The 115,343-nt window shown below is 47.5% G+C and carries 93 protein-coding genes, 9 tRNA genes and 1 rRNA gene (2 of these 103 cut by a window edge); 57 read left to right on the top strand and 46 right to left on the bottom strand.

What is annotated here, in order from left to right; all coding sequences use genetic code 11:
- Both ACI2NF_RS00220 and mgtA read right to left on the bottom strand, forming a co-directional pair.
- Positions 1-279 carry the 5' portion of a chorismate mutase gene (locus ACI2NF_RS00220; protein ID WP_400148159.1) on the bottom strand. The gene continues 33 nt to the left of window position 1, outside the view, so the window shows 279 of its 312 coding nt (coding positions 1-279); the start codon lies at positions 277-279; its stop codon lies off the left edge, out of view.
- Positions 280-394: 115 nt separating this feature from the next.
- The gene (mgtA, locus tag ACI2NF_RS00225; protein ID WP_400210914.1) at positions 395-3,079 is read right to left on the bottom strand and encodes a magnesium-translocating P-type ATPase; all 2,685 of its coding nucleotides are present in this window, start codon (positions 3,077-3,079) and stop codon (positions 395-397) included.
- Positions 3,080-3,269: 190 nt separating this feature from the next.
- Here mgtA and ACI2NF_RS00230 point away from each other — a divergent pair, with 190 nt between their 5' ends.
- Entirely contained in the window at positions 3,270-3,767 is a 498-nt protein-coding gene (locus tag ACI2NF_RS00230) for a regulator of amino acid metabolism, contains ACT domain protein (RefSeq protein WP_400151716.1), read from the top strand.
- On the opposite strand, the gene pyrG is transcribed toward ACI2NF_RS00230, so the two are convergent.
- The 3 genes from pyrG to carA form a co-directional block, all read right to left on the bottom strand.
- Positions 3,768-5,381 carry a glutamine hydrolyzing CTP synthase gene (gene pyrG, locus ACI2NF_RS00235; protein ID WP_400151714.1) on the bottom strand — a complete coding sequence of 538 codons (1,614 nt, stop codon included), beginning with the start codon at positions 5,379-5,381 and terminating at the stop codon, positions 3,768-3,770. It lies immediately after the preceding gene.
- 161 nt (positions 5,382-5,542) lie between these two features.
- Positions 5,543-8,755 (bottom strand): carbamoyl-phosphate synthase large subunit, encoded by a 3,213-nt coding sequence (gene carB / locus ACI2NF_RS00240; RefSeq protein WP_400210915.1) that lies wholly within the window; start codon positions 8,753-8,755, stop codon positions 5,543-5,545.
- Positions 8,752-9,837, bottom strand: a complete 1,086-nt coding sequence (gene carA / locus ACI2NF_RS00245; RefSeq protein WP_177970968.1) for a glutamine-hydrolyzing carbamoyl-phosphate synthase small subunit — start codon at positions 9,835-9,837, stop codon at positions 8,752-8,754. The genes carB and carA overlap by 4 nt, the downstream gene beginning before the upstream one ends.
- A 193-nt stretch (positions 9,838-10,030) precedes the next feature.
- Between carA and ACI2NF_RS00250 the strand changes: the two genes are divergently transcribed.
- Positions 10,031-11,068: an mRNA surveillance protein pelota gene (locus ACI2NF_RS00250; protein ID WP_400210916.1), complete on the top strand. Its 1,038-nt coding sequence runs from the start codon at positions 10,031-10,033 to the stop codon at positions 11,066-11,068.
- Here ACI2NF_RS00250 and ACI2NF_RS00255 read toward each other — a convergent pair.
- Entirely contained in the window at positions 11,053-11,706 is a 654-nt protein-coding gene (locus tag ACI2NF_RS00255) for an HD domain-containing protein (RefSeq protein ID WP_400210917.1), read from the bottom strand. The genes ACI2NF_RS00250 and ACI2NF_RS00255 overlap by 16 nt on opposite strands.
- A complete protein-coding gene (locus ACI2NF_RS00260; protein WP_177970962.1) occupies positions 11,696-12,580 on the bottom strand; it encodes a phosphatase PAP2 family protein in 885 nt (294 codons plus the stop codon). Before ACI2NF_RS00260 ends, ACI2NF_RS00255 begins: the two co-directional genes overlap by 11 nt.
- Positions 12,581-12,681: 101 nt before the next feature.
- Here ACI2NF_RS00260 and ACI2NF_RS00265 point away from each other — a divergent pair, with 101 nt between their 5' ends.
- Entirely contained in the window at positions 12,682-13,053 is a 372-nt protein-coding gene (locus tag ACI2NF_RS00265; protein WP_177970960.1) for a NifB/NifX family molybdenum-iron cluster-binding protein, read from the top strand.
- 7 nt (positions 13,054-13,060) lie between these two features.
- Here the strand turns inward: ACI2NF_RS00265 and ACI2NF_RS00270 are convergent, their stop codons facing one another.
- Both ACI2NF_RS00270 and ACI2NF_RS00275 read right to left on the bottom strand, forming a co-directional pair.
- Positions 13,061-14,869, bottom strand: a complete 1,809-nt coding sequence (locus ACI2NF_RS00270; protein WP_400149812.1) for an ABC-F family ATP-binding cassette domain-containing protein — start codon at positions 14,867-14,869, stop codon at positions 13,061-13,063.
- 78 nt (positions 14,870-14,947) lie between these two features.
- Entirely contained in the window at positions 14,948-16,174 is a 1,227-nt protein-coding gene (locus ACI2NF_RS00275; RefSeq protein WP_400202032.1) for an isocitrate/isopropylmalate family dehydrogenase, read from the bottom strand.
- A 101-nt stretch (positions 16,175-16,275) separates the two neighbouring features.
- Between ACI2NF_RS00275 and ACI2NF_RS00280 the strand changes: the two genes are divergently transcribed.
- Complete coding sequence (locus ACI2NF_RS00280) at positions 16,276-16,983, top strand: pseudouridine synthase (protein WP_400196981.1); 708 nt, start codon at positions 16,276-16,278, stop codon at positions 16,981-16,983.
- Between the two features lie 97 nt (positions 16,984-17,080).
- The gene (locus tag ACI2NF_RS00285) at positions 17,081-18,562 is read left to right on the top strand and encodes a DUF1846 domain-containing protein (RefSeq protein WP_400148136.1); all 1,482 of its coding nucleotides are present in this window, start codon (positions 17,081-17,083) and stop codon (positions 18,560-18,562) included.
- Between the two features lie 42 nt (positions 18,563-18,604).
- Here the strand turns inward: ACI2NF_RS00285 and ACI2NF_RS00290 are convergent.
- Together ACI2NF_RS00290 and ACI2NF_RS00295 are read right to left on the bottom strand one after the other, a co-directional pair.
- Positions 18,605-18,682 (bottom strand) — tRNA-Arg (locus tag ACI2NF_RS00290).
- 56 nt (positions 18,683-18,738) lie between these two features.
- Positions 18,739-19,482 (bottom strand): FKBP-type peptidyl-prolyl cis-trans isomerase, encoded by a 744-nt coding sequence (locus ACI2NF_RS00295; RefSeq protein ID WP_177970949.1) that lies wholly within the window; start codon positions 19,480-19,482, stop codon positions 18,739-18,741.
- Positions 19,483-19,690: 208 nt separating this feature from the next.
- On the opposite strand from ACI2NF_RS00295, the gene ACI2NF_RS00300 reads away from it, so the two are divergent.
- The 3 genes from ACI2NF_RS00300 (at position 19,691) to ACI2NF_RS00310 (ending at position 23,735) form a co-directional block, all read left to right on the top strand.
- Positions 19,691-19,767 (top strand) — tRNA-Thr (locus ACI2NF_RS00300).
- Positions 19,768-20,109: 342 nt separating this feature from the next.
- Positions 20,110-21,393 carry an ATP-binding protein gene (locus ACI2NF_RS00305; protein WP_400209497.1) on the top strand — a complete coding sequence of 428 codons (1,284 nt, stop codon included), beginning with the start codon at positions 20,110-20,112 and terminating at the stop codon, positions 21,391-21,393.
- A 776-nt stretch (positions 21,394-22,169) separates the two neighbouring features.
- Complete coding sequence (locus ACI2NF_RS00310; protein ID WP_400148219.1) at positions 22,170-23,735, top strand: ATP-binding protein; 1,566 nt, start codon at positions 22,170-22,172, stop codon at positions 23,733-23,735.
- A 54-nt stretch (positions 23,736-23,789) separates the two neighbouring features.
- On the opposite strand, the gene ACI2NF_RS00315 is transcribed toward ACI2NF_RS00310, so the two are convergent.
- Positions 23,790-24,437 (bottom strand): tetratricopeptide repeat protein, encoded by a 648-nt coding sequence (locus ACI2NF_RS00315; protein ID WP_400197000.1) that lies wholly within the window; start codon positions 24,435-24,437, stop codon positions 23,790-23,792.
- A gap of 151 nt (positions 24,438-24,588) precedes the next feature.
- On the opposite strand from ACI2NF_RS00315, the gene ACI2NF_RS00320 reads away from it, so the two are divergent.
- Positions 24,589-28,311, top strand: coding sequence for an AAA domain-containing protein (locus tag ACI2NF_RS00320; RefSeq protein ID WP_400210918.1), 3,723 nt, complete (start codon positions 24,589-24,591; stop codon positions 28,309-28,311).
- Between the two features lie 38 nt (positions 28,312-28,349).
- Here ACI2NF_RS00320 and ACI2NF_RS00325 read toward each other — a convergent pair whose 3' ends face one another.
- Positions 28,350-30,206: a hypothetical protein gene (locus ACI2NF_RS00325; RefSeq protein WP_400197002.1), complete on the bottom strand. Its 1,857-nt coding sequence runs from the start codon at positions 30,204-30,206 to the stop codon at positions 28,350-28,352.
- Positions 30,207-30,311: 105 nt separating this feature from the next.
- Here ACI2NF_RS00325 and dcd point away from each other — a divergent pair, with 105 nt between their 5' ends.
- Positions 30,312-30,803: a dCTP deaminase gene (gene dcd, locus ACI2NF_RS00330; protein ID WP_400148225.1), complete on the top strand. Its 492-nt coding sequence runs from the start codon at positions 30,312-30,314 to the stop codon at positions 30,801-30,803.
- A gap of 32 nt (positions 30,804-30,835) precedes the next feature.
- Here dcd and ACI2NF_RS00335 read toward each other — a convergent pair whose 3' ends face one another.
- Complete coding sequence (locus ACI2NF_RS00335; RefSeq protein ID WP_400151919.1) at positions 30,836-31,831, bottom strand: class I SAM-dependent methyltransferase; 996 nt, start codon at positions 31,829-31,831, stop codon at positions 30,836-30,838.
- A gap of 118 nt (positions 31,832-31,949) precedes the next feature.
- On the opposite strand from ACI2NF_RS00335, the gene ACI2NF_RS00340 reads away from it, so the two are divergent.
- On the top strand, positions 31,950-32,726 hold the full coding sequence (locus ACI2NF_RS00340) for a sirohydrochlorin chelatase (protein ID WP_400210919.1): 777 nt from the start codon (positions 31,950-31,952) through the stop codon (positions 32,724-32,726).
- A gap of 43 nt (positions 32,727-32,769) precedes the next feature.
- Positions 32,770-33,567: a diphthine synthase gene (gene dph5 / locus ACI2NF_RS00345; protein WP_400210920.1), complete on the top strand. Its 798-nt coding sequence runs from the start codon at positions 32,770-32,772 to the stop codon at positions 33,565-33,567.
- Positions 33,568-33,848: 281 nt separating this feature from the next.
- On the opposite strand, the gene ACI2NF_RS00350 is transcribed toward dph5, so the two are convergent.
- The gene (locus ACI2NF_RS00350; RefSeq protein WP_177971046.1) at positions 33,849-34,541 is read right to left on the bottom strand and encodes a hypothetical protein; all 693 of its coding nucleotides are present in this window, start codon (positions 34,539-34,541) and stop codon (positions 33,849-33,851) included.
- Between the two features lie 142 nt (positions 34,542-34,683).
- Here ACI2NF_RS00350 and ACI2NF_RS00355 point away from each other — a divergent pair, with 142 nt between their 5' ends.
- The 6 genes from ACI2NF_RS00355 (at position 34,684) to truD (ending at position 40,553) form a co-directional block, all read left to right on the top strand.
- Entirely contained in the window at positions 34,684-35,052 is a 369-nt protein-coding gene (locus ACI2NF_RS00355; protein WP_400148230.1) for a carboxymuconolactone decarboxylase family protein, read from the top strand.
- Positions 35,053-35,094: 42 nt separating this feature from the next.
- Entirely contained in the window at positions 35,095-35,418 is a 324-nt protein-coding gene (locus ACI2NF_RS00360; protein ID WP_177971050.1) for a HesB/IscA family protein, read from the top strand.
- 103 nt (positions 35,419-35,521) lie between these two features.
- Positions 35,522-37,069, top strand: coding sequence for a helicase-related protein (locus ACI2NF_RS00365; protein ID WP_400210921.1), 1,548 nt, complete (start codon positions 35,522-35,524; stop codon positions 37,067-37,069).
- Positions 37,070-37,101: 32 nt separating this feature from the next.
- A complete protein-coding gene (locus ACI2NF_RS00370) occupies positions 37,102-38,868 on the top strand; it encodes an ATP-dependent DNA ligase (RefSeq protein ID WP_400202040.1) in 1,767 nt (588 codons plus the stop codon).
- Between the two features lie 121 nt (positions 38,869-38,989).
- The gene (locus ACI2NF_RS00375) at positions 38,990-39,244 is read left to right on the top strand and encodes an RpoL/Rpb11 RNA polymerase subunit family protein (RefSeq protein ID WP_400210922.1); all 255 of its coding nucleotides are present in this window, start codon (positions 38,990-38,992) and stop codon (positions 39,242-39,244) included.
- A 4-nt stretch (positions 39,245-39,248) separates the two neighbouring features.
- On the top strand, positions 39,249-40,553 hold the full coding sequence (gene truD, locus ACI2NF_RS00380; RefSeq protein WP_400210923.1) for a tRNA pseudouridine(13) synthase TruD: 1,305 nt from the start codon (positions 39,249-39,251) through the stop codon (positions 40,551-40,553).
- On the opposite strand, the gene ACI2NF_RS00385 is transcribed toward truD, so the two are convergent.
- Entirely contained in the window at positions 40,533-44,234 is a 3,702-nt protein-coding gene (locus ACI2NF_RS00385; RefSeq protein WP_400210924.1) for a tetratricopeptide repeat protein, read from the bottom strand. The two genes, truD and ACI2NF_RS00385, sit on opposite strands and share 21 nt — an antisense overlap.
- Before the next feature lie 108 nt (positions 44,235-44,342).
- On the opposite strand from ACI2NF_RS00385, the gene ACI2NF_RS00390 reads away from it, so the two are divergent.
- The 4 genes from ACI2NF_RS00390 to ACI2NF_RS00405 all read left to right on the top strand — a co-directional run bounded on the left by ACI2NF_RS00390 (position 44,343) and on the right by ACI2NF_RS00405 (position 47,431).
- Positions 44,343-44,417, top strand: a tRNA-Gly gene (locus tag ACI2NF_RS00390).
- 101 nt (positions 44,418-44,518) lie between these two features.
- Entirely contained in the window at positions 44,519-45,088 is a 570-nt protein-coding gene (locus tag ACI2NF_RS00395; protein WP_400197015.1) for an ATP-binding protein, read from the top strand.
- Positions 45,089-45,328: 240 nt separating this feature from the next.
- On the top strand, positions 45,329-46,720 hold the full coding sequence (locus ACI2NF_RS00400; RefSeq protein ID WP_400210925.1) for a sodium-dependent transporter: 1,392 nt from the start codon (positions 45,329-45,331) through the stop codon (positions 46,718-46,720).
- 54 nt (positions 46,721-46,774) lie between these two features.
- Entirely contained in the window at positions 46,775-47,431 is a 657-nt protein-coding gene (locus ACI2NF_RS00405) for a M48 family metallopeptidase (RefSeq protein WP_400197016.1), read from the top strand.
- On the opposite strand, the gene ACI2NF_RS00410 is transcribed toward ACI2NF_RS00405, so the two are convergent.
- Both ACI2NF_RS00410 and ACI2NF_RS00415 read right to left on the bottom strand, forming a co-directional pair.
- Complete coding sequence (locus ACI2NF_RS00410; RefSeq protein WP_400148391.1) at positions 47,426-48,391, bottom strand: recombinase; 966 nt, start codon at positions 48,389-48,391, stop codon at positions 47,426-47,428. The genes ACI2NF_RS00405 and ACI2NF_RS00410 overlap by 6 nt on opposite strands.
- Positions 48,392-48,442: 51 nt before the next feature.
- Complete coding sequence (locus ACI2NF_RS00415) at positions 48,443-49,357, bottom strand: DUF1848 domain-containing protein (RefSeq protein ID WP_400210926.1); 915 nt, start codon at positions 49,355-49,357, stop codon at positions 48,443-48,445.
- A gap of 107 nt (positions 49,358-49,464) precedes the next feature.
- On the opposite strand from ACI2NF_RS00415, the gene ACI2NF_RS00420 reads away from it, so the two are divergent.
- Complete coding sequence (locus ACI2NF_RS00420; protein ID WP_400210927.1) at positions 49,465-52,083, top strand: valine--tRNA ligase; 2,619 nt, start codon at positions 49,465-49,467, stop codon at positions 52,081-52,083.
- A gap of 28 nt (positions 52,084-52,111) precedes the next feature.
- On the opposite strand, the gene ACI2NF_RS00425 is transcribed toward ACI2NF_RS00420, so the two are convergent.
- Both ACI2NF_RS00425 and ACI2NF_RS00430 read right to left on the bottom strand, forming a co-directional pair.
- Entirely contained in the window at positions 52,112-52,396 is a 285-nt protein-coding gene (locus ACI2NF_RS00425; RefSeq protein WP_400148385.1) for a protease inhibitor I42 family protein, read from the bottom strand.
- Between the two features lie 63 nt (positions 52,397-52,459).
- Positions 52,460-53,884 carry a DEAD/DEAH box helicase gene (locus tag ACI2NF_RS00430; protein ID WP_400210928.1) on the bottom strand — a complete coding sequence of 475 codons (1,425 nt, stop codon included), beginning with the start codon at positions 53,882-53,884 and terminating at the stop codon, positions 52,460-52,462.
- Between the two features lie 160 nt (positions 53,885-54,044).
- On the opposite strand from ACI2NF_RS00430, the gene ACI2NF_RS00435 reads away from it, so the two are divergent.
- Positions 54,045-54,117 (top strand) — tRNA-Gly (locus ACI2NF_RS00435).
- 143 nt (positions 54,118-54,260) lie between these two features.
- On the opposite strand, the gene ACI2NF_RS00440 is transcribed toward ACI2NF_RS00435, so the two are convergent.
- Positions 54,261-54,992 carry a TetR/AcrR family transcriptional regulator gene (locus ACI2NF_RS00440; RefSeq protein ID WP_400150738.1) on the bottom strand — a complete coding sequence of 244 codons (732 nt, stop codon included), beginning with the start codon at positions 54,990-54,992 and terminating at the stop codon, positions 54,261-54,263.
- A gap of 294 nt (positions 54,993-55,286) precedes the next feature.
- Here ACI2NF_RS00440 and ACI2NF_RS00445 point away from each other — a divergent pair, with 294 nt between their 5' ends.
- On the top strand, positions 55,287-57,827 hold the full coding sequence (locus tag ACI2NF_RS00445) for an MMPL family transporter (protein WP_400210929.1): 2,541 nt from the start codon (positions 55,287-55,289) through the stop codon (positions 57,825-57,827).
- A 31-nt stretch (positions 57,828-57,858) separates the two neighbouring features.
- Here ACI2NF_RS00445 and ACI2NF_RS00450 read toward each other — a convergent pair whose 3' ends face one another.
- Positions 57,859-58,317, bottom strand: a complete 459-nt coding sequence (locus ACI2NF_RS00450; protein WP_400150735.1) for a low molecular weight protein-tyrosine-phosphatase — start codon at positions 58,315-58,317, stop codon at positions 57,859-57,861.
- An 80-nt stretch (positions 58,318-58,397) separates the two neighbouring features.
- Between ACI2NF_RS00450 and ACI2NF_RS00455 the strand changes: the two genes are divergently transcribed.
- Positions 58,398-58,604: a hypothetical protein gene (locus ACI2NF_RS00455; RefSeq protein ID WP_400147656.1), complete on the top strand. Its 207-nt coding sequence runs from the start codon at positions 58,398-58,400 to the stop codon at positions 58,602-58,604.
- Positions 58,605-58,811: 207 nt separating this feature from the next.
- On the opposite strand, the gene ACI2NF_RS00460 is transcribed toward ACI2NF_RS00455, so the two are convergent.
- Positions 58,812-60,509, bottom strand: a complete 1,698-nt coding sequence (locus tag ACI2NF_RS00460; protein ID WP_400210930.1) for a DUF5591 domain-containing protein — start codon at positions 60,507-60,509, stop codon at positions 58,812-58,814.
- Positions 60,510-60,559: 50 nt separating this feature from the next.
- On the opposite strand from ACI2NF_RS00460, the gene pyrB reads away from it, so the two are divergent.
- From pyrB to ppsA, 8 genes are all read left to right on the top strand, one after another.
- On the top strand, positions 60,560-61,501 hold the full coding sequence (pyrB, locus tag ACI2NF_RS00465) for an aspartate carbamoyltransferase (protein WP_400153233.1): 942 nt from the start codon (positions 60,560-60,562) through the stop codon (positions 61,499-61,501).
- Positions 61,501-61,968, top strand: a complete 468-nt coding sequence (gene pyrI, locus ACI2NF_RS00470; RefSeq protein ID WP_400147664.1) for an aspartate carbamoyltransferase regulatory subunit — start codon at positions 61,501-61,503, stop codon at positions 61,966-61,968. The genes pyrB and pyrI overlap by 1 nt, the downstream gene beginning before the upstream one ends.
- A 4-nt stretch (positions 61,969-61,972) precedes the next feature.
- Positions 61,973-62,506: an AAA family ATPase gene (locus tag ACI2NF_RS00475; protein ID WP_400149098.1), complete on the top strand. Its 534-nt coding sequence runs from the start codon at positions 61,973-61,975 to the stop codon at positions 62,504-62,506.
- A complete protein-coding gene (locus tag ACI2NF_RS00480; RefSeq protein WP_400149096.1) occupies positions 62,503-62,772 on the top strand; it encodes a hypothetical protein in 270 nt (89 codons plus the stop codon). The genes ACI2NF_RS00475 and ACI2NF_RS00480 overlap by 4 nt, the downstream gene beginning before the upstream one ends.
- Positions 62,773-62,779: 7 nt before the next feature.
- The gene (locus tag ACI2NF_RS00485; protein ID WP_400197080.1) at positions 62,780-63,517 is read left to right on the top strand and encodes a DUF92 domain-containing protein; all 738 of its coding nucleotides are present in this window, start codon (positions 62,780-62,782) and stop codon (positions 63,515-63,517) included.
- A 35-nt stretch (positions 63,518-63,552) separates the two neighbouring features.
- A 5S ribosomal RNA gene (gene rrf, locus ACI2NF_RS00490) occupies positions 63,553-63,674 on the top strand.
- 141 nt (positions 63,675-63,815) lie between these two features.
- Positions 63,816-69,035: a leucine-rich repeat protein gene (locus ACI2NF_RS00495; protein ID WP_400210931.1), complete on the top strand. Its 5,220-nt coding sequence runs from the start codon at positions 63,816-63,818 to the stop codon at positions 69,033-69,035.
- Positions 69,036-69,661: 626 nt separating this feature from the next.
- Positions 69,662-71,983: a phosphoenolpyruvate synthase gene (ppsA, locus tag ACI2NF_RS00500; protein ID WP_400147890.1), complete on the top strand. Its 2,322-nt coding sequence runs from the start codon at positions 69,662-69,664 to the stop codon at positions 71,981-71,983.
- 38 nt (positions 71,984-72,021) lie between these two features.
- On the opposite strand, the gene ACI2NF_RS00505 is transcribed toward ppsA, so the two are convergent.
- From ACI2NF_RS00505 to ACI2NF_RS00525, 5 genes are all read right to left on the bottom strand, one after another.
- The gene (locus ACI2NF_RS00505) at positions 72,022-72,951 is read right to left on the bottom strand and encodes a bile acid:sodium symporter family protein (RefSeq protein ID WP_400147892.1); all 930 of its coding nucleotides are present in this window, start codon (positions 72,949-72,951) and stop codon (positions 72,022-72,024) included.
- An 84-nt stretch (positions 72,952-73,035) separates the two neighbouring features.
- Positions 73,036-73,803, bottom strand: a complete 768-nt coding sequence (locus ACI2NF_RS00510; RefSeq protein ID WP_400210932.1) for an ABC transporter ATP-binding protein — start codon at positions 73,801-73,803, stop codon at positions 73,036-73,038.
- Positions 73,800-74,921, bottom strand: coding sequence for a FecCD family ABC transporter permease (locus ACI2NF_RS00515; protein WP_400147896.1), 1,122 nt, complete (start codon positions 74,919-74,921; stop codon positions 73,800-73,802). Before ACI2NF_RS00515 ends, ACI2NF_RS00510 begins: the two co-directional genes overlap by 4 nt.
- Positions 74,922-74,937: 16 nt before the next feature.
- Positions 74,938-76,011, bottom strand: coding sequence for a hypothetical protein (locus tag ACI2NF_RS00520; RefSeq protein WP_400210933.1), 1,074 nt, complete (start codon positions 76,009-76,011; stop codon positions 74,938-74,940).
- 125 nt (positions 76,012-76,136) lie between these two features.
- The gene (locus ACI2NF_RS00525) at positions 76,137-76,970 is read right to left on the bottom strand and encodes a CBS domain-containing protein (RefSeq protein WP_400147900.1); all 834 of its coding nucleotides are present in this window, start codon (positions 76,968-76,970) and stop codon (positions 76,137-76,139) included.
- A gap of 116 nt (positions 76,971-77,086) precedes the next feature.
- Between ACI2NF_RS00525 and ACI2NF_RS00530 the strand changes: the two genes are divergently transcribed.
- Positions 77,087-77,159: transfer RNA gene (locus tag ACI2NF_RS00530), tRNA-Asp, on the top strand.
- Positions 77,160-77,268: 109 nt separating this feature from the next.
- Here ACI2NF_RS00530 and ACI2NF_RS00535 read toward each other — a convergent pair.
- Genes ACI2NF_RS00535 through ACI2NF_RS00545 form a run of 3 tightly spaced genes read right to left on the bottom strand, consistent with a single transcriptional unit; the run spans position 77,269 to position 80,247 of the window.
- Entirely contained in the window at positions 77,269-78,063 is a 795-nt protein-coding gene (locus ACI2NF_RS00535; protein ID WP_400210395.1) for an ABC transporter ATP-binding protein, read from the bottom strand.
- Positions 78,054-79,103, bottom strand: coding sequence for a FecCD family ABC transporter permease (locus tag ACI2NF_RS00540; RefSeq protein WP_400147904.1), 1,050 nt, complete (start codon positions 79,101-79,103; stop codon positions 78,054-78,056). The genes ACI2NF_RS00535 and ACI2NF_RS00540 overlap by 10 nt, the downstream gene beginning before the upstream one ends.
- Positions 79,104-79,107: 4 nt before the next feature.
- Positions 79,108-80,247, bottom strand: coding sequence for a hypothetical protein (locus ACI2NF_RS00545; protein WP_400210934.1), 1,140 nt, complete (start codon positions 80,245-80,247; stop codon positions 79,108-79,110).
- Positions 80,248-80,354: 107 nt separating this feature from the next.
- Here ACI2NF_RS00545 and panD point away from each other — a divergent pair, with 107 nt between their 5' ends.
- A complete protein-coding gene (panD, locus tag ACI2NF_RS00550) occupies positions 80,355-80,702 on the top strand; it encodes an aspartate 1-decarboxylase (RefSeq protein ID WP_400210935.1) in 348 nt (115 codons plus the stop codon).
- On the top strand, positions 80,702-81,103 hold the full coding sequence (locus ACI2NF_RS00555) for a ribonuclease HI family protein (RefSeq protein ID WP_400149083.1): 402 nt from the start codon (positions 80,702-80,704) through the stop codon (positions 81,101-81,103). Before panD ends, ACI2NF_RS00555 begins: the two co-directional genes overlap by 1 nt.
- 19 nt (positions 81,104-81,122) lie before the next feature.
- On the opposite strand, the gene hisS is transcribed toward ACI2NF_RS00555, so the two are convergent.
- Both hisS and ACI2NF_RS00565 read right to left on the bottom strand, forming a co-directional pair.
- Complete coding sequence (gene hisS, locus ACI2NF_RS00560) at positions 81,123-82,376, bottom strand: histidine--tRNA ligase (protein WP_400147912.1); 1,254 nt, start codon at positions 82,374-82,376, stop codon at positions 81,123-81,125.
- Positions 82,377-82,439: 63 nt separating this feature from the next.
- The gene (locus ACI2NF_RS00565; protein WP_400210936.1) at positions 82,440-83,561 is read right to left on the bottom strand and encodes an OBG GTPase family GTP-binding protein; all 1,122 of its coding nucleotides are present in this window, start codon (positions 83,559-83,561) and stop codon (positions 82,440-82,442) included.
- Between the two features lie 229 nt (positions 83,562-83,790).
- Between ACI2NF_RS00565 and ACI2NF_RS00570 the strand changes: the two genes are divergently transcribed.
- From ACI2NF_RS00570 to ACI2NF_RS00580, 3 genes are all read left to right on the top strand, one after another.
- Entirely contained in the window at positions 83,791-84,816 is a 1,026-nt protein-coding gene (locus ACI2NF_RS00570; protein ID WP_400210937.1) for a zinc ribbon domain-containing protein, read from the top strand.
- Between the two features lie 100 nt (positions 84,817-84,916).
- Entirely contained in the window at positions 84,917-86,956 is a 2,040-nt protein-coding gene (locus ACI2NF_RS00575) for a DNA topoisomerase VI subunit B (RefSeq protein ID WP_400147918.1), read from the top strand.
- Positions 86,949-88,040, top strand: a complete 1,092-nt coding sequence (locus ACI2NF_RS00580) for a DNA topoisomerase IV subunit A (RefSeq protein WP_177971806.1) — start codon at positions 86,949-86,951, stop codon at positions 88,038-88,040. The genes ACI2NF_RS00575 and ACI2NF_RS00580 overlap by 8 nt, the downstream gene beginning before the upstream one ends.
- Positions 88,041-88,237: 197 nt before the next feature.
- On the opposite strand, the gene lysS is transcribed toward ACI2NF_RS00580, so the two are convergent.
- Positions 88,238-89,776, bottom strand: a complete 1,539-nt coding sequence (gene lysS / locus ACI2NF_RS00585) for a lysine--tRNA ligase (RefSeq protein ID WP_400197033.1) — start codon at positions 89,774-89,776, stop codon at positions 88,238-88,240.
- 414 nt (positions 89,777-90,190) lie between these two features.
- On the opposite strand from lysS, the gene ACI2NF_RS00590 reads away from it, so the two are divergent.
- The gene (locus ACI2NF_RS00590; protein WP_177971808.1) at positions 90,191-90,358 is read left to right on the top strand and encodes a preprotein translocase subunit Sec61beta; all 168 of its coding nucleotides are present in this window, start codon (positions 90,191-90,193) and stop codon (positions 90,356-90,358) included.
- Between the two features lie 181 nt (positions 90,359-90,539).
- Here ACI2NF_RS00590 and ACI2NF_RS00595 read toward each other — a convergent pair whose 3' ends face one another.
- From ACI2NF_RS00595 to ACI2NF_RS00605, 3 genes are all read right to left on the bottom strand, one after another.
- Complete coding sequence (locus ACI2NF_RS00595) at positions 90,540-91,838, bottom strand: cation:proton antiporter (protein ID WP_177971809.1); 1,299 nt, start codon at positions 91,836-91,838, stop codon at positions 90,540-90,542.
- 174 nt (positions 91,839-92,012) lie between these two features.
- Complete coding sequence (locus ACI2NF_RS00600; RefSeq protein ID WP_400210938.1) at positions 92,013-94,061, bottom strand: hypothetical protein; 2,049 nt, start codon at positions 94,059-94,061, stop codon at positions 92,013-92,015.
- Positions 94,062-94,191: 130 nt separating this feature from the next.
- On the bottom strand, positions 94,192-94,575 hold the full coding sequence (locus ACI2NF_RS00605) for a CopG family ribbon-helix-helix protein (protein ID WP_400147925.1): 384 nt from the start codon (positions 94,573-94,575) through the stop codon (positions 94,192-94,194).
- 92 nt (positions 94,576-94,667) lie between these two features.
- On the opposite strand from ACI2NF_RS00605, the gene ACI2NF_RS00610 reads away from it, so the two are divergent.
- From ACI2NF_RS00610 to ACI2NF_RS00620, 3 genes are all read left to right on the top strand, one after another.
- Entirely contained in the window at positions 94,668-95,450 is a 783-nt protein-coding gene (locus tag ACI2NF_RS00610) for a ZIP family metal transporter (protein WP_400210939.1), read from the top strand.
- A 120-nt stretch (positions 95,451-95,570) separates the two neighbouring features.
- The gene (locus ACI2NF_RS00615; RefSeq protein ID WP_177971813.1) at positions 95,571-96,503 is read left to right on the top strand and encodes a TerC/Alx family metal homeostasis membrane protein; all 933 of its coding nucleotides are present in this window, start codon (positions 95,571-95,573) and stop codon (positions 96,501-96,503) included.
- Positions 96,504-96,618: 115 nt separating this feature from the next.
- On the top strand, positions 96,619-96,879 hold the full coding sequence (locus ACI2NF_RS00620) for a hypothetical protein (protein WP_400147931.1): 261 nt from the start codon (positions 96,619-96,621) through the stop codon (positions 96,877-96,879).
- A gap of 189 nt (positions 96,880-97,068) precedes the next feature.
- On the opposite strand, the gene ACI2NF_RS00625 is transcribed toward ACI2NF_RS00620, so the two are convergent.
- The 4 genes from ACI2NF_RS00625 to ACI2NF_RS00640 all read right to left on the bottom strand — a co-directional run bounded on the left by ACI2NF_RS00625 (position 97,069) and on the right by ACI2NF_RS00640 (position 99,827).
- Complete coding sequence (locus tag ACI2NF_RS00625; protein ID WP_177971815.1) at positions 97,069-97,272, bottom strand: MarR family transcriptional regulator; 204 nt, start codon at positions 97,270-97,272, stop codon at positions 97,069-97,071.
- A 78-nt stretch (positions 97,273-97,350) separates the two neighbouring features.
- Entirely contained in the window at positions 97,351-98,781 is a 1,431-nt protein-coding gene (locus ACI2NF_RS00630; protein WP_177971816.1) for a nicotinate phosphoribosyltransferase, read from the bottom strand.
- 124 nt (positions 98,782-98,905) lie between these two features.
- Positions 98,906-98,981, bottom strand: a tRNA-Glu gene (locus ACI2NF_RS00635).
- Between the two features lie 57 nt (positions 98,982-99,038).
- A complete protein-coding gene (locus ACI2NF_RS00640) occupies positions 99,039-99,827 on the bottom strand; it encodes an NAD+ synthase (protein ID WP_400150108.1) in 789 nt (262 codons plus the stop codon).
- On the opposite strand from ACI2NF_RS00640, the gene ACI2NF_RS00645 reads away from it, so the two are divergent.
- Both ACI2NF_RS00645 and ACI2NF_RS00650 read left to right on the top strand, forming a co-directional pair.
- The gene (locus tag ACI2NF_RS00645) at positions 99,821-100,630 is read left to right on the top strand and encodes a carbon-nitrogen hydrolase family protein (protein WP_400210940.1); all 810 of its coding nucleotides are present in this window, start codon (positions 99,821-99,823) and stop codon (positions 100,628-100,630) included. The genes ACI2NF_RS00640 and ACI2NF_RS00645 overlap by 7 nt on opposite strands.
- A gap of 103 nt (positions 100,631-100,733) precedes the next feature.
- A tRNA-Ser gene (locus ACI2NF_RS00650) sits at positions 100,734-100,819 on the top strand.
- Positions 100,820-101,086: 267 nt separating this feature from the next.
- Here the strand turns inward: ACI2NF_RS00650 and ACI2NF_RS00655 are convergent.
- Positions 101,087-101,665, bottom strand: coding sequence for a DUF3800 domain-containing protein (locus tag ACI2NF_RS00655; RefSeq protein ID WP_400210941.1), 579 nt, complete (start codon positions 101,663-101,665; stop codon positions 101,087-101,089).
- Positions 101,666-102,071: 406 nt separating this feature from the next.
- Here ACI2NF_RS00655 and ACI2NF_RS00660 point away from each other — a divergent pair, with 406 nt between their 5' ends.
- The 8 genes from ACI2NF_RS00660 to ACI2NF_RS00695 all read left to right on the top strand — a co-directional run bounded on the left by ACI2NF_RS00660 (position 102,072) and on the right by ACI2NF_RS00695 (position 109,977).
- Positions 102,072-104,279: a hydantoinase/oxoprolinase N-terminal domain-containing protein gene (locus ACI2NF_RS00660; protein ID WP_400152060.1), complete on the top strand. Its 2,208-nt coding sequence runs from the start codon at positions 102,072-102,074 to the stop codon at positions 104,277-104,279.
- The gene (locus ACI2NF_RS00665; RefSeq protein WP_400148068.1) at positions 104,279-104,626 is read left to right on the top strand and encodes a hypothetical protein; all 348 of its coding nucleotides are present in this window, start codon (positions 104,279-104,281) and stop codon (positions 104,624-104,626) included. The genes ACI2NF_RS00660 and ACI2NF_RS00665 overlap by 1 nt, the downstream gene beginning before the upstream one ends.
- A 5-nt stretch (positions 104,627-104,631) precedes the next feature.
- Positions 104,632-104,982 carry a DUF6951 family protein gene (locus ACI2NF_RS00670; protein WP_400148066.1) on the top strand — a complete coding sequence of 117 codons (351 nt, stop codon included), beginning with the start codon at positions 104,632-104,634 and terminating at the stop codon, positions 104,980-104,982.
- Positions 104,983-105,261: 279 nt separating this feature from the next.
- Positions 105,262-105,765, top strand: a complete 504-nt coding sequence (locus tag ACI2NF_RS00675) for a homoserine dehydrogenase (RefSeq protein ID WP_400148064.1) — start codon at positions 105,262-105,264, stop codon at positions 105,763-105,765.
- A complete protein-coding gene (locus ACI2NF_RS00680) occupies positions 105,762-106,763 on the top strand; it encodes a homoserine dehydrogenase (RefSeq protein WP_400148062.1) in 1,002 nt (333 codons plus the stop codon). The genes ACI2NF_RS00675 and ACI2NF_RS00680 overlap by 4 nt, the downstream gene beginning before the upstream one ends.
- A 1-nt stretch (position 106,764) precedes the next feature.
- On the top strand, positions 106,765-108,324 hold the full coding sequence (gene cimA / locus ACI2NF_RS00685; protein ID WP_400210942.1) for a citramalate synthase: 1,560 nt from the start codon (positions 106,765-106,767) through the stop codon (positions 108,322-108,324).
- 5 nt (positions 108,325-108,329) lie between these two features.
- Entirely contained in the window at positions 108,330-108,602 is a 273-nt protein-coding gene (locus tag ACI2NF_RS00690; RefSeq protein WP_177971405.1) for an ACT domain-containing protein, read from the top strand.
- A gap of 10 nt (positions 108,603-108,612) precedes the next feature.
- The gene (locus ACI2NF_RS00695) at positions 108,613-109,977 is read left to right on the top strand and encodes a PFL family protein (RefSeq protein ID WP_177971406.1); all 1,365 of its coding nucleotides are present in this window, start codon (positions 108,613-108,615) and stop codon (positions 109,975-109,977) included.
- A 198-nt stretch (positions 109,978-110,175) separates the two neighbouring features.
- Here ACI2NF_RS00695 and ACI2NF_RS00700 read toward each other — a convergent pair.
- The 4 genes from ACI2NF_RS00700 to ACI2NF_RS00715 all read right to left on the bottom strand — a co-directional run bounded on the left by ACI2NF_RS00700 (position 110,176) and on the right by ACI2NF_RS00715 (position 112,329).
- Positions 110,176-110,347 (bottom strand) — tRNA-Trp (locus tag ACI2NF_RS00700).
- Positions 110,348-110,510: 163 nt separating this feature from the next.
- Positions 110,511-110,588: transfer RNA gene (locus ACI2NF_RS00705), tRNA-Arg, on the bottom strand.
- 176 nt (positions 110,589-110,764) lie between these two features.
- Positions 110,765-111,394, bottom strand: a complete 630-nt coding sequence (locus ACI2NF_RS00710) for a hypothetical protein (protein WP_177971554.1) — start codon at positions 111,392-111,394, stop codon at positions 110,765-110,767.
- Positions 111,395-111,426: 32 nt separating this feature from the next.
- On the bottom strand, positions 111,427-112,329 hold the full coding sequence (locus ACI2NF_RS00715) for an amidohydrolase family protein (RefSeq protein WP_400153212.1): 903 nt from the start codon (positions 112,327-112,329) through the stop codon (positions 111,427-111,429).
- A gap of 126 nt (positions 112,330-112,455) precedes the next feature.
- Here ACI2NF_RS00715 and ACI2NF_RS00720 point away from each other — a divergent pair, with 126 nt between their 5' ends.
- The 3 genes in view from ACI2NF_RS00720 to ACI2NF_RS00730 are tightly spaced (each overlapping or abutting the next) and all read left to right on the top strand, a layout consistent with a single transcriptional unit that may run on beyond the window.
- Positions 112,456-112,887, top strand: a complete 432-nt coding sequence (locus tag ACI2NF_RS00720; RefSeq protein WP_400148055.1) for a MarR family winged helix-turn-helix transcriptional regulator — start codon at positions 112,456-112,458, stop codon at positions 112,885-112,887.
- The gene (locus ACI2NF_RS00725) at positions 112,884-114,626 is read left to right on the top strand and encodes an ABC transporter ATP-binding protein (protein WP_400210943.1); all 1,743 of its coding nucleotides are present in this window, start codon (positions 112,884-112,886) and stop codon (positions 114,624-114,626) included. Before ACI2NF_RS00720 ends, ACI2NF_RS00725 begins: the two co-directional genes overlap by 4 nt.
- Positions 114,623-115,343, top strand: partial view of an ABC transporter ATP-binding protein gene (locus ACI2NF_RS00730; protein WP_400149523.1) — the 5' portion only. 1,082 nt of this gene lie beyond the right edge of the window; the window shows 721 of its 1,803 coding nt (coding positions 1-721); the start codon lies at positions 114,623-114,625; its stop codon lies beyond the right edge, outside the window. Before ACI2NF_RS00725 ends, ACI2NF_RS00730 begins: the two co-directional genes overlap by 4 nt.

The raw sequence follows: 115,343 nt of genomic DNA on the forward strand, positions 1-115,343 counted from the left end.
TTGAGCTCGCTCGAAGAAATGATGTTGCCTTTCCTTCGAGATCTTGAGGATCACTTCAGCAATCTGCTTGGCCTCTCCCTCGGAGAGACTGACCTCCTGACAAAGCTCGTGATATCTCTGAACGACCTCTTTCTCCTTCCTCTCGTCCCAATAACTCTGACCGGAGAGTTTCTTGGCCTTTGCCAATTCATCCGCGATTTCCAGACGTGTTGCTATGGACTCGATTATCTGCTGATCCATTTCCTTTATCATGTTCCTGAGTTCGGAAGTCGTAGGCAAGACCGTTCACCTGCAAATATCCCAAACGTGGAAGATATTAAAAGTTGTTTCTGAGAAATCACATTTGGCTCATCGTTAAAAAGAGATAAAGTGGGCCCGAAGGCCCTTATATGCTTCAACAAGCGAAATAGCCGTGTGTCTTCAGCATGCGTTTCTTGATGAAGTGTGCACCGAAGAAGTAGACGCATGCGATGAACGGCATCCAAAGCAGTGACCAAAGCGGTATCTCGATACCGACACCTCCCGCGATGATCTCCCAAAGGGGACCTGTGAACGGAAGCACAGTACCAAGCACGAGCGCGATGATCGTCGTGGCAACGAGTATCTTGGATGACCATGTCTGGAAGAACGGCAGCTTGTTGGTACGAACGATGTGGATCGCCCAAACCTGCATCCAATACTGTTCTATGCACCATAGTGATTGGAACAATATCTCATATGACGTTCCTGACAGATCCACTCTCTGTATGATCGCTTCGCCCATATTGCCTGTGAATCCATCCACGCCGACCACAGTTATTCCTGCGCATACGACGAACGTGAAGAACAGCCACGACATGATATCTGTGATAGGACACATTGGCCCATACCTGAACATCACATTCTTTAGATTGACAGCATCCCATTTACGCGGTTCTCTGACGAATTCATCCTCCACCTTGTCCCATGGGATGACAAGACATGCGAAATCGTTGACCAGGTTGAAGATCAATATCATCATCGCACCCATAGGCGTGAAGTTGAACAGCAATGATGCCAGGATCAATGAGAACATGTATCCGAAGTTGATCGAACCGATCATCTTGACGTACTTGATCGTGTTGACGTAGACCTTCCTTCCTTCGATCACTCCGTCCCTCAGGATACCAAGGTCCTTCTCCAGAAGGATCATGCTTGCCGTATCCTTCGCGATATCCGTTCCTGTATCGACGGAGATGCTCACATCCGCATCCTTCATCGCTATGATATCGTTGATACCATCACCGATGAGTCCTACGGTGTGTCTGTTCTCACGCAATGCCTTGACGACACGTGATTTGTTGTCAGGAGTCAACCTTACGAAGACGTCCGTCTCCTCGACGTGCTCCTTGAGTTCATCGTCCGTCATGCCATCGATCTGAGGTCCGACCATCATCTTCTCTGTGGAGATACCTATCTGATCCGCGATGTAGCGTGTGACGAATTCGTTGTCACCGGTCAGGACCTTGGTCTTTATACCGTAATCCCTGAGGTCGATGACCGCGGTCTTAGCACTCTCCTTGACGGGATCGGTGAACACTACGAAACCGATGAAGATCAGATCGCATTCGTCCTCCACGGTAACGACTTTGCCGTTGGGAACATATTTGTACGCGATACCGAGGACGCGCATGCCCTTCTCACTGTACCATTCGACAAGGCCCATGATGTCATTCTTGACCTTGTTGTCGAGGACCTGTATGTTCCTCTCCCCATCCAGATATCCTGTGGAGATGGAGAGTATCTCGGGTGTTGCACCCTTCGTTATCACGAGGTTGATGTCCTCATCCTGTTTGACGACGACTGTGGCCCTTCTCCTGAAGAAATCGAACGGTACATCTGCGACATACGGATATTGTTCGAGCTCCTCGACGAATCCGCATTCCTCTGCATACTCATCGATCGCCCAATCGATCTGATTGGTGGATGATTTCAGATTCCTGCTGTTGAGAGCGGTGAACACTTCGACCATGTGACTACTGTTACCGTGAATATCATTACAATCCTTCACGGAGATCCTGTTCTCGGTGAGTGTTCCGGTCTTATCGGAACATAGAACATCCATCGCACCTAGGTTCTGGATGGATGTGACGTCCTTGACGATGACCTTCTTCTTGGACATGTCGATGGAACCCTTCGCGAGATTGGTGGAAACGATGGTCGCCAACATCTCGGGCATGAGTCCGATTGCCAATGTGACCGCGAACAATGCGGCGGTCTTGAAGACGTCTACGAGATCCTCTCCGTTCATCAGACCTTTCGCGATCATGATGATAATCACCGGAGGCACCATGTAGACCATGAGTTTGACAAGGACCTTCGTGATCTGCTTGGATCCTTTGTCGTATGTCGTCTTGGCCTTGTCCCTGGTGATCTTCTCTGTCATCGAACCGAAAATCGTATCATCACCGACAGCGACGACGATGGCCTCTGCGGAACCGCTGATGACGTTAGAACCCATGAATGCGAGATTCGAGCATCCGAGAAGGCTGTCGAAATCCGCCAACGGTTCATCGGTCTTCGTCACCCCACCGGATTCGCCGGTGAGTGCAGACTGATCGACCTTCAGATGATTCGATTTTATTATTCTGACATCGGCAGGTATCATATCGCCGGCATCAAGAATGATTATGTCTCCGACGACAAGATCGGCGGAGTCGACCTCGATCTCCACATCCTCACGACGGAGGGTGATGATCGTAGTAACCATGCTCACAAGTTTAGCGGCAGCATTACTACTGCGGGTCTCTTGGATGAAGGTCATAGCACCACTCACGAAAATGAGAGTGGTCAAAATAATGAGATAGGTGTAATCGATCTCTTCGCCGCCTATGATTGCACATACCGGCCAAAGAATATCGATAGCTGTTAAAGCGATAATAAAGACGTTAACGAATGCGTGATAGAGTCTTTTTAGAACCACGTGTTTGTTATGATTGGTAACGACATTGTCCCCGAATTTGATACGGGATGTGGTCACTTCTTCGTTATAATGCCCCTCGGGTCTGCTATCTAGTCCTTTCATCACAGTCTCTGCGTCAGATGACACAGCGAACTTCATTCTAATATCCGGGTCAACTAAACCATTTACCACGAATCAACGGTAAGGTGTTTTACGTTTAAAGTTAGTCCTTGCCATCCACATCCGATATATGCTGGCTGGCACACCTTGCCTGTCTCAATTGGAACAAAACTGTTCCATATGGGTCGCATACAATAATGTACATATATGTACACTTGAATACTATATCATGGACATATCCTTATCCGAATTCGACGGGTTCCCGTCTCAGAAGAATGTTGCGACCGTCATGCTCAAACAAGGACTATCCGTGAATGATGGGAAGGTGTACTGCGGTGACATCGAGATATCGGACTCATCCCTCGGACGTGCGGCGAAGGTGGATAGGCGCGTCGTCAGAGCGACCGTGGAGAAGATAGAATCCTCGCCCAACCTGCTCCCAATATTCTCCAAGCTCAAATGCATGGCATTGTTATCCGATGTCGCCCCCGACATAGGATGCAGTGTCATAGAGATCATCCCGGAGGATGCATCGGAACCAGGGATATTGGCTGACATCACGCAGGTGATATTCATCGCAGGGATATCCATAAGACAGGCTGTGGTCGATGACAGAGGGAATAAGAACGAGGCACGTCTGATCGCTGTATTGGACGGTCAGCTTCCGCCGGTCTACATCCCGAGGTTGAGGTCCTGTCGCGGAGTCAAGAGTGTCATATTGAGATGATCACTCCGACCCTTTGTACTCGATGGCCGCATCCACGAGTCCAAGATGTAATGGCGACGGCCTCATCGGACGTGATTTGAACTCGGGATGGAACTGCGATGCCATGAAGAACGGATGCCCTTCCAACTGACCGACCTCCATCGTATCCCCATTCTCCGAACGTCCTACGAATCTCCAACCTGCACTCTCCAATTGGTCCACGTATCCGTTATTGACCTCGTATCTGTGCCTATGCCTCTCGGATATCCTTTCCGAACCATACAACCCGTATGCCTTGGAATCCTTATCCAGGATCACGTTCTGAGCACCTAACCTCATAGTGGCACCCATGTCGTCCACGCCTTCCTGTTCATGCATCAGGCAGATCACGGGATCCTGTGTGTCTTTATCGAATTCGGTACTGTTCGCATCCTTCAGCCCAAGGACATGCCTTGCGATCTCGATCGTTGCGATCTGGAAACCGAGACATACGCCCAGGAACGGGATTTTGTTCTCACGTGCATAGCGCGTAGCCTCGATCTTCCCTTCGATACCCCTGTTCCCGAACCCACCCGGGATCAGGACACCATGAACATCCGATAACAGGGAAGCGGGACCCTCGCTCAATAAAGAATCGGAATCGATGAATCTCACATTGACCTTGCACTTCCTCTCGGAACCTGCATGCGTCAACGCTTCGATGTGAGATAGATATGAATCCGCCAATGATGTGTATTTTCCAACGACAGCGATGGTCACTTCCCTCACGGGGGACAATATGTTGGAGAGGAACGATTCCCATTTTGTCATATCCCTCTTGCCTGTCATAGGCATCAGTTTCATCCTATCGATTATGATATCGGCAACGCCTTGTCTCTCGAGATTCAACGGCACCTCGTATATCGAACGGGCATCTGGGGTGGAGATAACGGCACTCTCATCCACATCGCAGAACATGGCGATCTTCGCTCTCGCTGCCTCGCATATGGGTTGCGAACAACGTCCGATTATGATGTCGGGGCGTATCCCTATGGCCATCAGCTCCTTTACGGAATGCTGCGTAGGTTTGGTCTTCTCCTCACCTACGGAACCCATGATCGGGATCAATGTCGTATGTACGAACATGACGTTCTCGGTCCTTCCAAGATCCCTTCCGAGCTGTCTTGCAGCTTCGAGGAACGGCATGGATTCCATGTCTCCGACCGTACCACCCAATTCCACGATAGTGACATCCGCACCGCTCTCCCTCGCGATGGATGTTATCCTCCTCTTGATCTCATCTGTGATGTGAGGTATTATCTGCACCGTCTTCCCAAGGTAGTTCCCGTGCCTCTCGTTCTCGATGACCGACCTGTACACCTTACCTGTGGTGATGTTATGGTCGCTGTTCAGATCGATGTCCAAGAATCTCTCATAATTACCGAGATCGAGATCCACCTCTCCCCCATCATTGAGAACGAACACCTCACCATGCTCATATGGATTCATCGTACCTGCATCTATGTTGAGATACGGATCGATCTTGATCATCGATACGTTAAGACCACGTGCCTTCAGCAAACGTCCGATCGACGATGCTGTTATCCCCTTTCCGAGACCGGAAATCACTCCGCCGCTGACGAAAATCAACTTCATATAATCAACGGGATTTGTACAACACATTGATTATAGATAAACTATTTGATTAGACAATTGTCTATGATATCAAAAATAATCAAGACACATCTAACATATATGATGTCGTCTTGAAATATATGAAAAGAAAGAGTGAGGGAGGAGTACCTCCCTAAAAGGGTTCATTGGAACGTGTGGTATTCACGCATCGACTTCACGGTCAGATCCTTTCCTCTGAGGACCTTTATCGCAGCGACGGCCATCTTAACACCGTTAGCAGTGGTGAGGAAAGGCATCTCCAATTCAACAGCGAGACGTCTGAGCTGATATCCGTCCCTTATGGCACCGGATTTGTTCGAGGGTGTGTTTATGATCATATTGATCATTCCGCTCCTCATGTACTCCGTAGCCTGAGGTTTGTACTTCTCGGATAATGTGAACACTGTGGTCGTCTGTATACCGTTCTTCCTGAGGAATGTCGATGTTCCCTTCGTAGCGTAGATGTTGAATCCCATCTCATAGAGATCTCTAACACAATTCAGCACCTTCGGCTTATCACCGTCATTCACGGTGACGTACACTCCGCCCTCCATAGGGAGATTCGTACCTGACGCGATCTCCGCTTTGTAACATGCTATGTCAAGATCCTCATCGATACCCATGACCTCTCCTGTGGATTTCATCTCAGGCGTGAGGATTGAATCGACTCCAGGCAGCTTGAGGAATGGGAATACGGATTCCTTGATCGCATAATGATCTATCGCCCTGTATTCCATGGTCAGACCGAGTTCCTTCAACGTCTTGCCCAACATGATCTGCGTACCGATCTTGGCAAGAGGGATCCCTGTCGCTTTGGATATGAACGGTACCGTACGTGATGCCCTCGGGTTGACCTCGATCATCCATACCTGCTCGTCCTTGACCGCCAATTGGAGATTCATCATACCCTTTATGTTGAGCGCCAAAGCGACTCTCTTTGAGATGTCGATGACCTCCTCGGTGATCTTCTTGGATAATGTGATCGGAGGCAACACCATGGTAGCATCCCCTGAGTGGACACCCGCATACTCTATGTGCTCCATTATCCCGCCGACGTAGACATCGGTCCCATCGGATACGACATCCACATCCAACTCTATGGCCTCTGTAAGATACTTGTCGATGAGTACCGGATGATTCCTGGATACGCGAACAGCTGTATCGATGTATGTCTTCAGTTCCTCCGTCGAATAGAGGATCTCCATGCCACGTCCTCCAAGGACGTATGATGGCCTTATGAGCACAGGATAACCGATCCTCTCGGCGATCTCCTTAGCTTCCTCGAATGAGTATCCTGTACCTGAATCCGGCTGTCTGATGCCGAGTTCGTTCATCAATGCCGAGAATCTCCTCCTGTCCTCAGCCACATCCATCATATCGGGCGTGGTACCGAGGACCTTCGTCTTGGTACCGGCCAATGCCTTCTCAAGATCCATCGCGAGGTTTATACTGGTCTGACCTCCGAATTGGACTATGACACCGTCCGCTTCCTCCCTCTCGATGACGTTCAGTACGTCCTCCAAAGTGAGAGGCTCGAAATACAGCCTGTCGGAGATATCGAAATCGGTGGATACCGTCTCTGGATTGTTGTTTATGATCACAGCATCCACGCCTGCATCCTGCAAAGCCATAACACTGTGCACGCAACAATAATCGAACTCGATACCCTGTCCTATACGGATCGGTCCGCCACCGATGATTATCACGCATTTCTTGCTCTTATCGCGTGTAGATTCGCATGAGTTACCGTAAGTTGAATAGAAATATGGTGTCTTGGCTTCGAACTCCGCCGCACATGTATCTACCATCTTGTAGACAGGTAAGATCCCTTCCTTCTGCCTCATCTCACGTACATCGAACTCCTCCATGTTGGAGAACGATGCGATGACCGAATCCGGAAATCCCATCCTTTTGGCCTTCCTCAACAACACTGGTGTGAGCTTCTCGGTCTTTATCAGATTCTCCATATCGATTATGTTCTTGATCTTCAATGTGAAGAAATTATCCCATTGGGCCAACTCGGAGATCTGCTCCGGATCATGGCCTCTCCTGAGGGCCTCCGCTATCGCGAACAGACGTCTGTCGGTAGCATGTCTGAGCTCCTCCTCTATCTCATCCTCGGTCATATCCGGCGAGTTGAGGTATGAGGAACCGATCTCCAATGACCTCACTCCCTTGAGAAGTGCCTCCTCGAAATTCCTTCCGATGGACATCACCTCTCCGGTGGATTTCATCTGTGTGCCGAGATGCCTGTCCACGGTACGGAACTTATCGAACGGCCATCTGGGGATCTTGACGACCACATAGTCTATGGCGGGTTCGAATGCCGCGAATGTCGTTCCGGTGACCCTGTTAGGTATCTCGTCCAATGTGTAACCCAATGCGATCTTGGCAGAGACACGCGCTATCGGATAGCCTGTCGCCTTCGATGCCAATGCGGATGACCTTGAGACACGGGGGTTGACCTCTATCAGACGATAATCGCTGTTCTTAGGGTTGAAAGCGAACTGTACATTGCATCCGCCTTCGATACCCAATTCACGAATGACCTTGATCGCTGAATTCCTCAGTTTCTGGTGATCCTCATCAGAGATGGTAAGGATGGGTGCGCACACGATACTCTCGCCTGTGTGTATTCCCATCGCATCCAGATTCTCCATGGTACAGATGATGATGCAGTTGTCCTTGCTGTCCCTCATCACCTCATATTCGTATTCCTTCCATCCGAGAACGGATTCCTCGATCAATACCTGATGGATACGCGAATACGAGAGTCCGCGGGCGCATATATCCCTAAGTTCCTTCTCGTCGTATGCGATACCTCCTCCGGTACCTCCCAATGTGAATGCGGGACGGATCAGAACAGGGTATGATCCTATGTATTCCACAGCCTTCAGTGCCTCTTCGATGGAATTGACACTCATGCTCTTAGGAACAGGCTCACCTATCTTCTCCATAGCCTCTTTGAACAGCTCACGGTCCTCCGACCTCGCTATAGCTTCGGGCTGTGTACCGAGCAATGTGACGCCGTGTTTCTCCAAGACCCCTTTATCCGCAAGCTCAGAACAGATGTTCAATGCGGTCTGTCCGCCCATACCTGCGAGGATACCGTCCACGCCTTCCTTGACTATGATCTTCTCTATTACATCCGCTTGTAAAGGCTCCACATAGACACTGTCGGCCATATCCACATCCGTTTGGATCGTTGCAGGATTGGAGTTGACGAGGACGGTCTTGTAACCCTCCTCCCTGACGGACTTACATGCCTGTGAACCTGAGAAATCGAATTCGGCAGCCTGTCCTATGACTATCGGTCCAGAACCGATGACCATGATCTTCTTGTAATCCTTCTTCACAATCTCCCCTCCTGGACCATCTTCTTGAATTTATCAAATAGGAATGTAGTATCATTCGGACCAGGTGCCGCCTCGGGATGGTATTGGCATGTGAATATCGGAAGGTCCCTGTGTCTCACACCCTCGACCGTACCATCATTCACGTTCACCTGATCGACTATGAGTCCGGTACCATCCAGGCTATGATCGTCAACGACATATCCGTGGTTCTGCGATGTAATGAACACTTTGCCCTCATATTTCACAGGTTGATTGGTTCCCCTATGACCGAATTTCATCTTGTATGTGCTACCACCCATCGCCAGACCGATGAGTTGGCTTCCGAAGCATATCCCTGTCATGGGCATCAAGGAGGAAAGTTCTTTGACTGTTCTGACCGTGGTGTCCCTCAATGCGGGATGAGCGGGATCTCCCGGACCATTCGTTATCATGATGCCTTTGACACCTGAATCCACGATGACCTGCGAAGGCGTATCATATGGGAATATCTCGATGTCGAATCTTTGGGACAAATGATCGATGATACCTCTCTTCGTACCGCAATCGATGACACCGATCCTCAATCCTTTCCCGTTATCGATGCTTATGGTGCTTTTTACAGATACCTGATCGACGAGATTCTCACACATGGGGGAATCCATCGTCCTCAAATTCTTCAGCGTCTCCTCTATCTTGCTCGCATCGTTGATGATCGCACCCTTGAATGCTCCCTGTTCACGTATCTTGACAACGAGTTCCCTCGTGTCTATGCCTGTTATCGCAGGTATCTTGTGAGCCTTGAGGTAATCCCCGAACGGTTCCCCTCCATAGACCATGGACGGATGCTCACAATATTCCGAGACCACGACACCGCGCACATGGACATCATCGGATTGTTCGAATTCCTTCCTCACGCCATAATTCCCTATCAAAGGATATGTGAAGACTAGGATCTCCCCGCGGAACGAAGGATCTGTTACGTCCTCCTGATAACCGCACATACCTGTGGTAAAAACGACCTCACCGTAAGCGGATGAATCGTAACCGAACGATTCACCCTCCATAACGGTTCCGTCCTCGAGAAGCAAGTAACTGGTTGCCATCGATATAATGATGGATGATGGGTATTTAATAACAACTTAATCAATCCGTCATCATATTAACATCTATTACGCAAATAGAACATTTATTCATTCAATAATATAAATATTGAACATTTGTGATATATTCTGTACACTTTTGAATTGGAAACACATCTGCACAAAATACAATAATGACAGAGGGCATCACCGTCGCATGCGCATACTCGGCCAGAATCCTGCGGACAACAGCATAAGCATCCGTCTTGAGACGGATGATGACAGTTGGCACCTCTATAACGTAGTGGAGGTAGGGGATCTGGTGACCGCTTCCACGACCAGAAGGGAAGAGAAATCTGCAGATAAGATCAACAACGAACGTATGGAGAAGAAGAGGATGACGCTCAGCGTACGCGTCGAGAAGATCGAATTCTCCGAGGACGACATGAGGATCAAGCTCCTAGGTACCATAGAGAAGGGACCTCAGGACATAGGACAACATCACACGCTCATGATCGAGGTCGGAGACAACCTGAGCATCTCCAAGAAGAGATGGAAGGAAGCTCAGACCGAGAGGCTCCAACGTGCCGTTGCGGATACGACCAAACCGCGTATCGTCTTCGTGTCATTGGATCAGGATGATGCTACGATCGCGGTGATGAGACAATATGGTCTGAAGGAGATCGCGACCATCCGTTCATCAAGAAGCGGAAAACAATACGAGACCAAGGATACCGGCGATTATCACGGCGAGATAATATCCAAACTAAAACCCATGATAGAGAAGGATATGCCCTTGGTATTGCTCGGACCTGGATTCGAGAAGGAACTCCTCGCGGATGACGGTAAACAGAGGGAACCATCTCTCTTCTCGAAGGTATTCGTCTATCACACGGGTCAATCAGGCATGCAAGGTATCAATGAACTATTGAAGAAGGGGCTCGGCTCCAACCTCCTCAGGGAATCCAGGATGGGTATCGAGATGGAGGCTGTCGAGAAGCTCATGAGCGAGATAGGGAAGGATGGTCTCGCCACATATGGTACCGATGAGGTCAGGAATGCTGCATTGGCCGGTGCTGTGGAGACATTGCTCATAGTCGATTCCAAATTACGTGGCGGGGATTATGATGATATGATCAGATCCACGGAGACGCAGAAAGGAAACGTCATCGTTGTATCCGAACAACACGATGCCGGAAAGGAATTGATGTCACTCGGTGGTTTCGCAGCATTGTTGCGTTACAGATTGGCTTGATTCGTGCCATACCATTCGTCGTAGAATTCCTTCAGGAATCCCTCCATGAAGGAATGGCGATGCTCCGCGACCCTCTTCGCTGTCTCAGTGTTCATCATATCCTTGAGAAGCAACAGTTTCTCGTAGAAGTGATTGATCGTAGTGCCATCGTTGGAATAGTACTCGCTCTCGGACATACCTTCCTTATGATGTTCTTTCGGATCGTACATCGCCCTGCCCGCTTTTCCGCCGTATGCGAATGCTCTCCCTATCCCGATAGCGCCTATCGCATCCAACCTGTCCGCATCCTGAACGATCATCCCTTCCAATGTATCCGGGGCGGTCGTATCCTTTCCCTTGAATGAGACTTGGGATATGACATGGATCACCGCATCCTGCATATCTTCACTAATGCCATGATCGACCATTATCGACCTTGCGTTGGAATAGTTCTCTGTAGCGAAGAGTTTCCTGTCATCGGCATCATGTAACAATGACGCCAATCTTATGATATCGATGTCACCGCCCTCGGTGGCTTGGATCGTAACTGCGGAATCATGTACCCTCTTGGTATGGTGGATATCGTGACCGCTGCTGTCATTCACGAACAACGACGCCACATCATCCATTATCGAATGATACACATCCTCACTCAACATGATCGGAACACCTCTTGAGTATGTATGGAACGAATGCTACTGCCATGACCATCACCATAGCTGCGGATATCGATGATACGATGATAGGCATGAGATAACCTATCGCGAATATCGATGCCATGATCACAACGGATATGATGCATGCACATGCGCCTTTCCTTGTGAATCCTGATGGTATGTGTCCTACATATCTATGCTCCACCATCGAACCCAATGCAACTCCCAACAATGCACCGACCATCACGGCTTGACTCCTGCTGATGGTATCAACGATGGAGATGCATATGATCGTTGCAATGGCGAACATCACATACATCATCTGAACAGCATAGAACGTACGGTCATCCCGCTCTGATATCCTCGACAGATACAGATTGGCGATTATCATCACTATCCCGATGGTCACTCCCACAATTACATCCAATGGGGTGTGAACACCGAGATACAATCTTGAGAACACGATCGATGATATGAATACGATGATCCCGATACGAAGATAACGATTACCCGTCAACGATAACATCTGCCCATATCCTGATACGGATACGGTGGAATGCCCACTGGGGAACGAATATCCCTTCGCACCCTCCATCGCCGTCTCACTCGGATGGATGTTATTGTCTATCACCCATGGTCTTGGTTCCTTCACGACGCATTTCACGATATTCGTCAGACAGATCGCTGTCAACATCGTCGTCAAGATCAGTCTCCCATCGTCCTTGTCGATGAACCAAAGATGGATGAAGGCTACGATCAGTATCGGAAGCTCGTATACGAGAGGATTCGATACGGTCTCGAAGAATATATCCACTATAGCTGGAGCATCCAGACGGATGTTCTGCAGTTGCAACAGGATGTCGATACCGGTCCACATCGAAGGATGGTTATGCATCACACATGATAATCATTATCGATTGCTTCGCTGGACATATGTAACCATTTATAAACAGTGTTGACATCCCGTCCATCGGTAATATGGCGATCATTGCTGTAACATATGATAATGGGGAGGTCTTCCAACATTTCGGGAAGACCGAGATGTTCAAGCTGTATGAGATCGTTGATGGTAAGGTTGTCTCCGAGAGGGTCATCGACAACGGTGGCTTCGGTCACGGCTCCCTTGCGGGATATTTGAAGGATCTCAACGTCTCCGCATTGATCTGCGGAGGTATCGGCGCAGGTGCGATCAACATGCTCGCATCACAGGGTATCAAAGTGTTCTCAGGTGCAAGCGGATCAGCGGATTCTGCGATCGATGCGTACATCAACGGAAAGATGTCCGATTCGAACAGATGCACATGCGATCACCACGAGGGCGCTCACGAGTGTTCATGCGGTAAACACTGAAGAAGGGTTACCCCTTCTTCTCTTCTTTAGCTATGGAGACGTCCACCTTCTTCCTTTGACGTCCTCCGGTCTTCTTCAATTTACCTTGACTTATCGCCCACTCGTAATTCTGCATCTCGGGAGGGGATATCAGGACACGGTCCCCTTTACCATATTTCCTTCCCGTAGACCAATTGGTGAATGATGACAATACACGATACTCATCCGCATCCATGACGATCTCCCTGACGTTAGGGCGTCCCTTCATGGCAGAATACGTTCCGGGGAATACTTTGATATGCTTGTCCTTGACCTCTATGACCTTGGTACAGACTGTATCCAGGAAGTACCTGTCATGTGTTACTGTTATCAACGTTCCGCCATATTCGTTCAATGCGGATTCGACAGCATGTCTCGCAGGGATGTCAAGATAGTTCGTCGGTTCATCCAATATCAAGAGATTTGTCTCCTGAAGCAATATCAAGGACATGGCCACCCTGGCGCGTTCTCCTCCGGAAAGTGTCCTCATAGGCCTATCCACCTGATCCCCGACCAAGAGCATCCTTCCGAGGATCGCTCTCGCCTCTCCGCGTCTCTCCTTGCCTATGACCTGTAATATCTGTTCCTCTGCGGTCAATTCGAGATCCAATCTCTCCTGATTCTGTGCATAATATCCTATCTTCGCACCAGGCGCCACCCATAGCTCTCCCTTGGATGGTATCTTCCCCAGCAATGCCTTGATCAATGTACTCTTTCCTTGACCGTTGGAGCCGAATATGCCGATCCTCTCGCCTTTCTGTATGTCAAGATCTATGTTCTCCAGGATCGTCCTCCCTCCGAGTTCGACGGAAAGGCCTTTCGTCGTCAGAACGTTCTTTCCGGATTTGTGAGCTGTCTGTATCCTGACGGTTATCTCCCTTGTCTCCTCAGGTTTCTCCTTCTCCTCGATCCTGTCGATCATCCTCTGTCTGGTCTTATGCATTGCCATGAACCATTGATCCTTGTGCAATTCATCGGCGATCTGTTGTTGGACCTTCTTCTGGATGGTGTATCTGCGATACTCTTTCTCCATCCTCTCCATGTCCAACTGTTTCTTCATTATGAAATCGGAATAGTTCCCTTTGTACTCCCTGGTCTTGCGATTCGCTATCTCTGTGACCCTGGTGACCACCTTGTCGAGGAAATATCTATCATGACTGACGACCAATATCGAACAGTGGGATTCCAATATGAAATCCTCAAGAAGTTCTACAGTCTCGATATCAAGATGTGATGTGGGCTCATCCATGAACAGGATGTCGCACCCCTCAGCCTGAACGAAGATACGGGAAAGCATGACCTTCGTCCTCTCCCCTCCGGACAATGAGGACATCTCCCTGTCGACGATATCCCATGAGAGGCCGACCTTCCTCAAGGAACGTCTTTGATTATCCTCGTTCTCCGAATCCGATTTGGATAATTCCTGCTCTAGATCCGCATATTCTGTTGTGAGAGCGTTCCAATCCAGGTCCCCTCCTTCGGACATCAGATCATCAATCTCCTGCATCCTTCTACGAAGGTGTTCGACATGACCGTATGGACGCCCGAGTACCTCACGTACAGTAGCTGATGATGAATCCGCGAACTGCTCCAGATAGCCGATGCGATGGGTGTTGCGTATCAACTCCCCGGTATCACATCTCTCCAATCCGAGGAGGATCTTCATGAATGTGCTCTTACCAGCACCGTTTATGCCGATCAGACCTATGGCATCCCCTTCATTTATCTGCAGATCTGCACGGTCGAGGACCTTCACCTCGCCGAATGATTTGGTTATCGCCTCAGCTCTGAGAAGCATACGGGAACATACTGCTCCTCTAATAAATGATATATGTATAGAATGAGGACAAGGGGGGATCCCCTTGTCGATGTTGAATCAGTTTTTCTTGGCAGCTGCGATGGAAGCGTCCACGTATCCCTGCCAAACGGTCTCGAGATCCGGCCTCTGCATGGTCTCCATGATATAGTCGGCGAACTCGTTTCCGGTGGCACCTGTGTCCCTTCCGGTCATGACGAGCTTCTTCTCGAACTGTGTACAGACGTCGAGGGCCATGTTCAGTTTCTTGGCCTTCTCGATCTCTCCGATGTGCTCCATCATCATCGCAACTGCTTTGATCATCGAGCATGGATCTGCATACTGTGCACGTCCCTCCGTGACCATCCTTGGTGCGGAACCGTGGATGGCTTCGAACATCGCATACCTCTTTCCGAGATTCGCCGATCCGGCTGTACCTACTCCGCCCTGTATCTGTGCGGCCTCATCCGTGATGATGTCACCGTAGAGGTTGGGGAGGACGAATACCTTGAAGTCGCTCCTCCTTGCAGGGTCGATGAGCTTGGCCGTCGTGATGTCGATGAACCAATCATCCCATTTCACATCAGGGTAATCCTTGGCGACATTCTCTGCGATCGTGAGGAACTTACCATCGGTCGTCTTGATGATGTTTGCCTTCGTGACGAGTGAGACGTAATTCTTCCCCGTCTTCTTCGCATGTTCGAATCCTGCCCTTATGATCCTCTCCGTACCCTGTGTCGTAGCGACGCAGAAGTCCATCGCGAGATCGTCTGTAACATTAACACCATCGGATCCGAGTGCGTAGCTTCCCTCGGTGTTCTCCCTGTAGAACACCCAATCGATACCGAGTTCCGGAACGGATACGGGCCTTACGTTAGCGAACAGATCCAACTGTTTCCTCATCGCAACGTTGGCTGATTCGATGTTCGGCCATGGATCGCCTTTCTTCGGTGTCGTCGTAGGGCCTTTGAGGATCACATGACATTTCTTCAATTCCTCGAGCGTATCATCTGGGATGGCTTTCATTACCTCGACACGTCTCTCGATGGTCAGACCATCGATCTGTCTGATCTCCGCCTTACCTGCCTTTATCTTATCGGCAAGGAGGAATTCCATGACTCTCTGCGCAGATGCACAGATGTAAGGTCCGATACCGTCACCACCGCAAACACCGATAATGAGCTTGTCCAATTTGGAGTAGTCGATCCAGTCTCCTTCTCCCTTGAGCACATCGACCCTCTCGAGCTGTCTCCTGAGGAGCTCTCCGAATCTCTCCTGGGCCACTTTGATTGCCTGTTCGTCGACCATGATATACCTATCGGATGGATAAGTAAGATAGTATTAAAGCAAAACGATTGAATCGACTTCGGACACGATTACATTTATATCTAGCCCATGATACGACGGATATGGATGATGAGGTCCGTCTGAACAAATACATCGCCGATTCCGGATATTGCTCCCGCCGTGAGGCCGATCGTCTGATAGAATCTGGGAAGGTCACCGTCAACGGACGTGTAGCAGAGATGGGCGAGAGGGTCACATCGAAGGACAAGGTCATCATCGATGGCAAGAGGATAGTACGTGATGAGGAGACGATCCTACTGATATTCAACAAACCTCCAGGCATCACATGCACCACGGCCGAGGACGATGAGACGAATGTCGTGAAGTATCTGAACTATCCTAAACGCATCTACCCCATCGGAAGATTGGACAAATATTCCGAAGGACTTCTTCTGATGACAAATAAAGGCGAACTCGTCAACGGGATAATGAGGTCAAGATACGGCCATGAGAAGGAATACGTCGTAACTGTGGACAGACCTGTTACGGATGAACTCCTTAGAAGACTGACGAATGGTATCCAACTGAGCGAGGATGAATACGCGAAACCATGCTTCGCCGAGAAGACCGCACGCAACAAGTTCAGGATGATCATAACACAGGGCCTCAACAGACAGATCAGAAGGATGTGCGAGAAGGTCGGTTGCCGTGTCACCAAACTGAAACGCGTACGCATAATCGATATAGAATTAGGCGACCTTCCGGTCGGCGAGTATCGTAAGGCTACGCCGAAGGAATTGAAGAGCGTCCTCTCCAGGATCGATGATTAGACACGTTCTGCCCCAACATAACGACACTGGATGTCGAGCACAATAATTCTAAAATAGTATCGCCTATTAGTGAATATATCCGATAGGAGTTGCCTCAATGAAGATAGGATTCGATAACGACCTTTACCTCAAGACACAATCTGAACACATCAAGGAACGTATCGAAAAATTCGGTGGCAAACTGTACTTAGAATTCGGCGGCAAGCTGTTCGATGACTATCATGCATCTAGAGTGTTGCCTGGATTCCATCCTGACAGTAAGATCTCGATGTTGATGCAGTTGAAGGATCAGGCAGAGGCGATCGTTTGCATCAACTCCAATGATATCGAGAAGAACAAGATCCGCGGGGACCTCGGCATAACTTATGATCTGGAGGTCATGAGGTTGATAGATTCCTTCGAGAACAGAGGGATCAAGGTACGTGGCGTAGTATTGACGATGTATGCCGAACAGCGTGCCGCCAAGATCTTCGAACAGAGATTGGTGGATCAAGGCATGGATGTCTATCATCACTATAAGATCGAAGGATATCCTGCGAACATACCGCTGATCGTCAGTGAAGCTGGATACGGCAAGAATGAATTCGTAAAGACCAGCAAACCCTTGGTCATCGTGACAGCACCTGGCCCTGGCAGCGGCAAGATGGCCGTATGTCTTTCACAATTGTATCATGAGAATAAGAACGGCATCAAGGCAGGGTATGCTAAATTCGAAACGTTCCCGATATGGAACCTCCCGCTCATGCATCCTGTCAATATCGCCTACGAAGCCGCGACAGCGGACCTTGATGACAAGAACATGATCGATCCATTCCACCTTACGGCATATGGAGAGACCGCTGTCAATTACAACAGAGATATAGAGGTGTTCCCTGTGCTGAACGAGATGCTCAATCAGATCATGGGCATATCACCATACAAATCACCTACGGACATGGGCGTCAATATGGTGGGACGTTGCATCGTCGATGATGCTGTGGTGAGGAAAGCGGCCGAAGAGGAGATCATACGCCGTTATCTCAACGCACAACGCGAGAGGAGACAAGGCAACGGAAGCGACAGGATCGTGACGAAGATTGATCTCCTCATGAAACAACTCGACATCAGAGAGGATGATCGCAAGGTCGTATCTGCGGTCAGGAAGAAAATGTCCTCCGTCGATGTGCCCGTAGCTGCGATAGAGCTCAGTGATGGCACGATAGTCACCGGTAAGGCCGGGGATCTCCTTGGAGCATCGCCCGCGATGATACTCAACGCCCTGAAGGTCATAGCTGACATACCTGATGATGTACATCTGATAGCACCTGAATTCGTAGAACCCGTACGTAAGCTCAAGGAGATCATGGGGGAGAAGAATGTGACGCTCACGATCAATGACGTTCTTATCGCATTATCCATCTACGCAGGGAAGGATGAGAATGCGAGAAGGGCCTTGGAACAGTTGTCTAACCTCAAAGGATGCGAGGTACACCTATCCATAATACCGAACAGCGTCAATGAGGCCACATACAGAAGGCTCGGTGTGAACCTCACCTGCGAACCGAGATACGAGACCAGTTGTATGTATCACAGGAACTGAACGCTCCTGCGCAACATCATTCTCTAATTTTGACAAAATGCATGGCGGACGAGGGGGGATTCGAACCCCCGGCTTACAGCTTAGGAGGCTGTCGCCATATCCAAGCTAGGCCACTCGTCCGTATGGAACCGTGTATAAGAGGGTTAGATAAAAAGGTTTGGAGAAGAGGAGTGTGTTCACTCCTCTGTCTTCTCTTTCTTCGCTGCAGGCTTCTTCTTTTTCTTGTCTGCAACATCTGTCGCGGGTGCCTTGGACCAGACCTCGACGAGCTTGATCGTGTCGACACCGAAGGACTCCCTCATGTCGCTTACGATCTTGAATTTCATCATAGGCCATTCCTGGCTGAATTTGACGATATCGGGGAGAAGAATCGAGACCTCGTTGTCTCCGAACTCGAATGAGAATCCGTCAGATGTTCCGAAGGCCATCTCAACGATCGCCTTTGCCTTCTCTTCCTGGTCCTTGATGACCTCGGTCACTGTGAACTCATACCTGAGATCCTTTCCTGCAAGGGGGTTGTTGAAATCGACCTTGACACGTCCTGCGCCTGCAGAAACGATGACACCCGTCTTGTTTCCGAATTTGACCTCGAGACCGGGGATAGGGTTGATCTCCTGTTTGTAGAACTCTCTGATGGGGTAAACCTCAACGAGCTTGGGGTCCCTTGCGCCTGCTGCGTCCTTGGACTCGATCTCGATGGAGACTTCCTTTCCGATCGAGGCTTTCGTAATTGCTTCATCGAGTGCTTTGAAGACCTTTCCGGATCCAACGATGTATGCCATGGGTGCGTACTTGTATTTCTCGTTGTAGAATCCTGCATCCTTTGCTTTGGACTCTGATGTCGTGTCGTAAAGTCTGTCGATGTCTGCGATGTAAGCGTTGTAATCAATGCGAACGATGTCGCCCTTGTTGAATGCCATTTGATTCACCTTTCACAGCGATGCTGCTATAGTCCCGTGTTATCATTTGGACCATATAAATATTTAGGTGATTTTTCATCAAGTGAATATAAATATTTCCATACACCTATAGAAAGTTTTATAAATTGATTATATAGAACCTGGTGCCATAGAATAAAAAGAGAATGGCAAAGATTAAAAAGGGGACTGCTATACACGGACTGCTAATGCCACCTTTGCATAGCCCGGTAGTGCGGCTGACTTGTAATCAGCAGGTCGGGGATTCGAATTCCTCAGGTGGCTCCACTTTTCCCATTTAAAGACCTTAGTGTTGTTTTCTAAAACAGCAGAGAAATATCAGGCTGTGACGACAGCATGATGTGGCCTTCCCGGATAGGGCAGGTCAACCGATCGGAGAAGAGATGGAGAAAGGAAACGAAGTTCCAGAAAGGAGTGTCCTGACTAGTCGGAACAAAGGACTGTAATTACCCGCTCAAAATGTCAAGGGTGCGGGATGTGCGTTTACATGTAAATTTACATTAATTGTAAACAATTTCTATAAGTATCGGATTAAATTATCTATAAGTGTCGGATTAAATTATCTACAAGTATCGGATTATATTTATAATTGCGATTCTATTCGAAAACATGGATGAAGAATCGTTCTCATACAGGCCGCGTATTGTGGATTCCGCTCTGAAAAGGAAACTCAGAGGAAAAGGAGCGGTATTGATCGAAGGTCCCAAATGGTGCGGCAAGACCACCACCGCGGAACAGGTCTCCAAGAGCACCCTGTCCGTGGACGATCCGAGTACCGTCAATACCAACAAGATTCTTTCAGAGATAGACCCTGAGAGATTGCTTACAGGGGATCATCCGAGACTCTTGGACGAGTGGCAGGTCGCTCCCAAATTATGGGATGCCGTAAGGCACCATGTGGATCGTCACAAAGGACATGGTCAATTCATCCTGACAGGTTCATCTGTACCTGCCGACATATCCGAGACCATCCATTCCGGGACCGGGAGGTTCGGTTGGCTCGTCATGCGCCCCATGTCCCTTTACGAATCCGGGGATTCCACAGGCGATGTGAGTCTCGCATCCTTATTCGAATCCCAACCAATCTCAGGTTGTTCCAATCTGGATCTCGATAGGCTCACATTCCTCATCTGCAGGGGCGGATGGCCTGAATCAGTGGATATGGATGATGATGTGGCATTGGATCAGGCGTTCGACTACATCGATGCGGTCATCAGGAATGACATGTCACGTGTGGATAACATCAGAAGAGATCCGCAGAAGGTCAGGATGCTGCTGCGTTCCTATGCAAGGAATCAGGGCACTCAGATCTCCCAGGCATCCATCTCCGCCGACATATCCTCCAACGATACAGAAGGTGTCTCAGAGGAGACCGTTTCAGAGTACCTGCAGGCACTCAGAAAACTGTATGTGATCGAGGACATGAAGGCATGGAATCCCAATCTGCGTTCGAAGACTGCGATAAGGACATCCGATACCAGATATTTCGTGGATCCTTCACTGGCTGCCGCATCGCTCAGAATCGGTCCGCAGGACCTCATCAACAATTTGAATACAACAGGATTCTTCTTCGAAGCGCTTGCAGTAAGGGACCTCAGGGTGTACGCGGAATCACTGGATGGGGATGTGTACCACTACAAGGACAACCTTGATAACGAATGCGATGTCGTCATCCACCTGAGGGACGGGAGATATGCACTTCTCGAAGTGAAGCTCGGTGGCGAGAGGCTGATCGATGAGGGCGTGAGGACACTGAAGGACGTTCTCAGAAGGATAGACACCGACAAGATGGGGAAACCTGCTTTCATGGCGATCATTACCGGTACGGAACGTTATGCATACAGGCGCGACGATGGGATCATCATCCTTCCATTGGGGGCCTTGAAGAACTGAACCTGCTACATTATCGGTTTTCCTTCAGGATATTTGACGCGGTAACTAGACGATATTCGTATTTATTTAAAAATGGAATAAGACAAATGTACATCGAATACAAAATAATTGAAGAAAAAGAAGATATTTTAAGAGATTTAAGGCTCTTGATGAACCTTGTAATCAGCAGGTCGGGGATTCGAATTCCTCAGGTGGCTCCATCCCTTCTTTGATTTGACTTCGTAACAATGACGTTGTTCTGATGATCGGTGGCATCTGTCATCCGTGACTTACGTTACTAAAGGAGATAACGAACATGGTAAATAACGCCTTGATGATGTGGTGTCGTCCCAATCAGGGGGCACGACAGAGGGATGTGGCTCCTAAGCGACCTAACTCTGTCAATAATGATTCACAACCTTCACTCCAATCTGCCTTTTGATGTTGTTAATTTCACACTATGATGTTGGCCTCTTGAAAGTTCTCGTAAAGTTTTCGTAAAATTATTTCTCAGTCGAGTAAGGACGATGTATGACAAGACTTTCTGCCCGCACCTTCATTATTAGCGCGCCTTCTCCCCTAAAGCAGAGAAATGAAGCTTCCTTTTTGATGTATCTTTATAAATCATTGGCGGCTCTAACAATTTAGATTAAAGCAGTGGCCCAAGTGTTAACATCGATCGACCGTAAAATAATGGTTAGAAAATAAGAATCGATACGGTAAAAAACGGTTAATTATACCGAAATCATACGGTAAAAAACGGTTAATATATAAATACAAAACCAATGTACCATTTCATGAAGAGGTTGATCTACGAAGAATTAGTCGATTGGAAGAATGATGCCAATCACAAACCCCTCATACTCGATGGTGTACGTCAATGCGGAAAGACCTATCTTCTAAAGCAATTCGGTTCTAAAGAATTCAAGAATTGCGTCTATTGCAATTTCGAAGAGTCCCCTGAACTGAATGAATTATTCGACAGCAACATGGAACCGTCCAAGATAATACGCGACATCGAATTACTGAAGAGCGTAAGGATAGTCGCGGGAGATACTCTGCTCATACTGGATGAGATCCAAGAATGCGAACCTGCGATCACCTCTTTGAAATATTTCCATGAGCACATGCCAGAACTACATGTGGCGTGTGCCGGTTCCTTTCTTGGGATAATGAAATCCAAAGCATCCTTCCCAGTCGGCAAAATAGATACCAAACACATGTTCCCTATGAATTTCTGCGAATACCTCATGGCCGAAGGAGAAAAATCCTTGGCCGAATTCATTCAATCGGATCCAGATCCCGATGAGATATCCAAACCGGTCCATGAGACCCTACTGAGATTGATGAGAGACTACTGCATAGTCGGAGGGATGCCGGAGATCGTTCAAACATGGATATCGCATCACGACATCAACAAGGTGGATTCTCTGCAAAAGGAACTGCTCCAAAACTACGAGAGGGATTTCGCAAAGCACGGAGGAAACATGGTAGAGATGCTCACATCCATATGGACATCCCTTCCTTCATTCCTTTCAAGAGAGAACCGTAAGTTCATCTTCAAAGATCTCAAAAAAGACGGAAGGTCTGAGGATTTCAGGGGCCCTGTCCAATGGTTGACCAATGCCCATCTAATCTACAAAGTGAATCATATAAAGAGACATGCGTATCCGCCATCGACTGAACAGGACGATACACAATACAAACTCTACATGTGCGACATAGGTCTTTTGAGAGCCATGGCAGGCCATCCTGCAGGAGTGATGATCACAGAGAACGACGATACACACCTGTACAAGGGAGGTATGTATGAGAATCTGACAGTATGCGAGCTGATGTCGGCTGGTGCAGAAAACCTGTATTACTGGAAAGATGGAAAGTATGAGGTGGATCTCATATCGGCCATCGACGGCAGATCAGTCCCTATAGAGGTCAAATCAGGCACTAATTTCTCCATGGAATCCCTCAACAGATATCAGAACAAATATGGAATAACATGGGGAGTCGTAGTCTCAAAAAGTGTGCCTAAGAGGACTGATAGCAGGGCCCTCATCCCTTTCTATCTCGTTGAGAACATCCAAAGAAAGAAGACCACACATACGAATGATGATTACATCAACACGTCAGGGATGCCGTATGAGTTCATGTTCAACAAGGATGATTGGATCGAGGACAAGGATGGTTTCGAACTCATCATCCCTATGAAGAAACACCATAGAGGATCGACGCCGAAATGCAGTATTCAGAGAAAGAAAGGAGATGCATGGGCGGACATAGACGCTGCTATCTCCGTGAAGGATAATGGTGACGTCATCATCAGCGCCAATAAGAGATTCGATGGAGGGGCCATCATCAGACTTTGATCATATTGATACGATCTCGATGACATCGTATTTTCAAAACAAAAGAATATGATCCTATTCATCAAGAGCATCCTTGCCCTCGATGTATCCCTCTATGAGGCCATGCTCCAACATCATCCCTTTGTAATCGAATTCCGGTCCGCATTCATCGATCAGCATCATGTTCGAATATCCGCTTGAACTCCCTCTGATCCTTGCCTTTGCGAAGAGTTTCTTTGCTTTCCTCACATCCTTATCGACATAGAAACCACAGAGATACATCAAACCCAATCCGTTCATCCCTTTCGCAGACCCGCCATCGGATGCTTTCTTGAGATAATGGAACGCTTTCCTATGATCATACGGCACGTTCACGCCCATGAGATATTCGTTACCCACGGAGAAGTAACCGTCCGGTATGCCCACATCCCCGCATTTCTCGAATAATACTAGAGCAAGACCTATGTCCTTCTCGATGCCTTCGCCGAAAAAATACATATTGGCCAAATATGGGATCGCATCCCTCTCCCCGCCATTGTATGCGATGATCACATGCTCGGCATATTCCTTCATATGAAGCTTCTCCCCAGTCGCATACAGGAACTCGGCGAACAACAGATGACACTCGGGAGTATCATTCTCCTTCAAGAATTCTCTGAATAACGCCACATCCCCTAGTCTGTTCGGATCGAATTTGGAGAGTACGTATTTCTCTAGCTTCATCGATTCCGTATAGAAAGTGGCCGATAAAAGATTACCTTCTACCAACATTATGCCAGAAATCCATTACAATCACCTTCATTCTATGTCGTTGATTCGGGAAGCATTCTGTACCGTTTTATAATTAAAATGATATGCCGACAACGGGATGCATATGAACGAAAAGGTTCTGGAAGAACTCATTGAGTTCAGGGATAGGCTTAGGAAAGAGACACCGACAGAGAGCGGAAGGACCGCCACCATCTGTACGGATAAGGCATTGCAGAGCATCGCATCCAATATGCCGAGGTCATTGGATGAGATGAGGAACCTTGACAACGTCAGTAAAGAGTTCGTGGAAAAATATGGTAAGCAGTTCTTACAAGTGGTGAAGAGGAACATCGTCTCGAACGATGATTCTCAGAAAGGCTACCAGATGACTGACAACCAAGCATCCGTCTTGAAGGAATTGGAGAAGAATCTTGTCGACATCAACAGGAGGAACAAGCTCCTCTATCTTGCCAAATCCCAGGCCAAATACTCCCAGGATCTGTTCAGCAAGGACTATGACATCAGGGATCTCATCTTCGGAAAGAAAGGTCAGATCACCATATGTTCCCACACCACCAGGGATTCCAAGAGATACACCGCATTCTCAAGCATCCTCAGGGAAGCTAATCGTGATATACGTGAGAAAGGAAGGAACGATCTCTACATAGGATATCCATTCGTCAAAGGAAGGCTCCAGGGGGAAGGATTCGAGATAAGGGCCCCGTTAGCGCTCATACCGGTGAAGGCAGAGAAGACACCTGAGCACATCACGCTCCGCATCGATGAGGACAGGAGCACATTGTTCAACAACACACTGATACTCGCATACCATAAGCACAACAACATCAGGAAGGTGCTTCCAGATCCTGAGTTCGAGGATTATGATCGGCTCAATTTCCTCTCATCAATAATCAAACATTACGCCGACGAGGGGATCATGATACGCACTAAGAACGGCGACATGGATGTGGTCCCGTTCAAGGATTACAAAGCAGGCGAGTTCCCGAGATATGAGATCGGTGAGCTCAACCTCGAGGTCGCATCCGTTTTGGGTAAATTCACGATACAGACCAGCTCCATACACAAGGACTACGATCAGATGCTCGAATCCAACGAGATAAACGATCTTCTCAACAACCTCATCGATGCGTATGAGGTCGATGCATATGATGACACGTTCTACGGCGATAAGGAGGTCAAGAACGACAGGAGTCAAGGGGATGTGTCCGAGAGGGACATGGTCTACATCAATGACCTCAACGGATCGCAGGAGATGGTCCTCGAGACGATAGACAGGACCAAGGAATTGGTCATACAAGGACCTCCGGGAACCGGTAAATCACAGACCATAGCGAGTCTGATCGTCGATTCCGTCAATAAGGGAAAGACAGTCATGATGGTGTCCGAGAAGAAGACCGCGTTGGATGTCGTCTATTCACGTCTTGGGATCCTGTCCAAATACGCCATACAGATAGATGACATCGGCGACAAGGAGAGCTTCTACAAACAGATCGATGATCTCATCAACATCCGCTATACGCCACAGCAATGTTCGGAGATAGATGTCATCTCCGCGGAGATAGATGCGGAGATAGGACGCCTCAATGATGTCGCACGCACATTCTTCACGCCGAACGAGTTCGGGATAGAGCCCTATCAATTGTATCATTGCAACGACAAGATACCGACATACGACAACCGTCAGTATGAGGTGTACAAGACACTCTCGCAATTCGACGGCATCACGAGGATGAGGTACAACGATCTCAAAGGTTCATACGACCTGTTCTGCAGCCAATACTCCACGGATAATCTGTGCAGATACAAATCATACATAGAGAATTGCCCCATACTGCCGTCATTCGATAAGGGTTTGAAGAACTTCGACCTCCGCTCGATGACTGAAGACATGGAACGCGTGAGCGATGACATCGAGAAATGGAAGAACAAATTCTTCCTCTCGAGGATCTTTAGCAAAGGTTCCGTGAACAAAGAGGTCCGCGAGTTCGTGGACAGATACATGCCGAACGGCAACAGCAAGGAACTCACCGGTCAGATAATGCAGAGAGGATTCGGTGACGTAAGGTATGGTATCGACAACTACGAGGACTTCATAAGAACGAATGCCGTCTACGAAGGGATCAATGATGCTCAGAGAGATTATCTTGATGTACTCTCTGTCGTGAGGGCATCGTACCCAGAAGGCAACATCGCCAATCAACTCCTCTATTCGCAGTTGATAAATTGGCACATAGAGGAATTCAAGAAGAACAACGTACAGGTGTTCAACACCATCGATGATTTCAACAACATCATCAGAAGGATACAGGAACTCACCACCAAGAAGAAGGAACTCTCCATAAAGAGAACGGATTGTCTGTTGTACGGAGAACTCTCCACATACATGAACGATGTCGAGAAGAAAGGATGCAAGGAACTCCGTCGCAGGGTCGAGAGCAAACGCAAGAAGAGCGTGAATCTCTTCGTTAAGATGTTCTCCGCCCAACTCTTCAAAGGCATCAAGATTTGGCTCATGACACCTGAGGTGGTGTCCGAGATCATCCCGTTCGAGAGAGGAAGGTTCGACCTCCTCATATTCGACGAGGCATCGCAGATGTACAGGGAGAAAGGATTGCCGGCGATATATCGTGCGAAGAAGGTCGTCATCGCAGGTGATGATAAACAGCTCCGTCCATCCAGCATAGGCAAGGGAAGGTTCGATCCGTCATCCGATGACGAGGATGATGATCAGGACGCGGCCATAGAGGAGACCAGTCTCCTGGATCTTGCCAAATCGAAGTACACGCCTGTGCTCCTCGATTATCACTATCGTTCAAGATATGAGGAGCTCATCAACTTCTCCAACTACGCATTCTACAGAGCAAGACTCTACGTCTCGCCCAATGTGGCCGAACCGGATGAGCCTCCGATAAAGATGCACATCGTCAACGGTATCTGGGCCGATAGATGCAATGTCAAGGAAGCCAAGAAGGTCGTAGAGCTCATCAAGGAATTCTTCGAAAGGAGAAGGAACAACGAGACCTTGGGAGTCATAACGTTCAACATCAACCAACGTGACCTGATCGAGAGGATGATCGAGGAGGAATGCAACAAGGACCGTGCGTTCTGTGCGAGATATGAACAGGAATCCACCCGTAAAGAGAATGGAGAGGATGTCGGATTATTCATCAGGAGTATCGAGAACGTACAGGGAGATGAACGTGATGAGATCATATTCTCCGTCGCATATGCGAAGGATTCCGATGGGCGCTTCAGACGTCTCTTCGGTATGCTCAGTCAGGAGGGAGGAGAGAACCGTCTCAATGTCGCCATAACCCGTGCGAAGAAGAAGATTCAGATCGTAACGTCGATGAAACCATCTGAATTCGACGTCAGCGGCATAACATCCAAAGGGCCGTTCTTCCTCAAGAAGTATCTTGAGTATTCATACGACATCAGCAACGGGGATAAAGAAGCGGCCAAGAGAGTGCTTTACTCATTCCATGACGATCAGGATTCAGGCAGTTCCGTAAGATTCGACAGCGAGTTCGAAGAACAGGTCTATGACGCTTTGAAGGATAGAGGATTGGACGTCGACACTCAGATCGGTGTCGGAGGATACAGCATCGATCTCGCCGTGAAGAAGAATGGAAGATATCTCCTCGGCATAGAATGCGACGGAAAATTGTATCACTCATCCAATTCAGCTCGTGAGAGGGATTTCCACAGACAGAAGTATCTTGAATCGAGAGGATGGAGGATCCACAGGATATGGAGCCCCAATTGGTGGAATGACAAAGAGAAGGAATTGGACAAGATCGTGTCCATCGTGCAATCATTGTCGTGATGATACCATAGAAGGAGAAGCGGGCGTCCTATGACGCCTCATCTCCTCCTCTTATCGTTCTTCTTCTTGTTGAAAGGTTTATGACCGAATGATTTCTTCCTGTAGCCATCATCCGTGAAGATGGATTCGAATGTCTCCATGTCTCCTTTCTTTTCATAATGGTCATGGACGAAATCCTTGACAGTATCCTTGTCACATACCTTCCTGAGCCACTTCACTGATGGTAAGGTGTCGTTACCTTCCATCTCCAGCTCGAAATAGAGTCTTGCTGCCTCCATGTCAGCCCCACTATCATGTAAAGCATAGATCATGGCCTTGGAACGGTACCTCTTGTCATGCATCCTGTTGATCAACTCATTCCTGCATTCGGTGTATCCGTTCCTTGCATTGACCCTATACCAATCCATCTCCTTCTCGACATCCCGCTCACCGAGTCTTGAACCGACCTTCAGTATGAGGGATCTATCACTCTGACAGAACTTCTCGAGATACATCGTATCATCGAACCCGTCGAAATAAAGAGAGAGCAGACCGTCGAGGTCCATCCTTGCAAGATACACCTCTGCGACCGACCTTTTGATGTCTGGTCTGTACATCAATGGGGTCAGTTCCTCCAATGCCTCGTCCGAACCTGCTTTGGCAGCCTTTACCATCTGAGGGATCCAATCCTCCTTCTTCGCCTGAAGGTTCTTCGCCCTGAGGAACAATCCGAACGGGGTGTCCTTGATGTTCAAGTGATATTCCTCGGAAATGATCAATTCCTTGAATTGAGGATATTTCTCCTTCAGCCATTCCATCTCCGTACCTTTGGACCTGTTGTCCATGTATTCGAGGAAGAATGCAGCCTCAGGGAAACGTGATGATAATCTCTCCAGATCCTTGACTGCGGACTGGTTTCCTTTCATCGCATGTGCGAAACTCGTATGGACGGATTGTCTCGATCTCTTATTGTCCTCGAAACGCTGGAGATTCTCTGCGGATCTCACAGAATCCTTCTTCCTCTTCAGTAACTTTAGACCGTCGATGACCTTGGGATCGCTGTCATCGCAATCGCTTGCGAAGACGTCTATGATGGGATCCTCTCCATCGACCTCCTCCAAACGTATCTTACAGTAGATGGCATGCTTGTTGCCATCAGAGTATCTTGAATCGAAGAATGAACGGTCATACGTATTGTCAAGGGTGAAACAGAGATAGTCATACTCGACCAACGCATCCTCCGAACATCTGTCCGCGATAGCAGCCCTTTTCTCAACGAATCCGCTCTTTCCGATGTTACGCAACATCGACAGAGCATTGTTCTCGCAACCCTTACTCATGAGAACCGCGCCATGGAGGTACATGATCATAGCGAGGTCGTCCTTTCCATTCGCTTGGCAATCCACGCCTCTGAAAAGGAGCTTCTGCGGGTCCGAAGGCAGTTTGAATCTCCTGTCTTCCTGCGGATCGCGCTCATCCCTCTGCCTCGTAGACCTGTCATCCGAGGAAGCACGTCCGAATGACCTAGAGCGTCTATCCTCTCTATCATATGATGGCCTTCCGGATCCGCGCCTATCTCCGTCACGTGACCTGTATCCTCTATCGCCATCCGAACGCCCTCTGCTATGTGACCTATCGTCACGGCGACCGTCGTCCCTTCTGCGACCTCCAAAATCCCTGTTACGAGGTCTGAAATCCTTGCGACCATCGGATTCAGAGTTGTTATCATCCCTCTCGCGCGGCCTGAATCCCCTGCGACCGTCCCTATCGTTGCGATCGCGACCCATTCCGGGACCATGACCTCTGTCATGACCACGCTCTCTCCTATCGTTCCCATCGGAATCGTCCCTCCTCACTCTGTTGCGGTAAGGTCTGTCTCTAGGTTTGTGATCGTAGTCTCTTCTTTCATCGGTCATGGGATTTATCTCTTAACGGTTCCATGGTGATTTGATATTAAAGGTATCGTCACCATCGGCCTTACGGGACTCAGGATTATATCCAAAATAGACATTCCTTCAATCATGACCATCCTCTCTGATAAGGACATAACCGAAAGCATAATGACCGGCAACATAGGCATCTCGAACTTCATCGAGAAGAATCTCACACCGAACGGATATGATCTCACCATATCGGAGATAAAGATCAATGGTTCCGAGGAGATCCATAAGGAGGGTGTCGTGAGGATACCTGGAAGGACCATGGCATTCGTATCCACCAACGAGAGGGTCAGGATGCCTGATGACATCTGCGGACAGTTATGGATGAGGACCACCTGGATGAGGAAAGGTCTCATAGGCGTGTTCGGTAAGATCGATGCAGGTTATGAGGGAACGCTCACATTCGGTTGTTACAACACGAACGACCATGATGTAGAATATCCGATAGGCGAGAGATTCTGTCAGATAGTCTTCGAACAGATGGCATCCCCGAGTGCGAAGAGTTATGAGAAGAGGAGCGGGCACTATCAGGGTTCCACAGGGATCGTATTGGATCCGATCAAGAAACAATGATATCCATCGTCCCGTCGTAAAGGGCGGGACGATCATCTTCTTTTCAGATCTATCACATAAACGCTGGCTGAAGGAGAGTACGTTTTCAGTTCCTTCAATTCGGATATCTCGCAGTGAAGTCCTCTCTTTCCCATATCGTCGATCAGACCTTTGCAGAACTTCTCTATCTCAGCACGTTCGAGTATCTTGTGCATATGGACGGTCCCGCCAACCTTCGTCTTGGATAGGGCATCCGGTAAGAAATCCTGTGCTATCTGAGGGAGGTTCATTATCACCCTGTCAGCATCGGGAAGGTCCTTGATGACCTCTCTTGCATCCCCTTCCAATGGAACGATGTTATCGAAATGATTCAATCCTGCATTGATCTTAGCATATTCCACCGCATCATGATTCAGATCTATCGCATACACGACTTTAGGATGTGCATGTCTGCAGATCGTCAACGGGAAAGGAGCGACACCAGCGAACATGTCGATTATTGTCTCTCCATCTTTGACCAATGAGGCTACACGTTCCCTTTCTGTGGCCAATCTCGGATTGTAATAGACCTTCGCAGGATCTGTCATCATCACCACTCCGGACTCGCGATGTTTCGTCTCCGAAGGCCCGACACCGGCGATCAATTCCAGATCCCTGACACGTAATTCCCCTTTCACACCACCGTCCAAGAGGACACAACGGGTATTGGATGATGTTCTAAGCAATGCATCGCCGATCTCATGCTTCAAGGGCAGCAATTCATCGACCAATTTTACAACCAGGACATCGCCGATGTTGTCATATGAATTAGGAAGGATATCCCTGACATCCTCTGGAAGATAGAGTCTGTAATCCGTTATCTTATGGTCTATATGCTCCAATTCAGCGTCACAGACGGCATAATCCTCGAATGAATCCGCAAGGATAGGGATCAACAGATCGTTACCATCACTGCGTATCCTGTGATCATGGTCCAATGCACCTTGGTCCTTCAATCTCATCCTGACGGCATTGCCATCTACCTTCGGAACACGGATACATCTGACCATATTTACTCGATGATACTGACTAGTAGATAAATATATTTCATGGCCCTGGCATTGTGCCAGGCCTGATTTTAACATAGATGTATATATAATTGTACCACGATAGTGCCCGTAGGTTCCAATGTCTAAAGGGGTTCTGCTCATCGGATATGGCTCGGATAAGCCGTACAACCACGATGCTTTGATATCGAATGCTGATAAGCTCAGGAAATCAGGGTTCAACACATATATCGCATTCATCGGTGCAGAGGAACCTACGATCAGATCATCGATGAAACTCATGTCCGAGGATGGCGTCGATGAGGTCGTCGTCATACCATTCATGATGTCATCTGGTGAGATGACATTCAGTTACATCCCGAGACAGCTCGGATTGGATGATGACAGATACAAGGACTATAACGTCAAAGGGATGATCATACACTACGTCAGGCCTGTTGGCGAGAGTCCGGATATCGTCAATATCATCGAGAAACACGTCAGATCCGTGACCGATATCGACAACAACACGGGAATAATGCTCATAACCCATGGTTCTCAGATGAAATACAGCGCACAGATGGCCCAAAGGAACGTTGATGAACTCACGAAGAGAGGATACAAGAATGTGTTCACGGCATTCCTCGATCACAACGAACCGTCCATCGGCGACTGCGCCAGATTCCTCATGGGCATCGGTATTGACAAGATCATCGCAGTACCGCTCATCATTTCCACGGGATCTCATGTGGACCGCAACATACCTAGGTATCTCGGATTGCCTGAGAATACAAGATGCGGGACATCCATCCTGTTCGGCAATGAGATCGACGTCTACATCACAGGCGCGATCGGTGTCGATGACGAGTTCAGCGATCTCCTTGAAAGCATCATAGAAGAATCGATATCGAAGTCCTGATGCCGACATACATTTTTTTACTACAGTATGCATCGACGATGCGATGACATCCGAATTGATCTTTGTTGGACTCGGTCTCAGCGGTACTGACGGTATGACCGTGAAAGCATTCGAAGCATTGAAAACATGCGATAGGATCTATGCTGAATTCTACACATCGTTCCTGATCGGAACTAGCATCGAGGATCTTGAGAAGGCTTTGGGCAAGAAGATCAAGGTCCTTTACAGAGGTCAGGTCGAGGAAGGAGAGGATGTGATCAATAATGCTATGGCGATGCGTGTCGGATTCATCACAGCAGGCGACACCATGGCCGCCACGACACACGTCGATCTCAGGATTCAAGCCAAGGACCTCGGCATACCTGTCAAGATCTACCACGGCATATCGATATTCTCCGCATGTCCCTCATCCACTGGTCTTCAACCATACAAGTTCGGAAGGACGGTCACACTGCCATTCATGGATGACGGATATCAACCGCAGTCACCATATGATCATATCTGCGAGAACAAGGAGAGGGGGCTCCATACGATGATCCTCCTCGACATACACGCGGATGAGATGAGATACATGACCGCCCACCAGGCGCTCGAATGGCTTATCGAGGGCGAGAAGAAATGGCAGAGAGGGCTCATCAAGGACGACACGCTCATGGTCGTCGCTTCCCAGGTCGGATCACCGAATGAGAAGATCACAGCAGGATATGTGAAGGATCTGTTGGAGATGGATCTCGGAGAACCGTTATTCACCCTGATACTGCCAGGCAACCTCCACTTCATGGAACAATATGCGTTGGTCTACTTCGGTGGAGCACCGGAAGAGATAATCACCGACGATTGATGCCCTTCATTATTTATACTGCGAAGTATGATGAACGATTACCTGACTGACGAAGGGGTGCGATCTATGAACACCATGTGTACGGTCAGGCATACAGCGATCCTAATACCGATTTGGGAACTTGCGGGAGCTTGCGATGTGACATCGTAGCAATGACCGGGAGACAACGTAGGATCCGAAACATACTCCCTGCGTAAGTCAGTGTCCGGAGGTCGCCGTCATCGGCGTAACGATGATAGGATGTGTTAGCGCAGGGGGACAATCATCCCCCATACGCTATTTCAGATGTGCATCCTGAACTTCTCGAGCAATCTTTTCGATGTCTCTCCTCCGGGGAATCTGTCCATCATCTCCCTGATGTACGCGTTGTCGATTTCGTACCCGAAGCACTTCCTTCCCTCTGACAGACGAAGCCATTCTCCGTAGACGACATAATCCAACAGGGAATCTGGGATCTCATCCGCATCGAAATACGATGATATGACGATCACATTCATCAGGGATGATGAATAACCGCATTTCCTCATGAACTCGTTCATCGTCCATGACATGTACGGTCTCGGTTCCTCGTCCACAAGGCCCATAGCGATCAGTCTGTCGAACGATTCGTCCAGATTCTTGCTGTTACCTTCCGTCGTCCTCGTAAGGTTCCTGCACCTGGAGATGTAGATCGGCTGTTTCTCCTCAATGAAATCATGTGACAAGGCCCATTTCGAAAGTGCGTCTGAGTACGGAACGGTCTTGTTCTCCATCTTGGAGAAGATGGATTCCGCAAGGCTCGCGATCAGATCCGGATGTGCTCCTTTGATGTAATCTGACACCTCGAAATCCGCCCAATCCCTGTTCGCTACCCTTGTCCAACGGACCTTGAAATCCCTCAGTGCGACGTAACGCGCCCTCGTTATCCCGTATCCGTGTCTCTTGCCGGCCTCCTCGAAGACCTCCCTCAATTCCTTTTCTGATTGGCTACTCATTTGTTCGCCTCCAGAACATGATTTCACGTCAGGATTGATTTAAACCGCAGATTACAATTAATATATGAGCTGAGAATCGACACTAAACACCGTTAACTTTAATAGAAAAACCATCGATATATGGAATATGTGCGGGGAACCTATGAGTGATAGAGAGATTGCGGACAAGATCCTCAAATCGATGGAAGAGTTGTATGGATTCGTCCCGTTGGTATGCGAGGTCATGTCGGAGAGACCCGATCTGTTCATCCCCTCATCCAATCTATCCAGAGCACTCTTCGAAGGCGAAGGGCGCAAGATGGATAGGAAGACTGCATACCTCTGTGCCGTTGCTGCCGCATCGGCCGTCGGAGGGGAGCACTGCATAAAGGTGCAGGGCGAACATGCGAAGGATGCAGGGGCGACCAAGGAAGAGATGTTGGAGGCCATGACGATAGGTGCCTTGATGGCCATGACGAGATCGGAATCGATAGCTTTCCGCAAATACAAGGAACTATTCGAGGATGAGTGATTATTTTATATATAACGCTAAAAATAAAGGAACAGTGATAAAATGGTGACGATAACGGCCGATGCTGAGAAGTTCATCACAGACCTTCTCGCAAAGAACAACAAGACAGGATACGGCATAAAGATCTACCTCGCAGGTATGGCCTGCTCAGGTCCACAGTTCGGTATGTCATTCCAAGAGAAAGCGGCTGAGGGAGAGGAGATCCTCAAACAGAACGGTTTCGATTTCTTCTGCGATGCAGAGACGAAAGAGGCACTCGACCCCTGTGTGATCGAATTCGTGGATGACCCCAACTTCGGCACAGGACTCACGATACGCGACCCCAACGCAAAGGGTTGCGCCTCATGTGGCGGCGGATGCCACTAAATCCATAACCTAGGGTGTGTCCGCATGACACACCCTGGCCGTCATATCAACAATCGGCCAACCCCCCAGTTGTATTATATACAATATTACTTTTGAAAGAAATATGTCATTCCTATCTCACAGATATATCGCTCCAGACATGATAGAGGAGCGTACATATCAGAGGAACATTGCGAATGACTGTTTGAAAGAGAATACGCTTGTCATCATACCGACAGGTTTGGGAAAGACGATAATAGCTATGATCGTTGCAGCCCACATCCTTGAGAAGGGGAAGAAGGTGTTGATACTTGCACCCACCAAACCCCTTGTGGAGCAACACTACTCAACATACTCCCAATTCATGAATGATGTCAAGATAGGTACGATGAATGGTCTCATGGCGCCTGAGAAAAGGGCCAAGATCATCGAAGGGAACAATCTCATCGTATGTACGCCGCAAGTAGTGGACAACGACCTTCAGAATGAGAGATACTCCCTCAGGGATTTCGGATTGATCGTATTCGATGAGGCACATCGTGCTGTCGGAGGATACTCCTATGTGAACATCGCATCGTACTACCACTCAGGATTGACGCTTGGGATGACAGCGTCCCCAGGATCCGATCTGAACAAGATGATCGAGGTCTGTAGGAATTTAGATATCACGCATGCTGTCATGAGATCGGATGATGATCCTGATGTATCCCCATATGTCCATGATACGTTCGTCAGGAATGAGATAGTGGACATGCCTGATGACCTGCTGAATGTCATCAAGATATTGAACAAGATGCTGAACGTCTATCTCAACGAATTGGTCAATCTCAAATTCATGGACCCGGGTTGGCCTGCATCCACGAAACATCTGTTGGTAGTAGGGGATACGCTCCAGAAGAGATTGGCAAGGGGCGAGAAGACATCCATGATATTCCGCGGATTGGTGTCGCAATCCGCTGCGATCAAATTGATGCATGCCATAGGACTTGCCGAGACGCAGGGCATGACGACATTGAGGAACTACATGCTCAAGATCGAGAGTGATGCTTCGACCGCCAAAGGTGCGAAAGCATCCAAGGATATCATCAACCAACCCTCATACAAGGAACTCTGGAGGATATTGAGGGATACGAAGGTCGAACATCCGAAGATCTCCAGACTCATGAGTCTTGTCAGTCAGGAGATCAATTCCTCGGATGAACACAAGGTGATGGTGTTCAGCCAATACCGTGAGACCTGCGATATCCTGATGGAGAAACTGTCGCGCATACCCAATGCCAAGGTGACCAAATTGATAGGGCAATCCAATGGCGGATTGAAACAGAAGGAACAGATATCCCTACTGAACGATTTCCGCAATGGAGTGTACAATGTCGTGGTCTCGACATCCGTTGGAGAGGAAGGTTTGGACATAGCTAGCACAGACATGGTGATCTTCTACGAACCTGTGCCTTCAGAGATACGCACTATACAGAGACGCGGACGCACAGGAAGGAAGAATACAGGAGAGGTCATCGTCATGATAGCTAAAGGGACCAGGGACGAGGCCTACGAACGTACGAGCGAGAGGAAGGAGGAGATGATGAGGGAGAATCTGGACAAACTCAATATGGATCTTAGACTCATCACCCATTCTGGACAGAGAAGACAAACCAGATTGGGCGAATACTGATATTTTTATTCTCATGTGCATTAACCCATCGCATGGACTTCACTGATATCGCAAAGATGTTCGACAGACTTGAATCGACGAGTGCACGTCTTGAGATGACTGCGATATTGGCTGATTTCTTCAAGGATTGCAATCCCGATGATCTGAGATCGATAATCTACCTCTCCCAAGGTAAACTGCATCCGGATTTCTATGGTGTTGAACTAGGGATGGCGGATAAGCTCGTATTGAGAGCGATAGCATTCACATCAGGGACCAAGGATAGCAAGGTCGAGGAGATGTGGGTGAAGGAAGGAGATCCTGGTGCCGTAGCTGAGAAACTAATAGGCACGAAGAAACAGATGACATTGTTCTCCGAACCTTTGACGTTGGACAGGGTCGTGAAAGGCTTGACACTCATCGAGACCGCAGAAGGAAAGGATTCACAGGACAAGAAGATGAAACATCTTGCCAATCTACTCCACGATTCCGGACCATTGGAGGCAAGATACCTCTGCAGGATAGTCACCGGAAGGATGAGGATCGGTGCATCCACAATGACGATCTTGGATGCTTTGTCGATAGCGTTCGCAACGAAGGAGGACAGGGGATCCGTTGAGAGAGCATTCAATGTCACATGCGACCTAGGATTGGTTGCAGAGACCATCTGCAGAAGCGGTATCGACGGCATACAGAGGATACAGGTCACCATCGGCAATCCGATAAAGGTCATGCTCGCAGAACGCCTCCCTTCGATAGGCGAAGTGGTATCGAAGATGGGCGGAGAATGTGCTATAGAGTACAAATACGACGGCATCAGAGCTCAAGTGCATATCGGAAAGGATTCCGTCAAGATCTACTCCAGAAGGTTGGAGGACCTCACGCCCAACTTCCCGGACATAGCGCAGGCCCTGCGTGAACATTTCAAAGGGACCGAGGCCATAATCGAAGGTGAATGCGTAGCTGTCGATGCTGAGACGGGATATATGCAATCATTCCAAGAGGTCACGCACAGGAGAAGGAAGCACGGCATGGATGATGCTGTGAAAGAGGTGCCTGTCAGGATATTCATGTTCGACATGTTGTATGTCGACGGGAAGGATATGACCACGACCCCCTATCTTCAAAGAAGGTCTGCATTGACCGAATGGTTCGACATCTCCGATAACGTTCAGATGTCCACTATGAGAATTGTTCATTCCGAGGATGAGGGAGAGGAATTCTTCGAAGAAGCGATAACGGCGAGATGCGAAGGGGTCATGGCCAAATCGATCTCAGACGATTCCATCTATCGTGCAGGATCGAGAGGATTCCTTTGGATCAAATACAAGAAGGATTACCAAGAGAACCTCACTGACTCATTCGATCTTGCTGTTGTAGGAGCGTTCTACGGGATGGGTAAACGTGCCGGTAAGTATGGTGCCCTTTTGATGGCATCATACGATCCGGAGATCGGAAGGTTCGGGACCGTATGTAAATTAGGAACAGGTTTCGATGATGCCTTCCTCGACGGGATGCCTGCTCTCCTTGATGGATACAAGACGTCCGAAAGACCATCATCCCTCGATGCGAAGATGATTCCTGACGTGTGGTTCGAACCGCACGTGGTGTTGGAAGTGGTAGCGGCAGAGATAACCGTAAGTCCCAATCACACAGCCGGCATGGGGATGATCAAGGATGATTCAGGACTCGGAATAAGATTCCCCAGGTTCACTGGTCGCGTAAGGGACGACAAAGATGCGGAACAATGCACCACCGTGCAAGAGATCATGGAGATGTACGAGATGCAGGCACATGACTCCACAGGGATCGATGAATAATGTGTATCTGGGTATGTTCATGATGATGTACATGTGAATGGAATGTATGGTCCGATCCATATCTCAGACACCGTCCTTACGCGCGCGAAACATTTAAGACATCAACGATATACGTGACCCCATGCAACTTCAGCTCGTTGAAAGGACAGAGAATTCGATCAAGATTGGAATCAGAGATGCGGACACCACCATTGTGATGCCCATCATCGAGAAACTCAATGACAACAAGGATGTCAAGATCGTAAGGTTCATCGAGACCCATCCTGAACTTGAGATGCCCGAACTCTACGTTGAGATGTATGAGGGCGATCCTGTACCCGCTATCATAGAGGCGGCTGACGAGATATCTGCTTATTTTAGTGACATCAAATCCTGATACTATGCAGTATCGTTGCTGCCACACGGCTGAAGCTGACATCGGTATGCAATTCTACCTCACGGATACCGATGGTACTGGAGGAAGCATAAAGAATTCTGCAGAGGATTTCATCGTCAAAGAGATATCCAACAGACCTGCACAGAAGGATGAAGGACGTTTCGTGATAGCTGACGTCACATCCAAGAATTGGGAAACGAACAGACTCGTAAGACTTCTAGCAAGGACGATGTTCATCTCAAGAGAGAAGATCGGTTTTGCAGGAACGAAGGATAAGAGGGCGATAACCACACAACTCATGTCCTTCGAATGTCCGAAGGAGAAGATCGACCTCATCCAACTAGATGATGTATCGATACAGAACGTATACACCGCCAATCGCGGCGTGAGGATCGGGGATTTGATTGGTAACTCATTCGACATCAGAGTTAGGAATTGCACCATACCCCTCTCAGAAATACCTTCCAAGGTAAAGAAGGACCTAGAGATCATAAAAACGGTCGGAGGATTCCCCAATTACTTCGGCGTACAGAGATTCGGGACCGTTAGACCGATCACACATATCGTTGGAGAGAGGATAGTCCGTGGCGATCTGAAGGGTGCTGTCATAACATATCTCTCGCAACAATCGGAATTCGAAGGCGAGGAGATCAACAATATCCGCAGAAGATTCGGTTCGGGCGAGAGTTTCGAAGATATAATACCGGATATGCCGAAGACTATGGGTTTCGAGAAGACGATGGCTGAACATCTCGTAAGACAGCCTGAGGATTATATCGGCGCCATAGCAGAGATGCCTGGAAACCTGCAGATGATGTTCACGCATGCATATCAATCATACATGTTCAACATGATGTTGAGCGAAAGGATGAGAAGGAACATCCCGTTGAACGAACCTATACTCGGAGATGTCGTCGTACCCATCGATGCTGATGGGAATGCGATGCATGATGATGCCATCATAACAACCTCAAAGAACATCGATCTCGTGAAAAGACAGGTCACCAGAGGGAGGGCGTTCGTAACGATAACACTCTACGGTACCGACAGCACATTCGCTGAGGGTGAGATGGGTGAGATCGAAAGAAACTTCATCGAGAAGGAAGGCATAACTGAGAGGGATTTCGTAGTACCCGGGCTACCTCATTGCACCTCCAAAGGCACAAGGAGAGAGATCATCTGTCCCGTAAGAGATCTAGATTTTAAGATGGAGGATGACGGGTACTCTGTCAGATTCTCACTCCCTAAAGGGAATTATGCTACTTGCATGATGCGTGAGATCCTCAAATCAGATATGACCGACTACTGAATCGCGCTCTCTTTCATAGAGCATGTACGCGGTCCTTGCGGCGAATACCCCGACATCATATCTTTCCATGATCAGGTAGATGCTCTGTTCCAAACCTACATTGACCATATGCGACACTATCGTGGAGATGCCCTTATCATATTCCGCAGGATCCATATTGATCGTCAATACCTCATAGATGTATGAGATAAGCCTCTTACCCTCATCAACGGATTCTGCACCGGAATCGAACACAGCAGAATACAGCGGGATCAGTGTCTTCTCACCTATGTCCTCCATCTCGCCCTTCACAATGGCATCGTGGGATAGCTTCTCCATACGCTCGAAATCAGGCGTACCTGGAACGATGGCCCCGAATGGTTCGATGTCTGACAGATAACTAAGGACCTTATCCACCATGTCACTTGGTATGGATGCTGCGAGTGCGACGGCAGGATCGCTTACATCCGATTCGCTCTCGTATGATTTTTGGATGAGCGCTCTAGCGTAGGATTCTATCTCCACAGATTCGGAATCCTCATCGGGTTCCTTCTCCTCCGGAACTATGACCAACATCCTCCTCATCGTCTGTACATACTTGGGATCCACTCCACCATGCATCCCTATTGTATCCACGATCTCCTTCGCTTTATCGAAGTCAGAATTCATGACGTGATATTTCACATCGGCAACTAGTGCTGGTCCGAAGAACTGATCTACGGCCAATGAATCCTTGATGTACCGCAACGCCACGTTCATCTTCCCTTCATCCATATGGATCATGGCAAGTTGTGACATGGCCATGATATCGCGTTCATTCAACTCGTATGCGGTCTCAAAACTCTTCTGAGCCTCACTGATCAACCCCAACGCCAATTGTGCGAGTCCGCATTTCGTATGGATGCCTTTGTATGCATCATCCATCTCCAATGCGTTGTTGTATGACGTCAGCGCATCGGCGTTGTTCCCGATCTCCATCTGTGCATCCCCGAGGCATATCCACATCTCGGGATCCTGCATTATGACGGATCTCATCGCATCCTCCATCGTCAAGATCGCTTCGTTATAGAGGCCGTATTTCATCTGAAGTCTCGACCTTCTGATATAGGGATCTGGAGAATCGGGTTCAGCATCGACCGCTCTGCTCATGTATGCCTCAGCATCATGATACCTACCGGATGACAACAGTATATCCGACGCATCGAACAGCAGATCGATGTTGTTGGGATCATCCTTCAACGAATCGTTGATGACCTTCAATGCAGATTCCTGATCCTCCGTCATCATCGCACTTCCGATCGCTGCCCTCTTATCCTCTGGATTGGATTCCTTCAACAGATCGTATATCTTGAGTGCTTCGTTCTTCTTTCCCGCATCATCATATGCACGGGCGAGGATCATCATATTCTCTCTGTCGTTCGGTTCCTTCTCATGGATCAGGTTGCATGTGCGTATCAATTCGTTCTGTGGACCCTCGGCGATGTGTATCGTGCGCCTGACCTTCAATGCATCCAGTGTGTTAGGATCGTGCATACCATCCAATGCGTTCAGAGCCTTGGTGTATCTCCTGCTATCGCAGAGGATCCTTGCCTCCTCTAACCTCAATGAATCGTCATTCGGCTTGTAGCGTATCATCTTCCTACATACCTCATCAGCAGCATCGATGTCCTTGTCACGTACGCACAGGTCACGTTTCGCCCGCAGTATGTCCAAGTTACTGGGTTCTATCTTCAAAGCCAATTCTATGAATATCATGGCTTCCTTGTTCTTATCCAATCTTGAGAGGATGTATGCCTTCTTCATGAGAACATAGGAATTCTCCGGATGCTCGTCTATCACCCTGTTCAATGACCTTATGGCTCCGGAATAATCACCGTTCTTCTCCTGAACGATGGATTTCGATATCCAATACTCCTCATTGTCCAGATCCAACAATATCGCTCTGTCATACGACGATTCGGCCTTCTCATAATCCCTGATGGCCTCTGCGGCCATACCCCTGGAATGCCACACCCTGTGATCGTCATGATCCAATTCCAACGCCCTGTCGTATGATTCCACTGCATCAGAATACCTTCTGAGCGCGTATTCGGAATTGCCCCTGAGTATCCACGAACCAGGTATCATCCCGTAGCTATCGTCATACTCCCCGATGATCGAGACCGCTTCCTCGTACTTACCGTCAGATACCAATCTCTTGATGACGCTCATGAACAACGACGGATCCGTCCTCATGCCGAGTGATTCGCGGTAGGCCCTGATGGATTCCTCCGTGCGCCCCATGTCGCCGTATATCGTCGCTATGTCACTGACGATGTTCGCATCGTCAGGATATATCTCACGCATCTCGTCGCAGACCTTCAATGCTGATTCGTAATCCTTATTCTTCAGGAGGATCTCCTTCTTCACGTTCAATGCCTGTATGTTGTGGGGATCGTTCCTGAGGATGTCATTGACATCGGCCATCACCTTCGGATCGTTCATAGCCGCCAGGGCCCTCATCTTCTGTATCTTGTAGTCAAGATTCCTTGGATCCTTCTTCAATGCCTTCGATATGGACGCCAATGCTTGTGTGTACATGTTGGCGGCATAATCGTTCTCGGACGAGAGTACGGATGTTATGGTCTCATCCACACCTGATACCTCCATGAGGCGTATCAGCTGATTCACGCTCGTGTACATGGAAAGCGGCATCATGAGACGGATCATCATCACATATCCGTCACTGTCCGCATAATCCTCGCAGCGATACATCTCCATGTAGTAGGTCATATCCGCCCTGTCCTCTTCCTTGGCGTATATACGGATGAATGATTCTATGAGCCTACGGTCTCCGGGACCTATGGATTCCAATTCCTTGCACAACTCTATCGCATTGCGGAACATCCCTGCATCGATGTATACCGATACCAATTCCAAAGATATGCTGAGGTGCCCATCCTTGATCTTGAGATATTCGTCGATGGATGCCTGATATTCACACCTTCTGTGAAGGAATCTTGCCATGGCAAGGATATGATCGATATCACCGGATGCGTAACCTATCGTACCCTTCAATGATGATATTGCCTGTTCGTATCCTGAAAGGATAGATTCACGGTATATCTCGCGGAGATTCTCCATAGGACAACCGAGGACCTCGGATGTGGATACCACATCATTCCCCATGAAGATGGATTCTATATCCTTCCTGTATGTCCATGTATCATCCATAGTCAAGGATTCCAATTCGGACAATACAGGCATGAATGTGCTGTTCGCATCATACGATCTGATGAAATGCAATATCGCAGACTGGAGATCGCCTGTCTCCTTGCATATCAATCCGCGCCAATACTCCCATTGGGATATGTTGTTCCTGACGGACATCCCGTCCATTACGGATGCAGCTATATCGAATTCTGACAACTCCATCAAAAAGGAGACCGCCTTTATCTTCGGGATACTGTCCGATGCCCTGCATCTTCTGACAACCTTCTGTATCTCCCTTGACTTGTTGTCGATCGGTAACCTCATTATGAGGTCCAAGACCTTCGATGCGATCCATGGGTTCATCTCGTTCGAATCGCCAAACTCGCTCAGTATGCGTTCGAACCTCTCTTTACTGCGGAACGTATTCTTCCTAAGAGGGCCTTTCTCGATCATCGAGAGTTCCCTCCATGACTTTATGTCAGCATTGTCGGAGAATACAGGTACGCCCATGACTCTCCTATATCCGTCAATGATATAATGAAATTACCATAGAATCGATTCCAGGCCGATTGGAGGAACACTATGATTAAATACAGCTTCTTGATTATCCGAATTACTGCATCTGTGATCTAGGGGCTAGGATTCAAGCCTTCCAAGCTTGTTGCCCGGGTTCGATTCCCGGCGGATGCACCATCTCTTATTACACCATTACTCAATTAAGTGCCTATAGCATATGCAATGGCTCGGTCATGTACAATGAGAAAATGGATTTAACATGACTGTGATACATCATCATGATCCTAAGGACGATCCATATCGACGAAAATTCATGCGATGGATGCGGATTATGCGTCAAAGCATGCCACGAAGGTGCGTTGAGAATTGTAAATGGCAAAGCAAGACTCGTCAATGAATCCTTATGCGACGGCATAGGAGATTGCCTACCAGCATGCCCACGTAATGCTATATCCTTCGTCAAGAAAGATATTGTACCGAATCTCATGGCTGTACCCTCTTTCCAATGGCCGATAAAATTGGCATTGATCTCTCCTGCCATGCCTCTTCTGAAAGGTTCCATCATCATAGCTTCGGATTGCACAGGATTCGTCATGGATCATGTCAAGGATCACATATCCAACAGACCGATGTTGATCTGCTGTCCAAAATTGGAACCGAAGGAAAGGTTCGATAAGATCTATAAGATACTCGCAGAGACACCAATCGATGAGGTCGAGGTGCTGAGGATGGATATCCCATGTTGCAGCATCCTCACTAAGATCATCACCGATGCCGTCGATAAATCAGGGAAGAAGATCGAATTGAAGGAAACGATCATTGGGCGTGACGGCAGAGTATTTAAATGAACCGTATTTTACGAAATTCGTAGCGTAATAATATCATATAAAATAGATATTTGTCCACAACAACGCACGTACAAAATGAAAAAAGCGACAGTACGTCGATATTGATTACATTTTAAGGAACATGCCACTTCGGACGATAATAATTTACTACGAAATCAGTAATGTATATCTACGAATTCCATCAAAAACAACGTTTTTATGTAGATAGTTTTAATAATAACAGATAAACTTTACCCACCTATGGCAGAAGAAGAGAAACGTGGGAGTTTCTCCGGTAAGCTAGGATTCGTCATGGCCGCAGCTGCATCAGCTGTTGGACTTGGAAACCTATGGAGATTCCCGTATCTTACGTCTCACTATGGAGGAGGAATGTTCGTCCTCGTCTATATCATCTTAGCCGTCACATTCGGTTTCTCACTGATGGTGGCTGAGATCGCGCTAGGAAGAAGAACAGGAAAATCCTGTGTAAGTGCATTCGGCAATCTTTGCAAGAAGTACAAGATCATTGGATATTTCGTCGCCATAATTCCTGCACTCATCGTTCCGTACTATTGTGTCATCGGTGGATGGGTCACGAAATGGTTCGCAGAGAGTACGATCGGTAATCTTGACACACTCTCGAATGATGGTGGCGCATACTGGTGGAACTACATCACAGGCGGAGAGGGAGGATTCCTCGACCCGTCGATCTGGTTCATCATATTCGCTGGACTCGTCATCCTTTGTGTCGCGATCGGTGTCGACAAAGGTATCGAGAAATTGAGTAAGATCCTCATGCCTACACTCCTTGTAATGATCATCGGAATCACGATCTATGAGATGACATTGCCCAACATATGGGACGGAATCGTCTACTACCTCAGCCCTGACGTGAGCAAGCTCAGCGCAGGTACATTCCTTGGAGCGATAAGTCAGATCTTCTACTCGATGTCACTCGCAATGGGTATCATGATCACGTATGGTTCATACATGAAGAAGGATACGAACATCGAAAGTTCAGCACGTAACATCAGTATCATCGACACTGTCGTTGCTATCCTTGCAGGACTTATGATCGTTCCTGCCGCATTCGCGATCAGCCCCGACCTCGCTGGTACGAAAGGAATGGGACTCATGTTCGTGTCACTCCCTCAAGTGTTCGCAGGAATGCCTGGAGGGATGGGGAACATCATCGCACCCATATTCTACCTGCTCGTCATCTTCGCAGCACTGACATCCGCTGTCTCACTCCTTGAAACGGTCGTCTCCGTGTTCATCGATGGTGCAGCTGTGAAACGTAAGGTCTCAGTAGTAATCTCATCGATCATACTCTTGGTCCTCGGATTCGTCACAGTGTTCGGATTCGCTAACCCTGAGATATTCTCACCGCTCGATCAGGGCGCAGGATGGCTCGGAATATTCGATTCCATTACCAACAACTTCATGATGCCGATCGCTGCGATCGTGACATGTCTGTTCATCGGATATGTTGTGAAAGTGTCGTTCATCGACGAGGAGATCGCCATCAATGGTGAGTTCAAATCGAAGAAGCTGTTCGACTTCATGATCAAGTATGTCTGTCCGGTCTTCCTTGCATCGATATTGATAGTATCGATCTGCGGACTGTTCGGCGTCACGATATACGCCGCTTGAAACGATTGGCCTTCGGGCCAATCCTCTTTATCTTTATTCTATTACACCTGCAACATGACCATCAGGAACATCAACGGTATCGACATCGATGTTCAAAGAAAGGACATCAAGAACATCCATATCCACATCAAAGATGGTCCGAAGGTCATAATCACCGCACCTAGAAGATGCTCGGATGCTGTCATAGATGATCTTGTCAAGAAGAGATTCGATTGGATCACACAAACGATGGAACGTAAGTGCATGACCAAACAGCATCTGATCGATGGTCAATCGATAGAATTGATCGGTAAAGGATTCCAATTGAACATCGTTCCTTCCAAAAAGATGAGCATCACCATCGAAGATGGTGTGATCAACGTAGGCAGACCTGAATCCATCGACGAGGAATCGATGATGCGCGAGATCCATCGCGAATTATTGAAAAAGGTATTGCCGAACATCATAGAAAGGATAGAATCATACACGGGATTATCGTGTTCATCGTGGCAGATCAGACATATGACGTCGAGATGGGGCACTTGCAATACCAAGACCAAGAAGATGTGGCTTAGCACCAACCTTGCCAAAAGACCTATCGAATGCATCGAATATGTCGTATTGCATGAACTGGTGCATACGGTCGTACCGAATCATGGTCCGGATTTCAAGGCACTTCTGAACAAGTACATGCCTGATTGGAAGAGAAGGAAGGAGTTACTCAACTCATGATCTCGTTATCGTCAATACACATTGACCATCTACCTTCTTCACTTGGAACACATAACCGTTGTGCTCATACTTTATGCGATCGTTATCTGTGAGCATCTTCCCGGCAAGGGCATGTTTGATCTCATCCTCCATCTCGGATGTGTCGCATTTCCCATATGAATCGATCAACTTGTTGATCGTGCACACAAGTTCCCCTGACAGGAACGTCACCTCTCTCTGGATGAAATTATCGATGACGCACTCATCCCTATCCGTCCATTTCGGAGTCATGCCTCTGAGGATGAATCTCTTGAACCAATCCTCCGCATACTCCATCTCCTCCGAGATGTCCTTCTTGTGCATGACAACGATCTTGGTATTATCATCCGTAGGCGCCCATGCCTCGGGTTCATCATAATCCTCATCCTCGAGGAAACCTACGGCAAAGACTATGGTGTCGAGTCCTGCCAACTCCGCATACAACGATGCCTGTAGGAGATATCCTTCAGGTACCTTTCCGTCAGCCCAATCGTCCCTGTGTGATGATGTCTTGATCTCCAATATCGCCTTCCTAGTACCGTTAAGGCGAAGATATCCATCCACGAGTCCCCCGAATATGGGTTCTGAACCAAAATGGTCGTAATGACAATCCCTTTTGTCCACAGGTTCCTCGACGGTTATGACATCACCTTCGGAGAGAGACATCCTATCCTTCAGAAGAACATCCCAATTGTCCCTCACATACGAACGTATTATCGGTTCGATCTTGTCCCCTGCTTCCGTATATTTGGTAGGTTCGAATTCGGAATATATCCTTGCGATGAGGCATGCGGCTTTGAAATCCGACGTATAATTATCCTTACCGAGGACCGCCAGGAATCTCGATCCCGTGATCTTACCGTGTTTCGACGGGTTGAAACAGATCACATGATTGTCAGTGTCTATCTTGCGGACCAATTGATTCCTAACCTGGACTGTCATGATTGGACCATGGCGATTGTAGATAAATCATTATCCATAGGGCAGAGCCTATCAAAAATCTGACAATCTGCAATTCCTATTCTTGCCTATATCCACGATCCTGTCCCCATCCTTCAGCACATCACATAATGATTCGGAATCCACATCATATCCTTTGGATGAACGCCTGATACGATTGGAAGAATTCGCATAACAGTAGATGCAGTCATGCATGCAAGTATCGTATGTTCCGATGTCGATGTTCCTGACGCAAAGACACCCATCCCTGTTATTGGACATCCCGTCATCGAATGGGATGTTCTGCTCGATCAATAGTCTCCTGTCGATGCATCCTCTATTCATCACACCCAATTCCTTCAATTCCGGTTCCACACAACACGATGTCAATTCCATACCGTTATCGATAGCGATATCCTTCACGGCCTTGACGAACGATACCCTATCATTCGAAGGGACAGGACGCATCCCTTCAAGATGTGCTATCCTGTCATACATACTGAGGAATGAGAAGATGCATCTGCTCGTGTATCCTTTCAATCTATCCGAGATGTGCTTGAATGAATTCATGTGATAAACGATGTCATGCTCATCGTCGATGATCACAGGATCATATCTCCACAACATATGCCCCTTACCGATCATCTTCGATATGCGTATGAAGGAATCGATGATGACATCGACATCTGGAACGTTCGGTTCGATATCTTTCCCATATGGCGTTATGGTGACTTGGAAGAGCAGATCATACGATTCCATCAATTCATCGATGTACCTTTCCATCGGCCTCGAATCCTTCGTTATGAATGACAGACAATCCACATTCTGCGGCCTGAGATCGATACGGTACACAACATCATGTGCGACAGGATTCCTGACCATGACGTATCCTTCCCTCACCCTGCCCATGAACCATTCTGAATGAAATGCAGGGATATCCGTTCTCCTACTGGCACTTATTATCACCATACGCGATCACCGACCACAAGCTCTTTCGATGGATATTGTGTGGATGTTCTTCTCTTCCTATATCTCTTCGCGTTAATTTTTATAAGGATTATCCTTACCCCCTATTCATGTCGCAATATGATTCCGCAGCAATCGAGAAACGCTGGCAGGAGATGTGGAAGAAGGAGGAAGTCTATCGCTTCGATCCTAAATCCGAGAAGGAAGTCTACAGCATAGACAATCCTCCGAGATATGCCTCAGGAACGCTTCATCTAGGTCACGCGACCGGTTATTCTTTGATCGATTTCGCAGCACGTTACAGAAGGATGAAGGGGATGAATGTGTTCTTCCCACTCTGTTTCGATGTCAACGGTACACCGATCGAGGTCAGGGTCGAGAAGAAATATCACATCACTAAACTCGATACGCCCAGGAAGAAATACAGGGAACTCTGTGAAGAATTCGCCAACGAGAAGATAGGACAGATGACGCACGAGTTCGAGATGTTGGGTGAATCCATGGATCCCAGCATCTACTATCAGACCGATGCCCCGTACTACAGGAGGATCACACAGCTCTCGTTCGTAGATCTCTTCAACAGGGGCCTCGTCTACAAAGGCAATTACCCTGTCAACTGGTGTCCTGGTTGTATGACCGCTCTCGCAGATGCAGAAGTGGAATACAAGGACAACATAAACAAACTCAATTACATCAAATTCCAGGTTGCCGGAGGCAAGGAGGATGACTTCGTACTTATTGCGACAACGAGGCCTGAACTCCTCTGCACTTGTAAAGCAGTGGCCGTACATCCTGACGATAAGGAGAAACAGCACCTCATCGGCAAAGAATTGATCACACCTCTCTTCGGAAGGCATGTGAAGGTCATCTCAGACCCTAAGGTCAAGATGGAATACGGAACCGGAAATGTCATGATCTGTACGATCGGTGATAAAGATGATCTCGAATGGGTCATGAAATACCACTTCGAGCTCGAGAAGGGTATCGATGAAGCGGGTAAGATGACGGAACTTGCAGGCAAATACGCAGGTATGACCGTCCTGGAAGCACGTGAGGCATCGATCAACGATCTGAAAGCTCAAGGCATTTTAGTGAAACAGGAGGATAATCCGCAACAGGTGTCCATCTGCTGGAGATGTCACTCACCGATCGAATATCTTCAGGTACCCCAATGGTTCCTCAAGACACTCGAATTCAAGAAAGAGGTCCTCAAGAGGGCGGATGAGATCAAATGGTTCCCTGAATTCATGAAGATCAGGTTGCAGGATTGGACCAACTCGCTACAATGGGATTGGGTTCTCGGAAGACAGCGTATCTTCGCTACACCCGTCCCGATATGGGAGTGCAAGAAGTGCGGACACGCGGTCTGCGCCACTAAGGAGATGTGCTATTGCGACCCGACGGAGGATAAGGCACCTGTGGACAAATGTCCCGAATGCGGATGCACCGAATTCGTCGGATGCACGGATGTGTTTGACACATGGATGGATTCGTCAGGCTCAGCATTATACAACACATATTGGGGAAGGGATGAGGAACTTCACAAGAAACTCTACCCCATGTCGATGAGGCCTCAGTCACATGACATCATCAGAACATGGGCATTCTACACCATACTGAGAAGCCACCAGATCAAGGATGAGATCCCATGGAAGGACATCATGATCCATGGATTCATCATGGCACCTGATGGAACGCCTATGCACACATCGATTGGCAATGTCATCGACCCGATACCGATCCTCGAACAATATGGTGCGGATGCACTCAGATACTATGCGGCGACATGCTCGCTCGGTATCGACCACGCATTCAGGGAGAAGGATGTCATCAGAGGAAGGAAGCTTTGCAACAAAGTCTTCAACATCGGACAATTCATCAGCAGATTCATCGACAAGAAACCTGTTGGATGCAAAGACCTCAGACCGTCTGATAGATGGATCATCAGCAGATACTCCAAGACCGTGAAATCGGTATCGGAGTATCTCGATTGCTACACATTCGACAAGGCGATGAGAGATATCGAGAACTTCATTTGGCATGAATTCGCAGATCACTATGTCGAGATGGTCAAGACAAGGGATGATGATGCTGTGAGATACACGCTTTACAACGTGTTCCTTGGAGCCATCAAATTGCTTGCACCGTTCATGCCCCACGTCACAGAGGATGTCTATCAAGAACACTTCCTCAAATTCGAAGGCATCAAGAGTATCCACCTCGCCCCATGGCCAGAGCCCATCGCGATAGATGATGATGCAGAAGCGGTCGGTGAATCACTCAAGGATGTCATCGCCACCATACGCGGATGGAAATCCGAGAAGAAGATCGCACTCAATGCCGAATTGCAATTAGTACAGTTGATCGGAGAATCGGCGAAGATCCTTGAACCTGCCAAATTGGACATAATGGAGACGATCAAGGCCAAGGAATTGCAGTTCGTGGAGAAGGCAGACCTCACCGAGGAATACACAACAGTCAAACCTGTACACGCCAAACTCGGACCTGCGTTCAAAGCGGATGCAAAGGCGATAGTTGCAGAGATCGCGAAGATGGATCCTGCAGATGCAGCGAAGAGACTCGCAGACGGTCCGATGAAGATCGATATCGACGGAAGGACCATCGAACTTCCAGCTGAATATCTGGACTTCGAGAAGAGACTCATGCTCAACGGAAAGGCCGTCGATACTCTCCAGATCGGAGATATCTTGGTCGTTATCGAGCAATAAAACAGGGTGGGGATCACCCCCATCCATCTTATTCTACATCGATCTTCAAAGAGAATGTCTCTATCGCATCATTCTCCCATGATTTGTGATAGGTTGCCATGAACTCATATCCTCCAGGACATTTAGCACTCAATCTGTAATGCTGTTTACCCCCAGCACCGCAAACGGGACCGTTCGTATCATCCGAAATGAATTCTTCGATGACTTCCAATCCATCCGATCTTATGATAGACCATGAATAACCCGTGGTAGGATTGCTGTCAAGGATTATTTCCTTCGTCTCTCCGACAGCTAACTTGACCCTATCTTCCATGAGGTGGAAAAGAATCTACAGAATTATATTTATAACGAGGAAAAGAGGCCCCGAAGGGCCTGTTCAGTTTTGAATGACCTTCACCGTTATGTGCTTGCCTTTGTGCTTGCACTTCGTAAGATCCTTGGTCATCCTGTTACCATAATCCTTGTGGACCTCAACGATGGATGAGTCGGGACCGATCTGTATCTTACCGATCGCATTGTCATAGATCCTCGTGTTCCTTATGATGAAATCGGCAAGAGACACTTTCCCATATCCGTCGTTCTTACCAAGGTTGACCTCGAATTTCACCATGCCGAACACATCAGAGATCTGATCGTAATCGATGACCTTCCTCACTGTATCCTTCATGCCATCCTCTTCAGGCACATCACGTTTCTCGATTGTCATTCCGCTAATGCGGTGACAGAACTCCCTGATGATATGCTCCTCCTCTGAGGTAACGAATGAGATAGCAGTACCTTCCTTACCTGCACGACCAGTCCTTCCGATACGGTGGATGTAGGTGTCGATATCATCAGGCATGTCGTAGTTGATGACATATGTGATATCATCGATGTCAAGTCCTCTTGCGGCGACATCGGTAGCGATCAGGATATCCGTCTTATCGTCCTTGATATCCTGTATGACCCTCTCCCTCTTGGATTGGGGGAGGTCACCGTGGATGGCTTCTACCTTGTAATGCAATTCGCTCAATCTCTCATCGAGTATATCGACCATCTTCTTGGTCTGACAGAAGATCACTGCCTTCGGCTTATCGATATCAAGGATCCTGCACAATGCCCAGATCTTGTTCCTTCTTCCGACGGATATGTAGTATTGTTTGGTGAGATCGAGGACGACCTCGTCCTGTGATACCGTTATCTCCTTCGGCTTGTCCATGTAATCGTATGCGAGGTTCTTCACGTCCTCGGTCATAGTTGCCGAGAAGAGCAAAACTTGCTTGTCCTTAGGCATGGAGGACATGATCATCTCAATATCCCCGATGAATCCCATATCAAGCATCCTATCCGCCTCGTCGAGGACAAGTACTTTGATATCTGTGAGATTCAAAGCACCTCTGCGGATCATATCCCTGACACGACCTGTGGTACCAGCGATTATATCCGAACCCTTTTGAAGCGATTTGATCTGAACATCAATATCCGCCTTCTTTCCGGAACCGCCGTAGACAGGTACCGTCTTGTGTCCTGTATATTTCGAAAGGAGGTCGAATTGGTCCGCTACCTGAAGTGCTAACTCCCTCGTAGGGACAAGGACGATCGCAGAAGGTATCTTCTTGCCTGCGGGTATCCTTCCAAGGACTATCGACGCGTATGCTCCCGTCTTACCCGTACCTGTCTGTGCCTGTCCGAACAGGTCCATTCCCTCCAATCCCTGAGGTATCGTTGCGACCTGTATAGGTGTGGGCTCTTCCCATCCGACGTCATCCATTGCTTTAGCGACATCCTCTGAGATGCCCAAATCCGTGAATTTGCTGATCATAATAATGCATTCTCCTGCCTGAGACTGACTCAGACTCCATCTTCGATCAGTACTCGTATTAATGTACAGTATTTATAGGAATGGTACAGACGATCACTTGTCTTAAAAACGAGGCATTGAAAAGGTTTATATGGAACCAGCATATCTACCGATTACCCGTGTGAGCGTAGTGTAGCTGGTTATCACTTAACCTTGCCAAGGTTAGAACTCGGGTTCGAATCCCGGCGCTCGCACTCATCTTGTCTTGTTCCTTGTTGTGTATTTGAAATCGGGATAGACGATATCATCGAAATGACTTCGTCCCACACTACATACATTATTATATAAAATAAAGAAGAAGGATCGATGGTTGGAACCATCGATCCTATCATTGATCTCAGTGTATAGGCACAAGGGCATCGGAATTCTCTACGACACCTATGAGATCGAGACCGTCCTCGTACAACACGATGTGACATTTCTCAACGATCGACATGACCTTATCGATCGTGCTGTTGATATCGAACATCGGCAGTTTGAACTCCATGGCGACGTGCGATGCCATGTGGTGCAGGATCTTTCTGAAATCGATATCTCCTCCGTTCGCATAGTATCCGCAGATGTTACCTACGGAACCCAAGAGCATGAGATAGCTGATCTCTGCATCCAACGTATCCGTGATCGTGACGCCGTACTTGTCGAAGTACCTCCTCATCCAATCGATGTTCATCTTGGTGTACTCATTGACCGTGGACCACAATCTGTGGACCTCGTACATGAGATCGGCCGCCTTAGGAGAGCGACTTGAGATATAGACCTCCAATGCCGTGGGCAATATGGTCACTACGACCATATCGCGTTCATTCTTCAACAGTGTCTCGCATTCGCTCAATGTTGCATTGAGCATATCGGTCACTATATTGAGCAGGATCTCCTCTTTACTCTTGAAACGGTTGTAAAGACTTCCGTTCAATATCCCTGCTCTCTTTATTATGTCCCTTATGGTCGTCTTCTGGTAACCGTTCTCGTAGAACAGCTCCAATGATGCTTCCATTATGCATCTGCGTGATTTTTCACGTTTATCTTCGGCCGAAGTACGTTTTTCCTCGGCGCACCTTGATATTGCCATTTCTGTCGATCGCAGGTTATGAACTCATCATTAATAAACTTTTGAGTGTACTCAAATTTTTATTGAACATTTTTGAGCAAACTCTGATATGAATGAAACAAAAGATGGATAATCTTACAAAAATATCTTAATTTTGTATAATTTATTATAGAAATCAGAATAATATATGTTTAATTTAGTAAAATTATAGTAATGATCGTTATCGTGAATGAATTGTTTTTGAACACGTACAAATAAACATTTGAGCATGTTCAAAATCATTATATACGCATTATGACTACGGGCATTTAGTGAATGCACATGTTCGCAAAGTTAGCGAATTTCATTGAAAAATATTCCAAAGTCATCATAGCACTTTGGATAGTAGCACTTGTCTGCTCCGTGCCATTCATATTGAAATCGGACGAAGTCCTCGAATACGATCTTACACAGATGTCAGGACTCAACTCCGAATCCACGGACGGACAAAAGTTGATAGACACCGAATTCAGCAATTCAGTCGACCTGTCAGAGATCCTTGTGATAAAATACAACTCGGCTGATGAACTCGAACAAGCCAAAGCGCTGTTCGCAGAATTCTCCAATCTTTTACATGCAAAGTATGGCGATGACGTCAAAGCTGCATATTATGGAGAATATGGTAAAGTCGATCCCACCAAATCCGGTATCTCGATGATCGCAATCGAGGCCGCAGATAACATCAACATCAGCAAAGAGACTGGAAACATCAGGAACATAGTCTCTGAAGCAAAGACGAATACCAACTCGACACTCACCACCTACGTCACAGGTAACAGTGCGATCAACTACGATACAGAGATATCATCCAACGAAGACATAGCAAAGATCGATCCGTTGAGTATAGCACTCATCTTCATCCTGCTTGGTCTCTTCTTCTGTGCACTTGTTACAGCAGTCATGCCTCCTGCAGTTGTAGGAATGGCATTCGGTGTAGCACTCACAGGACTTTATGGAATAGGATGCATCATGGGTGTGTTCTACATCACGAAGGTCCTTATCCTCGTCACAATGCTTGGTGCAGGATGCGACTACTCACTGTTCATAATATCAAGGTACAGAGATGAACTCAAACACGGTGCCGATCACTCTACAGCATTGAAGACATCCGTCCAATGGGCTGGTGAATCGGTCTTCACATCCGGTCTCTCGGTCATCATAGGATTCGGAGCACTCTCCATATGCTCATTCTCGATGGTAAGATCCTTGGGAATAGTCCTTGCACTCGGTATAGTGATAGCACTCGTAGCAGCGCTCACATTCACACCTGCACTCATCAACCTCATAGGAGAGAAGGTGTTCTGGCCTGCTAACATCGACAAATACAACAAGATAGACAGGGGCGAGTCGACTGGTGTCTACGCAACAATCTGCAAACTCTCGAAGAAATACTTCGCATGGGTCGCACATGTCACACGCAAATATGCAGCAGTCATAGTCGTCGTCGGTATCGTCCTCATGGCACCGATGGTGTACATCTTCGCAACGAGCGATGATTCAGCCGATATGATCAGCATCATGCCTGATTCGGAATCCATAGATGGACTCAACACGATCATGGGTGAGGCTGACGGCGGAATGATCATGCCGACATACATCGTGCTCGAACTCAACGATTCGATCGTGGATAAAGCAGGAATGATTGAACTGAGTCCTGGTAAGAAAGTACCATACCTCATATGGAAGGATGGGGCACTCGCAACGACCGTACCTACGATAATGAAGATCTCGCAAGAACTTGAAGCCAAATACAAATACGCGACCGATGACGATGGAAACAAAGTCAATGGTATCGTGAGCACGATCAGCGGTGCTAACTCCTGGCAGATACTCTACAATGTAGCAGAACAAGAGATCGCAAGCATGATCGGTACGACGCCTACGCCGTCCGTGGTCAACCACGCACTCGTCGAAAAACTCCCGTCTGCAGTGAAGGCCCCCATAGAGACACTCCTCTCCACCCCGATAGGTGAGGGAACACTCTATGATGCCCCATATACAGAGATCGTAGCAGGCACAGGCGTAACTGTCGAGAACATCATAGACGGAATACTCAACGTAAGCACTGGAATCATCTCAGACAACGGAAAGTACGTCAAGATGATGGTAATAACATCCGAGAAGCCTATGTCCGACAACACGATGGCATTCATCAAAGATGTCAGAGAGGACTTCCACGGTGAGGGAGGGTATGACGATAAGTACGATTTGATATTCGCCAGCACATATGTCGGAGGAATATCAGCCATAATGGAGGATGTGTCTAACATAGTCATGCAGCAGTTCGATGTCATAAGGACAGTTGTGATAATAGCACTCATAGTGCTCCTGTTCCTGATCCTTGGAAGCTACCTCACACCGATAAGGTCGATGCTCACCATCGTCTGTAGTATCATGACAACGGTCGGACTCACACACTTCGTGTTCGGAACAATGATGGATGTACCTGTACTTTGGCTCGTGCCTATAGTCCTGTTCGTCGTTCTCCTCGGTCTCGGTATGGACTATGATATCTTCCTTACGACAAGGATAAGAGAGAACGTGCTCAGAGGAATGAACAACCACGACGCTATCGAAGACGCAGTGAGACAAGCCGGACCGGTGACATCACTCTGTTCACTGATCATGGGAGGTACATTCCTCACTATGCTCCTCACGAACTCATCGATGCTCCAGGAATTCGGATTCGCACTTGGTTTCGGAATCCTCATAGAAGGACTCCTCATGGTCGGATTCATGGTACCTGCTCTCATGCACCTCATGGGCGATTGGAGCTGGAAAGGTCCTAAATTCCTCAATAAGAACAGAGCCGAATAAACATAAAACCGAGGGAGAGGGAAACCTCCCCTCATTTCTTTTCACATATCAATCTTGAGAACAATGCTTGACATGCTTCAGATATGTCATCGAACGTCCTCTCGAAATCCCCAGTATACCACGGGTCAGCCACATCGATGTGTCTCCCGACCTCATCCATCATCAATGACACCTTACCATCAGGATCCCCTTTGATGAAACGAGACATGTTACGGATGTTGTTCTTATCCATCGCGATGATAAGATCGTGCTTGTCATAATCATCAGAGGTCATCTGCCTTGCCATCCTTGTTTCATATTGGATCCCATGGAGATCCAACGTCCTCTTCGCAGGAAGATAGATGTCACAACCGATCTCTTCCGTACTTGTGGCGCATGATCCAATGATGAAGTCATCGCGCCCAGACCTCTGGACGATATCCTTCATTATGAACTCGGCCATCGGACTCCTGCAGATATTACCGTGGCAAACGAACAATATCCTGTGCATGACCTATCCATCCAAAGATGGATTGATAAAGATTTTCGAAGCGGATAGAATTTAGATATGGCGAATGATATTGCAAAGACATGGATAAGTCTGCAATGATATTGATCTCGTCGATGGTCCTATTCCTCGTCGGAGCACTCATGATGGGGATCGCACTCTTCGTGAATATCGATTCTAGGACGACTGTGAGTATGATCGGTTCCGTACTGATGGTAGTTGCAATCTGCGCCATAGTGTTCGGTACCATGGTGAAGGTCAAAGAGAAGGAATCACAGAAAAAAGAATGACCCTCCTTGGGATTTTCTAGGCAGAGGGGCGGATAGAAAAGAATGTGGGATAGTTGTATGTCTCCCCTCTGCCTGGAGGGTGATAGGCAACACCTTATTGCCTACAATATCAACACCCTACTTCGAGTATATAAATAAAGAAGGGGGGAGGTCGCCGATTGATATGTCGCATACGACATATCTGGCTATGCTCTAAACCGACCGATATCATTTCGATTTGTGTCTTACTCTAACGGCGATCCCACGGTTGAGTTCCATCATCTCTCTTCCAGACATCATCGCTACACCGACCGCTTTGACCTTCCCATTGAGCATTATTATGGCCTCATCACCTATGCGTATGGAAGGATCGGCTTTCGTGACACCGATGGCAAAGAGATTACCTTTCAACTCGAAATCCATCATCTCTACGACATTCTTTCCCATATCCGCAAGAATCTGAGCGCCATCCAATGTGAGTGAGAACATACCTCTCTCTGCAGTCATCATTCCCAATTGCGTCTTATCTCTCATTATCTTCCAATAGGGGAACTTGCCCATGCCTGTCGTATCATCATCCATGATTGCATCGGCGACATCTGTACCGAATTGGAATCCGAGTACAGAACGGATGGTCTCCTTCCTATCGTCCCCATAATTGCCGAATTTCATCCCTTTGGTCACAGATCTCAACGTCTCATCCAATTTGGTCAAAGAAGCAGGTGATGTCGGATCACCAACGACGGTCTCCTCAAGCTCGCACAATCCTCTGATAAGCTCGGTATCTTCCCCGAGATGGGATATCACCTTGTCGTAACCCTGTTCCAAAAGATGCGACAACATCTCTCTGATGAATTGTTTCTCTTCCGGCTTCCATTCACCTGTTACAGGTATGTCATACGAATTCGCTGGGAAGAAGATGTCCAATTCCCTCGGAACTATCCCCAATGGGGATGTTACGATGACCTCATGCACAACGGTATCGTGTGTGGATGTGTGTATCGCAGAAGCGAACCTTTTGTGTGTCTTAGAGATATGATATGGTTTCTTAGCTGAACAAGGCAATAGGAGGAGCACACGCTTGTGCGCAGGTTTGTGATACCTCTCCATAATCATCCTTCTGTACCTGAGTACCTCTGGTCTCCTGAGGGCCTGTACCGTATTGCAAGCGAATCTACAACCGACCGTGGAGCATTCCTCTTCCTGGTATGCGTATCCTACGTCATCGAACAACCTCAGCACAGCGACAGATGTAGGTGAGGAGAACTCTCTCTGATCCACCAACTCCCTCAGCCTTCCGCCTTCGATGAATGATCTCGTCTTTTCGGATTCCTCATTGATGATGGAGATATTCCTTTCAGTCATATCGGAATCACAGATGATATCTCCCTCAGGTGTCGAGAGGATGTCGTTGATACCAAATGATCTCGCTACAGAATCGTCGAAGACGTCGATACCCATGTATGAGAGGAGTGCCAGATTCGATGCATCCGCCACACCTAACATACAGATCAATACTCCGAACCCTGCCTTCTCCCTTAACTCGATGATCGTACTGACGAGCTTGCGTGCATCATCCCTTAGTTCATAGCCGTTCGCAACGACCAACACCTCCGTACCTTCTGGTATCTCTCCTTTGAATGGTAGCCTGATGACACAAACTCCATCCATCAGAACGGGCTCTGCATAGATATCGGATGATTCGGATGTCAGCAATCCCTCATTGAGAGGCACGGATGTATCCATGACATGGAGTACTCTCTTCCCATCGTCCAATGATATGTGGAACGGATCGTTGCTCCCCCCATCCACTTTTATGACATACGGTGTCACGATGGACCTATCGGATCTCTTGTACTCGCAGACTCTGCCCCTTTGTGAACGTGCTATGACATCCAACATAGGTTCAGTGTATCCCCTCGTCATTAATAACCGCTCGCACGCACAATTTATAATAAGAACGACATCATGGAATCATGAGCAGTGATGTGAACTTCTTTGGGAAAGATATAGTCTCCATGAGGGACTTCTCCAGGAAGGATGTCGAATATATCATGGACCTCGCAGAGGAGATGTTGCCTTACGCCAAAGGTGAGAAACGCACCAAATGTCTTGAAGGCAAGATCCTTGGCAATCTCTTCTTCGAACCATCGACCAGGACCAGGATGTCATTCGAGAGTGCGGCCTACAGGCTTGGACTCCATGTCATGGATGTTACGCAGACGTCCATGACCTCCATAACCAAAGGTGAGACCTTGGCGGACACCATCAGGATGGTCGACACATACTGTGATGCGATCGTCCTCAGACACCCTAACGAAGGTGCGGCTAGATTGGCTGCGAATGTCGCTGAGAGCCCTGTCATCAATGCAGGCGATGGTGCAGGTTCGCACCCCACACAGACGCTCCTCGACCTGTTCACCATGAAAAGATCGAAAGGATTCATAGATGACCTCAACATCGTACTACTCGGCGATCTGAAGTATGGGAGGACGGTGCACTCATTGTCACACGCGCTGACGATGTTCGGTGCGAAACTCACATTCGTCGCACCCGAATCGTTGCAAATGCCACATGACATTATAGAATCACTCAAATCCAAAGGATGCAACCCATACATGACTGACGATCTGAACGATGTCATACAGGATGCGGATGTCCTCTACGTCACACGCATACAGAGGGAAAGATTCCCCGATCCCAACGAATACAAGAAGGTTGCCGGAATGTACAGAGTGAATAACGAGGCCCTCAGAGAATCCAAGAAGGATCTCATAGTCATGCACCCGTTGCCTAGGGTCGATGAGATAGCTCCTGAAGTGGACTCCACGGAGCATGCGAAATACTTCGAACAGGCCTTCAACGGGATACCCATAAGGATGGCATTGCTCGCATCCGTGATGGGAGGTGAGCTCTGATGTCCGAAGAGATTAAAGCAGCACCGATAAGGAACGGTACAGTGATAGATCACATAACTTCCGGTCAGGCATTAAACGTCCTGAAGATCCTCGGTGTGAACGAGAACACGATCGATTCCACGGTCATCGTCGTCATGCACGTATATTCCAAAAAGCTTGAATCAGGCTGGAAGGATGTCGTGAAGATCGAGGACAGGGAATTGGATCAGAACACAGTGGATAAGATCGCACTGATCGCGCCACAGGCTACTATCGTCATCATTCGTGACTACTATGTCGCGAACAAGTTCAAAGTGGATATCGGCAACCATGTCGTCGGACTCGCAAGATGCAGCAACCCCGATTGCATAACCAATAAGGGTGAACCCATCGAACCTGAGTTCGATGTGATATCGAAGAACCCTCCTGTGCTCAGATGCATGTACTGCGAGAGGAAACTCACCAACATCTCCGATAATCTCCTGTGATATCATGAGGATGATCATAACCGCAGGGATGCCGGGTTCAGGTAAGGAGGAGTTCCTCAACGCCGCAAGCGGAACGGGCATCCCGTTCCTGAGGATGGGCGACATCGTCAGGGAATACTATTCGAAGAGGGATCCCAAAGATTCTGAACTGAGTGTAGGCGGATTCGCCAACATAGAGAGGGAGCGTTTCGGATTCGACATCTGGGCCAAACGTGCGACCGAGAAGATGTATGGAGATATCTTCATAATCGATGGGTGCAGGAGCATGGATGAGGTCAGATCATATCTGGGGATCACGCCTGATGTCCATGTCGTAGCCATATTCACATCCCCGAACATCAGATACGAGAGATTGGTCAAACGCGGACGCGATGATGCACCCAAGGATGTCGATGAGTTCAGACAACGTGATGAACGTGAGATCTCCTGGGGTCTGGCGGAAACGATGGTACTTGCGGACAAGATGATAATAAACGAATCATCGTTGGATGATTTCAAGAAGAATGTCGTGAGGACGATGGAGGAACTGAACAGATGAGGTTCAATATCACCAGACTTTGCGGCGGGAAGGCCCTCATGGCCTCCCCACCCATATCGTTCGATCTCGACCTCGACGAAGCCAGTAGAAGATTGGAAGGTGAATTCGAGATCAAGAAGAATGATGGGGGGTTGATGCTCATAATGACATGGAAGGACATCGAGGTCACGTTATACCCCCAAGGCAAGATCATGTTCTACCCGTTATCCGACAAGGATCTTGCCGTTGAATATGCGACCAACATACTGAACAAGCTCACAGCGTGATACCGTGATGATCTTCCCTGAACCCTGGATGGATGTCGTTTGTGTGATATGCCTGACGATCCTCCTCTCATTCATCGCATACAGATTCAATCTTTTGACGAAGGACGGTACATTCGCGGCCGCGATAACAGGACTGATCATCGGATTCTTCGGATCGGTCACATGGTTGTTCCTTCTGGTGATATTCGCGACGATGGGATTCGTCGCTACACTGATGGGACTCAGTAGAAAGAAAAAGGAAGGCCTCCAGGAAGGTACGCATGGCGAACGTACCGCCAAGAATGTCATCGGTGTCGCGTTGCCTTGTATACTCTTCGCATTGTTGAACGTGATGACTATCGACAGATACCATGACCTCATGACCATCGGATACATCTCAACAATCGCTGTCGCTGCTGCAGATACGGCAGCGAGTGAGATCGGGACCATGGATAAGAGAGTGTATCTCATAACCACGTTCAAAAGGGTCAATGCAGGTGTCGACGGAGGGATCTCACTTCTTGGAACGGTCGCTTGTATCCTCGCATCGATTTTCGTGACGATGGTCGGTTGGAGTGCGATATACGGATTCGAATACAACCTTGATATCATCTGGCCGATGTTGGCGGGATTCATAGGCTGTATGTTGGACAGTCTCTTCGGAGCTACGATCGAATCAAAAGGTCACATGAGCAAATACATGAACAATTGCAGCACAGGCATAATCGGCGGATTGATCGCAATATTGCTAACTGTGCTGGTATAAAGTTTTAAATATTACTTAGTTATCCCATGTTTCGGTACGACGGCCATAGCGGCGGTGTAACACCCGGTCCCATTCCGAACCCGGCAGTAAAGCCCGCCTGCGTCTCTGACTGTACTGTATTGCGCAAGTGTACGGGAACTCAGAAACGCTGTCGGCCACTTTTATATTCTCATTCAAAGTAGCTTTAGCGACATATATAGTCAATATAATTCAGTTCACTACTCTGTATTACATTTAGAAACTCTGTATCGAATATATCTTTACATCAATTTTTATATTCTTGTGTAGTACGCCACATATGAATAAAAGAACGTTTCTTGGCTTAGCCATCTGCGTCCTTGTGATTGCATCTGCAAGTTTTTTGGCGTTTGATGACCGATCCGATGCGACATCAAAATATTTTTACTCAGGACTTGTTCAATATGAAATATGTTCTGAGGAAGATCTTACTGTACGCACCGTAAAAGGAAGTTACAACTACCGCAATGATGAAAACAATCCTTTGGCAATTCCTCCGACTGTTGAGAACGATGGAAAGACCTACACGGTTGTAGAAATAGGAAAATATACATTTGAAGGTCAAACAAGATTGGAATCCATTACTTTGCCGAACACGCTTCAAAGAATCGACAGCTGGGCATTTTATGCAACGAATGATTCAACGCCAGGGCTGAGATCGATAGACATCCCCGATAGCGTCACCGACATAGGGCCTTATGCATTCTCGGGATGTAAATACTTGGAAAAAGTGAAACTGCCGAAGAACCTCACTGAGATCAAGAACAACGTTTTCAGAGATTGTGAGAAACTTCAGTACATCGAAGTCTCCGAGAATGTCATGTTCATCAATAATTATGCTTTCGCTGATTGTGAGTTATTAGAGACCGTCATACTTCCAGAATCATTGGAGGGAATGGGTGATTTTGTTTTTGAAGGGTGCGACCAGTTACGTTACATCTACATCCCGAAGAATGTCAGAGATATCACATGGAGCTCCACTTTCAGTAGTACTGGTCTCGAATTCATCGAGGTCTCCGAGAAAAATCCATACTTCATGAGCAAGAACAATCTTGTTCTGACCAAAGATGGAGAGACTGTGGTATTCTGCCCACTCAAGGTAGAAGAGGCGATGATTCCTGAAGGAGTGAAATACATCGGCTCGGACAGATATGGGTATGCATTCCATTGCAAAGACCTCACCTCCGTCACCCTACCATCAACATTGATAACGATGACCAATTCTGCATTCAGAGATTGTTATTCTCTTAAAAGAATCGAATTACCTGATTCACTACAGGTCATCGGAAATAATACATTCGATGGCTGTTCATCGTTGGAAGAGATCAATCTACCTGATTCCTTACGGATCATTGGAGATCATGCATTCAGCAAATGTTCATCCTTGAAAGAATTGGTACTGCCAAAAACAATAAAGGAGATTGGTGATTCTGCATTCTCCAGTTGTACATCCATCACTGGGATGATCATCCCATATGGTACTGAGGAAATAGGCGATCATGCATTTTGGGACTGCACATCCCTCGTGAATTTAGAGATTCCAGATACCGTGACCGAACTTGGTAAATCGGTGTTCGAAAGATGTGAGAATCTTGTGGGGGCTCGCCTCCCCGATGGTATCAGTGTTGTTGGCAACGGGATGTTCAAAGAATGTACCTCCTTACGGACTATTGTGATCCCAGCGAATGTCCTCACCGTTGATGATGATACGTTCTATCATTGTGAATCTTTGAGATCCATTGAATTCCCAAAAACGCTTGAAACCTTCAAAGCAAATAGTATGATCTTTTTCAATTCGGATGGAATAAAATACAGCAATGATTCATCGCTAGCAGGAAAGACATTCGTCAAAGGAGGAAAGGATAGGAATGGTTACTTCCTTTTCTACGAATCATACTCGAACAATGAAGACGGATACATGGTGACATTCAAAGTCGACGGGAATACCTACTACAAGGAATTTTTGAAACCTGGTGAGAAAATTGTTCTGCCTAAGGATCCTGTGAAGAAAAAGTCGACAGGTAAAGTGTATGCATTCTCCAATTGGGATGGATATACGAACGGCATGGTAGTGACGAGCGATCTTATACTCAATGCCAAATTCACAGAATTGACAACAGTGCAGATACAATTCATCGAACATGATGGCAACGTATTCAAAACCATAGAATACACATATGGAAGCAGTTTACATCGCCCGACGGAAAAACCGAAGGGATATGTATCGCACGGAATCACACACGTATTCAAAGATTGGGTATACAAAAATGAGAATGACATAACCGGCCTCCAAAAATATCATGCGGAATATGTTGTCGAACCGGGTTATTTCATAAAATTCAATGCCGCAGGCGGGTCCGGTTCCATGGACCCCATATTCGTAAAAGCTGGAGAATCCGTCACATTGCCTACCAACACCTTCATTCGCAACGGATATACGTTCGGTGGATGGACAGATGGTTCCAAGACCTATGCAAATAGAGAAGTGATTTCAGCATCCAACAGGAATTCTGATGTTCCGTTGACACTTAATGCGATATGGAACGGCGGGGAATACAAACTAACGATCAATTACATCGGTCCGATAAAGGATGGTGCATTCACATCTCCTGCAACACATACCAAAATGATCACCAACAACGAAATATTCGCTGTAACATCGCCAGTGGTGAATCACTACACAGCATCCATAGAACTCGTCTCAGGAAAGATATCAGGCTCTGATGTCATAATCAATGTGTACTACAAGAGCAACACATACAAGATAGAATACGGCACTAGCCTCAATGGCCATCTGACCACGACCGCCCCTAAGACTGCCTACTCATACACTTCCGAATATGTCTTGCCGACAGGGGGCGGTGTCACCAAATGGTACTCCGATGAAAACAAGACCAACCCTGTGAATAAGATATCCAAATTCAGTACAGGAGATAAGAAATTCTGGTGCGACATAGAGACTATGAGCACAGTCGAGTTCCGTTATTCTACAAGCTACGAGGATAAGAACTATGTCGTTGGAACGATGGATCCCATAACTGTTGTTTCTGGTACCAAGATCATCCTTCCAGAATGTGGTTTCACATACAAAGATCATAAATTCGAATCATGGGCCATAGATGGATATGCTGGATATCAACCTGGAAGTGAATATACAGTCTACTCTGGTGTTACTTTTTCAGCCAAATGGAAGAAAGATACATACGATCTATCGATAACACTCGTTGGACCTAGTGATGGAACCTTTGATTTTGGAACCAATGCACAATCATTCACGGGCAAGGTGGAATGGGGGGAGAACAAACTTAGCAACCTTGGAATAAAGGACTTCACCGTCGGCGGAAAAACATACGCTCCAGAGATCACAGAATTCGATATGCCGACAAAAGATCAGTCATTGACGATCCATTATTACGACACAGGTCTTGATAGTGCAAGAAAAGGTATGGAGTATCACCACATATACTATGGTGCCACCCTGCCTGCGACCAACTTCAAGTATTACGCATCCCACAGAGGCACGGTGACACTTGATGATCCAGTCTATGAAGGATATAGGTTCGATGGATGGTATGCAGATTCAAGTTTCACCAATAAGATCGAAAGTATAGATCTCAATGTCACTGGAAATAAGATCATTGTCTATGCCAAATGGACAGCTCTTGAGAATGAGTTGAGAATTAAATATTCCGGTCCGAATGACGGTAAATTCCAAGCACCTGGAGATTACGTCGGAAAGTTCAAAATAAAAGATGAATACAAGATCCTCTCCCCTAATGTTACCGGTTACACCCCAGTAAGTAAATATCTGGAAGGGAAGATGGGTGCTACAGATACAGTCATACATGTAGAATACATCCCTGTCGAATGGAATATAAGATACTATACCAACGGCGGCGACAATGCGATCGATAGCATACCTGACTACACAATGACGCAATCGGTCACGTATAAGGATCCCACTCGTGAATGGTACACATTCAATGGATGGTATTCCGATCCAGAACTTACAGAGAAGGTAGAAGGCATCCCCGAAGGCAGAACAGGCTTCGTCAGAGCCTATGCCTCATGGACACCACTGTCCGGAGGAAGTGTGATCATCAATTTTATCGGCCCCAGTGAGAATTTCACCGTGCCAAATAATATCGAGAAGCATTACGCTGACGGTGAGAGATATAGCATAGACATCCCATTGATAACAGGATACACGCCTGATCGTGAGAAGGTGGAAGGTACGATGGGAACAAGTGATGTTGTCATCACTGTGACCTATTCCGCCAACGGACACAAGATCAAAGTAAAGACCGGTCAGACCGATCTTGAGACACCCGAAGGATGGACCAAGGAATCTGACGGAGTATTCAGCAGAACATTCTCATACGCCTCAGAGATCATACTTCCAGAACTTTCCCGTGAAGGATACACATTCCGCTGGAGTCCCGATGTACCCGATTCGATGCCAGATAACGATCTAGAATTCGAAGCGATATGGACAGAAACTACAACAGGGTCCCAATATATTATCATCAACTACAGCGGACCGCCTGGAGACAAGAACTTCGCCACTCCAAGTGAGATAAGGGCCCAGATACGCATCGGGGAATCATATGAGTTCATCTCACCAGTGGTCGAAGGATACGTTCCTGATAAAGAAGTGATCAAGGGCGTAATGGGTAACGATGACATCGAGATCACCGTGACATATTCTGTGAAGGTGGTCACTGTCACCTTCCTCCCCAACAATGGGAATGCCAACTGGTCCATCGAATTGAATTACGATGAGAAGGTCGCTAGGCCCGAAAAACCGACAAGGGATGGACACACGTTCATCGATTGGTTCAACAAAGGTAGGCAGTATGATTTCGATGCTTCAGTGAAGGATGATATCAACCTGACGGCTGAATGGAATACAGAATCGGGAGAGATCGTGATTGCACACATCAATGGCCAAGTGGAGTTCAATATACCTAGCGAGGGCTCCACGACCACCAACATCATCATCGAACTTCCGAACAACGTGAACATATCGTTAGGAAACAACACGATACAATCCGCATCCGGTAGCAACATCAAAGCATCTATGACCAAATTGGATGGGGAGAAGTTCGAGATCACCGTCGATAAGGATGGTGAGACGATGAATGGTGCTCCGATGGATATCACGTTACCGTTCACTAGTGGTAAAGGAACGCCTTCGGTGTACTACTACCCTGATGTTGGGGACGAGATATTGATGGGTGGCGTAGTGGATGAGGCATCATCAACGATCACGTTCAAAACCAACCATAACTCGGTGTATGGTATCGTATACACGACACCAAGTACACCCAGTACGCCCACGGTGCCTGATGATGATTGGAGCGACGATGGATGGAATAACAATAATGGAGTCACTAAGAAATCCAAGAGAGTACTCAATCCAAGCGAAACGTTCGTTGTTGCCATTGCAATGATGATCGGCGCACTCGTTGTGTTGACGATGGTCGTCAAGAAGAAATGAAACCTTAAACTGGAGGGAGAATTCCCTCCATTGATTTTCTTTTATTGATAGATTACATGGGCCATGAGTTATCAGGAGGCCCACATCCACCATACCATATTTCGCCCATAGAAAAACTGAATTCTCTTTCTGAGCGTGCCACAGACAACATTTTGATGATTAATACTTCTCATTCCGACAGAATTTGATAATCGACTCATATGTGCCCACCTCTCATTTCAGGAAATACCTTTGTTTGTTTTGTCTAATCAAAATTCATATTCCCTCATGAAAATAGATATTTCATACCAAAGTTCCCTCATGAAAATAGAAGCCAGCATATGAAAAAAAACTGAGATGAAAAAAAATGAATGATACGAATCGTCTAAATATCATTGAAAAAAGAAAATTTAGTTAGAACGGAGCACCATCTTATGAAAAATCATAGAATCAATAAATCTTTAATTTAGTAATTCCTAAATTGCATATATTCACAATATAGCCAGCATATATAAATTATATTTGAGTTTAAAATAAATATATTTTATTTTAAACTAAAAATACATCCAAAGACTATTAAACAAGAAAATGATTTGTTTATCAGAGCAAGGGCGGATGGGCCCCGAAGACTCGGTACCGGCGATACTATGGACAGAAAGATAGTCGACGTGAATGAATTGTGTGTGAATGACATACCCATCGTTGGTGGCAAAGGAGCCAACCTCGGAGAGCTCACAAGGGCAGGTTTCCCTGTACCCAATGCGTTCGTCCTCACCACATCCGCATATGATTATTTCATAAAGAAAGCAAACCTCTTCGAAAAGATCAATGAGGAACTCAAATCCATCGACAGAAGTTCGGACGATAGCCTCACGGCGGCATCCGAGAGGATAAGGGACATCTTCGAGACATGCGAGATCCCCAAGGATCTCAAAGAAGACATCGTCAAGAGTTACAACAAACTCTTCGGAAAAGGCAAGGAAGGATTCGTAGCCGTGCGTTCATCCGCAACAGCCGAGGACCTCCCTGACGCATCATTCGCAGGTCAGCAGGAGACATACCTCAATGTACACGGAGAGGATGATCTCTTCGACAAGGTCAGGAAATGTTGGTCATCACTCTTCACTGCAAGAGCGATCGCATATCGTGAGAAACAGGGTTTCGCACACGAAGACGTCAAACTCGCTGTCGTCGTGCAGAAGATGGTCAACTCCGAAGTATCGGGAATCATGTTCACAGTCGATCCCAACAGCGGTGTAAAGGAGATTGTCATCGAAGCAGGATATGGTCTCGGCGAAGCTATCGTCGGAGGAGAGGTCACTCCCGACACGTACAAAGTGGATAAGAACACCATGAAGGTCAAGAAGAAGAGGATATCCACTCAAAAATGGAAATACACCAAGGACCCAAAGGATGGACACACCGTCAAGGTCGACATCCCTGACGAGAAACAGAAATTACAGAAAATCGATGACCGTCGCGTATCAGAGGTCGCAGAGATCGGAAGACAGATCGAGATCCACTACGACAAACCGATGGACATGGAATGGTGCATCGAGGACAACAAAGTCTACATCGTCCAAGCAAGACCGATCACAGCCGTCGGAGATTCCGCTACCAATGAGACCATCGAGACCGAAGCGGCAAGCGAGGACATAATAACGACAGGACTCGGAGCAAGTCCTGGTCTTGCATCAGGCAAGGTCGTCATCTTCGACATGTCCATGAGCCTTGATGTCGTGAAGGACGGAGACGTACTCGTCACAACGATGACGATGCCCGATATGGTCCCTGCGATGAGCAGAGCAGCCGCCATAGTCACGAACGAGGGCGGAATGACATGTCACGCTGCGATCATCTCCAGAGAATTGGGTACTCCGTGCGTCGTAGGAACTACGAACGCCACTAACATCCTGAAGAACGGTCAGGTCATCACCGTGGACGGTACCACAGGTACTGTGTACAAAGGTGACCTCGCTAAGAAGGGATCATCCGATGCGACACCTGCAGCGACGCAGGTCGTCATGGCTGAATCCGCGCCGATCACAGGTACGGGCGTGATGGTCAACATGAGCATCCCCACCAAGGCTGAGGAAGTGGCCGCACTGCCTGTCGACGGAGTTGGATTGATGAGATCCGAGTTCCTCTTCACCAACTATGTAGGAGAACACCCGATGGCCATGATAGCCGAGGGACGTTCCGATGAGATGATAGATAAGCTTGCGGACGGTATCTCCAAGGTCTGCCGTGCGTTCTACCCCAGGAAGGTCGTTCTCAGAACATCCGACTTCAAGACTAATGAGTACCGCGATATGAAAGGCGGATCCGACTACGAACCATCAGAGGACAATCCGATGATCGGATGGAGAGGCTGCTCAAGGTATGTCTCACCCGACTACAAGGATGCGTTCATCTGTGAACTCAAGGCCATAAAGAAGGTCAGGACAGAGATGGGAATGAAGAACCTCTGTGTCATGCTCCCATTCATCAGGACCGTCGAAGAGGTCGAAGAGATCACCGCGATGATGAACGAGATCGGCCTCAAGAGAAGCAAGGACTTCAAACTCTACTTCATGGCAGAGGTCCCGGCCAACATCTTCATGGCGGATGAGTTCTCCAAATACTGCGATGGATTCTCGATCGGTTCCAACGATCTCACACAGCTCACCATGGGTGCCGACAGGGATTCGGATATCCTCGGACGCATGGGATACTTCGATGAGAGGAACGAAGCTGTCAAGAGGGCCATCAGTCACTTGATCAAAGTAGCACACGCCAATGGTGTCACCGTCGGTATCTGTGGACAGGGACCATCGGTATATCCTGAATTCACCGAATTCCTTGTGAGGGAAGGCATAGACTACGTCTCTCTCAACCCTGACACGGTCATCAAGACCAAGAAACTGATCGCATCCACGGAACAGAAGATCATCCTTGATGAACTCAGGAATCTTAGGAACAAACTTTGAAACGGATGGGGGACTTCGTCCCCTGATCCTTTTTCTTTTCAGCAACTCGATTCTACAACGATGCTATCCGCTTTCCTCAATCTGCTGTAATACCACATCATGAACATCATGTATGTCAGTTCGAACACCAATGATATGGAACCTGGCAGCAATACTGCGGATGAATCTGGAACGAGGGTTATGCATAACGCCAATGACATACCACTGTTCTTCCATCCCAACAACAGGATGTAGTGGATACGCTTCTCGACAGGCACCTTTGCTTTCCTCAACACCATCTCCGACACGAGATGTATCACAGGCACCCTGATGAAACATGCGACAGCGATCAACAGGACTGTCATCGGATCGGATATCATTGTATCACGGCATTTACCGAATGCTACCAACACCATCGCCAGGAAACAGAAGTTGATCACGATCGTGTTCACGGATTTCGGTATCCTCATCTTGCCCAATGGCAAGGAGATTATCATCGGCACGAGTATGAACAAGAGCACGTACTTCAATATCGTCAGAGGGTCCACTGAACCCCCTGTCAACAAAGCTACCGTCACAGGCGTGAATATTATGGCCACGATATAGATCGCAGTGACCGATAAAGTCATCAATTTCGTATCTGCGCCCATCAACAGAGCGCCGGATATCACCGCTATGGCGCAAGGGACACATGCCAACAGCACCCATCCCTCCCAATATATATCATCGAACAGAGAACCGATGATCAATGTCACGATCGGAGAGATGAACACACCTACTATCGTCGATATCAATATCGTTCTCTTGTTCTCCTTGAAATCATTCTTACTGAATCTCAATCCTGTCAAAGAGAAGCACATCAACAATACCAATGTGAAAGTTAAGAAATCTCCTGATTTGGAACCTATGAGGTCGCCTCCCAGAAGACCTATAATCGCTCCTGCCAAAACCCAATACCTGATGTTGCCTAGGACAGACATCAACGCCATGATTCTGTCAAAAAATCACATAATATATCAATTATGTCATGTAAATCCATAAAGCGTTCTGAGATACAAGGTAATGATATCAGCTCATTCATCCTCTAGGATATGAACGAACAGACCATCCCTGCCTTCGAGTATCTCCGATGATACACCATATACATCGCGAATGGAGTCCTCGGTTATCACATCGACAGGCCTTCCTGAGGAATGGATGTGACCATCCTTCAGAAGAATGACCCTGTCGCAGAAATGCATCGCAAGGTTCAGATCATGGAGGGCGACAAGAGCACCTGCCTTCCCTTGAGAGATCACATCCTTTATGGTGCGGAGAGCAAGCATCTGATTCTTCAGATCCAAAGCGCTCGTAGGCTCATCAAGGATGAAATACTCCGGATCCTGAGCTATAGCACGCGCCAGAACGACCTTCTGTATCTGTCCTCCGGATATGTTATTGACGTATTTCTCAGCCAGATCGAATATCCCCATCCTATCCATGGCCATCCCAGCATGTAAGAAATCCGCATCCGAATATGACCAGAACATATATGGCGCCCTTCCGATGAGAACGGAATCGAACACTGTCACGTAATCCGTCGGCATATACTTCTGCGGAACATAGCCTATCAGATGCGAGAACTCTTTCGGCTCCATGCCTTGGATTGAAACCCCATCCACAGATACATTTCCGGATAACGGCATCATTATCCTGCATATGGTCTTTATCAGAGTGGACTTGCCACTGCCATTCGGTCCAAGGATGGATACCATCTCGCCTTTCTCGATGTCGAATGATATGTCATCGATGACGATGTTGTCATGATATCCTTGCCTCATTCCCTCTATGCTGAGTGTCATAATGAGACCTCCTTCCTGCGACTGCAGACGAGCCAAATGAAGAATATCCCTCCAAGAAGGTACATTATGATCCCGACAGGGATCTCCTCCGGACGGATGATCATCCTCGCGACGATATCCGATGACAATAATATGAATGCTCCCAGAGCCCCTGATGCAGGGAAAAGGTAACGACTGTCATTGCCTATGAACATCCTTGTCACATGTGGAGCGATCAATCCGATGAACCCTATGATGCCTGTGAATGCTATGCACACGGACGATATGATTGTGCATAACACCATGAGGGATATTCTAAGTCTCTTGACGTCGACACCTAGGCTCTCAGCTACATCATCACCGGCTGCAAGGACGTTGACCTTGGATGACATGGATTCTATCACTATCGCAAGGATCACCACGATCGGCAGGACAAGATACACAACACCCCATGAAGCATTCCACATGCCTCCCATCAACCAAAGCGTGATCTCCCTCAACGCATCATCATTCGAGAAATACTTTATCGCACTGATACCAGCTTGGAACAGATAGCTTATTATGACTCCCGTCAGGATGATGGTCGAACGCGATATGCCACTCCTACGCGACAATGATACGACCAATGATACGCTGATCAAGCTTGATACTATGGCCGATCCAGCGATGAACATGTTCTTGGCAAAGAACTCATGGCCCAGCACCATGACCGAACCTGTGATCCCTGCTCCGAAGAGGATCGCTATCGCCGCTCCAAAGGATGCGGCAGATGACAATCCCAATGTGAAAGGACTTACCAATGGATTGCGAAGGATGTTCTGCATCACAGCACCGGACATCGCGAGACTGAATCCGGTGATCAGGCAGAGTATGGTACGTGACAACCTAGCATTGAGTATTATATCAGGATACCAAGGGGTAGTCGGATTGTCGAAGAAAGGAGGGAGTATAGCATGCAGGAATACGCGGACGGTATCACTCAATGGGATATCGACCGCGCCTATACTCACAGATACTACGACCGCCACCAATGAAAGGAGAAAGGCGATCGCTATGAATGTCCTTTTACGGAGGGAGGATGCGACGTAGATCTTCTTCAGACGATTTCCCGCATCCGTTCTTTCTCCCTCCTGATCCATGATAACTCGCACCCCATCATTCAACAGGGGACTGTTCCATGATATAACCGTATTTCACATCGAATCCATACTTCTTGTTGAAAGAATTGACCAATTCGTTGTAATCCAATCCAGTGTCCATTCCGAATGCCTCAGCTATGCACACATAACCGATGTAGTCACGTGGTCCAGAGAGCACATCTGTCTCGATGACGAAGATGTTCTTGTTCTTGACTACATTCAATTCATTGAAATTCAAATCACCGCCGGTCTTGATGAAGGTCTGATAGTCCGCTGCAGCTGTATGTCCGGATACGGCCCTGATGAAGACGTAATCGAGTTTACCTGATTTATCATAGTCAAATACAGTCTCCTTAGCCGGTTTGGATGTCTTTGTCGATGATGTGACCTTCATATCCTTGAGGGCATTGTGTCCGTGAATGGATTCAGCTATCTTTCCAAGCTCGGAATTCTCGTTATAGTAGGTTCCATTCGTTGAACTCATGCTTGTGAAGAAGAAAAGGAATGACGGATCCCCAGATGCTTTGGAGGCTTTGTCCATGACAGCATCCACTGTCTTCTTGTACGTATCCTTGTATTCTCCGAAGATCTTCTGAGCATCATCGGATGATATAATCTTCAACAACTGCTCAACATCCCTCAACATGGTATCGCCATAGAAATTGAGGCGCAATACCGTGATGCCATAATTGTCCTTGAGAGCCTGTTCCGTTGCTGCCGACATCGATCTAGCTTCTGCTTGAGAGATGACGAACTTAGATCCTGTCTCCGCGATCTTCTCTCCGACAGGATTCTTGTGCTCCCCTATGTTCGTCACATTCTTGTATGTATCAAGACTGCTGATCGTCGCCTTATCGGCACCAACGATCATATCCTTGATGGAGAGCATCTGGAAGAACTCGGCTGCATTCGTATTCACAGTACAGAACGAGGTCACAGGAGCAGTGACCTCAACATCGTTCCCTAGGCTATCTTTTATGACGACCTTGTGAGTGTCGTCACCACCATTGTCACCGATGAGAACGATCGCTCCCGCGACGATTATCAAAGCCACCGCTACGATAGCGATAGATGCAATTTTTCTATCCATGGAAACCTATTCTCCTTATCAAATCAGGATACTTAAGTATTACCAAAACGTAATACGTAATACCATAAGCCTATGGGATTCACTCTGACTAACCCATATCATTCAAAGAACGAATTATAAGTCCATCACTGAGAGTCTTCTAACCTCTTGGTAAGGCTACCCAATGATTCATCAGGCAACAGCATCGTAGTGACCTGTATGAACGGATGTTTGGAACCCTCTATTATGTTCACATCATCTAATGTGTGCAGACCCCATTTCTCCGCCGTCCTCTCCAATCCAAGTGTGACATCAAGATCATTAGGTTCCAAAACTATGGCTTTGAAACTCTCGAGACCTAACTGATACGCAGCCATAGCCCTGTGATGTCCATCCACGATGAGATATCCTCCGCGCCTCTTGATGCATATCAAAGGCTCATAGAGGCCTCTCTTGATCTCATACTGTCTTCCGATGAGTTCGTCCATGTAGACATCCTTCTGAGATGGACGTACCTCTTTCATGGGCACATCCATGTTCACGATCTTGATCCTAAGGCCGTTCTGCGATTCCAAGAACGATTTTACACTGATCACTTTGGATGGTCTGCTCTTCTCTATCTGCGACCTCACTATATCGATATTAGAGATTATACCGATGAGTTTCTTGTTCTCATCCACAACAGGCAGATTCCTCAATCCGTATCTGAACAATACGCGTGTCGCATCACTGAGTTTCATCGAGGCTATGACACAAACGGTACCGCGTTTCATGACCTCCCTCATCGTGGCATTGGGGCGGTTGGCGAATCTGAGCAGTTCCTTCGCCGTGACGAATCCGAGAAGATATCCGCGTTCCGTTATAGGGAACCCGTGGAAATTAGAATTGCACATCTTGTCGATGACCTCCTTAACGGTCATCTCCGGACTCACCGTCTCAACATCCCTGACCATGTAGTCAGCGACTATGTCATCTGCCATGGTTGCTTGATTTCATGCGTAGTATAATACATCTGGCTTTGTGGCAAATATTGTAAACGATGTTAACTCACGATAGGATTAAATATGGAATGTATATACTCATCTTCACCATACACGCCCCGGTAGTGTAGTGGCCTATCATGGAGCCCTGTCGAGGCTCCGACACGGATTCGAATTCCGTCCGGGGCGCTCATCTTCTGTTAAAATTTACGAAATAGCGACGCGTCTGCGTCGAATTTATCATTATCAATACAATTCACACCAAGATGATCGTAGAATATCGCGCCTCGTCACGGAATCAACGAGGGCCGTATGAATCGTGGAGTATTACCGTATTCCTTCCGATCTTCTCATCGTATCTCAACTCAGCATCGACGTTGAACACGATGCGCATATTATCAGGCGTCAGAACCTCCTCTGGAGTTCCCAACGCATGGATCTTGTGATCATGGATCATCAATATCCTATCACAATACCTCGCCACCATAGGGAGATCGTGAGATACGATGATAACGGTCAGACCATTCTCCTTTGCCAATCTGTATACGAGATTCAAGGCATCGAATTGCATACTGATATCAAGATGCAGAGTGGGCTCGTCCATCAGGATTATCTGCGGCGTCTGTGCTATCGCCCTTGCGATTATCACGCGCTGACGTTCGCCTCCGCTCATGGTGTTGATATGACGATCTGCCAACCTCTCGAGTCCGGTCTGTCTGATAGCATCATCGACTATCCTCTTATCCTCCTCGGATTCGCCGGACATCATACCTTGGAACGGCATCCTGCCCATGGATACGACATCCCTGACGGTGAATGAGAAATGGATCTCGTTGGTCTGCGGAACAACGGCGATCTTCTTCGCCACATCCTTCTTCTTGATATCCTCTAGAACATCCCCATCCAACAATACGCAACCGCCACATGGACTGAGGTTCTTGTTGAGATTCTTCAGAAGTGTGGTCTTACCACATCCATTCGGACCGAGTATCCCCAGGATCTCACCTTTACCTACAGTGAATGATATCCCGTCGAGAACGATGCTCTTCGAATAGCAGTACGATACATCACTGACCTCTAATGTCAATTCCAACCCACCTCCTTCTTCCTACGGATAAGGAGATAGATGAACACGGGTGCACCGATCAATGCCGTGACAACGCCTATCGGTAACGTACCATACTGTGGTGCTATGATCCTGCTAAGATAATCGCAGATCAGAATGAACGATGAACCTGCGATAAGACATATCGGCATTATCGTCCTATTGTCCGGTCCGAGCACTATCCTCAATATGTGCGGTATGACCAATCCGATGAATCCGATGACACCAGTGAATGATACCGCGGATGCCACTATCACTGTCGTAAGTATGAGCACTGAGAGTCTGCAGTTCTTCACGTTGACCCCCAGATCCATCGCGTGTACATCCCCCAACATCAATGCGTTCAGAGATTTGGCTTGCATCATAAGCAGTATAGAGCATAACAAGATGACTGGTGCAGAGAACGCGATCTCATTCCAATCCGCACCGCCAAGGTTACCCATGGACCAGAACACTATCCCTTCCAGCTTATCTCCCGATATGAACGTGAGGAATGACACCAATGCTGACAACAATGAGGATATCGCCACACCCGACAGGATCAGTGTCTCTGTCCTCACCACGCCTCCGACACGTGCCATCGAATAGACGATTATCATCGTAGCGAAACACGTGACGAATGCTAGGACAGGAGTCACGATCATCATCGGTATGAATGGTATCGTGAACAACATCGAGATGGCTGCACCCAATGATGCTCCTGATGACAGGCCTAGGATGTAAGGGGATGCCAAAGGATTCCTGAATACCGCCTGCATAGCAGCACCGGATATCGCTAATCCTGCGCCGACAACAATACCGATCGCGACACGCGGGAGATTCATATCAATAATGATGATATTGGATCCCCACGTGCCTCCGCCGATGAGCGTGTCCCATACCTCTTTGAATGTATAGGATTTATTGGCCGAGACCCAAGATAGATCTAGGAAAGCACAGATGATCGCAGCTACGATCAGTATCACGATCATTATTGCTATCTTCTTTCCCTTGGACACGTTATCCCTGATCTCGGCCTTGTAGTTCAATGTTTCAATTGCGTCTCATCAGATACACTGCGGCACAGAGGATGAGTACGCATGCGCCGACTGCAGCAGAGACGTAGATGATGATGTTATCATCACTGGAATCCGCTGACTTCGATGTATCCCACTCGGGGAAGATATCCGAATACATCGCACCAGCTATCGTCTTGACGCCTTCCATACTCTCGATCGAATAGTTGTTCCAAAGCGGGTTCAGGCCAACTACCTTAACATCGTTACCTACAGCCTGTCTGAGATCAGAGAGATATTTCTCATTCTTCATGATGGTGTTATCTGCGAATATGACGACATCCTTCCCGTGCGTCTCGATTATCTCTGTGAGATTCCTCTCATATGTCGTGCCCTTCTTGGACGTATCGATGGTGATCGCATTACCTTCAGCTGCTTCGATCATGGATGTTGCGATCGATCCCTTGTTACCTACCTTGAACACATTTCCGCTGTATGTGACATAGAATGCTTTGGTCTTCTTAGCATCGATTATCCCATTCTCTGAAAGTTTGGATGATACCTTCTCCTTCACAGCCTTCATATCATCGACATCCGACGATACCTTTCCAGTTACGATCATGGAGATGTCTTTGACCAATGCGATGATGTCATCGTACTCATACACATCATTCCATACAAGTACCCTGAAACTTTCATTTTTAAGGAAATCGATGAGTCCGCCTTTCACCAAGTATGTATCCGATCCGGTGAGAAGTACGACATCCTTTGCCCTGTCAAATCTCTTCTCCTTATCGGCTGCATCGATGATCTCAGCCTTCAGAGATTCTCTGCCTGAATCGAAGATAGTACCTCCTGCTGTCGCTTTGCCCTCACTGACCCTTGCTCTGAATGCATCGAACAATGATGATTCGTCAGTGTTGGAGTACTTGTCCGCAACAACGATCTTATCGACTGCACCAAGCTGTATAACAGTGGCTGTAATGCCCTTTCCAACAGTGACGATGTGATCGACAGGACCATCGAAGCTTACTTCGTTCCCTTTCTGATCCGTGATCGTGAATCCGGCACCGTCGGCACCGTCGGTATCGACGGGTATAACGACCAATGCCGAAATAATGAATAGGCCTGCGATGAACAACGCCATGCATGCCTTCGTGGTATTATCTGAAGCCATGGAGGCATAACAGAGATGGTAATTAATAAGTTTTCCAGATACGTATTACTTAAATTCCTCCAAAATGATGCCAGTTTATATAAATCGGTTTGAATTAATGCTACATCATGCGTTCGATGCTTCGCAGTAAGATCCACAGGGCGACCGTTACGGAAAGGAGATTGGATTACGAAGGGAGCATAACGATAGATGTCGATTTGTTGGAGAGATCCGGGATTTGGGTCGGCGAGAAGGTATTGATCGCCAATGTCAACAATGGAAAACGTCTCGAGACCTATACGCTCCCTGGTGAAAGGGGATCAGGCATCATCGCATTGAACGGTGCGGCCGCACACCTCTGTAATCTTGGGGATAAGATAATCATCATGGGCTTTGAACTCACAGATGAACCGATACATGCGAAAGTTGTATTGGTGGATGATGAGAACAAAGTGAAAAGGGAGCTCACCTACTGATGTCCTTGAAGATCTATTCCGATGGGGGATCCCGCGGAAATCCTGGTAAATCGGCTTTCGCCGTGGTCGTCACGAGAAATGGCGAGATCCTTGAGGAATACACCGAATTCCTTGGTGTACATACCAATAATTATGCAGAATACAGAGGATTGATCTGCGCCATAACCAAAGCTCTCGCACTAAAGGATGATGATGTCGAGTTCGTCATGGATTCCGAACTCGTGATCAAACAGATGAGAGGCGAATATAAAGTGAAATCACCTGATATGAAGGAATTGAACGATGATGCCAAAACACTCTCATCGCTGATACCGAATGTGAGATTCACGCACGTAAGACGTGAGAACCCGATGATCTCCAGAGCTGATTTCCTTCTGAATCAGACCATGGATAGGAATTGAATGGGCCTTATGGCCCGATTCATTGTCTGCTCTTCAATTCCTCTATGAGATTCTCTATCTTGATGACCTTCTGCTCACCGGATACCATATCCCTTACTGTGACAGAGCATGATTCCAGTTCCTTGGCACCGATTATTATGACGTTCTTCGCGCCTGTTATCGATGCGTACTTCATGGCCTTGGCCATCTTACGACCCATGATGTCTATGTCCGACCTCAGGCCTTCATCACGGAGCATGGTCACTATCTTCGCAGACTCTAATCTAACATCATCCGAAACAGGAACGACATATGCATCGATGCCTTCCTTCTCATAGGTCTGCCCTTCCTTCTCTGCCGCAAGGAGTATCCTATCGAAACCGACAGCGAATCCTGTGGAGAACACCTTCTCCCCGCCGAACAACTCCGATAATGTGTACGATCCTCCGCCGCAGATCTGCTTCTCAGCACCCAATGCGGGAGCCTCGGCCTCGAAGACCATGCCCGTGTAATAATCCAATCCTCTGACGACGCCGAGATCTATCTCGGGATCCTCTACGCCCATCACACGGAGGAGTTCGACCAGTCTCCTGAGGTAATCGCCTGCCTCTCCAGGGACCTTGGAGAGTACTTCGGGACCTCCGACGGTCTCGGTGAGATCGTACAGATCCCTTATCGCATCATCCGTAACGCCCATGGATTTCAGAAGAGGTGTGGCTTCGTCGTAGTTCTTCTTATCCAATTTCTGAAGTACCTCGGCCATCCTTTCCTTCGGTACACCAGAATCTGATACCTTTTGTCTGAGCACGCCTATATGTCCGATCCTAATCTTGTAATCCTTGAGACCGAATGATCTGATCATCGCACCTGCCATCGAGATGACCTCTGCATCGGATTCCACATTCGGATTCCCGATGAGTTCCGCACCGAATTGGAAGAATTCTCTGTAACGTCCGCTCTGCGGCCTCTCATATCTGAAACATTGGCCGAAATAGAACATCTTGATGGGTTTCGGATCATTGCTCATCTCGTTGACGAACATACGGATGGCTGGTGCGGTCATCTCAGGACGAAGCGCTATCTCCCTATCTCCTTTGTCCTTGAATGCGTAGAGTTCGCCCAACACGTTAGGTCCGGATCTCAATATGAACAATTCCGATTCCTCGAATATAGGAGTAGCTATCTCTCTGAAACCGTATGTTTTTGCGACATTCCTCAGAAGTCCTTCGTAATATCTCCTCTTCTCCATATCATCTGGGAGGAAATCCCTGGTTCCGCGCGGGCGTTGGATCATGGACCTTCCTAACATCCTGTCCCTATAATAATGGTGTGATTGATCGCATTGAAAGAAGGATCGTCAGAAGTTCTTCTTGACGATAATACAAACGACGTCCTCGTCCATCACGACATGGTCGAGACCTACGGTCTGTCCAGGGAACTTTGCACTCTTTCCCCACACCATGGCATATCTGAAATTGGAACGGAACTGCCTGTGGATCAATTCGCATACATCGCCGACCGTGTTACCGCGTTTGACGATCAACGGGACATCCATATCCGCTTCCTGTCCCTGCGGCTTGAGGTAGATACGGATCATATCTATGGTGTCATAGAGGCCTTGTTTCAATTCCTCCATCCCGAGGCCTGTGGCTGCAGATACAGGGAAGCATCTGTAGATGTTATTGAGTTCCAACGCCTTGTCCAACTCATCGTGCTGAACGATATCGACCTTGTTGATGGCCATGATGGCTTTGATGTATACGCGATTTCCCGCAAGGATGTCGAGCATCTGCTCCACATTTATATCCTCGCGAACGACGACCGTCGCATTCACATGTCCGTATGCAGCAGTCATATCCTTGATCGTCTCTTTGGTTATCTTGGTGAGTTTCACCGTCGGTTTTACGATGATACCTCCCTGATCGCCACCGGTTATCGTGACATCAGGCTTCTTCTGATTGAGACGTATAGCGGCATCGTACAACTCTTTGTAAAGGACAGAGATGTCTGGATTGAACACATCTACCACCAGGAGGATAACATCTGCGGACCTAGCTGCGGCGATGACCTCTCTTCCTCTTCCCTTACCCCTTGACGCATCCTTGATGAGTCCGGGCATATCCAGGATCTGGATCTTGGCATGGTTGTATAACATGACACCTGGTACTACGTCCAATGTGGTGAAATGGTATGCTCCGACCTCTGATTTCGCACCTGTCAATTGATTCAAAAGTGTGGACTTACCGACACTCGGGAAACCGACCAAGGCGACGGTTGCATTACCTGCCTTCTTGACGTAGAAACCCTTGGTGTTCCCTTTGGATGATTTTCTCTTCTCATCCTCTTGCTGGAGGCGGGCGATCTTCGCTTTGAGCTTACCGATATGCCCTTCTGTGGCCTTGTTGTATTTCGTCTTGGAGATCTCATCTTCGAGCTCTCTTATCTGATCCTCAATTGCCAACGACTCCCTCCTTGACATATGCATATATGCGCACTATTTAAGGGCAATGCAGATAATGGCCTCGAATTAGTCTTCGGAACGACGATCGAAGGTGAGGATCATTGCCCGCTCTTTCCATCCATAATCTGAAATCGATCACATCAGAACCGATTCATTGGAATCCATGGGTCGCAACGAAGCCATATGAAGTATAGGATTGCTTCCATTTGCCAGACTACTTAAATATTGACATGTAATGCATCAGACAATGGACGATAAAGAACCGCTGACCGGTTTCAAGAAATTCGCGAAGACCCCGTATGGATTCGCTGTAGGGATATTGATCGCATCGATCTGTACGATCATATTGTATTACCTCAATGTCGAACAGACCCTGTACGGCATGGGTTTCGTTCTCATTGCTGGATTGATATACATCATAATGAAGAGATTCGGTTGCGACAACAACAAGAAACTACTCATTGTCGCTCTGAGCGTGTTCGTCATCGTCACTGCGACAGGTATGTTCGCGTTCTCCATACCGAACGTCCATGCCAATGATGATTGGGAATCCTTCGATAGCAAAGGAGTGGATATCCAAGAGATGGAAGTCGTTGGAAAGGATCTCAACATCAAGATACAATATAACGGCGACATAGATGTCGAGAAGATCACAGCCATCGCTTCACCCATGGCCTTGGCATGCTATAACTTCTACAACTATGAGAAGAGGGATGACGTTACGATGACCGCCGATGGCAACACATACACCGTGACGATACCCAACGTATCATCGGATAATGTGTTGGTATACCACTTCTCCATCTATGAGAAGAACGCCGAGGACCCTAAGAAAGCCAAAGAGATAACAAAGGATGGATTCTATCTCAACGGATCCGATTCAGCCATCACGAAGAGTGCCTTCATGGGCAACGCATACTTCGTTTCACTGTCCGTACTGCTCTTTGCGATCCTTGCATTCTTCATGCTCCGTGCAGCCAAGAACCTTGAAGCCACGAGAGAGAGGATGGAAGCCGAAGGCCGTCTCTATCCCAAAGGATACGGACGCTGTAAACAGTGCGGCACCGTCGTCCTCCCAGGCGAGACCATATGCAGAAAATGCGGCACATACATCGATGTGCCTGACGAACTCAGACACAAGAAGAATGATTACTTCCAGTGTTCTGAGTGCGGTGCAGAGGTCCCCGCCGATTCCTCAGTATGCCCCAAATGTGGTGCTAGCTTCGATGAGGATGATGAGACCATCATCGTAGAGAAGAAGAAAGAGGAGTGAACCCCACTCCTCCTTCAAACCTCTTCCAAAAAACCATTCTGCATTCTTAACATCCCATATAAAAAGAACATTATATTGGGAACAATATCGCTCTTGATGGATGTGCCCTGACGAAGAAATCAAGAAGGGGCCTGCGGCTGGTTCTAGAATCACGCCAACGGCTGAAAAGATGGCTAAGAAACAACAGGAGATCTCGGTTACAGAGTTCTTCGAGAAGAATAAACATATCCTCGGCTTCGACTCCCGTTCGAAATCATTGTTGATGGGTATCAAAGAGGCTGTGGATAACTCATTGGATGCGTGTGAGGAAGCAGGGATTTTGCCCGACATCTTCGTCAAGATGACACGTCATCCCGATGATGATTACACCGTCCTCGTTGAGGATAATGGTCCTGGTATCGTACACAAGATGATGGGTAATGTCTTCGGTCGCCTATTGTACGGTTCGAGATTCCATGCACTCAGACAATCGAGAGGACAGCAGGGAATAGGTATCTCTGCGACTGTCATGTATGGATACATAACCACTGGTAAGCCTGCCCATATCCAATCCAAGATCGAGGGAGAGGATGAGGTCGCATGGGGAATGGACATCGTCATCGACACTAAAGTCAACAGACCGGTGATCACCAATGACAAACCGTTCACGTGGGAAGGCAAAGAACACGGAACAAGTATCGAGTACACGATCAAGGGAAGATACATCACAGGTAAACAGTCCATCTTCGAGTATCTCAAGGACACTGCGATCGTCAACCCCCATTCAAAGATCACATTCATAGACCCTGAAGGGAAGACATTCATCTTCGAGAGAGCGACAGAGGTCCTTCCGGAGAAGTCCAAGGAGATCAAACCGCACCCGACAGGATTGGAGATCGGTAGTCTTCTCAAATTGGCTCAGATCTCTGAACAGAAGAACGTCAAATCATTCCTCACGAATGATTTCTCGAGGGTCACCCCCAGGATAGCGGATGAGATCCTCAAGAAGGCAGCGATAAACCCTGATCTGAAGCCATCCGCTCTGAAGCATGATGACTGCAAGAAGATCATCAAAGCCATCGAAACTGTCAAGATAATGGCACCGCCAACGGATTGTCTCTCACCGATAGGAGACACACTCATCAAGAAAGGATTGATGCATGTACTCGAGGGACTTCGTCCAGATTATTATGCACCACCTATCACAAGGGCACCTAAATCCGTCAACGGGAACCCGTTCATCGTCGAGGCAGGTATCGTCTACGGAGGAGAGATCCCATCCGACGGTCCTGTCAGCATCCTTAGGTTCGCGAACCGCGTACCATTGCTCTTCCAACCAGGTGCTTGCGCCATAACAAAAGCAGTATCCAACATAGATTGGAGAAGATATGGACTTGAACAGAGAGGAGGAAAAGGTGTCCCCTTCGGACCCGCCATCATATTGGTGCACATCGCTTCCACCAAAGTACCTTTCACATCCGAAGGTAAGGAAGCCGTCGCCGACCTTCCCGAGATACAGAGCGAGATAGAATTAGCGCTCAAACTCTGTGCGAGGAGCCTTAAGAGTCACCTCAACAAAGAGGAAAGAAGGAAGAAGACGCATGCGAAATTCGAGATCGTTCAGGAGATCCTTCCGGAATTCGCTGAGAAATCGGCATCGTTCCTGAAGAGACCTGTACCGAACCTCGATATGACAATCTCCAAGATCATGAACGTCGTTTGGATAGAACCGACCGAGGTCAAGGACAAGAAGAAGAAACTCCGCACGATCACATACACGATATACAACTACACTCAAGCAGAGAGGAAAATGAGTCTCCATGCACAGCTTCCCAAGGATGCTGTCAACCTCACCCTCTTCAGCGGAGAGTACTTCACAGAGATGAATGACGAGGGCAAGGTCACTTGGACCGTGCCGAACATTCCGCCTGCGAAACATGTCGAGATCACATTCGAACTCTCGGGAGATATGGGCGATGTGTTCTCATCAAGTGATGTCTATATCTCAGGCATCAACCCTGTGATGGTCATGGGTGCGGAGATGCTCCCAGGAGATTGGGGAATCAAAGGAATGGAGATTACAGAATTGGATTCGGATTATGTAGCGGACGATACAGACGCAGAAGAAGTAGAGGAGGTCGAGGATCTTGGAGATGAATGAGAGACAACAGGCAGCAGTGAACAATCTCACTGAAATCATAGATTCACTGTACAATCAGTTGGATCAGGGCGAGATCCCCACCATGGCGCTTCCGCTCAGATCCAAGAAGAACATAGAGTTCGACCCAAGATACGACGTATGGAAATACGGTAGCCTCAAGACCAACCGTACCGCAAAGACCGTACAGGGTGCAACGATGATGCTCAGGACCGTCTATACGGTGGACTTCATCGAAGATATGATCAGGAACAACAAATCATCCACCTTAAGGGAAATGTACTACATATCCGAAGGATGGGGACATGCCAAATTCCACACGCAGGATGAGAGTAACCTCTTGGCCGAGGATCTCGAAACAGTATCGAGCTGTATGAGGGAGGACTTCAAGCTCAGACCAGAGGAAGGAAGCTCACACGTCTATGGTAACATAGATTTCAAGACGATGACCAGGAAAGGTATGCGCAAATTCAACTGCATGGACGATGTCGCAGAGACCGGATTCGGAATCCCGTATTCTGTGGAGAAGGAGACATTCGAGATAGTCGATCCGAGCGTCGATTTCGTCATGGCCATCGAGACAGGAGGAATGTTCGCCAGGTTGATCGAGAACAACTTCCCTGAGAAGTACAACTGTGCATTGATCCACCTGAGCGGTCAGCCCACTAGGTCGACAAGACGTCTGATCAAGAGATTGAATGAAGAGTATCGCATACCTGTCACGGTCTTCACCGACGGTGATCCATGGTCATTCCGTATTTTCGCATCCGTCGCATACGGTGCGATCAAGACGGCACACATCTCAGATTATCTTGCTACGCCTACTGCGCAGTTCATCGGCATAACGGCATCAGATATCCTCAACTACGACCTTCCGACGGACAAACTGTCGGACAAGGATATCGGCGCATTGAATGCTGAATTATCCGACCCGAGATTCAAAGATGAATTCTGGGTCAACGAGATACAGGCCATGCTCGATATGAAGAAGAAAGCTGAGCAGCAGGCTCTGGCGAAATACGGTCTCAACTATGTTACGGACAAGTATCTCCCAGAGAAGCTCACAGATATGGGCGTACTTCGTTGAATGTGATGTGTCGGAGGTATCTCCGGCACATCCAACCCTTAAATTGATGTGATATGACACATCACTGATTCTAAAATGAACGATACATCCTATTGATCAGAGAGTCCTACGGCTCCCACATCATAAGTGTAGATCACAGACGTAGTAGATCCTTGTCAAAAGATTTCTGAATAAAGGGGCATATGCCCCTTCTTAATTCATTTCGATGCTTTATCGAGTCTTCTGATAACGAACTCAGGATCCATGGACTCAAGGAACGGACCGAGCCTCGGACCTTTGGACATGTTAATCAGGATCTTGTACATCGCTTTGAATGCAGCCTTGTTACCGATGGGTGCCGCAGCCTCCACGATGGCAGCATTGATAGCCTCAGCATTCCAATCGATGGATCTCATCTTATCAGACAATGCTTTGAAGAATGCCTTCTCCTCATCACTGACGTCGACCTTGGGCATCTCCTTGCACAATGAGAACTTGACCATATCCGGTGCGAAACCGTCCAACCAGTATCTCACACACTCTGTCCTGCGCTTGAGCCTTACGAGATCCACATCATTGGCTTCGGAAAGATCCTCCTTGCGTTTGAGGATGTCCAACACTCCATTAAAATCATCCGCCATCTGAACGATGTTGACCAAATGCCTGCATGATATCTGCAACGGCATCGTCTTTGGAACCTTGTTGTGCTGAGCGATCTCGTATGCACGTACGGAATTCTCCTCGACCTCGGTCGCTCCCCCGTTGTAGAAGAGTCCTTCCATCCTGTCGTACTCATCCTCCATGTCAAGGATGCCCATACCATAATCGAAATCGATAGCTTTACTCGGATTGACACGAAGGAACAGATAATTCAAAACCTCCGGAGGAGTCATTCCGATCGCATCCAATCCTGTAACGGCTGAACCTGTGGACTTGTGCATCTGCACAATCTGTCCGTTGGACTTCAACTGAACGAACTCATATGGGATTGGATAGGGTGCCTCTCCGCCGAATATCTCCTTGACGATCACTTTACCAGTGTCATATGATCCTCCGGCCGCTGCGTGGTCCTTTCCGAACGGTTCCACTGCAGTACCAAACAACTTCCACTTCGCAGGCCACTCGAGCCTCCATGGGAGTTTACCTTCCATCTTACGGACATCCGCTTTGCCGTGATGACCGCATTTACATTGATACTCCACATACGGGAACTCATATGTCTCCAGGATCGGATCGGTGAAACGACCGCATTCCTCACAAAGAGGATTGTATGGCGTGAACTTCTTATCCCTTCCAGATACCTCTCTGAGAATGGATTCGACCTTGTCAACGTTCTTGATTGATTGATCGATCATCTCTGCGAACTTTCCATCCCTGTACAGTTCGTGTGTCCATATGATCTCACAATTGACACCTAATGAATCCACCACATCAAGGAATGGTTGTATGAAGTGGTGAGCATAGTTGTCGTGCTTACCGCAAGGACAAGGAATGCTACAGATCGGCATCCCTACATACTTCTCGAATTCCTCTGGAAGGAAATCATATCTTTTTCTGAGCGGATCGAATGAATCTATGAGATAGATGAGCTTCACATCCGAGCCCATACCTTTGAGGGCGCTACGGACGGACTCTCCTGTGATAGCTTCCCTCAGACTCCCGACGTGAAGTATACCCGTAGGACTGATACCTGTGGCGATGATCGGATGATCATTCTTCTCTGCCACCTCTTTAGCGATTACATCTGCCCAGTGCATGATTACCGATTGGCGATTAGCAACCTACTATAAAAGAGGGTGTAGATTGGACGTTGATTATTCATTATGCAAGATGATATCATCATTGCTATAATGATGTAATTTGTCATGATTTCCATCGTTATACGAAATTTTAATAATGATACCACAGCCTGATTCTTATCGAGGATATCGATATGAGCGATGACGAATATAAGAAAAAGGTCCTGGAGATGTTGAAAGAGATCAAGGATGAGATCTTCAAACTCAACTATGATACGAACCTAATCTGGAGGAAGGATTGAACATCCACCAAATACAGAGGCATCTGTGCGAACGATGCCTCTCAAACGATTTTATCATATGGATATCGTCATTCCAACAATACACACGGAATCCATAATCTTAATATACGGACTTCCGATACTCTTCGACATGGCCAAGAAAAACGACGGTGGATTCCAGTCACAGGCAGGACTTGTCAGGTACTTCGATACCGAGAATGACAAAGCCCTCAAACTCAGCCCCAAGCTGGTCATCGGTCTCGCAGTAGGATTCGCCGTACTCATAATCCTTCTCGACGTATTCATGCCGATGAACTGAAACCATTTCAGTTACATCATTTTTCATCAACTAGCGAATGCTTTGTGATTCTTTCTATTCTATAATCCTGTATTTACAATGGAATTGAGAGAATAATCCCGATCACTGAAATGATTGGATATGAGAAAGTGAGTATCGGATGGGCCTCAGAGTATCTCTAAGGCCCATCACACTCCAACCGTCAGAGACGATCCTCAGGTTGGATTATGAACTCATCCTTGTACTTCTTACCAAATGCGATCGATAACAACGGAGGTGCTATTATCGTCGTAGCCACGGACATCAATACAACGATCGTGTACAACGGCAGGAACTCATTACCGAATATCCCCAATCCGATCGATGCAACGATGATACCGACCTCCCCCCTAGGGATCATACCGATACCGATGATATTGAACGAATTCCTATCGGTCGTCTTGTCACCGAGTTTCGCACCAAGTCCGCATCCGAAGTATTTACCGATGATAGCGAGGATAAGGACTGCTACGAATGATATTATGACCTCAGTGGTCACAGCACTTATGTCGACCATCAATCCGACATAGACGAAGAAGAACGACACAAGGAATGTCGTGATACCTTCGATCTTCTCCTCCAATTTCCACTCGAATGCATAGTCTGCGAATATCATACCTGCAAGGAAAGAACCTATGATGGCTGCAAGCCCTATGAACTCAGCAAGCCATGCGAATCCGAAACATGCTGCGATGGCTACTGCCAACATATTCAGTTTGACAGGAACGTAGTTATTATCCTCCTTCCATTTCCTCTCATTCCTTGCCTGTATCGCAGCATGGATCTTCGGAACACCTTTTCCTGCGAATACCATAACAGCGATCACGAAGATGAATGCCTCAGCGGTTATCAAGAGGATATGTCCGACATCAATGTCACCTGATGATCCTGCCATACCAGACACAATCGCAAGAACGATCATACCGAGGACATCGTCTATCACAGCTGCGCCGATGATAATCCTTGATTCCTTGGCATCGATCAGATGTTTATCCTTGATCACACGTGCAGTTATACCAACACTCGTAGCGACCATCGCCGCACCAAGGAACAATGCGTATTGCGTGTGACCCTGCATGTAGACCATGTCCACATAGATGAATCCGAGGATGAACGGGATTATCACTCCTAACAATGCTACCAGGAATGCCGTCTTACCTACTGACATGAGATCCTTGACGCGGGTCTCAAGACCGACAGAGAATAGGAGGAACATCACACCGAGTTCCGCAAGGACATGAAGGATCTCGAAATTATCGCCGTTAGAACGGACACCATCATGAATCTCATACAGTCCCAAGAATTGGGCGATCGAACTATCGCCTATACTTATGGCCAGAATGATACCGACCAGAATCTCCCCTACGAGGCCCGGTATACCGAACTTGCTGAAAAGAAGAGACGCTAACTTCGCTGCTACGAAGATAACGAAAAGCATCAACAGGATACTCACTAGTTCCATGTTTCGCCGTATATTCTTTCCCTATAAAATAAAGAGGGAAAGCGATTTTGCAGTGATTCGAATTTCAAAGATGACCAACGATATCATAAGAATTCTATTCGAATATCGTAGAAAATCAATATCAATAAAATGAAATGGATGGGTAAAAGGTTTAGTTGATTGATCGTTAATTTATCATTGTCCAGGTCCGTTGATGAACTTGTTTACCTTGTTCTTCTTCCCCAGCTGGAAACTGAATCCTGTCTTTCCGGGCATCGATGTCGATGCGAATGCGAATCTGAAGACGGCTGTTGTCGTCACCGGATTAACGAACGGTTGAGCCTCTATGACTGGTTCGGAAACATCTGCCACCGCAGGCTCTACCATAGGTTCTTCGATCTCCGATACTGCGCATTCAGGAATGATCTTCGCAGGAACATTCACTATTGTGGATTCTGCGATCGGTTCCTCGATGTTTGTTATCACATATTCGGGGACGAACTTGACAGGCACATCCACAACTGTGGATTCGACCTTAGGCTCCTCGATCTCTGATATCACGTACTCTGGAATGAACTTGACAGGTACTTCGACTATTGTGGATTCCAATACAGGCTCGTCGATACTTGAGATGACGTATTCAGGGACGAACTTCTCTTCGTAGACTTCGGGAACGAGCTTTGGCATCACATCGTTGACGATGCATTCCGCTACGATGTCCTCATACGTATCATCGAAATCCACGCCATCATCGATCTCCACTGTCTCCTGCTCGAAGTCATGGTGGAATGAAGGCATACTCTCTGCCATCGATGATGTTGCTACTTCCTGGAATGTGCTTGGTATCGAGACGATGCTGAATTCCTCATCGAACGTTGTCTCTCCAGAAGGTGCGCCGTAATTGGAGAACGCTTCCTCTTTGACGCATGTGAGGTCCGACACCTGTTCCTCTACGATCTCGACCTCACCCATGTGATCCATCTCATCTGCAACGATCGGTTCTGATTCTTCGACGAATGATGCTTCCTCGATCTCACCTACATCTGTGACCATGACCAAAAGACAGTCGTTTGCAACGACAGGGACCTGTTCGATCAATGGAACTTCCTCGACGGCAGGTTCTACATGTGCTATCGGCTCAGAACACTCATTCTCGAATACATCATTCGATGATTCCACTGCAATCTCTTCAGGTACGGTCTCAGGGACGACTGATTCCTGAATCTCTACCTCTTCCACGATAGGTGCTATTGGTTCGACGACCTCATAAACGGGTGCATCGACCGGACATTCTGCTACGACATCTTCAGGTACGACCTCTGCGACTGGAACCTCAGGAGTGACTGATGCCTGGACCTCTACTTCTTCCATCGCAGGTTCGATCGATTCGATCTCCTCGCATACATATCCGCCACCCTGGAATTCTGTCGCGACATCTTTAGGTACGACCTCTGCGACTGGAACCTCAGCCATCTGGAGAGGCGCCTTTTCCACAGCAGGTGCGATCGATTCGATCTCCTTGTGTACAGGTGAATCAAGACATTCCGCTACAACGTTCTCAGGAACGACTTCTGAGATTGCCATGACAGGAGCCTCAGGGACGATTGTCTCCTGCACTTCTATCTCTTCCACAACAGGTGCGATAGGTTCGACACTCTCGTATGAAGACACATCGATCGGACACTCTGCCACTATGTTCTCGGGAACGACTGATGCCTGGATCTCCGCCTCTTCTACGACGGGCGTGATCGATTCGATCTCCTCGTGAATAGGCATATCGACCGGACACTCTACCGCGATGTTCTCTGGAATGTCCTTCAGAACATCCATGACCACAGGCGTCTGTTCTACGACAGGCACCCCATTCGCAACAGGCTCGACACTAACGACTGGTTCGATCTCCTCATACACGAATACATTGTTCGGACATTCTGCCACTATGTTCTCAGGTATTGCCTCTGGAATCTGTGTTACTGGAACCTCTGCGACAACTGTGGTCTGAAGAGGTACGTTGACAGGTGTGACCTCAGCAACCTCCGCCTCAACAGTATGCCTCTTGATCTCCATACAGAATTCTGGGCCGTCGGCTAAATGTACGCCGTCACCCTCATGCCTCAATTTCTTTCCTGTAGATTCCTCATATGTGGATAATGCTGAATCTACGAATTTGTTAAACTTCCTAGTAGCATTCCTTAGAATGCCCTTTGCAAAGCTAACGCTACCATCTAGGTTTCTAGAACCCATTCTAATCCCATCCGTCGAAGTTATCGGTGTGACTGTAAATAAATACTTCGTTAAATCTATCAAAAATAATTCCGTAGATTCTCAATGATCCATTCGAGCCAGAGAGCAATAACCTAGGATCGAGAATGATTCAACCTCTGACGAATTTCACATAATCCGCCTTGCCGACGGAGTATATCTCTTTCAGTATGTTCCTCATCGTCGATGAATCCGTGGATATTATCATAACCTCAAGACACTTCATGTTCAACAGGTGCGAATGCAACTGTGTCTTGATCTGTCCCTCGTATCTGTGATATATCTTCGACATCCACATGTCATCATGGTTTCCATGTACGATCACTAGAACGCCTTCGACATGTCCATCGATATCGGATATCTCCTTCATCTCGGTCTCAGCGGACTTGATCGAATGCCTGATAGCCTCGCTTCTGCCGTTCAGACCGTAGTAGTTCTGTATGCTATCCAATTCCTCCAAATATTCGTCAGAGAGTGAGACACTTACTATCGCCATGATATCACGTTATTAAGAAAGGACACTCAGAGAGTATCATTGTTAATAACAATGAACCAATATTTTAATAATCCTTCCAATTAAGATGCGTTATGGAAATCCTAGTGACATTTCTTGTGTACACGATCGTCCTGTTAGCCGTTGCGATGGCGGGTGCATATACGCCGTTCATCAGAAAACTGACGGACAAACAGATACATCTTCTCGTAGCATTGAGTGCCGGCATATTCCTTGGCATACTATTCTTCTTGCTGATGCCTGAGGCGATAGAGGAATGTGCCGAAGGAGGACAATCCGCAGAGATCATGATGATCTCCACGATGTTCGGTTTCTTGGTCATACTAGGCGTGGATGTTCTGATCAAACATATCCACTCCAATGAATGCTCGGAGGAATGTCACGAGGACGAGCATGCACACAGCATAGCATCATTATCAGCATTCATCGGATTGTCGGTCCATGCATTCGTTGACGGTCTTGTATTGACGACATCGTTGATCGCTGACCCTAATATCGCAATAATAGCGCTTGGCGGGATGTGCATACACAAATTCGTGGTGCTGTTCTCTTTGTCATCCACATTCTTGCTGACGGACCTGAAGAGATCGATGATCATGAAATATCTCTTCGCATTCTCATGCATAACGCCGATCGCCACCGTGATCTCATTCCTTGTCTTGAACGGGATGTCGGTCGATGGTATGGTCGGGATACCTCTCGCGTTCTCGGCAGGTACGTTCATGTATGTCGCATTATGCGATATGATCCCCGAAGCATTCCACAGGAAGAATCAGGATGTCAGAGCATTCCTGATGCTCATAATCGGGATAGCTATCGCCGCAGGTGTGTTCCTTCTCATCGGCCATGGGCATTGAATCATGGCGGCACAAATGTGCCGCCTTCGTTCACCCATCACATATTCGCCTTATGATGGGTGGCCAGTTGATGTTTCGATGGGTAATGTTCTTTTAATTGATCCCCGTAACCCGAGTTGAATGACTGAGAGCATCTGGTTCTGGGTGGGATTTCTAGCGCTTGTCGCCGTGCTTATGGCATTCGACCTCGGTCTGTTCAACAGAGGGTCGAAACACATTGACGCGAAGAAAGCAATCAGGATGACCATCGTATGGATCTCGATTGCTGTGTTGTTCGGCATATTCGTTCTCTTCACATTAGGTACGGATAAGGCTATAGAATTCTACACAGGATATATCGTCGAGGAATCGATGAGCATCGATAACCTCTTCGTGTTCATACTCATATTCTCATTCTTCAAGATACCAGATGACTATCAGCACAAAGCTCTCTATTACGGCATATTCGGTGCATTGATCTTCCGTGCGATATTCATATTCGCAGGTGCCGAATTGATGGAGAGATTCGACATCGTGATCTACATCTTCGGAATCATCCTGCTCATAGCAGCATTGAAGACGATCTTCAAGAAGAGCGGAGAGGAAGAAGAGAACAAGATGGCGATATGGTTATCAAAAGTCTTCAAGACATCCCCTGAACTCGACGGCGATAAATTCTTCACAAGAGTAGATGGAAAACTCATAATGACCCCTCTCTTGTTGTGCGTCATCGTCATCGAACTCTCCGACGTCATCTTCGCATTGGACTCGATCCCTGCGGTATTGGCGATCTCGACGGATACTTTCATCGTGTACACCTCCAACATCTTTGCGATAATGGGCCTCAGGTCATTGTACTTCACAATAAAGGAATCCATGAAATCCTTGAGATTCCTCAACTATGGTCTGGGCATAATCCTTGCATTCGTAGCATTCAAACTGCTCACAGAGAAATTCATAGAGATCCCTGTGCTCGCATCGTTGTTGGTCATAATCACAGTGCTTGCGATCACAGTGATACTTTCTTTGAAATTCAAAGAACCTGCAACGCAAGCTAGCGATGTGAAGGAATGAGAGCATAATCCATCGGATTATGATGATCTATACTGCATATAACTGCGAGTATGCAGTGTGATTACGGCCCGTAGAATCGCAATATTGATATATTGTCCTATTAACATTCACCTTCATGAAATCCTACCCGATTACACAAGCTGAAATCGTAGAACTCAAACAGACCATGGGATTCCGTATCAACAGTAAGGTCTGGGCAGACTACGCTGAGCAGCACTCAGATGGGTGTACAAGCGTTGAACTCATCGAGTTCGTAAAGAAATGGATGAACCCGCCCTATGAGAAACCTGCGGATCAACTTGACACATACCTCGAGAACATACTCAAGGAGTTCATCAACTTCATCCGTCCTGACACAGCAGTCAAGATCGAATGAGAAACAATCTGCCGAGGCGTTGGCCTCGGCCATATAATTATCATCAATGTTCGGATGACGCTATGTTATATCCGATAGATATTCATCAAACGATTTACAGAATAGTCTGATAAAGCAAAATAAAAGTCAAAGGTATGCGAGCCTGTTCATCGGCCCGTACCTTTGGATCGTTCACAATCTAACCAGAACTCAGTTCTTAGACCAAACGTTTCCGGAGTGGCTACGTGTCTCTACTATACGAACGAGTCCTCTGAGACGGAGGCCTTTTAGGATACCGCTGACTTCCCTTGCGTTAAGACCAAGGGAATCGCATATATCTCTCGCCGTACATTTTCCGTTGTCGTCTATGACACTCAGGACCTGTTTCATCTTTTCAGATCTTGCCGCTGCCATCTTAACCCCTTGATACTTCCTATCCTCTGCTCAGTATTTTAACATTACCGTACCTATCAAATCGATAGGATTTATAACTCAACGGAGCCCGTTACTGCGGACCAAAGAGTCCCTCAGATCCCACAATCTTTGAGACAGATCCACATAGTACTGGTGGGGGTTCGTGAAACGTTTGACCTCATCCCAGAGAGTATCCATCTGTTCTCTGTGATATGCCCTTATCTCCTCGAGCGACGGAAGATCGTATACAAGCTTACCATCCTTGATCACTTGTACGAGAAGTTCCTTGGCGACATAGTCCGTCACGGTCTTCCTCTTCCATGTCGCATCGGGATCGAACAGCACAAGTGGTTCGGATTCATCGATGATCTCATCGTGAAGACATACTTGATCGGCCAATGCCTTCCCATGTTTGTCATAGATCCTGTAGACCTTCTTGAAACCGGGCGTGGTTAGTTTGCCCATATTCTCTGAGATCTTGATCCTAGGTATTATGTCGCCGTTCTCATCCTCCATGGCGACCAATTTATACACACCATTGAAGACAGGGTCACTGTGCGACGTTATGAGATTGTCCCCTACGCCGAATCCGTCTATCATCGCACCCTGTTTTATCAGATCGCGTATCAACCACTCATCCAAAGCATTCGAAACGATGATCTTACAATCCCTGAGGCCAGCCTCATCCAGCATCTTCCTCGCCTCCTTTGTGAGGAACGAGAAATCACCAGAATCCAAACGGATGGCGCATTTCCTCAGACCGAGTTCCTTGAAGACCTTGATAGCATTCGGAATACCACTCTTCAAGGTGTTGTATGTATCGACGAGGACTGTAGCATTATCAGGGTACAATTTACAGAATGCCATGAACGCATCGTATTCCGTTGGGAACATCTGCACCCATGAGTGGGCCATTGTTCCGCTTGCAGGGACTCCGTACCACTTGTCGCTGACAGTACATGCCGTACCGCCACAGCCTGCGATGTATGCTGCCCTCGCACCGAGTATTGCCGCATCCGTACCCTGTGCACGTCTCGAACCGAATTCTAACACAGTCCTTCCCTCGGCAGCACGTACGATACGGCTTGATTTCGTAGCTATCAGAGTTTGATGGTTTATCGTTAGAAGCGCAAATGTCTCCAGGATCTGTGCCTCTATCGCATTCGCCCTTATGGTGACCACTGGTTCGCCAGGGAACACAGGCGTACCCTCAGGAACTGCATAGATATCTCCTGTGAAATGGAAATCCTTCAGATATTCCAAGAACCTCTCTCCGAATATCCCCTTTGAACGCATGAACTCGATATCGCTCTCATCGAACCTTAGCTCGGTTATGTAGCTGATCAATTGTTCAAGACCCGCTGCGATAGCGAATCCACCGTTGTCAGGTACGCGTCTGAAGAATATATCGAAATAGACGATACGATCTGAGAGACCGTTCTCCATGTACCCATTACCCATCGTGTATTCGTAGTAATCGCATAAGAGGGGGATGTTCCTTGGATTCATCATCGTGTTAATCCATGACTTACTATTTAAGAAGGGCCGTAGAGCCAAATCCGATTCCCATAGATGGAAATATATGAATCTGACACACAGAACGAACGTCCAGTGTGATTATTTGATATTAGATTGGTGCTCCTGACGGAATTCGAATCCGTGTCGGAGCCTCGAGAGGGCTCCATGATTGGCCGCTACACCACAGGAGCGAATAATAGCAAATCGCAGATTACAATCCCATAAATAAACCTTTTTCTCAGTTCATATCATGGAGATATCGCAGGTTCCCTCTTATGAGCTGTTTTTCTCACTTTTTCTCTTATTTCAGATACCTTTTCCAAGGAAACACCTGTAATTTCGGATATCTTAGCATCACCCATCGAATCCAGACGGGACAGCACATTGTCGAGATCTTTGTACAAGATCCCCATCTCATCCTCATCGGTCTGCCCATCCCAGAGTCCTGCGGAAGGAGCTTTTGTTATGAAATCCTCAGGTATCCCGATGATCCTAGCAAGCTCCCTGACCTGTGTCTTGTAAAGATTCACAATCGGTACTACGTCGCATGCACCATCACCGAACTTGGTGAAGTATCCCATCATCATCTCGCTCCTATTCGATGTCCCGAGAACAAGATGGTTCGTCCTCTTGGCGATGTCGAAAAGGATTATCATCCTGCATCTTGCGGATATGTTCCCTTTCTCCAAACGATCGCCGTCATCCAAACCCAAAGCAGATGAGAATGCATCGACCATCGGCGATATGCCGATGACCCTATAATCGGTACCGAGGGATGAACTGAATTCCGATGTGCACCTATGGTCATCCTTGGGGGTGGTAGATGAAGGCATGAACACATTGATCACATTCTCTGCACCCAACGCATCCACGGCCAATTTCGTCACTACAGCAGAATCTATGCCTCCGCTGAGTCCGATGACGACGCCGTTGCACCCTGATCCTCTGACCGTATCTCTGATGAACTCTACGAGTCCATCAGCATACCCTCCGTCGATACTCGGGATTCCATCCATCACATCTCTGTATGATGACATCGATAAAAATACCTGTGATGATACAGGATGATATGAAAGCGGCATTATGTCAACTGAAACCGTACATCGACGATATCGAAAAGAATACGGATATCGTAGTGGATACAATCGTCAATACGGATGCCGACCTCATCATATTCCCTGAAATGTTCCTGACAGACTATTCGTTCGACGGCCCATATGATGTGGACCTCATGGGAATATGTCTCGAAAGGATACTTCGTGCTACAAGGATGACAAAAAAAGCCGCTATCGTAGGCGGGCCGCACATGTCAAATGGGAAACTCTTCAACTCCGCATACATCATTTCAGAACGGATCGACAGATATGACAAGATCGATCTCCCCGGGTTCGGTGTGTTCTCTGAGAAGGATAGGTTCTCTGAGGGCGATAGACTCGTCATGAGAAACATCTGCGGATTCAACATCGGGGTGGTCATCTGCTACGATGTATTCTTCCCTGAATTGGTGAAAGCGTACGCGATGAACGGTGCGGATGCCGTCATATGTATCTCTGCATCTCCTACGACCTCTAAGGTAGCGTTCGACAGAGTACTCCCCGCAAGATCCGTAGAATCCACCGTCTACATGCTGTTCGTGAACAATGTTGGTGATCGCGAAGGGATGACATTCTTCGGCGGAAGCAGATGCATATCTCCATCAGGGGATACATCGGTAGAAGTTGGTGATGAAGAGACGATCATGACTGTGGAACTTGACCATGAGTCCGTCCGTATCGCAAGAGATAACAGACCAACGCTGAAAGATACCAAAGAGCGTACGATCCGCATCGAGATCGCGTGAATTAATGAGTGGAATGGCCTTTATCGAAACTCATCCTTTTGACTGAATGAAAGGGACTTGAAAGCAAATCCTTTTAATATAGTATCCAATTGTCCGCTCTACAGCCGAGATGGCCCAGCCCGGTAAGGCGCGAGCCTGGAAAGTTCGTGGTGATTCACCTCGGGAGTTCAAATCTCCCTCTCGGCGCCATTATTATCTCATCAAGTTAAAACAGCAATCATCACAGCAGACCGGCCATGTATATCGGGATGTATGTCACATTCCCGTCCACGCGAAAGTCTTTGGGATGGATCACATAGGATGACCTTACAATCTTAGGGAAATCCTCTATTAGATGGTCCAAGGATGCGTGTTTGGTTGTACTTAAAAAAACCCAGCCATATTGATTAAATACTATTAGGGAGATTGATAATTATCCCGATAAGACCCGTAGGATAGGTCACCGCATGATGGCCATCAGTGCCTACGGGCAAAGGATATCTTCCCATTCAGGATTTTTAGCGTGTCATCTAGTGCCTCATATTGGGCTTTGACCGCACCAGCCACAAAATCAACAAGTTGAATGCATTTATTCTGCTCCGACTGGACCTTATCTACTCTCTTAGGATTGACGCCCTGATTCTTGGATTCCTCTTCAACCATCTGTCTCAGACGACTAATGGTTATGAAATTATTACTGTCCAAAAACAGATTGAAATCTTTACATGGAAGGACACTAATTGCATCGGAGATTACCTGTCTGAGTACTCTTTCGTAGAGCTCATTTCCATAGATAGGCTTGTGATTATCAGGATGATTCTTGTTCACAGTATAATAGACGATCTTGAATGGAAGATCAGACATCTCGCTAATGATATCACGTCTAGTCTGGGGATTAGAATTGTTCCATTTAATCTCATAATCTCTTTTCGGGATGGCATCAGCGGCCTTCTTCAGATTGCGCGGACGAAGCATCACAATCGCTGCAATAGTGAAATACTTGGTGCCCGCAGAACCGAGATCCCCCGATTCGTCTACCGCAATCAACCCCGTCATAGATAACCCTGCGGGCTAATACAATAGGCCAGATATAGTTGTTATCGAAAAATCGATGCGACTCCACACAAATGCAGGTTAATAGTCAGCCTGTGCTTTTTCTTCTTCATCCTTCGGCCATCTTTTCACACATTAGGCATTAGGATACCGAATGAGATCCATTGCGACAAGGGAATAATAACTATCGAACAAAGAATTCTGGAGAATGTTATTCAAAACTACTCAGGAATCTTTCGCCTTTGTATTAAGAGTATTCCTGAATATTGATAAAATACACTAAAATCATCAATTGTGGTATAACTTTTACCTGATTTCATTCATTGTGGTATCAATTTTTTATAAACTTATCTATTGTGGTATAATATGCCTGGAATAAGATAAATAACATCTAATGACATCCACTCTCATGGTCAAAAGAGAGGACTACGACCAATGGGTGATCGATTGGATCGCATCGGAGAAGAAAGCAGGCAGGAAATGCTTCGATGTCAGGAAGACCGGGAACTCATATTATGTATATTATCAAACGACACGTTACAATCCCGAACTCAAGAAGAGGGAGAAGGTATCATCCTACATAGGGAAACTCACTCAGGACGGGTTGATGGAACCACAATCCAAAGAGAGTGATATCGTAGAACCTGCAAGATATGGATTGGGTGTCGATACAGGCGGAACGTTCACTGATGCCGTGATCGTGGATCTCGATGACATGACCGTGATAGCCAAGAAGAAATCACCTACGACACATCACGATCTATCCATAGGACTGTACAATTCCGTGGATGCCGTGCTCTCGGCAACGGACATCGATCCGTCAGAGATCGTATCCGTCGGCATATCGACGACACTCGCTACGAACTCCGTTCTCGAAGGAAGGGGCGGTAACGTAGGCCTCATACTCATTGGGTGGGATCCCATAGAACCAGTCCATTTCGGAGAGAGCAGACAAGCATTCGTCAAGGGCGGTTATGATGTCAGAGGCAGAGCGAAAGCATCGATGTCCCTCGAGGAGGTGAAGACTGCCATCATGGACATCTCTAAGGATGTAGATGCGATAGCGATATCCGGATTGTTCGCCAATCTCAACGCCTCACAAGAGAGGAAGGTCAAGGAACTCGCCATAGAATTGACAGGATTGCCTACGATCGCCGGCCATGAACTGTCGTCAGAACTTGGGATAGGTTTGCGTGCAGAGACTGCGGTACTCAACGGCAAGCTCATCCCTGTTGTGAGTGCGTTCTTCGATGATGTCGTCAGAACGTTCAAGGAGAAGGGCATAACCGCACCGATCATGGTCTACAAGGGAGACGGTTCTGTCATGACAATAGAACAGGCGAAGATGTATCCTGTTCAGACCATCCTCTCCGGACCGGCAGCAAGCTCCATGGGCGGCAAAATAATCTCCGGATACGAGGATTTCGTCATGGTGGATATCGGAGGCACATCCACGGACATCGCTGTGATGGAGGAAGGATATCCTCAGATACAATTCATGGGCGCGGAGATAGGAGGATGGAGAACGCGCGTGAAGGCTGTGGACATGTACACGATCGCGATGGGCGGCGATTCCAGGATCTCCATCGTCGATAACAGATTCGTATTCGGACCTAGGAAGGTCATACCGCTCTGTACATTCACTGAACGCCATCCTGAGATCGTTGACACCATCATGCATACGGATGTGTATGACTACTACATCCTCAGAGAGGGTGCGGACCTCTCGGATCTGAACGAAAGAGAGACTATCGTTGTCGATGGTATGCGTGGAAAAGGTCCGATGAGTCGCATGGATGTGATGAACTCCGCTGACGGATTATGGGACATCGATGATGACCTGAATGGATTGGTGTCCAAGAGGATCATAGAGATGTCATCACTCACACCTACCGACCTGATGGTATACATGGGGGATCTGAATGCAGGGAATCCAGATGGCTCAAGGGCGGGCGTACATGCAGTGAGCGAGAAATTCGGCATGACGGAGAAGCAAGCCGCGACTCTGATAACAGAGGAGATAAGGACATCCGTCGCACAAGCGATATTGACAAAACTGGTCGATGATACGATGGAGGATGGGTGGAAGAACCGTGAGACCACGATGTTCCTCAGAAGGATGTCATCACTCAAGAGGGATTCAGATGCATTCTCGATGATCCCCAGGATCAATGTGCCCATCGTAGGTATCGGTGCGCCATCCAAATTCATGATGTATGACATAGGACAGAGATTGGGCACCCCTGCAGAGTTCCCTGATAACAACGATGTGGGGAATGCGATAGGTGCCGTATGCAGTAAGGTCGTCGAATCACTTTCAGCGACGATAACGCCGACACACGACTTCAGATACAAACTCGAGGTACCGTATTTGGGACCTTCATACTATTCTCAGGTGAACAGCGCGATATCCGCCGCTAAGAGCAGCCTCAAATCATTCTTGGTCAAAGAAGTGGAGATGAAGGGCGGTACCGACATCAGGACCACCACTAAGGTCAGGACCGTGATGGCCGTTGAAGGCGGTATCGGCGATTGGGAGGAGACAGGTGTAGCGAGGAACATCAACTACATCGAAGTGATCTGCAGAGCGGTGGGGGATCCCCCGGAGGCGAGATGATGGCGATATTCGACGGCAGGGAATACATCGGCCCTGTCGATATAGATGGGAATGACATACCGTCCATCAGTGGCGTATATCTCATATGCACGGGTGCAAGCGGAGGAGAGCGTATAATCGCACTCTATCACAGTGATGACATGAAGGGATCTATCATGACGAACCCTGATAGAGAGATGTGGAAGAGGTACAGGAACGATGACGGGGATATATACTCCGACAATGCCCTCAGATGCTACTACATACAGATCGATGACCCGTCCGAAAGGGAGATGCTCATCAGAAGGACCGTCGATATAAGGCCGTATGACATCCCATGTTACAGGATGCCGAAGGATGACTGGTGAATGACATGACGAACACTGTTATAGCTAACATGAAGACATGCTACAAGACCAACAAAGTGACCGTTTCCATGAGGGATGACGGGGACATGGATGTGAGGATAGTATCCGACTGTCCGCATGTACAGGAATATGCCAAGAAACTTACCAGGATATCCGTCGATGATGTGGTGGATTTCAATGGGAGCAAGGTCGTCGACCCCGAGATCAGGGCAACTCTTTCCGTACCCTGCCTCACACCCATAGCAGTATTCGAAGCTGCATGGCTGGAACTAGGCATGTTATCCAAATCCTTATCCAAGAAGGTCGGTGAGAACACGATAACGTTCCATCCGGACTCCGATGGCGGTGATGAATAACCAAAATAATTGTTGGATGTAGGTACGTATATATACGAAGGGTAATCCTACTTTCGGTGATCTCAATGGGCAAACATGCCAAAGAGAGACACGTAGCCGACATGCAGAGGAACAAGACCGAAGCTAAGCCGGATGCGAAGCCCCAAAAGAAAAAATGCTAAAACCAGAGGGTGCAGATAACACCCTCTCTTCTTAAGATTTATAACAACGACTCGCTCGGATTTGGTGCGGAGCCTAATATTCTTATTATAATAGGAGGGCGTAAACCCTCACGTAAGGATGTGCAGTATGAAGATCAATGCTGACGTATATGTGAAGGATATCCCGGGACAGCTCGTTGCATCACTCGAACCGATCTCGACATTCGACGGGAACATAATAGGTGTGGTACACAACCGCGAACAGGTCATCAGTGGGAAGATCCTTGTCAACATAATATTCGACATAAGTGCCGAGAACCTAGAACTCCTGAAGAAGGAATGGAAGGCAAGGGATGTCGTCATCGTCAATATGGGAGAGGCTGTGGAGAACTATTCCATGGACTATATGCTCGTAGGCAAATTGAATGCGTCAGATATCGATGACATGATCAACGAGATCTCCGAGTCGATGGAGATGGAATCCGTGGAAGTGGGATACTCCGCCAGCGGTTCCAAGGACTCTCGCACGGCGATGGTCTCGGTGACTGTACGTTCAGTGAACGATCTTCGTAAACTCGATTCATATTTCTCCGAAAGGACGAAGAACGCAGGACTCACATACATAAGGGGAGTGGATGCATGAGGATATTCCTTTCAGGATTGGGAACCGTTGGTCAGGGAGTGTTAGAAGTCATTTCCGCCAAGATGCCTCTCCTTGAGAAGAACTACGGAGGGGTCAAGGTCGTAGGAGTGATGGATTCCAAGAGCTACGCCATAAGTGATGATGGTTTGGATATGGGTTCCGTCCTCAGCAAGAAGAGATCCGACAAGAGATGCGGTGACGCTGACAGGAACGGAATGAGCGGCCCAGAGATATTAGGGAAGGTGGATTACGACCTCCTCATAGAATGCACGCCCACGAACATAGATGATGGTGGAGAAGGTCTGAAGAACATAACATCCGCTCTCGAGAACGGGAAGGATGTGATCACAGTCAACAAAGGTCCGCTCGCATTGGAATTCTGCAAGCTGATGGAGCTTGCGAAGAAGAATGGAAGCATCATGAGGTTCGAAGGTTCCGTCGGAGGCGCCATGCCCATCATCAATCTCTGCAAGGAGGGGTTGGCCGGCCAGGAGATCAGATCGATCAATGGTATCTTCAACGGCACATGCAATTTCATACTGAGCAGGATGGATCGCGGGATGCCGTTCGATCAAGCACTCAAGGAGGCACAGCAGCTCGGCTATGCTGAGGCCGATCCGACATACGACATCAAAGGTATCGACAGTGCATGCAAGGTCGCGATACTCGCGAATGCCGTATTCAAGAAGGATGTGACCATAAGGGATGTGACGATCAACGGTATCGATACGATCACTGACGGCGCCATATCATTGGCCAAGGACCATGATATGGTCATAAGGCTCATCGGAGAGGTATCCAAGGATAAATTGGACGTGTCACCTAGGCTCATACCCAAAGGACACCCTCTCAGCATCACAGGTACACTCAACACAGCGGTCATACAGACCGATTTCGCAGGACCGATAACAGTATCCGGCCGTGGAGCAGGAAAGAACGAGACGGCATCCGCCATACTCGGCGACCTTATATTCATACTCGAAGCGAGAAAGAAGTGAAATGTCTGACAGGATCTACATCTACGACACCACTCTGCGTGACGGTGCACAGACCGAAGGGATATCGTTCTCACTTGGTGACAAGGATATCATCACAGATCTCTTAGATGATTTTGGGATGGATTTCATAGAGGGCGGTATGCCTGCTTCCAATCCTAAGGACAAGGAATTCTTCTCCGTTAACAGGGAACTGAAAAAAAGCAAGATGGTCGCCTTCGGCAGTACATGCAGACCGAACCATCATGCCGATGAGGATGAGGGCCTGAAGATACTGTTAGAATCCAAGACAGAATGGGCATGCATATTCGGAAAGGCATGGGATTTTCATGTGACCGAGGCCCTGAATACCACACTCGAAGAGAATCTCCGCATGATCAGAGATAGTATCTCGTTCTTGAAAGATAATGGGAAGAAGGTCATCTTCGACGCAGAACATTTCTTCGATGGATACAGGGCCAATGATAACTATGCTATGGATGTGATAGATGCGGCTGCGAAAGGCGGTGCGGAATGGATTGTCCTCTGTGATACGAATGGAGGTTCGCTCCCATCATACATCGGTAAAGTGGTGGCCAAGGTACGCGAGGTGTTCCCCCGGATCGGTATCCATTGCCATAATGACTCGGATCTTGCGGTAGCATGCTCATTGGTAGCTGTCGAGAACGGTGCGACCATGGTGCAGGGTACAGTCAACGGGATAGGAGAGAGATGCGGTAACGCCAATCTCTGTTCCGTCATACCTGACCTGAGATTCAAGATGGGATATGATATGCCGATGGATCTGGGCAATCTGAGATCGTTGAGCTATTCCGTATCGGAATCGGCGAACACGAGACATCTCGCACACATGCCGTATGTGGGAGATAAAGCGTTCACGCACAAAGGCGGGATGCATGTGAGCGCATTGATGAAGGATCCGGCCACATACGAACATGTATCCCCGGAATCAGTCGGCAATCACAGGAACATAGTCATATCGGACATGTCCGGGAAATCCAACGTCCTCAAGAAACTCTCCGATTTGGGCATCGCTGCCAACAAGAGCGATGTGGATAGGGTACTCGCACGCGTGAAGGAGATGGAGGCACAAGGATACCAATTCGAGATCGCGGATGCTAGTTTCAAACTACTCGTCGAAAGGGTGTTGGACAAGGAGTCCAGACCATTCGACATACGCGGATTCAGATTGAACATAGATGGCGTCGGGACGACACAACTGATCTCCGAGGCCAGCATAAAGATAGCAGACAAATTAGGGGAGATAGAGCATACCGCGGCCGACTGTGAAGGTCCTGTCAATGCATTGGACAGGGCATTGAGGAAAGCGCTAAGTAAGTTCTATCCCAACATCATAAGCAAGGTCAGACTCACCGATTATAAGGTCCGCGTCATAGATGAGAACTGTGGTACGGAATCATGGGTAAGGGTATTGATCAAATCCACGGACGGAAAGAGTACGTGGTCCACGATAGGTGTATCCGAGAACGTTGTGGAAGCATCGCTGATAGCACTTGCGGATTCATATGAATATGCCATCCTGGCAGAACAGAAACGGAGCTGAACCAAATGGAAAGAACAATAGTAACGCTGGTAGGGAAGGATACGGTAGGTATCATCGCAAAGGTCTGTACATTCTTCTCTGAGAACAACATAAACATCCTAGATATCGCACAGACAACAGTTCAGGAATACATCAACATGATGATGATCGTGGACACGTCGAAGTACAAAGGGAGTTTCGCTGACCTCACCGAAGGGCTTGACGTCGTGGCAGAAGAGGTCAAATGTGTGATAAAGGCCCAGCGTGAAGAGATCTTCGACATGATGCACAGGATATGATCGGATGTCTGTGATTAACATAAACGAGGTCCTCGAGACCAACAAGATGATCTCGCAGGAGAACCTCGATGTCAGAACGATCACCATGGGCATCAACCTCATGGATTGTATCGATCCTGATATCGACAGCCTGTGTGAGAAGGTCTACGCCAAGATCACGACCCTTGCGAAGAATCTCGTATCCGTCGGCGATGAGATCGGTCTCGAATACGGCATACCGATAGTGAACAAGAGGGTGTCCGTCACCCCGATATCACTGATAGGCGGTGCAGCCTGCGACACACCAGATGATTTCGTATCCATCGCAAGGACGTTGGATAAGGCGGCAACGAAGATCGGAATCAACTTCATCGGAGGATTCTCCGCTCTCCCGATAAAGAACATGACCAAAGCGGACAGGATACTCATGGAATCCATCCCGAAAGCATTGGCGACCACGAACAATGTCTGCAGCTCCATCGGACTCGGTTCCACCAAGATAGGTATCAACATGGATGCGGTCAGGATGATGGGAGACATCGTCAAGAAGACTGCAGAGGCCACGAAAGACAATGATTCCATCGGATGTGCTAAGCTCGTCGTATTCTGTAACCCACCAGATGATAATCCGTTCATGGCAGGTGCGTTCCACGGTGTCACCGAAGGCGATGCCGTCATCAACGTCGGTGTCAGCGGACCGGGCGTCGTGAAAACAGCGATCGAGAACTGCAAAGGATCCAATTTCGAAGAATTGTGCGAGACAATCAAGAAGACCGCATTCAAGGTCACAAGGGTCGGACAGCTTGTCGGAAAGGAAGCATCCAAGAGATTGAACGTACCGTTCGGTATCCTCGACCTCTCATTGGCCCCCACACCTGCGATTGGAGATAGTATAGCAGATATCCTTCAAGGAATGGGGTTGGAGAGGGTTGGTGCCCCCGGTACCACAGCTGCACTCGCCATCCTCAATGATCAAGTGAAGAAGGGTGGTGTGATGGCTTCATCATATGTTGGAGGATTGTCAGGCGCATTCATCCCTGTGAGTGAGGATGCTAGCATGATCGAGGCTGCCAGCATAGGGTCGCTCTCTTTGGAGAAACTGGAAGCTATGACATGCGTCTGCTCGGTCGGATTGGATATGATCGCCATACCTGGTAAGACATCTCCAGAGACGATCTCGGGCATAATATCCGATGAGATGGCCATAGGCATGGTGAATCAGAAGACAACAGCCGTCAGGATCATCCCTGTCATCGGCAAGGATGTCGGAGAATCCGCTGAATTCGGCGGATTATTGGGTACAGCCCCGATCATGAAGGTCAATGAATTCAAATGTGACGAATTCGTGAATCGTGGCGGAAGGATCCCCGCACCGATACACAGTTTCAAGAACTGATGGATCGAAAGGGTGCATATCGCACCCTGTTCCTTTTTTCTCAATTATCGAATCCCTAACGATATTCAATTATCTGTAATGACAATCTCATCTAACAGAATGGATTGTTGAATCAAATCAAGATGATCATAGAAAGATTAAGAAGAAGTTTTAACCCATTCATATTGGAATGGGCAAGGAAGCCAGCGATGCGCTGAGTGGGGGCTAGGGGATTTGAACCCCTATAGGCGGGTTTCCACCACTGGGGGAGCTACCCCCAGCGAAATTATGAGTCATCGCTCCAGTTATTCATCACAACTGTCAGCAAACCCATTTCTAATCACGCTCTATAACTGGAGCCCGCTAGTCTACCAGGTTAGCCTAAACCCCCTTGTAAACCTAATGTGGATCAGACTTACTGTTTGCGCATCTTCTGTGCTTTCTTTCTTCTTCTCATCTTCTTCTTGCGCCATTTCCAACGCTGGTTACCGCGTTTCTTCCAGGCGCGTGAGCCTCTCTTCATGATGTCTCCTCTTTTTTGAATGCGAATGCATTGGCGGGCCGGTCGGGATTCGAACCCGAGGCGTCTGGCTTAGAAGGCCAGCGCTATATCCTAGCTAAGCCACCGGCCCGCTTGGCACTTCATAACCTTATATGATTTAAAGGTAATGCCGGATACCAATCATCCGTTCTTGGTTCCCGACAATATAATAGCTGTATAAAAAGGGGATTGGTCCCTGAATTAACGTTGGAAATGAACTAGAATTATGATGGGTGAGGGATGGCGGATGCCATCCGCTCACCCGATTCAAAGGATCGCAAGGATAATTTCCTTGTTAGAATCCAGATATGCTTTGATCATATCGTACACGGAACCATGTCCCGTGTAGATGGAAATTCCCTCGGCGATACAGATAACGCCCAACACCATGAGGATCGGCCATGTGTTGAATATCTTCGCGAACATGAGAGTCAGATCCTGCAGGAACATGAGCATCATGTAGACGATCGCACCAGCGATGAATGACACCACGAATCTTGGCCAACCTGATGCCAATACTTCGAGATTACCATCCAATTCCCCGAGGAAGATATAGACGATTATCATTGCGAACAACGCGAAGATCACAGCGAACTTGACATCACGGAATGGTCTTGACACCAACGCGAAACAAGCTATCGTCACTATGATCAAAGTTCCCATATTCCCTTTGAGATATGATGTCGCACATAGGACTGCCGTGACAGCACCTACCAACATCCCCAAAAGCATAGCTATCTTGTAATTGGCACCATCCTTGTCCTTGATGTACAGGTATGCTATGACGATAGCCAATATGCCTGCCAACACCAAGGCCATCTCGGGCACATGATAGCTGTTAAGAGTCTCACTCAAGGATGCCCAATCGACACCTGATGAGGTTTCACCTTCTGACATGCTTGTCCGAAGACATTATTGATATTTATTAATTAGAGGACACCAAGAAGACGTGCCATGTTGTTGCCAAGGAGATCGGCCTTGATGGTATCATCTCCCCATTTCCCACTTCTTATGATGTCCAAGAAACGGTACATGTTTGTATGTTCCTCATATAATGGAAAATCAGTACCGAAGACCACTCTTTTCGGATACCTCGATGTCACTGTATCCAATCTCTTACCGATCATGCTGATATCGTCGGCGACCCATCCTTGCAATGCGGAACAATCCGTGTACACATTCTCATGTGCATCCATAAGGGGGAAGATCTCGTCATGGAACTTGCCGCCAAGATGTGCTATTATTATCTTCATCTCAGGATGTCTCTCAGCGACCTTATCGAAATATCTCGGATGACAATACTTCTCATCCAATGGGGGTAATGCCATGCCTGCGTGTGTCGTAACTATGAGGCCATATTCCTCTACTCTCTTCCAGAATCCTTCATACTTATCGTCATCAGGATAGAATCCTGTCGCAGGATAGACCTTCAGACCCTTGGGATCGTATTTGGATACCATATTGTCCAACATCTCGATGGCATCCTTCCTATTCGGATCGATTCCTATGAAGGGTATGAAACGATCATCGATGGAACAACGTTGGAACAACCAATCCATGTACTCGTAGTTGCTCATGCGGCCTTCATTGATGAGGCCGAAATCAGTAGCGAGTACAACGGCATAATCCACATCGTTCGCATCCATCATACTGATGGGTTCATTCATCTTCACATCATAATCGGGGAATGGGTAATCCTCATCCAATTTAAGATCCAGGATTCCATCGAGACCGAATTCCTTCAGCTTCGATATTGGGCCCAGATATCTCCTTACCGCCTCATCCGGCAGACAGCGCCTTTCCCACATGTGTAGATGAGCATCTATCAGCATACACCAGATAACATGATGGTTGGATAAAGTAATTTACTCTAGACTGGGCCAGATCATGGAAGGATGATGCTTGAAATATTCAGTTGACAGGTCAACTATATATTTTAGGTTGATATGTCAACTATAATGAACAGATGTGAAGTGGACATCAATCCACGGGCAATCAAGAACTACATTGAGAAACGTGTCTCACAAACGTCAGAATCGATGGGTTTGAAACGTACCCATGGACAATTTCTGAAGACCATATATGATAACGAGGGGCTGTCTCTGAAAGAACTATCGAATGAGATGTATGTGGACAAGTCACTTACGACACGCGTAATCAAATCGCTCATAGACAATGGATTCGTGATCAACATGAACAACGAATCCCGTGAGTATCGCTTATATCTCACAGATAAGGGAAATGATGCTGTGAGTAAGATCGAAAAGATCGTCAATGACGCCTGGGATGAATTGCTCAGCGAACTCACCGATGATGAGATGGAGACGTTGACCCGCATTCACATGAAGATAAATGAGAAACTCAAATCCGATATAGAGGCGCACAGATGATCCTCAAATACCTCACGAAGAAGGATTGGGGGTTGATGGTATTCGTCATCGCTTTCGTATGTGCGCAGGTGTACCTCGATCTTGAGATTCCAGGATATATGTCGAGTATAACGAACACCATCACGACCGGTGGTTCGGTGGATTCCGTCATGTCCGATGGGATCAAAATGCTCGCGTGTGCGTTCGGTTCATTATTCGCATCCATCATATGCGGATTCATAGCAGCATACATCGCTGCGAGATTGTCAGCGACACTTCGCAAGAAACAATTCGATAACGTTGAGAAATTCTCACTTGAAGAGATCAACAGATTCTCGATATCGTCATTGATCACCCGTTCCACGAATGATGTCACACAGATCCAAATAGCTGTTGCCATGGGTCTGCAAGTGACCGTAAAAGCACCGATACTCGCGATATGGGCCATAACGAAGATCGTTGGCAAGAATATGGAATGGAGCATCATAACAGCGATCTCTGTATTCACATTGATAGCTTGCATCGGATGCATAATGCTGTACGTCATCCCCAAATTCAAGAGGATACAATGGCTCAATGATGATCTCAATCGCCTCACGAAGGAGAATCTCAACGGCCTCCGTGTCATCCGTGCGTACAATGCGGAGGACTATCAAGAGAAGAGGTTCGATGTCGCCAATGACGATACGACGGACACATACGTCTCCATCACACGCTCATTAGCGATAATGTCCCCGTTGATGAGTACTGTCATGAGTTTTCTCTCTTTGGCGATCTATTGGGTCGGCGCATACATCATAGAAAGATCCTCAGGCATGGAGAAACTCACAGAATTCTCCAATATGATCGTATTCTCATCATATGCCGTACAAGTGATAATGGCATTCCTGATGCTTGTGATGATCCTCATGATAATCCCACGTGCATCCGTTGCAGCGAAAAGGATACAGGAGGTCATCGATACCGAACCATCCATCGTCGATGGGAACTCAACGAACACATCCGATGAGAAAGGTTCGGTGTCATTCAAGGACGTTTCCTTCAAATATCCTGGTTCTGCGGACTATATCTTGAAAGATATATCATTCGATGCGAAGAAAGGAGAGACCGTAGCTTTCATCGGTGCTACAGGGAGTGGGAAGACGACATTGATCAATCTCATCCCTCGTTTCTATGATGTAAGTGAAGGCGAGGTACTCGTCGACGGGATGGATGTCAAGGATTACAGACTCACGGATCTTCGTAAGAGGATCGGGTATGTGCCTCAGAAAGCGGTGATGTTCAATCAGACCATATCCGACAACGTCAGATATGGGGATACAAGCGATGAACGCACAGAGGATGATGTGAAAAGGGCCATCTCCATCGCACAGGGGACCGATTTCGTAGAGAAGAATGAGGACGGATATCAAAGGATGATATCCGAGGGCGGTACCAACCTCTCGGGAGGTCAGAAACAACGTATCGCCATCGCTCGTGCGATATGTAGGGATCCAGAGATCTACATCTTCGATGATTCATTCTCCGCGTTGGATTACAGGACGGACCGTGAACTCCGTGATGCACTGAAAAAAGAGACGTCTGGCGCCACGACACTCATCGTAGCACAAAGGATCGGTACGATCATGGATGCCGATCACATAATCGTTCTTGATGAAGGGAGGATCGTGGGCAAAGGTACGCATGATGAACTCATGGATTCATGCGATGTGTATCGCGAGATAGCCTATTCACAATTATCAGAGGAGGAATTGAGATGAGTCCTCCATTCGGGCACAGGAAAGGGATTAACAGAGGCAGTAGGGAGAAACCTAAGGATCTGGTCCAATCTTGGAAGAAACTCTTCAATTACATGGGGAGGTATCGCAAATACATCATCTTGGCAGTGATGTTGTCCATGATCGGTACGATTCTCTCGTTGATCGGACCTAATGTCCTCAAGGACATGACCAACCTCATCACGGACAACATGATGACAGGGATCCCATTGGATGAGGTGGGAAGATACGGCATCATCATGCTGATCATCTACGCCATAAGTGCAGTATTGATGCTTGCACAGGGCATCATCCTTGCGACCGTCACACAAAGGACTGCGGGCAATCTCCGTAAGGACATCTCCAGGAAGATCAATCGCATACCACTGAGTTTCTTTGATAAGACATCGACTGGAGACATAATGAGCCGTGTCACCAACGATGCGGACACCATGGGGCAATCCATGAATCAAGCCATCGGCATGTTGGTGTCATCGATCACGCTCTTCATCGGTTCGATCGTGATGATGACAATCACCAATGTGCTCATGATGATCACTGCGGTAGTCTCCTCGTTGGCAGGCATCGGATTGATGATAATCATAATGACAAGGTCGCAGAAATATTTCAACAAACAACAGAACGACCTTGGTCAGATGAACGGACATATCGCAGAGACATATGGTGCCCACAATATCGTCAAAGCATACAATGGAGAGG

The organism is Candidatus Methanarcanum hacksteinii, from assembly GCF_964305265.1.
Taxonomy (GTDB): domain Archaea; phylum Thermoplasmatota; class Thermoplasmata; order Methanomassiliicoccales; family Methanomethylophilaceae; genus Methanarcanum; species Methanarcanum hacksteinii.

Coding starts and splice junctions, on each gene's coding strand:
- mgtA (WP_400210914.1), bottom strand. CDS start 3,079: ATGAAGTTCGCTGTGTCATCTGACGCAGAGACTGTGATGAAAGGACTA.
- ACI2NF_RS00230 (WP_400151716.1), top strand. CDS start 3,270: ATGGACATATCCTTATCCGAATTCGACGGGTTCCCGTCTCAGAAGAAT.
- pyrG (WP_400151714.1), bottom strand. CDS start 5,381: ATGAAGTTGATTTTCGTCAGCGGCGGAGTGATTTCCGGTCTCGGAAAG.
- carA (WP_177970968.1), bottom strand. CDS start 9,837: ATGGCAACCAGTTACTTGCTTCTCGAGGACGGAACCGTTATGGAGGGT.
- ACI2NF_RS00250 (WP_400210916.1), top strand. CDS start 10,031: ATGCGCATACTCGGCCAGAATCCTGCGGACAACAGCATAAGCATCCGT.
- ACI2NF_RS00255 (WP_400210917.1), bottom strand. CDS start 11,706: ATGTTGAGTGAGGATGTGTATCATTCGATAATGGATGATGTGGCGTCG.
- ACI2NF_RS00260 (WP_177970962.1), bottom strand. CDS start 12,580: ATGTGGACCGGTATCGACATCCTGTTGCAACTGCAGAACATCCGTCTG.
- ACI2NF_RS00265 (WP_177970960.1), top strand. CDS start 12,682: ATGGCGATCATTGCTGTAACATATGATAATGGGGAGGTCTTCCAACAT.
- ACI2NF_RS00270 (WP_400149812.1), bottom strand. CDS start 14,869: ATGCTTCTCAGAGCTGAGGCGATAACCAAATCATTCGGCGAGGTGAAG.
- ACI2NF_RS00275 (WP_400202032.1), bottom strand. CDS start 16,174: ATGGTCGACGAACAGGCAATCAAAGTGGCCCAGGAGAGATTCGGAGAG.
- ACI2NF_RS00280 (WP_400196981.1), top strand. CDS start 16,276: ATGGATGATGAGGTCCGTCTGAACAAATACATCGCCGATTCCGGATAT.
- ACI2NF_RS00285 (WP_400148136.1), top strand. CDS start 17,081: ATGAAGATAGGATTCGATAACGACCTTTACCTCAAGACACAATCTGAA.
- ACI2NF_RS00295 (WP_177970949.1), bottom strand. CDS start 19,482: ATGGCATTCAACAAGGGCGACATCGTTCGCATTGATTACAACGCTTAC.
- ACI2NF_RS00305 (WP_400209497.1), top strand. CDS start 20,110: ATGGATGAAGAATCGTTCTCATACAGGCCGCGTATTGTGGATTCCGCT.
- ACI2NF_RS00310 (WP_400148219.1), top strand. CDS start 22,170: ATGAAGAGGTTGATCTACGAAGAATTAGTCGATTGGAAGAATGATGCC.
- ACI2NF_RS00315 (WP_400197000.1), bottom strand. CDS start 24,437: ATGAAGCTAGAGAAATACGTACTCTCCAAATTCGATCCGAACAGACTA.
- ACI2NF_RS00320 (WP_400210918.1), top strand. CDS start 24,589: ATGAACGAAAAGGTTCTGGAAGAACTCATTGAGTTCAGGGATAGGCTT.
- ACI2NF_RS00325 (WP_400197002.1), bottom strand. CDS start 30,206: ATGACCGATGAAAGAAGAGACTACGATCACAAACCTAGAGACAGACCT.
- dcd (WP_400148225.1), top strand. CDS start 30,312: ATGACCATCCTCTCTGATAAGGACATAACCGAAAGCATAATGACCGGC.
- ACI2NF_RS00335 (WP_400151919.1), bottom strand. CDS start 31,831: ATGGTCAGATGTATCCGTGTTCCGAAGGTAGATGGCAATGCCGTCAGG.
- ACI2NF_RS00340 (WP_400210919.1), top strand. CDS start 31,950: ATGTCTAAAGGGGTTCTGCTCATCGGATATGGCTCGGATAAGCCGTAC.
- dph5 (WP_400210920.1), top strand. CDS start 32,770: ATGACATCCGAATTGATCTTTGTTGGACTCGGTCTCAGCGGTACTGAC.
- ACI2NF_RS00350 (WP_177971046.1), bottom strand. CDS start 34,541: ATGAGTAGCCAATCAGAAAAGGAATTGAGGGAGGTCTTCGAGGAGGCC.
- ACI2NF_RS00355 (WP_400148230.1), top strand. CDS start 34,684: ATGAGTGATAGAGAGATTGCGGACAAGATCCTCAAATCGATGGAAGAG.
- ACI2NF_RS00360 (WP_177971050.1), top strand. CDS start 35,095: ATGGTGACGATAACGGCCGATGCTGAGAAGTTCATCACAGACCTTCTC.
- ACI2NF_RS00365 (WP_400210921.1), top strand. CDS start 35,522: ATGTCATTCCTATCTCACAGATATATCGCTCCAGACATGATAGAGGAG.
- ACI2NF_RS00370 (WP_400202040.1), top strand. CDS start 37,102: ATGGACTTCACTGATATCGCAAAGATGTTCGACAGACTTGAATCGACG.
- ACI2NF_RS00375 (WP_400210922.1), top strand. CDS start 38,990: ATGCAACTTCAGCTCGTTGAAAGGACAGAGAATTCGATCAAGATTGGA.
- truD (WP_400210923.1), top strand. CDS start 39,249: ATGCAGTATCGTTGCTGCCACACGGCTGAAGCTGACATCGGTATGCAA.
- ACI2NF_RS00385 (WP_400210924.1), bottom strand. CDS start 44,234: ATGGGCGTACCTGTATTCTCCGACAATGCTGACATAAAGTCATGGAGG.
- ACI2NF_RS00395 (WP_400197015.1), top strand. CDS start 44,519: ATGATCCTAAGGACGATCCATATCGACGAAAATTCATGCGATGGATGC.
- ACI2NF_RS00400 (WP_400210925.1), top strand. CDS start 45,329: ATGGCAGAAGAAGAGAAACGTGGGAGTTTCTCCGGTAAGCTAGGATTC.
- ACI2NF_RS00405 (WP_400197016.1), top strand. CDS start 46,775: ATGACCATCAGGAACATCAACGGTATCGACATCGATGTTCAAAGAAAG.
- ACI2NF_RS00410 (WP_400148391.1), bottom strand. CDS start 48,391: ATGACAGTCCAGGTTAGGAATCAATTGGTCCGCAAGATAGACACTGAC.
- ACI2NF_RS00415 (WP_400210926.1), bottom strand. CDS start 49,357: ATGGTGATAATAAGTGCCAGTAGGAGAACGGATATCCCTGCATTTCAT.
- ACI2NF_RS00420 (WP_400210927.1), top strand. CDS start 49,465: ATGTCGCAATATGATTCCGCAGCAATCGAGAAACGCTGGCAGGAGATG.
- ACI2NF_RS00425 (WP_400148385.1), bottom strand. CDS start 52,396: ATGGAAGATAGGGTCAAGTTAGCTGTCGGAGAGACGAAGGAAATAATC.
- ACI2NF_RS00430 (WP_400210928.1), bottom strand. CDS start 53,884: ATGATCAGCAAATTCACGGATTTGGGCATCTCAGAGGATGTCGCTAAA.
- ACI2NF_RS00440 (WP_400150738.1), bottom strand. CDS start 54,992: ATGGCAATATCAAGGTGCGCCGAGGAAAAACGTACTTCGGCCGAAGAT.
- ACI2NF_RS00445 (WP_400210929.1), top strand. CDS start 55,287: ATGCACATGTTCGCAAAGTTAGCGAATTTCATTGAAAAATATTCCAAA.
- ACI2NF_RS00450 (WP_400150735.1), bottom strand. CDS start 58,317: ATGCACAGGATATTGTTCGTTTGCCACGGTAATATCTGCAGGAGTCCG.
- ACI2NF_RS00455 (WP_400147656.1), top strand. CDS start 58,398: ATGGATAAGTCTGCAATGATATTGATCTCGTCGATGGTCCTATTCCTC.
- ACI2NF_RS00460 (WP_400210930.1), bottom strand. CDS start 60,509: ATGACGAGGGGATACACTGAACCTATGTTGGATGTCATAGCACGTTCA.
- pyrB (WP_400153233.1), top strand. CDS start 60,560: ATGAGCAGTGATGTGAACTTCTTTGGGAAAGATATAGTCTCCATGAGG.
- pyrI (WP_400147664.1), top strand. CDS start 61,501: ATGTCCGAAGAGATTAAAGCAGCACCGATAAGGAACGGTACAGTGATA.
- ACI2NF_RS00475 (WP_400149098.1), top strand. CDS start 61,973: ATGAGGATGATCATAACCGCAGGGATGCCGGGTTCAGGTAAGGAGGAG.
- ACI2NF_RS00480 (WP_400149096.1), top strand. CDS start 62,503: ATGAGGTTCAATATCACCAGACTTTGCGGCGGGAAGGCCCTCATGGCC.
- ACI2NF_RS00485 (WP_400197080.1), top strand. CDS start 62,780: ATGATCTTCCCTGAACCCTGGATGGATGTCGTTTGTGTGATATGCCTG.
- ACI2NF_RS00495 (WP_400210931.1), top strand. CDS start 63,816: ATGAATAAAAGAACGTTTCTTGGCTTAGCCATCTGCGTCCTTGTGATT.
- ppsA (WP_400147890.1), top strand. CDS start 69,662: ATGGACAGAAAGATAGTCGACGTGAATGAATTGTGTGTGAATGACATA.
- ACI2NF_RS00505 (WP_400147892.1), bottom strand. CDS start 72,951: ATGGCGTTGATGTCTGTCCTAGGCAACATCAGGTATTGGGTTTTGGCA.
- ACI2NF_RS00510 (WP_400210932.1), bottom strand. CDS start 73,803: ATGACACTCAGCATAGAGGGAATGAGGCAAGGATATCATGACAACATC.
- ACI2NF_RS00515 (WP_400147896.1), bottom strand. CDS start 74,921: ATGGATCAGGAGGGAGAAAGAACGGATGCGGGAAATCGTCTGAAGAAG.
- ACI2NF_RS00520 (WP_400210933.1), bottom strand. CDS start 76,011: ATGGATAGAAAAATTGCATCTATCGCTATCGTAGCGGTGGCTTTGATA.
- ACI2NF_RS00525 (WP_400147900.1), bottom strand. CDS start 76,970: ATGGCAGATGACATAGTCGCTGACTACATGGTCAGGGATGTTGAGACG.
- ACI2NF_RS00545 (WP_400210934.1), bottom strand. CDS start 80,247: ATGGCTTCAGATAATACCACGAAGGCATGCATGGCGTTGTTCATCGCA.
- panD (WP_400210935.1), top strand. CDS start 80,355: ATGCGTTCGATGCTTCGCAGTAAGATCCACAGGGCGACCGTTACGGAA.
- ACI2NF_RS00555 (WP_400149083.1), top strand. CDS start 80,702: ATGTCCTTGAAGATCTATTCCGATGGGGGATCCCGCGGAAATCCTGGT.
- hisS (WP_400147912.1), bottom strand. CDS start 82,376: ATGATCCAACGCCCGCGCGGAACCAGGGATTTCCTCCCAGATGATATG.
- ACI2NF_RS00565 (WP_400210936.1), bottom strand. CDS start 83,561: ATGTCAAGGAGGGAGTCGTTGGCAATTGAGGATCAGATAAGAGAGCTC.
- ACI2NF_RS00570 (WP_400210937.1), top strand. CDS start 83,791: ATGGACGATAAAGAACCGCTGACCGGTTTCAAGAAATTCGCGAAGACC.
- ACI2NF_RS00575 (WP_400147918.1), top strand. CDS start 84,917: ATGTGCCCTGACGAAGAAATCAAGAAGGGGCCTGCGGCTGGTTCTAGA.
- ACI2NF_RS00580 (WP_177971806.1), top strand. CDS start 86,949: ATGAATGAGAGACAACAGGCAGCAGTGAACAATCTCACTGAAATCATA.
- lysS (WP_400197033.1), bottom strand. CDS start 89,776: ATGCACTGGGCAGATGTAATCGCTAAAGAGGTGGCAGAGAAGAATGAT.
- ACI2NF_RS00590 (WP_177971808.1), top strand. CDS start 90,191: ATGGCCAAGAAAAACGACGGTGGATTCCAGTCACAGGCAGGACTTGTC.
- ACI2NF_RS00595 (WP_177971809.1), bottom strand. CDS start 91,838: ATGGAACTAGTGAGTATCCTGTTGATGCTTTTCGTTATCTTCGTAGCA.
- ACI2NF_RS00600 (WP_400210938.1), bottom strand. CDS start 94,061: ATGGGTTCTAGAAACCTAGATGGTAGCGTTAGCTTTGCAAAGGGCATT.
- ACI2NF_RS00605 (WP_400147925.1), bottom strand. CDS start 94,575: ATGGCGATAGTAAGTGTCTCACTCTCTGACGAATATTTGGAGGAATTG.
- ACI2NF_RS00610 (WP_400210939.1), top strand. CDS start 94,668: ATGGAAATCCTAGTGACATTTCTTGTGTACACGATCGTCCTGTTAGCC.
- ACI2NF_RS00615 (WP_177971813.1), top strand. CDS start 95,571: ATGACTGAGAGCATCTGGTTCTGGGTGGGATTTCTAGCGCTTGTCGCC.
- ACI2NF_RS00620 (WP_400147931.1), top strand. CDS start 96,619: ATGAAATCCTACCCGATTACACAAGCTGAAATCGTAGAACTCAAACAG.
- ACI2NF_RS00625 (WP_177971815.1), bottom strand. CDS start 97,272: ATGGCAGCGGCAAGATCTGAAAAGATGAAACAGGTCCTGAGTGTCATA.
- ACI2NF_RS00630 (WP_177971816.1), bottom strand. CDS start 98,781: ATGAATCCAAGGAACATCCCCCTCTTATGCGATTACTACGAATACACG.
- ACI2NF_RS00645 (WP_400210940.1), top strand. CDS start 99,821: ATGACATCGATAAAAATACCTGTGATGATACAGGATGATATGAAAGCG.
- ACI2NF_RS00640 (WP_400150108.1), bottom strand. CDS start 99,827: ATGTCATCATACAGAGATGTGATGGATGGAATCCCGAGTATCGACGGA.
- ACI2NF_RS00655 (WP_400210941.1), bottom strand. CDS start 101,665: ATGACGGGGTTGATTGCGGTAGACGAATCGGGGGATCTCGGTTCTGCG.
- ACI2NF_RS00660 (WP_400152060.1), top strand. CDS start 102,072: ATGGTCAAAAGAGAGGACTACGACCAATGGGTGATCGATTGGATCGCA.
- ACI2NF_RS00665 (WP_400148068.1), top strand. CDS start 104,279: ATGGCGATATTCGACGGCAGGGAATACATCGGCCCTGTCGATATAGAT.
- ACI2NF_RS00670 (WP_400148066.1), top strand. CDS start 104,632: ATGACGAACACTGTTATAGCTAACATGAAGACATGCTACAAGACCAAC.
- ACI2NF_RS00675 (WP_400148064.1), top strand. CDS start 105,262: ATGTGCAGTATGAAGATCAATGCTGACGTATATGTGAAGGATATCCCG.
- ACI2NF_RS00680 (WP_400148062.1), top strand. CDS start 105,762: ATGAGGATATTCCTTTCAGGATTGGGAACCGTTGGTCAGGGAGTGTTA.
- cimA (WP_400210942.1), top strand. CDS start 106,765: ATGTCTGACAGGATCTACATCTACGACACCACTCTGCGTGACGGTGCA.
- ACI2NF_RS00690 (WP_177971405.1), top strand. CDS start 108,330: ATGGAAAGAACAATAGTAACGCTGGTAGGGAAGGATACGGTAGGTATC.
- ACI2NF_RS00710 (WP_177971554.1), bottom strand. CDS start 111,394: ATGTCAGAAGGTGAAACCTCATCAGGTGTCGATTGGGCATCCTTGAGT.
- ACI2NF_RS00715 (WP_400153212.1), bottom strand. CDS start 112,329: ATGCTGATAGATGCTCATCTACACATGTGGGAAAGGCGCTGTCTGCCG.
- ACI2NF_RS00720 (WP_400148055.1), top strand. CDS start 112,456: ATGAACAGATGTGAAGTGGACATCAATCCACGGGCAATCAAGAACTAC.
- ACI2NF_RS00725 (WP_400210943.1), top strand. CDS start 112,884: ATGATCCTCAAATACCTCACGAAGAAGGATTGGGGGTTGATGGTATTC.